Below are 102,030 nucleotides of genomic sequence, written 5' to 3'. Positions count from 1 at the left end.
TTTTCCATAAGGTAAGAGATCAGCAGAAGTAGAAGCGATACCCTCAATATTTGTACGAATAGTTTTTACGATTTCATTTTTCTTGTATAGCTTGCCCTCAACCAATACCGCATTATCATTTAAGGAAATGATGTCAAAAGCAGTATCTTTCAAAGTGGCACTTCCTTGTGGCTTTGTATCGCCCGTTTCTAAATCTCGTTTCTGAATTTTGACACCACCACGGATAACCTTGTCTGATACAGAAAACTGGTTACTTCCAGTCAATACAGCAAGGTCGCCGTCCTCGGTAATCTGTGTTACATATAAGCCCTTAATCTGTTCGGACTTATCGCCAGCCTGCATATATGCACCGTCTAACAAGTAACCGTTTGGAGCTTTTGTTTCTTCAACGGTTAGCGTTCCAAGTGGAAGAACGGCTTTTCCGTCCTGCATATAAAAGCTGTCGCCAGATACTTTATATGTGTCCGCTAATTTTGTAACATAATGGATTGTGCCGTCGCTGTCCTTTTCAGCGATTGTCTTTGTAACCCATGTACGAGTAGCTTCGGCAGGGAGATTGTCTTTCGTATAGAAGCCAGCATAATACTTCCATGTAAATTCCGCACCTGCTAAAGAAGCGTTTCCTTGCGGATTGTCTTTCTGTGTTTCCATATCAATCTTAAAAAGCTCAATCAAAGTGTCTGTTACCTTTGGTGTATCAGATACTTTCAAAGTCGCTGTTTCGCCAGCTTTGATTGTCAATGGATAGATTGTTTTATCTACTTTATATCCTGCCGGTGCGGATAATTCCTTGATATAGACTGTGCCAGCCGTTACCTCTACAACGTCCGTATTTCCATTTTCATTAGTCGTAAGGGTGGTAAGCTGTTTCGTGCAGTTCTTATCAGCAAAGACACCGTATGTTGCACCAGCGATTGAGTAATTCCCGTTACCGTCTGTAATGCTGGTATTACTGGAAGTCTTTTGCAGTTTCGCATTTCCGACATTTAATTTCGCCCAGAATTGTCCCAATTCCTGCCCCTCGCCAGAGTAGATATAACCGCCACATTCATAGCGTCCTTTATTCTCTTTGACAAAGGCTTTTGCACCAGAGAAAACTTCGTCCTGCGTAGCTTTTGGAATTTCATCATAAGAAGCTCGCACGTTATCACATTGCCAGCCAAGATGTACGCTCAATCTCTGCCAGACAACACATTGTTCCAACAGATAGACTTGCTTGTAGTTCAGTTCCTTGTGAGCTTCGCTATACTGTTTAACATACTCTAAGGATAACGCCACATCTGAAATCTGGTCGGCACTCATGCGTGAACTTGCGTCAGCTCTGGTCTTGTAGCCATTCTTAAAATCTGTATTGATGTCAATACAATAGGCAGTTTCGCCCTCAACTTTCATCATGCCCTCATTGAATGTCGAACCGATAGAACCGTCATTCATTACTTTTTCAATGATACCGACACGCTCTGCACTTTCCGTCCAGTATTGCTTGCTTTCAGCATGAACGGGTGTAGTTGGTAAAGCAGTAACGACAGTTGCAAGAGCTAAGAAGCCCGTACACAATCGTTTTAACATCTTTTTCATAAATCTAATGCTCCTTTCATTTTGGGTAATAAAATAGCCGTCCAATAAGAACGGCTGAAAATAGAAAAGGAACGTCATGTTAGGCGTTCCATAGTCTATGAGTTATTCAATTTTTTCTTGTTTCAATACTGATGTGCTGTACCATATCTTTGCATATCTAGGAAAACTTGCGTATCAAGGCTCATTCGTTAGTAGTAAATAAGTAGTAAATTGATGTGTTTGTTTCCTTGAAAATGCTGATAGATACTGTGTTTTAGCTGATAATCAGATTTTTATTGTGTTTTTGTTTCAAAATCAGCAAGTTTTTTTGTATCTCCACGTGTAAAAATAGGTGCTTTATCAATATAAAAATCATAACAAATGTCAATTAAATCATCATCTCTTTGAGGTCGATAGTTATGCATATAAACACAAGGATATAACCTTATTTTATTTTTTCTAACATCCTCATTATAATCTTCAATCATGCTGACATAAGACCAAACTTGATAAGAAGGATGTGTTGTTTCAACAAATTTTCCATGTCGTCTTGTTTTAACAATAGCTTCTTTTGACATAACTTTTTTTACTTCTTGCCATTGCTTTAATTCTATAACAACTGCACTTTCTCTTCCTTTTTCATCTTCACCACTTATAATAAAATCTACTCGTTTATTCGAATTAGGAATCCGATATTCAATTGCAATTTCGCAATCATCTGGAATTTTCATATCCTCCATAACTTTATACATATATTGCATAGAATTCATCCATGATTGGACTTCATTATATGCTGTCTTTTTGTGTAACTTTTCAAACACTTTTTTTTCAATTTTTTCTTCAATTACATCCAGTTTTACATCATCTAAGAATCTTTTTTTTGTTTCTTGATACGTTATCATAAGTTTGTATATTTTTTTGAATTTCCTTTCGCTTTTTCAACTGGATATTTTTGACGATTTTTTTCTAATTTATTTAATACAATTTCTTCCAAATCTACTCCTAAACGGTCAGCCATAACAATGCAATAATTAACTACATCAGCTAATTCTTCACAAACAGCCTCTTTATCATAATCATTATTCCATTGAAAACATTCTAATAATTCACCTGCTTCAATCGCAATTGATTTAGCAAGATTTTCTGGTGAATGAAATTGATCCCAATCTCTTTCCTTATTGAAATCAATAATTTCTTTAATAACGTTTTTCATTAACACTCCCCCTTAAATTATGAATAAATTATACATTGTTTTTAAAATAATTAGTAGGTCATTTTTGATTTCCTTCCTCTGAAATACTAATATTAAAAATATTTATTGGTCATTATAAATCATTTATTTCATTACCCTATGATTACCACTAAATTAATTAATTTTATTATAGATATCAATGCAAATCATCAAGATTCGTGTATAATATACAAGGAATTATTTTATGGGAGGTTTTTTATGATACTCGAACAAATCAATCCTGAACTTCTTGCCCTAGCTGAAGAATCGGATATAGTATTAAAAGATATTTATAAAAAGATCGATACAATTTGTTTATCAAATTCGAATCGAATTTTATCTGCTTTCATAGAAAATAGAGTTTCTTATTCAGATTTTAGTGATATCAATGGATATGGAAACTATGATGAAGGCAGAGATAAATTAGAAAAAATATTTGCTACGGTACTCGGCTGTGAAGATGCTTTGGTACGTCCACAGATCATGAGTGGTACAAATGCTATTTACTTAGCTCTTTCTGCATTATTAAAACACGGGGATACAATGATTTCATTATCTGGTGCTCCTTATGATTCACTGCAGGAAATGATTGGTATCATTGGTCATTCAAGTCAATCATTAAAGGCGAATGGTGTTCACTATGAACAAATTGAATTGATTGATGATGATTTTGATGATGAAAGAATTATTGAACGATTGAAAGAGAACAACGTTAAACTTGTTGAAATTCAACGATCAAGAGGATATTCACATCGTAAATCACTCTCTATTTCAAAGATTGAGCGTATTATTTTTAAAATACGTGAAGTGAATCAGGATGTCATTATCATGGTTGATAACTGTTATGGAGAATTAGTAGAAACAAGAGAACCGGGCCATGTTGGCGCAGATGTCGTTGTTGGCTCTTTAATGAAAAACCTCGGTGGTGGAATTGCACCTACCGGAGGATATGTTGCGGGAAATCATGAGCTGATCCATATGGTTGCCGAGCGTTTAACAGCTCCCGGCATTGGAAAAAGTCTTGGGGCTAATTTCAACTTAAACAATGCTTTTTTCAAAGGTCTCTTTATGGCTCCTAATGCAGTGAAGAATGCTTTGAAAACAACTGTGTTTACATCTTATATATTAGAAAAATTAGGATATTCAAATATTTCTCCGCGATATAATGAACCACGAACAGACATCATTCAAACCCTGGAATTAAAAACAAAAGAGAATTTAGTCAATTTTACTCAAGGGATTCAACAAACGAGCCCTATTGATTCATTCGTACGTGTTTTACCTGCTCCTATGCCCGGTTATCCTTTTGATGAAGTCATGGCAGCGGGAAGCTTCACACAAGGAAGTACCATTGAATTAAGTGCCGATGCACCAGTCATTGAACCTTATACACTATACATGCAAGGCGGATTAACCTTTGAATATGGAAAACTATCTATTTTACTTGCATTAACAAACATGAAAAGGAAGTTGGATTAACAACTTCCTTTTTGTCCGCCATCGATTCGAATGACCGTATTATTGATAAAATCAGCTTCATCACTTATTAAAAATTTAACTAAATAAGCAACTTCTTTAGGATCACCATATCGGTTGACCATGATTTTATCAACTTCTTCTTTTAAAAATTCTTCATCATATCCATCCAGTTCATTTTCTGTACCAATAAAACCCGGAGCAATACAATTCACATGAATATATGGTGCAAATTCAAAAGCAAGATTATGCGTTAATGAAATTAATGCAGCCTTTGATGCATCATAATCAATACACATTGGATAATATGTATTGATACCATTTGTTGAAGAGATATTGATGATCCTTCCATATTCTTGATCTAACATATGTCGATAAACCCTTTTACTGCAATTAAAAGCACCAACGACATTTACATCCAATGTCTTTCTAAATTCATCAGCATTTTTTAAATGAAACAAATTTGATAAGTCAATTGCAGCATTATTGATCAGAATATCAACACCACCTAATTTTGACTCAATCAAAGATACCATTTCATCTACTTCATCTTCCCTAGAAACATCAGCCTGAATAGCCAAGCATCGCACACCATAATTTTCAATGATATTATCTTTTAGTGCATGAGCTTCTAATTCAGAAGTTAAATAATTGATGACGATATCATAACCTTGTTTTCCAAGTTCTAAAGCAATTGCTTTCCCTATTCCTTTAGCGCCACCGCTAATCAAGACAACTTTGTTCATAATTTTAAAAAGAGCTTAATTAAGCTCTTCCTGCATATTTACCATCCGTTGTAAACACAACGATCTTTTCTCCCTGTTCAATGAACTGAGGAACACGTAATGATAATCCGGTTTCTGTAACAGCATCTTTTGTCTGATTAGATGGTGCACCCTTAATTGCCGGATCCGTCTGTGTAATCGTCAATTCTACTTTTTCTGGAACCGATACGGATAAAAGCAATCCCTCAAAGAACATCAGTGAAACTTCTGCACCTTCAATGATGTAATATTTGTTGTCACCTACCTGATCTTCTGTCAATTCATATGTTTCATAAGTTTCAAGATCCATAAAATAATAAGTAGAATCAGCCATATATGAATATTGAGCTGCTTTTTTGGAAATATTTGCTGGTTCAAATTTAGTAGAAGCATTGAAGTTTCTCTCCTGAACTGAACCTGTCTTTAAATTTTTCATCTTTGTCTTTAAGATAGCAGCTCCTTTTCCCGGTTTTACATGTTGAAAATCTAATACCTGACAAGGATCACCATCAACGATCAAAGTTAATCCTGTTCTAAAATCTCCTGCTGAAATTGCCATAATTTTTCTCTCCTAACCTTTCATTTTTTCTTTACATATTTCATTTTAACAATTTTAAGCTTATTCCTCAAGACTTATTAGGATATTTGTAGCGTTTTTTCTGTTGTATGTGATTGAATATACTTAGTCCACTTGATATATCCATAAGTAGTATTTGTGAAATAGCCTAGTTTTAAAACTAATAAAACATACTGCCCGGAAACAATATTTATAATTGCTTCAAGGAATGCACAAATGTACCATGCAATCCATTGTTCACGAAGTCTAAAGAAAATAAACAATCCATTTGCGATACCTACAGCCGATGCACAGGCATCAATGTAGATAATTGCAGTTTCTAATGATTTATTGTTATAAAAATCAGTTGCGATATCTAATCCACTGATCAGATAACCAACAACAATTGTCCAGATAATGATTCCTAAAATAACCAAGACTTCCTGATAACCTTTTAGTTTTCGAACCACGGTCAGTTCATTCTCTTCATCATCTTTGTGTTTTGACCAGTTTATAAAGCTGATAATATCAATTGGCAGCCAGAAGAACAGTGTCGTTGCCATTGTTGCGAATCGATACATTAAAACGATACAAGAAATAATTTCCACAATTTCTACTAAAACAGAAACAAGGAAATTATATCTCGATTGTTTCGAAATCAATAACTCACAAAGAATATTCAAGAATGTATCTAACAGATAAAGCAGCATGATGACAATTCCATTGACACCATTGGCGCTTTCTTCCGGAAAAAAAACTGAGATGATCGTTGCCAATACCATAATTGACATAAACCATGATTTTTCATATGTAGTAAACTGCTTTGAAAATAGCATCATGATCAAAACTGATAACATCAAAATAAAAGAAGCAATTCCTAAATTAAAGAGTTGTGTTAATTCATTTGCCCTTACTTGTTGATAAGAATACTGTACTTCATCATCACTAATATCTTGATGGTCAAAATATAATTTTGTTCCATTATCTGTTTCAAATTCATATGCTGTAATTGTATCATTCTCTAATTTTTCATATTCTTCATATGTATAAGATACAACTAATTCCTTATCACCATTTCTATAGGTAACATCACAAATCGTGTTATCCTCACTATAATCTTCTAGTTCTGTATCTCTTGTCATTTCTATAGTCTCAACAAATTGAATTTCATCAACATGAGAATTAATTTCAATCGCCCCATATCCGATTGAAACAATAGAAACAATATATAATAAAATTGAAAAGATAGCTTCAAAAATTCTCAACCCCTTTTTAGGTTCCATGTTTTGTTTAAAAAACTGAATCATATCATACCCTCTTTCTAATGAATCGCATTTTATTATGCGCCACACTATTATAAACTTTTTTTTTAGAATGTGGTATATAATTTACATAAAATTAAAATTGTGACATAAACATTAAACTTATCTTAAACTAAATTTTTATCTATTCGTATATATGAATATGGTTTAATAGATTTCAAATTAAAGGTATTTTTCAATTTTCTCTTTTTCCTTAGATCCAACAGTTTTTAGCCTTAGTAAAGGAATCTCTATTTTATCAAATATGTGATCCTTCAATTCGTCATTCTTCCTTTGTTTGGGATTATTTTCGTGAAAAGCATATCCATCTACTTCGATACCCAACACTGGTTGTTTGTCATAATTACTATAAATCAATACATCTACACTAGCACCATTTTTTATATATTTCAGTTCGTTATCATTAAAATATTTTTCTTCTTTAATAATATATTTTAAATTCACATTTTTACCATACTTATACTTACTAAAATCTAACATATCATCAAGTAATGAATATAACAAATTCTCTGATGTATATTTTGATCTTTTCCATTTTTTTTTTTTTTGCATCTCTTTTAATTTATCAGAATAATCTGAGTACAATAAATCAAATATGGATCGAACCCTGCTTTCACAAAGTAAAGTATCTTCCTGATAATACTGCATATATCGAATCAAATCTCCCAATTCTTTATTCGCTTTTACAAAAACATCGACATTTGAGACCAGAATAAATTTTTCTATTGCTCTAGATACTGCAACATTGATAAGATGAGGTTCATCGACAAATTTCATGAGTTTACTCGAGGCACCTTTTTTGTCTAAAACAGAAGAAAATAAGATTACATCACATTCTCGTCCTTGGAACTTGTGAACTGTATCTTTTTGGAAATCTGAATATAAAATTTCTTCTGAAGCATTTACTTGTCCTCTAAATGGTGCCATAAATCCAAAAGATTTATTTTCTCGAACATCAATACCTGCTTCACTCATAAAACTTTCATCCATTAAAGAATCTAATTCTCTAATATTTGTAATTTTATTTACTGCATTCTTTCCAAATCTCATGTGATTTCCAGGAACAGTTTTTAATAGAATTAATGAATCTTTATTTTGCTTATTTGAAAGACAAATTAACTTTCCTTCATAATACTTTCTATTGCAAAATTCTATGATTCGATTATTACAACGATAATGTTCTAATAGCATTACTTTAATATTACTATCAAAAATATAATCAAAAGATGCCAATAGTGAATTATGATAATAATTATATTCAAAATTCACATGATATTTATCTCTTAACGCATCATAATCTTCAAGAGTAAGTTTTTCATTAGGTATATGCGGAAGTTGTTTTAAATCACCCACTATTACTGCATTGTCAGCAGTATGAAGAGCAATGATTCCTGGAACCAATTCGACTTGAGAAGCTTCATCTATAATAACATAGTCAAACTTATAATTATAGTTTTTTGAATTTGAAATTGAATGTGTGGTTGCTAAAATAACTGGGTATTCATTCATAAACTCATCAAAATTACTATTTTTAAAATAATTATTTATATTAAACTTTTTTCTAGTTTTGTTATCATATTTACAAGCTAAAAAAGCTTGAAAATATTTTTTTGATTTTTGTTCCAGCAAAGAAAGTTCTTCTTCAAAATCTTTGTTTTTTAAAGTTTCCTCAATCATAGTAATTTCATTTTGAATTTCAGATATTTTTTCATTATAATATTGATTTTGCAACTCCAAAATAATTGAATTGATATTTTTATACTGATTAAAATCATATATACCATATTTAATCAGATTTTTAATTTTTACAACTACATTATCCAAATCTACTATTTCTGGATCAATATCAATCAATAATTTTAAAATCCTATCACTATTTAAATGAAAAAAATGCAACTTCTTTAATTTTTCAACATCTTGATTTTCAAGATATTCGCTAAAATATTTTTGTTCATGCTGATATTCAAATAACATTTGCTTCAATTCAGCACTTTTGTTATTATATGCTAATAATGTCGTTAATTTTTTTTCATGTTTTTTTATTTGTGATAATAACTCAACTAATTTTTCGTTAGGTATTTTCCAATTCCTTATTTCCAATGGATAATCTTTTTGAGAACTGAAAAATTTTTCTTTATTTTCTTTATTACCTAACAAAGATAGCACAAAATCATAGCTGTTCTTTTTCATTTTTTCTAAAACATTTATTATTGCTTCATTATTCCCTGAAACCACAGCAACTGTTTTATTTCTTATTATTAAATTAGCAATTATATTTAATATACTTTGAGTCTTTCCTGTACCAGGTGGGCCTTGAATAATTGATATTCTATTATTCAAAGCGTTAATAACTGCTTTCCTTTGACTTAAATTAGTACCAAACGGAAATATTATGGGATCATCATTTTTAAAGGGGATCTCATGAATTTTTTTAGAAAAATAAATATCTAATAAATTATTTTCTCCTATAGCAATTCTATTTAATTGATTTCCTAAATAATCTTTACTAAATTCTTTACTGTCATTATCTTTTATTTTTGCTATTTCTTTATAATACTCTAACAACTCATGATAATTTAAGGTTAGATTCTTTTCTATTTTAATAGTCCCTCTATTAAACATTTTTCCCTTTAAATCGTTCTTAAAATAAACAAAGGCATAGCTTTCAGATAAGTACATTCTATCAATTTCAGTAACTTTACCATCGATAATATAAATCTCATCTTCCTTTAAATCATACCTCAATAGCTTCTCTATTTTTACAGAATCTTTTGCATAAGAGTATATTTTTTTATTATTATAAAATTTAATATTAATATAATTTTTAACAGGGTCAAATTGATAACTTACTATTTCATCCGTCTTATTTTCACCCTTTATTATAATAAGCTTTTTGTATTCTGTCATATTATCATTATTCATAATAATTTATCCTTTTTTCTTATTCGATCATAGATTTGTAATTCAAACAATTTAGAAAAATACAACTCTAATCTAAATTAAATTACTATAAGTAATAAAATCATTAAACAAACAATTAATATCGTATAAATCCTATGTAAATTTCATTTCTTTGAGTTTATTTTTTACTTTAACTTTGAATTACTATTAGAATCATAAATATCTTTACTATTTAATTGTCTCAAACCTAAAAAGCATTTATCCCATATAACATATAATATTAAATCATTTGGAATTGCTCAAATTTATTTTATCACAAATCCTCTCAATATCAACGAAAATGAAATCGAGGATCTTAAAGTAGTATCTCTTCCTTCATCACAACAATGTCCAACTGGAAAAAGGAGATACTGAACTCATTTCAACGTCCTTATGATGACCGTAAGCTCAGCAATGCCCTGTCGGAAAACATCAACGGACAGCTGCAGACTTATATTGCCATTTCTAAAGGCATTTCCAATTTCGTGCGTTTCAGAAAAAGAGTCATTTTCTCACTGAATCCAAAAGTATACTATTCCATCACAGAAACGCTTCATTCCGACAAACGTGAAGGAAGATCAAGAATTTCTCATAAGAAGCAAAACACATAATTTTCATATATTATAATTTTTATATACAGATCTCGGCATATTACAAAAGAGATGACAGTTCCATGAAAATCACTTTCATACCTGTCATCTCTTTTTCGGTATATTAAATTATCGTGGGAAATGCCCCCCGCTTTAAATTTTGAGTGGGATGGAACTTTCTTCGCTTTAAATTTTAAATGGGGTTAAAAAAACTACCTCTCTTTGATAGATTTTTTTTGGTCTATTTCATTCTTATCAAAGGAGGTAGCTATGAATCATTCTATCATTCATGCTTTAAATTTAAAAGAGGAAGAAATTGATTCCATTGAATCTATTTCTTCCTTTCATAATGAGGATTTCCTCATCACTCTGAAGCTCAAAGACCATATCTGTCCGAATTGTGGTTCCCTTACTCGTTTCATTAAAGACTATAAGATCCGTAAGCTCCATATGAAGATCTTTATTCGCTTCAATTCTACTGTCTATTATAAGCGAAGAAGTCTGAAATGCATACACTGTGGAAAATCTTTTGTGGAAAACCATCCTTTCGGCAGCAGGCGCAAGTCGGTAGCTTCTTCCACGATTATCTATGTGCTGGATGCTTTGAAACCTTACAATTCCACGTTCTCTTCTGTTGCGTCCACTTATGGACTCTCGGTCGGTACGGTTATCGACATCTTTGATAAACATGTCCAGATTTCTAGAAAACACTTAACAGACATCCTTTGCTGAGATGAATTCTATTTCAACCGGCGCTCACGCTATAAATATGCTTTCATCATGATGGATTTCCATAAGAAAGTCATCCTCGATATTTTTGAATCTAGACATGTCCAACATTTAAGTGCCTATTTCCATTCCATCCCTTTGCAGAAAAGAAAAGCTGTTCGGTATATCATCATTGATATGTATCGCAACTACAGGGATATTACTTCTGTGTATTTCCCCAATGCTGCTGTCTGTATTGATCCGTTCCATGCTACTAAAAGAGTCAATGATGCATTGAACAGCCTTAGAAAACGGATCATGCGCAGAAAGAAAGAAAACAAAGACATGCTTTCCTACAGTCTTCTGAAAAACAGATACGAACTGTTGCTGAAAAAATCGAAATGAACTGGAATTTGAAAAGAAGAAAAAAGATATGATTCTTGGTTATTCCATCACAGAAAGAGACCTGACAGATCTGCTGCTTCAAACGGATGATCATCTAAAAGCGGCTTACTTTCTAAAGGAAAGATTTATTCGCTTCAATAACAGCGACAGGAAGCGTTTTACCGAGCGGAAGACAAAAGAAGAAGAGTTGAACAGGCTTTTCAAGGATATGCTTGATTCAGGCATTGAGGAAATGAAGGAATGCGCGGGAACTCTTCGCAGCTGGAAGGAGGAGCTCTTAAATTCATTTGTATGGATTGATGAAAGGCGTTTATCAAACGGACCTATTGAAGGAAAGAACACTTACATAAAAAAGATTATCAGCAATGCCAACGGATTCACTAATTTTGAGAGAACAAGGAACAAGTTTCTTTATTCACAGAACCTGTATGAAACTTACTCTATCACTGAAAAGAAGACAAAAGTCAAAAGAAAAGGCGCCAAAAGAGACACCTACAGGAAATATAAATAACCCTTAATTAATGATTGATTTTTAGAATGAAATTAGACTCCTTTAAAATATTAGCGGGGTAAATTCACCCCGCTAATATTTAAAGGTTTTTTTATTTTTCCCCGCTATTTTTTAAAGCGCCCTTATTAATTGTCTCATTCAGTTATTTTCATTTCACTTTTTAATTATCCGCAATTACTTAACACTACCATAGCAGATCGTTTTAGACAATCCTGAAAGATACAACAGAAGATTAGGCAGAATCGTAAATTTCAGACAGATTCTCAATATGATCTTGGAGATTCATCCTGAGATGAAGTTATCGTCATCAAATTGATCCACATAATTCTAAAAAACTGTCGCAATTCGATAACTTTTTAATATCATTTAGCATAGAATACCAACACTAATGGCACCATCAAATCGTTCATTCATACTACTTGGTGCTATGCCTAAAAACAGATGCTAATTAAGTATCACACTTGAAATTATCTGTTTTCTTCTTTATAAACCACTTACTAGTTTAAATCCTCTACAATACAGGTACCAACCTTATTTATGATAATTTAATTTTTAAAATTTGGTACATAACGATATTTTTTATTAATAATTATGCAGAAAGTTAGAGAATACTCATATTAATAATCTTCATCTCATCACTTTTTCTAATAAAGACTGATAGTTATCTATAACATCATAAATAACATTGCCATTCGATATTGCTTTAAAATGCTCTCTCGCGCAATGAATCTTAGACTCTTCAATTAAGCGAAGTTGCATTGAATTCTTTGAACTTTTTGTCTCGGCTACAAAGTAGATATGTTTCACTGATCCTTCAGAAAAAGCGATTGCCCAATCTGGAGTATATTTTCCAACTGGTGTAGAAATATAAAATCTGTCAGGCAACTTTACATAGACAGCAACATCCTTATTTGTATCTAAATCGTATGCAAAATCTCGTTCATTAATAGAATCGTACACGATATAATCATACAAATGCTTTCTCACTTTCATTGCATTCGTACCCAGTTTTCCTTTGATAGTTATTTCTGTAAAAATATCTGTATCATAACATTCATCCAACTTTTCATAAGTAATATGCTGAATGATAGCAATTGCCTTTTCATCATTGATTAGATCTCCAGCTTTGATAATAAATTCTTCTGGATTATTCTTAAACTGATCAAAAACATTTTTCTCAATTCCAACAAGAATATCTACAATAGCTTTTCGTGTTAATCCCGTTTCAGCAACAAGTTTACCGACTAGATCATATTTAACACTGTTGCTTACCCAAATTTTTCTTTGTGAATTGTAAGTCGCGGATATAGTTTTTTTGAAAGCACCACCTTCTAGTAGAACATCCTTTGACTTAATATCATTCATCTCACCAGTCTCTACTTTAAAGAATATTTTAGATACATGAAGATTACGATTCAATGAAGAGATTGCCTTTTCAATCAATTCTTTTGTGTCAAAATCTACTATATAAATAGATTTAGGACTAATTTTTTCCCAAAGAGACTTAAATTCAGGCATCTTCAACTTGTCTGGATCAATTTGTAATTCCACGTTTTTATCACGAGCATTTTCTGGTAGCATCGTACGACTATCATAAATGGAATCGACTATAGATATAATAGAGACTGTATAATCATCAATTTCCTCTGACATTTTTATAGAATTATTTGCTTTGTCTTCATAATATTTATCTGTTAAAGATCCATTTCTATCTACATAACCATTAACGACCATATCAAAATAGATAAATCCTGCAATCTTATCGTCCACTAGCAGTTTGTTGCCCTGTATATCACTGATAGTCTTACCTTTAAAAAGATCTGCAGTAACAGCAACAGGACGATTAGATACTGCTTCAGCAATTTCAGATTGTAAAGCTTTGGCAAAACTGTCATAACTTTCACTTGCAATAACAGTTAATACATTTACTGAATGAACATCATTTCCTAATATATTTGCATCCATTCGTTCACCATCCTGATTTACACATAGACGTAAACCACGCCCTACTTCTTGACGTTTACGTACTTCGCTACTACTTTTCTTTAAAGTACAGATTTGGAACACATTGGGGTTATCCCAACCTTCGCGAAGTGCAGAGTGAGAGAATATAAATCGAACTGGTGAACGCTTCGGATTTAGATCCAAAAGAAATTCTTTATTTCTCATAATTAAATCATAAGCATCAACATCATCTGATGTGCCTGCTTTTTGTTGCTGAGTTTACTATTAATAATCTTTTTATTCTTATCTATAGAAAAATAACCAGCATGCGTATCATGAACAGAAATTGAATCTAAATACTTAATGTACTCATCATCACCAAGTTTAAGTTGCAAATTATTTACAATATTGGTATACTCTTCCTCAAACATATCCGCATATATACCATTATATGGATTCCCCAATTCATCATACTGTTTATACTTAGCTACTTCATCAATAAAGAACAAGCTCAATACTTTTATGCCTTTATGAAAAAGCTGCTGTTCCCGTTCAATATGAGAGAGGATGGTTTCACGTATTTGAATCCGACGAAGTTGATCTTCGCTAACTTTACCAACTACATCACCAGCATACATTTTTACACCGTTAAGAAATTCTACTGAATTGTCCCGAGCATCGATAAGCTTAACAACAAAGTTATTTTTATATTCATCTAAATTACCGGAATTATCATAAAGATTAAATCCAATACCAACTTTCATTATTTTCTTTCGGATTCCTGTTGCACCTTTAAAATCAAATTCGATTGTAGCTGTTGGATCTGCTTTTGACAAGTTAATTTCTTCTAAATACAAATAACCATCGGTCGCAGTGTTACCAGATTCACTAAAACCCTTAACTGCAATTTTCTTAACCAATCGCTTATTATAGGCTTCCATTGCATCTAATCGATAGACCATATTATAAATGCTGTCTGATTTATGCGTAGCGGAATAACGTAATGTTAATAACGGATGAAATTCTTTTAAACGCTCCTTTGTCTGCTTTCCTTCAACAGACTGTGGTTCATCAATAATAAGAATCGGATTAGTTCTAGCGATAATATCGATAGGACGTCTAGAACGAAATTCATCTAATTTCATGTTAATTCTTCGCGCATCTTTTCCACGAGCATTGAAAGCTTGAGAATTGATAATCATTGCATTGATCGAACTATCAGAAGCAAAACGATCAATTTCAGTTAATTGAGCAGAGTTATAGATAAAGAAACGAATTTTTTTCCATATTCTTCAGCAAAATGATCTTGAGTTACTTGAAAAGATTTATAAACACCTTCACGAATGGCGATGCTTGGCACAATAATGATGAATTTACTCCAACCATAGTGTTTATTCAATTCATACATAGTTTTAATGTAGGTATATGTTTTCCCAACCCCTGTTTCCATTTCAATTGTAAGATTATACTTACAGGACTCTGAACGCTCTAATTTAACAGATGGTTCAATCTGATTGATTCGCTGAATTTTATTTAACTGTTCCATAATCTTTTTATCGGTTAGTTCGGGGATAATTGGCTCATTTCTCCAACCAGTATAATCCTCATTTTCAGTAAGTGTTTGTTGATAATTAATACCTCTATCCATCATATAAGAAGGTGTTAGGTAAGGCTGCCCCGCAAAAACATCCACTACAGCTTTTGCAGCATCCGCTTGAAATTTTTGATGTTTAAATTTTAATTTCATTCATCCTCAGCTCCTTAAATGACTCGTACTCTCTTACTAATATCATTAGCATCTTCTGGCATATAAAGCTTAAAGATTTCAAAAACATTTATTTTTTCAGGACTACTTTCAAAACTAGAATCACGGAATACAGCACGCAACGGTTTACGTTTCGCAATTTCTTTAACAACACTTTCCGAAATATTTTCATCAAAGCATGCAATTAAATCACCATCATTATAGATATGAACATTACATCCTTCGATTATCTCAGATGTATATGGCATAGATATAGGTAGACCCCAATCTAAAAGGCAACCAAATAATAGATCTAAATCCGTACGATCTTCTTTAATATTAGAGACCATATTGAACAGTCTATTTTGATCATATTCATCAGCAGAATAATATACATCTTTCACGTTACTATCATCAAGTTTAAAAACACGGAAGCCAACATCTAAATCTTGAGTGGTTAAAGGACTTTCTTTCTTGATTTTCTCTCCTGCACGACGAATACGCTCTTTAGCAATACTACAGATAGTGGGTTCATACCCGTGATCATTTAGATATTTCATTGTTGTAACAATGTTAGCTTTTAATCGTGCATCCAAACCAGGTCGAGAAATAGCTTCATTTAGATCTTCTGGCAACTGCACCATTATAAACTTTCTATGACCACCATCTTCTGCATTGAGTTTCATTACAGCGTGAGCTGTTGTTCCTGAACCAGAAAAAAAATCCATAACTATAGCGTTTTTATCATTAGCAGTACCTGCAACAACTGAATCATACACTGTATATAAACTCTTTGGGAAGGAAAAACCTCCACCAGGAATCAATTCACTCACAAGTTTTGTTCCATACTCATTAGCATCATATTTTTTGTCATCCCAAACAGATTTCTGAATGCCAAATGTTTTGCCAATTTCTATATCATAACCAGTAGCCGTCTTTTTAGGACGCAACATATTCCATATACTTTCTACTGTCTGCCGGGCATATCTCCATTTTCGTTCTATACCTTGTCGGTCAATTGGATATACATAGTATATATCACCCACTTTTACAGTTTGTTTAGGGTGATAGTCGTCCGGAGAAATGTCTCCAAACCCAATGATTTTATCATCTTTCACAAGTATAGGATAGAAACAATTTTTTGCATCAGTACGTTCAGATTCACTTCCCCAATTTCTTAAAGGAGACCAATCAATATCTGAATCATCAATTTTTCTATCTGCTATAACCTTTAATGCCTTTGGAAAAACAAATATTGCATATTCATTTGTATAAGAAAAATTTTTCCCTTGCTGTCCACGAGGATTGTGAATGACTGTTACACAAACATGATCATAAGTTCCCTCTCCAAAAATCTCTTTTAATATTGTGCCTAATGAAAATAATTCATTTTCATCAATGGCGCATACTAATATACCATCCTCTGACAAAAGGTTTCTTGCCACAAGTAATGGTGAATACATCATCGAAATCCACGCAGAATGAAATCGAGCTGAACCAACAGGATTAGACACAAGTTTAGCGCCTTCATCATCAATTATCCCTGCCTGTTCTTCATAATCCTCCTTATCAAGAGAATAATCATTTCTATAAATATAATTTTTCCCTGTATTATACGGTGGATCAATGTAGATCATCTTTACCTTGCCTAGGTAGCTCTCTTGCAAAAGCTTGAGCACTTCAAGATTGTCTCCTTCAATATAAAGGTTTTCAGTTGTATCCCAGTCCTCGCTTTCTTCAGGACAAGGACGCAGAGTTTTTCGAATAGGTTTATTTGCCTTCACAATGGAAGCTTTCTTGCCAACCCATGTAAACTCATAGCACTCGTCGCCATCAACTATATCTGGAGAGAGCATCTGTTTAAGCATTTCAAAATTGATTCCACGTTTGATTTTACCGTTCTCATCCTGCATTTCAGTAACACAATTTGGAAACAAGGCTGCAATTTTCTCTATATTCTCCGCAGTCATGTCTGGTGTTTCCATTTTCATCTTATTCATTATAGTCTCCTCCTGCATTTATTTCATCTTTCATTTTTCTGAATTTTATCAACGACAAATTTCTTTAATTTTCAGCAATTTCCTGAGAGATCATTATTTTAGTTCGTTTAGACAGTCCAGTAATTTTTCTTTCATGTATGGCTAAGCTTCTATCTTACGATTTTGCATGACTACAGAACTAGAATTTTTTTCAAATATACAAATCCATATTCATATCTCTATTATATATATATATCTATATATATCAGTAGATTTCTAAGTTGGCTGATAAAATCTTTACTGATGACTGTTTTTGTCTAATATGTCTAATACATTATACACTATTACATTATATACTATACTCAGACTATACTCAGAAACCTTTCTCACGCCTATATATCCATTGTTAAATTAAATAGCCTTACTTTAGGTTTAAGATATCGGTTATTTCCGATGCACCATAGTTTTTATGGGATTCTGATTAATTCTTTTAAATTCTGTACTGAGTGATTCCAAATAGCCTAAATCACGGAAAATTTAGGATAACATTTCATATATTGAATAGCATCATTTCTGAATACTTTTTTTAATTTTTCTTTACCATATGTTTTTTTTCTTCCTTTCACATTAACATTTTCTTTCTTTGTATTTTACCAAATCCATGATGTTATCTCTATTTTACTAGGTGCACTTATTTTAACATCATTTTTTAAAATTGAGAAAAATAGACTATATGAAGTTATAATTATACACTATTCGAACTCGGCAAGTTCAGAGATACTCTTAAATATATTTGTTTAAGTTTTATGTCTTTTTTGCCGTTATTTTATTTCTGTTGCATATATTATTTTGGCTCACTGATTTTCTGTTGCCAATTTGTTGCCACTTTATTATAGCTGCTAACAAAATATTTGACAACTTTTATTTTTATGCTTTCACAAACAACTTTATACTATATAAATTTCATTTTCCAAGAACCAACCGTTCGCCAATGCTGTATCTCTAACCATTTCTTCATTTTCTGTGTAGGCAACAATAGCTAAACTCTTTTTTGCTCTTGTACAAGCAACATAAAAGAGGCGCGCCGTTCTTGTAATGCTAGTGTCTTTACCATCATGCGCATTTTTTTCATCTGTATCGCTTTGCGCCTTTACTCCAAATAATTTTTCATAACTAAATAAAAATCCCCTCGCCTGCGCATCATCCAAAATAACCATGACTCTAGGAAATTCCAAACCTTTAACTCCCTGATGCGTTGCAAAACGTGTGTTATCAGAAACATATAATGCATATCTTTCCAATTCATAAAATGGAGCTGACAAAGCTGTTCGTAAAGCTGTTATCTTCTCATTTTCATCTTGAGAATAATCAGCCAGCACTTCATCTACACGATTTCCAACCTTAAATAGCCCTGTATCTCTAATGGATTTTAAAACTTCCAAACATGTTGGAACTTTTCCATCATTCCAGAGTTTCATCAAAAGTTCCACCGCTTCCTCAGCTTTTCTCAATAATTCAACTTGATTATTTAATCCAGTTATAAAAACTTCTTTATTTAACAACGGAGAATTTTTTCTAATAATTTTTGCAACTTCAAAATCATTTCCACTCTGATATGCAACTAACAGTGGAAACACTAGCTTTGATAAAATTGACAATTCTGGAATAGAACCCTCACGTAATGATGTATCAAATTTTTTCGAATTGCTCAAAGGCATATACAACTCAGAAAAGCCAAACCTACTTGCCGCCATATGATGTTCAAGAATCAAACTTTTATAATCTTCTTCATCATTCCATCCGATATCACCAGTATCCTGTACCATCATCTCCGCTACTCTTTTTTCTACATACTCTTTATTATTTGATTTTGAAGTAATAAATAAGCGAACAGTCCCTTCTTCTGCATCGCTTCTTGCCTGTTGTTTTTGATCATCCACAGAACTTCTAATGGAGTTAGCCAGTGTAACAATACGTTTTGCGCTTCGATGATTCATTATTTTAACTGGTTTTACCCAATTGTCCGGAATACACTTAGCAAGATTATCTTTTCCATCATTATAGATTTTTTGCATAGTATCACCAAACATCCCAACTATAAATTTTTCACCATACTTTTCGCATACAATAAGCAATGCATCAATTAGTTCCTTTTTGGTATCTTGACTCTCATCAATTAACAATATTGGATATTTTGATGTTAAAATATCCTGCATTGTCGGTTCTGTTGCAATAAACTCCGTACTCATTTTGATGACTTCGCTATGACTAAGTGAATCATATCCTACATTGTCACCATTAGGATTGTAAGAAAATTTTTGTATGCTTTTAATTTTAGCCAGTCTCTCCGTTTTCTTTTTTATAGTCTCTGCTCTTTTTTCACCTGCTTTACCTCTGCTTGTCTTAGTCTGCTTTTGTTTCAGTTCTTCGATTTCTTTTTGAACAGATTCCATAATCCACGTTTTTATATCCACTTGATAATTCTTTATTAACTCCCACAAAAAGCTGTGTATTGTAGATACTGAAAAAATGGATTTATACTGTAGTCTTCTGGATATTTCATCGCAAGCTGCATTGGTGTATGTAATAACAGCTATCTGTTTACCTTTCATTAATAACTTTTCACCCTGCTCTTTATCCAAAAAGTTCAACGTATTTATAAGACTTCTTGTTTTTCCAGAACCTGCTCCTGCAAATACAAAAAAATTATTTGGAGAACTTGCAGAAAAGCAACTTTCTATCTCCCTATCTACATGATCATCAACATAATCATCTATATAATGATCTTCCAATAACATTTCTTTTGTCATCATCCTATTCCTCTGGATCTAAATATGCTTGTAGCCATTTCAATCCCTCATCAATATATGCTGGAACTATAAGCTCATTCGGATCAACCGCATAAATCAAATCTAATGCAAATTCAGCTTTTTGATCAGATTTTCCATTACGTAACGTATCATATACTCCCTTATGAAACGTTTCAAAAGAATCAGCTATATTAATTCCGTCACTTACACTTTTTATCAAACTGCCTGTATCGTCTGTCGCTGTCGTTTTAAAGAGTTGATAATTTGTATAAACCAAACAATCTTCAAACGTGCTTGCAATAGCTTCCTCATCATTTCCCTCATAAGCAATGCTAACTGGTGTTTGATACGCTACTCGAACGGAATATTTGTAAGGTGTTTCTTTAAATATTTCTTTCTTTTCAAAAGGCAGTGATAAAAGTTTATCTAAATCTTTCTCTTTAATAAGCCATTTAGTAATAGTATAGTTACTACTGATAAATCCTTTTCCTCGCTCTGGACAAATGGCTTTATGATGTCCTGTTGCTTCAGCTGAATCTATATCAGCAATAACAAGCGTAGGTATGCACAATTTTTCAATCAACGGATTCAATCTATGAGAATGACGTCCATTTATACTTAGTATTGATATATATCTTTGATATAATTTAGGATATTTATTCCGTATGAAATGCGGCAATAACATATTTTCTGCCGCTCCCTCAACCAAAATCACAGCATCTGCAAAAAATAAATCACAATGTGTTGCCTGTAAATAACGTGTGACAAATTTATCAGTTTCATCGTTTTTTCCAAATACCTCAGACAAATTTATCACTTTTGATGTCGCAATTATACTTTCTGGACCTTCTGCTAAGCGTTTAAAATATCTTAAATCGGCAAAATTGGTTTCTCTTGCAATGTGACTTGAATGAGTACTAATTACTAATTGTGTATTAAAGTTACTATTTTCTTTTATAAATCTGTGATTTGTCAAAACATCATATGCTTTACGTATAAATACTTGTTGTACCTGCACATGCAAATGTGCTTCTGGCTCTTCAATTAAAACAATATGCAACGGCTCAATTGCTCGATCAGAATCTCTCGTCGCTTGCTTAGCTTTTCCTTCACGCATCCAATCATCTCTAAATCTCATTAAATCAAAAACCATAGAAATAAGATTTTGATAACCTAATCCATTATATTTTTCTGGCAATTTTAGAGTAGTATCATTCTTGCTGAGAGTATACTGAACTGCTGCATCATGTTTTAAAGTCTCACTCATAGACATTTTGGTAGTAATTGTAAGTTTAGGATCGGCCATCCCCGGATATCCTAATCCTTCCAACTCTTGAATTGCTGGTCTAAATTTAATAACAAGGTTTTTATCAAATGCTTTTCGTGCTTCTTCAGCGGCATGTAAAATATCCAAATCCTCTGATGATGGCAACTTTTCTGGATCAAGATGTTTTTCATAATAATCTCGCATTTGTTCAGATAACTGTTGCTTGGATCTTATTGTTCCATCTGTATTATCAGGATCTGTAAATCCACGTTGTGCATCAATCATATCCACCTTAATAATTTTCTTTAGTGGATTGTCTATAAAACATTCCATTTCAAAAGGTGTCTCCTGTGGATTTCCCTGTTCTTCCTTCGCCTCATCTAAAATATATGTCTTAATAGAAAAGTACGTATTAAGATTTTTTTCCAAAAACTCACTTAAATTTATTGGATACAGTCTTATTTCAACATTTTCTTTTGCTTTTTCTACTTCACGTGCTGCAAAATAAGCGTCTCTATAATCGGTAAATAATTTAACTATATCTTTTGGGAAAAATGCCAATCTAACACCTAATTTTCCTCCTCGCCATTTTAATGTTGGAATAATGCATGCTACATAATGCATTTCATTACTCGCAACGTTAAGCCATATATCCATTTTAGGCATCAAAGATTCCCACTCTGTAATAGTGGTAGGTTCTTCACAATCTTTTTGTATCCACCTCTCTCCAATTACATTAATGGCTGAACGCTCAGATATTGTAATATCATTAAAAGTAAAATTTCTATCCGCAAGAAACTTTCCAAGTGCATCCATAGCAGAAGTTTTTCCACTATTATTAGCACCAACAAAAAGTGTGGTTTTCTCGCTAAATTCTATATGACATTGCAATAGTTTTCGGAAATTTTGGATGTTTATCTCTAATATTCTCATATCTAACCTCTGTCATTATTTTAATTCATGGATTGCAAGGCAATTTGTACTCTTTTTTCACGAAATACTTTTTTCTTTTCTTCCAATCCGGCGATTACTTAATTTTGTCCATATATTTCTTAATGTATCAACTTCATATTTTGTTAATCCCAAGCCTTCTATCAACAATATTTGATCTGTATAATCCAATACTTCGTCAATCCTGTCATCTCGAATTAGTTTGTCTATTTTATTAACATCTAGCTTTTCTGCATTCTTCATTGGAATTTTTAACTGACGTATTTCTCCCGGTTCAAATGTTAACACTCCACCACCATAACTTCTTCCTGTTATTTCTGCCAATGCCAATGTAAAAGAATTTAAAAAAGCGGCTGCTACAAACTCAGGATTAACTCCATCTAAGAAACGTACTTTATGAATTGTATCTGTGCTTACAGCATTTACATGATTTAATATAATTCGTGGATAACGATTAACCTGCCTTAAAATAAAAGCATCTGGTTCCCAGGATTGCGGAACACAATACCAATTTTTTCTTATTCGGCATTTATATCCTTTATTATATCCTTGTTCTACACCATAATTAATGTATTCCTGTTCTGCTTTACTAAGTTCTGAAAAAGGCAAATTTTTAGGCATAAACATATATACTTTTTTCCCATTTTCAATCAATGTCTTAAAATCACGTTCTGACAAGATAACACCTTTTAATTGCTCTGTTCTCCCGATAACCATACGAGTTGAATTAGCAAGTTGATACTCATCAACTGTATTCCTGTTCAACAAAAAGAATGCATTTTCTCCGCTTACTAATCCCACATTTATTTCGAATAACTCTGTGGTAAACGGTATCTTTTCACACTCTCTTAATTGCCTAATTAATTTTATTTCCTTGTTTGTCAAATAATATTTAATCCATTTTTCTGTACTATGATTAAGTTCTTTTATTTCATAGTTGTAGAAATTATTAAGATCAAGCTCTTTTAAATCATCCAAATCACTTAATTCAATTACCTGAATTCCCTTATCTTCGGATTTTTTCTCTCCTAATAACAAAATCACTTCTTGTTGAATCTCTTCAAAAACTAATTTCTGAAAAGTAATTAATGTTAATCTGTCAAAATATCGTGCTAGAAATTCTCTAGTTTCTCCTGCGTAATTTACTTGAAATAGTTCTGCTGGAATGACCATCCCCAATCTTCCATTTTCACTTAATGCTAAACAAGACAAAATCAAAAAGGGCAACCAGATATTAGTTAATTTTGTCGGATGAAATCCATTTTCTTTCATGTAAAAAAATGCAATATCTCTCGATTTTTCATCAAAGTCTTGATAGCGAATAAATGGTGGATTTCCTACAATTGCATCATAGTTACTCTTTCCTGTAACCTTATCTCTATAGAATGCAAAAAAATCTTGACATTCAACATTCGTACCATATCTCATTGCTTTCTTTGCTTCATCAAGGCACAATTCTACTCCTGTAATATCTAAATTTAAATTTAGCTTTTCTTGCCTTTCTACTATAGCTTTTAAAAAATTTCCATCTCCACAACTTGGTTCTAATATATTTTTTGTATTCTTATTTATTATCCACTTACAAATAAATTCTGTGATAGCTTGTGGGGTGTAATATCCCCCACGAAGCTTATCAAAACTTTTTTTACTCTTCATCTAAATCCTCTCGTCTACAATTCTCGGCTCCATACAATTTTGAAATTAATCCATCCAATTTGTTATCTTCTATTTGAATCAATCTCTCATATGTTTCTTTTTGAGGTTTTGTCTGCTGTTCATCTCTCTTATTTTTTAATTTCATAAGATTCTTAACTGTATCAACAATTTCATCATGAATTTTCACTTCATTTGAATCATCAAAGTTAATTCTATAGATTGGTAGCTGCGCAACAAATTGTTTTCCATGCGAATAATAATCTCCTCGGAATTTACTTGCTTTGCTCTTTACAATCATCTCTATCATCCAATAATTTAATACTGCTTGGATGTAAAATAGTGATTCTTTCGTATCATCTTTCTTTTCCAATCCATAAAATGGTCCATTTCCTCCACCGGTAAAACAAATTGTTTTAGTATCATATACATAATTTCCTTGAGTTGCCAAAACTGACCAAACTAAATGTTCTCCTTTTACAAATCTCTTTAGACTTTGGCTCCGGCCAAATTGATACCAATTATTCCCTGACATATTATTGATACTACGTTTACACAACTCTTCTTTAAAGGATTCAAAATATTTCAAAGTCTTAGGGAACAATTGTTTCATTTCATCTATCGAATATAATACCTGTTTCTTTCCCTCTTGATAATATGGAAAAATAATTCTTCTATTTTCCTCGATTTTTGCATATTTTTCTAATTGCATATCATAAATGCACGGTTTAGTAATTGCAGCTTCTATTTCCTGTTCTATTCCGTTACAATCAATAAATTTTATAAAACCGTTTTTCTCTGATTTCGATTCAATAATATATATTGGATCTGCACTTGTTTGCAAACCTACAAAAATATCAGCTAAGGAATCCAACGGCTGACATTTGTCTCTCTTCTTTTCCAAAGTTTGCACTATTTCATTGGACAAAAAAGTCCATGGTGCTGCGCTAAGATATTCGATAGGATATTCTTTCATTTCAGCTGATTCTGTTGCATAAAACCGATTAATATCTTTAACAAAACCAATCTCAAATGTTTTCCTCTCATTTTTTTCAATAAACAATAAGCACGTATACGTACTTCTTCCTTTAAAAACCTGTTCTGTTCCAAAGTGAATTATTTGTTTAACATATTTTTTCTCTGATAACAATTTTCGTAAAGAAGTACCAGACTTGATAAGCATAAATTTATGTGGAATAATATATCCCATTTTCCCTTTTGGTTTCAATAATTGCAGTCCTTTTTCCATAAATAAAAAATACTTATCTAATAAATCTGATTTTGCCGTTTCATATTTTGAAACGGCAGATTTATAATATTCATATTCATTTTCAGAAAAATGCACCATATTCTGAACCCGAATATACGGAGGATTTCCTACAATTGCATCGAATTTTTCTCCTGCAAATTCGTTTTCCCAATTAAATATTTTAATTTTTTCAACCATTTCCGGATCATTCAATATATTAGAGTTAAACTCTATGTATTTTTCGTCTACAAGACTATTCCCATTTTTAATATTGTTATCTAGACTAGGTAAAATTCGACAGTTATTGTTTTTCGCAAAACTTTCCATTTCATATAGAGAGCTATCTTCTATGAGTTTTATAAGCAAACTAAACTTAGCAACTTCTACCGCCAAAATATCAATATCTACTCCCCATATATTATTCCGTAAAATCTCTCTCTTTTTTTCATATGACAACTTAAAGTTATTTCCCACATCACTAATAAGCAATCCTTTTTGTATCGCCATATCTAAAGAATTTTTCATATAATACTCAATATAACGATTTATAATAAATTCATATGCAGAAAGCAAAAAGTTTCCAGAACCGCAGCAAATATCTGCAATTCTATAACTATCCCATTCTGTAAATTTTTCATCAGAAAATAATGGTGCCAATGTGGTTTTCACAATAATATCTGCAATATTTTTAGGTGTATTTACTACACCCTGAGAATCCACAATCTCTGGTTTTCTTTCTGCAACCACAATTCCATCTTTAATTACTATTTCTTCTTCCAAAAATAATTCATAAATCTGTCCGATAATAAATGGATCAACTATGCTAAACTCATAGCAACTATTCGGATAGTATAACTCTTTAAAAATATCAACGAGTATGCTATCCGATATTTCAAACTGTTCTGCCTCAATCAATTCAAATAATCCAGAGTCATACTTTTTATCTGCTGCTACAAAGACTCTTTTTAACTCTGCATATGTGCCTATATTTTTAAGACTTTCATATTTTTCTAATTCTCGATCTTCACATATTCTTAAAAATACAATTCGATTAATCAATTTCTGGACAAAAATATTTAATGTCCCTTGTTTAACTATAGAATTATGCTTAATAATATCTTTGCTTAATACCAATCTCCATTTTTTTATTTGGGATAAAAAATATTTATCAAATGGTTCTTTCTTTAATGAGCTAGATATATTTGCAAATGTCTTTTCAAAATCTCCTGAAATTACAGTCTCATACGAAAGTAATCTGGATATTTCATCAAATTTATCCACATATTCCGTGAAATGGAAATGAGCAACTTGTGCAACCGAAGGTTTATCATTCTCTTCCGGTCTTACCGACGTATCATAGATAACCAAATCTGTAAAATTTGATAATACAGATATTTCAAGATTTCCATTCCAACCATATCGTCTAGTTTGAAATGCTGCCTCTTTACTTGTCATAATATCTACATTAGGTTTTTTAGTTTCTAGGAAAAAATACGGTGTAGATCCCACATGAAATTCATAATCCGGCTTCTTTTTTACTTGTTTTCCGTTTTCCTCTACAAAGACCGATGCTTCATGCTTTACTTCTCTTAAATGCTGTGGCAAATTCTTTTTATTTTGTACGTCCCATCCCAATATTTCAAAAAATGGATTTACAAAATCATTACGTACTTCTGTCTCATTGTAATCTGGTCTATTATATTGTTTAAAATGTTCTTGATAAGCTTCTACAAGTTTAAGTAATCTATCTTTTTCCATTCTTTTCCTCCCCTACTTTTTTATCATTAAAAGTGTCAATTTCAACCAAATCACCAATATCGCAATTTAATTCATTGCATATCTTTTCTAAAACAGTCAAAGTTACTGCTTCCCCATTTGTCATTTTAGCAATTGTTCCACTGCTAATCCCTGTTCTTCGTTTTAAATCCCCTTTTTTCATTCCATTATCAATTAGAATTTTCCACAGTCCGTTATATGAAATTGCCATCTTTTACCTCTCTCTTCTTTCGAATATACGTTCTGTTTAGTATAACATTATTTCTTTCCTCCGTCAACAATGCGTCCATAAAAATAGATGTTATATCTATTTTTATGGATATAACATCTATTTTTTTATATTTCTGAATTGAGTGCTATCTCTTTAAGTCTAATTGATTATAATCTCATGAATCACAATCTCCTCCGCACAAGCCCTGATATTATTCATTCTCCCAACCCATGCCATCTGATCCTGCATCTTCAGTTCTTCCGTCACTCCATGCACTTCTTTCATCTGCACTACCAGTCTGTCCAGCATCTGATTACACTCCTCATCAATCTGATGCAAATGCTCATTCAACTTCCCGGCAAGCACCAACTCCAGATATAATCCTTTCCGATGCTCCTGCAAATATGACTTTCTCAGCATTCCATACTTTCCAATCGGATACTCTGTCTCTTCAGGGAGGTACAGGTCTGGATAATACAGACCGTCCTCTCCTAAAGTATAACTGATTCCATTTTCTCCCATAATGTGTTTCTCCATGATTGTCCTCCTATCTTGCTCCCCGATCTTTGTTTTGACTACGGGTATGCTGTTTATTTTTCTGTTCATTCTGCATTTCTTGTTTCTTTTCTGCCAGCTTCGCCCTAATACCATGCGCTACTGGCTCTTTTCCTGTTTCTTTCTTCCATTTTTCTATTGCAGTTCGATACTGACTATACTCAGTTTGAGAAGTCTTAAAATCCTTAAAAAAATCCTGTACACTTCTATAACCGATCTTCTGCACAATCCTTGGAAGGTAATCTTTCATATCTCTGATCTGGCTTTTCAGTTCATCAATTTCTTTCTGCAATTCTTTTTTCTTTCTTCCTTTAAACCATCCCGTGACCTCTGACAGTTCTTTCTTCTTTGCGGAAAGCTGTTTTTGTTTCTGTTGAATTGCACCATTTTGTTCTTCTAGTTCTTTATTCACTTTAAATAGTTTCGGATACTTTGATGCAAGCCTCGTCATTTTAGGTTGTTCCGGTTCTGCCTTTTCTTCTTTTGTTGTCTTGACTGCTGCCATGCTATTTTCAGCAACATGCTCTGGGTGTTCAGTTTCCGTTTGCTCTGTCTGTTTTTGCACTTCCCTGGATTTCTTAAACAGCACACTTGCTATCAAAAACTCCAATGCCTCAACCGCCACTGTTACAATTCTGGAAAATAATCGTGGTCTGTTTCCACGCCGGGCAATTGATTCCCTGATCGGCTCCGTGATTTCTTTCCACTTCACTTCCATTATCTTCGGTTCCGGCACTCCACTAATCAATGCCATATCAACAGCTCTGTTCCATTCTCGGCGTTTTTGATTATCCGCTTCTATTTCCTGTGCTTTCGGATTATTTTTTCCAATTTTCTTTGTTGCAAGATACACACTGCCACGCTCAAATACCTGTAACTTCTGGCTTTCATCCTGCACATAAATATTGATTAAATCTGTATACGAATGCTTTGCCTCATCCAGAAATGAATTACTCTTAAATCGTTCATCTTTCGCTGTAAACAGCTTTTTTTCATAGACCTCACCTTTTTTCACAATGCGGCAACCTTCTCGTATCTCACCATCTTCTCCCAGTATCTCTTTCTTGGTTCGGACATGTTTTCCATTTTCATCATAAAACATATTTCTACTGGCAGTTTTAATGATTGGTTCATCCAATAGCTTCCGTTCTGCAAAAATCAGATGAATGTGATAATTTGTTTTTCTTTTATTGTGGTGCAAAGCAGCAATACACTCCGCTCCGTAATTTTGTTTAAAATGATTTGTAAAAAGCTGTAGTAATCTATCCGGCTGATATTCTGTAAAACTCTCTGGTAATGCAATGATCAATTCTCTTGCCTCAATGCATTTTCCTTCTGTCCCGCTTTTTACAAATTCTTCCTGATTACATTTTGCAAGTTCCCGCCAAAATTTCCGTTCTGTAGTTTCATAAACCGCATAGAGGTTTTCCTGTTTTGCATGACTGGATATATAAGTGATCCTGCCTTTTACATTGCTTAGTTTTGTCATTTGAATAAATGAATTTCTTCCGATAGGCACTTCCTCCTTGTCTTTGGCAAAGTTAATTCTGCCATATTATTTGTGAGTGGGTGCATTGCATCCGTTTAGGAACTTACTGCCGTTTCCGGCTATAATAGCCCCCTGCAAGGGCGAAATACGCAGAGCATAAACGAAGTTTGTGCGATGGGTGTATTTCGCTCTCAAACGCCGAGGGCTTTGTGAGATGCTTCACGCCTCTGCTATAGTTTGGCTTTAGCTTTTTATTTTGGGCGTATCTGCCCTCTTTTTTCAGCCCGTATCCGGGCTTATTTTTATCACTAACAACCAATCGGCTATTTCTCTATCTGTCTGCTTTATTCCGGTATCCTTGCCTGTACATACTCCAGATCTCCGCAATACGGTGTTCCAACCAAATACCATTCTCTCGACAGATTCATTTCCATTCGGGTTTTTACCCACTGATCATCAACTAGAACTTCCAGACATTCTCCGCAGTGAAATCCTGGATCAATCCATAAGTCTGATGACAATAATCCATATCTTTTGTTATAACTGTTGTAACCTAATCTTCCTTCTCTCATGGTGTCATTCTCCCTTCATTTATCATTTCCGCAGGGACGCCCTGAATCAGGGCCCCCTTTTGAAAAGTTTTTTCTTCGCCAATCAACTACCGGCTACACCTTACAGACCTTCTCTTTGTTTGCTATGTACAGGTGCGTGGCACGCTCCTGTCATAAGGTCATCAAGCAGAATCTTTACCAACGAAAGTTCTCATGCATTCCACACTTATCCAAATACTCTTGTCTTGCCTTTTCCCGTTCTTCCTCGGTTGGTGCTGTTTTGAATGTTGTATATAACTGACGTTTTACCATACTGTCTAATTTTTCCATCAATGCTTTTTCTATCTCCGGCAGATATTCCTCATTCCCGGCAAGATGATACTGGAACAATGCCAGTAATAAATCTTTTGGTATCTGCACCTGTGATTTTCTTTCCATGTTTCTCCTTTCCGTGACGGTCGTGACGACAGTGACGATATTTTCACTACCGACACGCTATATAAAATACCGTCACAACCGTCACATATCGTCACGCTTGTTTTCCAACAAAGGCTAATCTGATCTTTCTTCCATCATGTCCTCGTTCCGCTTTATACTGGATTCCATATTCCAGAATCAATCGTTCCAGGCTGACATTTAATTTTCGTGATAATGCATTCGGCTGCATTTCCACCTGCAATACTTCCACAAGCTCTGTCGCTGTTCCTGACCACTCTGGCGTAGTTTCTGTTACAAGTTCTTTGATTTTTTCCAACACTGGATCTTCTGGTTCTTTCCAAAGTTCTGTTTCTGTCTTAGTAAGTTCCCAGACACATCTCTCCCGATTAAAGTTCAACCACAGTTTCTGATCCTGCTGGTCACGCCCTGCCACTTCCAGAACTGCCTTATTATCTGTCCGTTTTTCTTTCTGCATGACGAATGCTCCATCCGCAGCTCCAAGCAATCCATTCGTGCCAGAAATCATATCAAAACTATCTGAAGATTCCATTTTCCTTGTATGATGCACAACCAGAAAACAGATACCATATTTATCACTGAATGCTTTCAGCTTCGTTACAATCTCATAATCACTGGCATAACTGAATTTATCTCCACCAACCTCACGCACTTTCTGAAGAGTATCAATGATAATCAGTCTTGCGTCTTTATGCTCCGTCACAAATGTTACAAGCTGCCTTTCCAGTCCGTCATTGAGCGATTTTGATTTTGTAGCGAAATAAAAATTCTCACTGCCTTCCATTCCAAACATCTGTGATAACCGCTTTTGCAACCTTGCATAATCATCTTCCAATGCCAGATACAGAACCGTTCCCTGTCTGACTGAAAAGCCCCACAATGGAAGTCCTTTACTGATGTGATACCCGATCTGTGCCATAAAGAATGATTTTCCAATTTTCGGCGAACCAACAAACAGATAAGTTCCGTTATACAGAAGTCCATCTACAATCGGCAATTTTGGTGGATATGCAGTATCGTATAATTCCATCATAGAAACTGTTTCCAGATCATCTGGATTCTTTTTATTTGCTGATTTTGCTATATTTTCCGCATTATTTGTGGCTTGCAGATTGCCCTTACCGGGCAAATCTGCTATACTTTGGTTGGTTAATTTATTACTTGATGACTGTTCCACATCTGCGCCAACAGATGCAATCGGAGCAGTCATTTTTTCTTTTTCTGTCATTCATTATCCCCTTTCAATCCATACAATGTCTCTGCGACCAATCTCAGGGTACTCAGCAACTCTTCGTTTTCCTCACCGCATTTTTCCAGACGTTTCAATTCTTCATAAATCTCTGCCATCTGATTTCGCAATGCTTTATACACTCTTGGATTTCCCTGTACTACAATTTCCCGATCAGTTAATCGTTTTGTGATATAGTCCTGCTTACTAAGCCCAGACAATCGGACACTTGCATCAATCTGCTCTGCTTCTTCCGGTGATACCCGGAATGCTACAATTTTGTTTCTCCATCTTCCTTTACTGTCCAGATTCTTCTCCATTTGATTTTTCCATCCTTTCAATATCCAGTTGTTCTGCCATCTGCGTCTGCTCACTTGGAAACAGGTGTGCATATCGGTAAGTGATATCAATGCTCTCATGTCCCATTCGGTCTGCGATTGCCAATACCGTAAATCCCATATTGATCAATAACGATACATGGGAATGTCTCAAATCATGCACACGAATTCGCTTCACCCCAGACACTTTTGATCCTCTGTTCATTTCATGATGCAGATAAGATTTGGAAATTGTGAAAATTCTTTCGTCTTCCTTCAGACCGTAAAGCATTCCCATATAATCCTGCATCTCATCACATATAAATTGTGGCATCTTGATAAATCTGTTACTTTTAAATGTCTTTGGTGGGGTAATCACATCTTCCCGGTTTAATCTTTGATATGATTTGTTAATTCGCAGTGTATGCGTTGTAAAGTCAAAATCCGCTGGTGTCAGGGCAAGCAACTCTCCTTCACGGATACCACACCAGTAAAGCATTTCAAAAGCATAGTAAGAAACTGGTTTATCCATCATCACATCTGCAAATTTCAAATACTCTTCTTTCGTCCAGAACAACATTTCCTTATATTCCTCTATTGCTATATTTCCAGCTTTCTGTGCCGGATTAGAAGGCAAATGATAAAAATCAACTGCATGATTGAAAATGGCACTTAACTGGCTGTGGATTTTCCGCAGATATGAAGCAGAATACCCTTTTCCATTCGCTCTCTTAAATGCAAGCAAATGATTCTGCCATGCAATCACATCTTTTGGTTCAATTTCTGCAATCTTTCTCTCCCCAAAATATGGAAGAATTTTTGTTCTGGCAATATTATTCTTAGTTCCCCATGTGTTATCCCGGATTCGTTCCTTTTTATCTTCTACATAAATTTCATAAAAACTTGCGAAAGTCATATCCAGTTTTGCATCATGCTTTAACATTTGTTCGTGTTCCCACATCTGCGCTTCTCGCTTCGTAGGAAATCCTCGTTTTGAAGTCTGTTTCGTTTTCCCTGTCCAGTCGGTATACCGATAAACCACTCGCCACTTCCCAGTGACATTATCTTTGTAAATACTCATACAAATTCTCCTCTCTCTTACACTTCGCTGTAACATACTTTTTTGCGGAAATAATTGGTGTTTACTCTGCCAGCTACCGTAAGATAACCCAGCTTCTGTAATTCATCATTTAACTGTTTGACAATCTTATAAGCATAAGACTTGGAAACTCCCAGTTCCGCTACAACTTCTTCTACTGTCATAAAAGTTCTGTTCGTCACATCGCATCCCTCCCCTCTATCTTAACGAAATTTGTTTAAGTTGTTATATTTGCATGATACTAAACATTTTGATTTAAGTCAAGCAATTTTATGCGAATATTAAATTTTTTTGTTTAAGTTCTTCTTGCTATCCGAAATTGCTCATGCTATACTGAACCTAAACAGAATTGTTTTATTTTCTATCACAATTAATTATGGCAACACGAATGACCACTATAAGGAGGCAAACAAAAATGGCAATCGGACAACGTATCAAATATTTTCGCAACCGCATAGGCATGACACAAAAACAACTCGGAGAACAACTGGGATTCAAAGGAAAAACCTCAGATGTCCGCATGGCTCAGTATGAATCTGAAGCCAGAGTTCCTAAGATTGATCTTGTAAAACAAATGTCTCAGATCTTTGATATCAATACTCATGCCTTAACAGTTCCAGATATTGATACTCACATAGGTCTGATGCATACACTATTTGCACTGGAAGATATGTATGGTCTAAAGGTAAAAAATGTAGATGGACAACCTCATCTCTGCCTTGACTCTTCCATATCTGCTCCCGGCTCATCTGTCGATGAAATATTTCGTGCATGGATGGAACAAGCTGACAAACTGGAAAACGGTGAAATCAGCAAGGAAGAATATGATGAATGGAGATATAAGTACCCGGAACTGGATACTTACCAGAAACGTGCCAAGGTACCATCTCAGGAGCTGAGTGATTACCTCGTAAAAGAATTGACTAAAAAAGAAAAATAAAAGAAGAGACTAGAAAAACCTTACCGATATTCAGTTTTTTACTTCTGAAAATCAGTAAGGTTTCTTTATATACGTTATGAAATAAAATTTATATCTTTTGAATAATCACAAAATGTTGCCATTTTGTTGCCAATCACTAAGCAAATTTGCTTGCAGCCCGCATAAATACTGGCTTCTCATGATTGTGTGGATTATTCAAACTCTATCGTTCCAGGAGGCTTCGATGTAATATCTAACATTACTCGATTTACATGAGGAACTTCATTTACGATACGATTTGATACGATCGTTAAGACATCATATGGGATTCTTGCCCAGTCCGCTGTCATACCATCAATCGATGTTACTGCACGAATCGCAACGGCATAAGCATAGGTGCGCTGATCTCCCATGACACCTACTGACTTCATATTTGTAAGTGCTGTAAAATACTGCCAGATTTCACGATCTAATCCAGCTTTCTTGATTTCTTCTCTTAGAATAGCATCAGATTCTCTCACCATCATCAGCTTTTCTTCTGTAATCTCTCCAATAATGCGAATACCAAGTCCTGGACCTGGGAAAGGCTGTCTCCATACCATTTCATCCGGAAGGCCTAATTCGCTTCCAAGCGCTCTTACTTCGTCCTTAAACAACGTATTTAAAGGTTCAATCAACTGAAACTGCATATCCTTTGGAAGACCACCAACATTATGATGTGATTTAATGGTCTGAGCCGTTTTTGTCCCTGACTCGATCACATCCGTATATAAAGTCCCCTGAGCCAGCCACTTAATATCTTCCCCTTCAACAAGCTTCTTCACTTCTTCATCAAAAGTATACACAAACTCATTTCCAATGATCTTACGCTTCTGTTCAGGATCACTAACACCCTTTAACTTTGATAAGAAACGCTCTTTCGCATCAATCTTCACAAGATTCAGGTTCATTTCACGTCCAAATACTTCCATAACGCTGTCCGCTTCACCTTTTCTTAAAAGACCGTGATCGATAAACATACAATACAACTGATTACCAATTGCCTTATGTAACAAAGCGGCAACTACCGAAGAATCAACCCCGCCGGACAAACCTAAAAGCACCTTGTCATTACCGACTTGTTCCCGGATCTTTGCAATCTGCATCTCGATAAAAGAACTCATCGACCAATTATTCTTTGCATGGCAGACTTCAAATACGAAATTTCTCAAGATCTCATTTCCAAACTCTGAATGACGCACCTCCGGATGAAACTGCAACGTATAGATCTTCTTCTTTTCATTACTTGTCGCAGCATAATAACAAGTATCACTCGAAGCATCTCTTACAAACCCATCTGCAAGCTTATCCACCTGATCACCATGACTCATCCATACCGTCTGTTTCTTAGGCAAGCCTTTAAAAATCAAAGAATCGGTATCAATCGTAATCTCACATCTTCCATATTCCTTTGCTTCACAAGCCTTTACATGCCCGCCATTCATATAATGGATCATCTGCATTCCATAACAAATTCCCAAAATAGGAATCCCACTGTCAAAAATAGCCGGATCACACATGAACGCATCCTTCTCATAAACACTATTCGGTCCCCCGCTAAACACGATACCCTTTACATCTTCAAAACTCTTGATCTGTTCCAAGGTTAACGTATGCGGATGTAATTCACTATAAACTCCAAACTCACGAATACGTCTTGCAATCAGCTGGTTATACTGTGAGCCAAAATCCAAAACAATAATCTTATCTGCCATAATTTCCTCCATCTACTCCCCAATATTTTACCATATTCTCCTACAAATACCTATACATTGTTCACGATAATTCATGATATTTCACAAAGAAAACACTTTAAAAGAGTACCTTTCAGTACTCAACACATTTTTCATAAGCAATTCTCGGTGACACACCGCCAATATAGATCATTCCACATTCAATAAAACCATTCTTCTCAAGAAATCTTCTCATTGAATGATTATCCTGATGCGTATCAATACGCAGACTAACAGCATGACTTTCTCTACAAGCTTTTATCGCATACTCTAAAAACTCCCTGGCTCTTCCCTCACCCTTATACTTGTCATCGATTGCAATGCGGTGAATGACCCCATAAGAGCCCTCACACAGCCATTTACCATCAATTCTTACATAATCGGGATCATCTGCAACCTTAAAGCACATCGTACCTAGAATAGGTCCATCCTCTAAGACATAGCTATAACCTTGCTTGATGTCTTCCAAAAGCACTTCTTTATTTGGATAGCCATCCTGCCACTGATCAACCCCCTGCTCTTTCAAATAAGCTTTGGCCTGATCAATGATCCTTATCATTTCATCAATATCATTTCTTACAGCTTTACGAATCATAAATCTATTATAATCAAAAACTATCCTCTTTTCAATCATGCTTATTCACTAAATATTCAATGATCGCTTTTCTTGTAACGATTCCGATAAATACATTTGAATCATCCACAACAGGAACAAAATTCTGTCGCATCGCACGCGTCAAAAGTTCCTCGATTCCCACCGTAATACGAATGCTTGGATTCTTATCCGCCCTTAAAATATCCTTGATTTTCGTATCCTCAACACTTTTCATATTTGTCTTATGCAGCTGATCATCATTTTCATCGACCAGATACCATAAAAAATCACCCTCAGATACCGTACCCACATATTCATTTTTTTCATTGATCACCGGGATCGAAGTATAACCATGATACTTCATCTTTTCAAGTCCTGCCCGGATACTGTCATTTTCATACATATATACGACCTGGAATTTAGGTCTTAAAAAAAACGCAACGTTCATAAGAACCTCCTTGTTGTCAGCTATATTGTATGTTTCTTTCTCCACGATTTCAAGTCATCCCGATAAATCACATTTTTTCACAACAAAAGAAAACAATTGACAATTGATTAGACAACTGTCATAATTAAATTGAATAAAAGCAATATTTTTTACGTTATCAAAAAAGCTAGCAGTAAAGGTATGAACTCAATAATAATATTTAAATTCTTGAGTGTGCTTCTTGTTCGGGTAAGGAGGTACAACGATGAAAACTGGAAAAGTAAAATGGTTCAATGCTGAAAAAGGCTATGGATTCATCACAGACGAAACAGGCAAAGACATTTTTGTTCATTTCTCAGCTATCAATTCTGAAGGTTTCAAGACTTTAGAAGAAGGTCAGACCGTCAGTTATGAAGTTGTTGAAAAAGAACGCGGACCACAGGCAAGTGATGTCACTGTCATCTAGCTTGCTCAAAGCGAACAGATCCTTGTGATTTGTTCGCTTTTTCTATAAAAAAAAGACAAATCATGCAAGACTTGCCTCATTTTCTTCTTGTAAAACAACATCATATGGCCAATCCATGATCGAGCCAAACGCATAAACATCTTTAAATCCTTTATCAGCCAACAGCTGTGCACCCTGCTTACTTTTTTCTTCTTCTCGGCCATATACAAGGATCGTCTTATTGACATCCAGACCCATCTCATCAATCTTATCAGAAAGGATCTCCAAAGGGATCGAAATCGCTTCTGGTGCATGCATTTCATCATAATATTCACGCATACTGACTTCAATGACCAGGCAGTCCTCCTTCATGATTTCATAAGCCGTAGCCGGCTTGATCGTCATATAACCATGAACACCTCGCTGAGCATTAGTCAAACGAACCTTCTTGATCCGCCCCTTTGCCAGCATTTCTCTTCTTTTTTTCGTGTTCATATAATAACAGATAATAAACAGAACGATCGTTGCGGCAAGAATGTAAGGCATATAGGACGTAAAGAAATAATTTAAGATCATCGCTAATACAAATATCAACAGCTGGACATATAAAAATAGATTCCATTCATATTTTGCTCTTTTATCTGCATACCGCATGATATACACTTCATTGAATATCTCCCTGCCATTTTGATGTTCATCGGTATATTCAATTACATCACCTTTTTTCATATCAGTTCACCTTCCTTGCGACAACCACCAAGCGTCCGTTATCATTTGAATACTCACAGGTTGACAAGGTCAACAGCTTATCCCCATACTGAGGTGTGATACCTGTATCATAATAAGCAGCCCGCTTATATTTTTGAATCTGTTCATTAAAGCTTTCTTCATCTTCAGCATTGAAAAAAGTATAGTAATCGATATAAAGCTCATGATCCGGATCATCCACAGTTTTAAATACCGCAAAGATCTCATAAGTTGAGTTATGATAAATCGTATCAAATTCAAACGTCTTATGCGTTTCATAGAAATTATAATCAGTAAATTTCCTGAGATCACCAAACATCGTGCCATCATCCATGTTATGTGCATAAATGATCATATTGTCATCCTCATCCTGAAGATTGGCATTTGCATTGACAAAAGGAGTTCCTCTAAATTCATACTCTTTATCAAAATTTCTTCTCAAATAAAATTCCTCATCATCGGGCGTCTGCATGACCGGATAATTGACTTTGGTATCCTCAATGGTGATCCACCCGATCATATCACTATTCTGCTTCAAAAGATCTCCATATTTTTCCACAAAGCTCATCGTCCTGCCATCATCTTCTTTTACCTGTGAAAGCAGCTCACCGATTCTTTTTTCTGACTGATAACCTTCATAGTAATAAGTAACGATTTTATAGAGTGAAAAACAAAATACACCGATACATAAAACAAGTAATATATTTCTTAAAATTCTTTTCATGTTATCACCTTTGATTATTATAAACGATTCATTAAAAAAAAGAAACTGTCAAGCAGTTTCTTTCGATAATTCACGATCTCCGATATCACTTCGATAAAATAAGCCTTCTCTTTGAATCTTTTCTATCAAAGCATAGGTTTTCTGTTTTGCTTCTTTTAAAGTAGGCGCACTCTGTGAAATGAACAGTACCCTTCCCCCGCTTGAAACAAGACCCTTATCTGTTTTCTTGGTTCCCATATGGAAACATGCCGGTGAGGTCAATGTCAGATCACTTAGATCGATATTTTTCTGATAGCTCTGCGGATATCCTTCAGCTGCCAATACAACACCTAAAAAAGCATCTTTGGAGAATGTAATGATTGGTTTTTTATGAGCCATGACATCCACGATCGTCTGATACAGGTCACTTGTCATCGCCTGTAAGACTACTTCACTTTCCGGATCACCGAAACGGCAATTAAACTCGATCGTTTTGACACCCTCATCCGTAAGCATAAAGCCGCCATAAAGGACACCTTGATAAGGCATTCCTTCTAAAACCATCGCTTCTGCAATAGGCTTCATCACCTTTTCCATCGCTTCATCAACAGCACTTTGAGGAATATGAGCCACAGGTGTATAAGCACCCATACCGCCTGTATTTAAACCTTGATCATGGTCAAAGGCACGCTTATGATCCTGAGCGATCTGCATCGGATAAACATCCTTGCCATTAACAAAAGCAAAGAGTGAAAATTCTTCTCCTTCAAGGTATTCTTCAATGACCAAAGAAGTCCCGGCATCTTTAAATAAATCATTGCACATCATATCTTTTAAGCTGTTTTGGGCTTCTTCCATCGTAGAAGCGATGATGACTCCTTTTCCGGCTGCCAGCCCATCGGCTTTTAAAACGATCGGGCATTTTTGAGCGGATAGATAAGCCTTTGCTTTTTCATAGTCATCAAAACTGGCATACTTGGCTGTCGGAATATTATATTTATGCATCATATCCTTGGCAAAGCACTTGCTTCCTTCCAACTGGCTTGCCGCCTTTGTTGGTCCAAAAATATTCAGCCCTGCTTTTTGAAAAGCATCTGTAATTCCTGCACATAAAGGAATCTCCGGACCTACAAAAGTCAGATCGATCTTATTTTCTTTTGCGAAGGCAATCAGGCTCTCAAAATCTAAGATATCGATATCTGCAACAGTTGCGACATCGTCCATGCCTCCGTTGCCACTGGCAACATATACCTGCTCAACATACGGGCTTTGAGCAAACTTATAACAAAGAGCATGTTCACGTCCGCCACTGCCGATCACCAACACCTTAGCCATTAGTGTTTGAAATGGCGTTTGCCCGTAAACACCATCGATACCTGATTCTCGTTGCAGGCTTTGATCGAGTCTTCATCTCTGATCGATCCGCCCGGCTGAATGATGGCGCTGATACCATATTCACTGGCTAACTTGACCGTATCATCCATCGGGAAGAAAGCATCACTGGCCAATACCGCACCACGTGCTTTTTCACCGGCCTGTTCCAAAGCAATCTTCGCCGCACCCACACGGTTCATCTGTCCGGCACCGACACCTAATGTCTGACCATCCTTGACGATCACGATCGCATTTGATTTCACATGTTTTACAACCTTGAAGCCAAACAGCAGATCTTCCATTTCTTTTTCTGTCGGCTGCTTTTCAGTAACACATTTGCAGTCCTTGGCTGTCGTCACGGCACGATCGGTTTCCTGAACCAAAACGCCGCCGCTCACCGAAACAAACTTGCGTACATATTCCCGCTGAGCTTCTTTTGTGAAAGTCATCAGACGAATGTTTTTCTTACGGCTTAAAATTTCAAAAGCTTCTTCTTCAAAAGCCGGCGCTAAAATAATTTCTAAGAACATCTTGCTTAATTCTTCCGCAATCTGTACCGTAACAGTTTCATTAAAAGCAACGATACCTCCAAAAATGCTTGTCGTATCAGCCTCATAAGCTTTTCTCCAGGCAGTATAAAGATCTCCGGCCACACCAATGCCACATGGATTCATATGTTTGACCGCAACAACTGCACTGCTTCCTTCAAAATCACGCAAGATCTCTAACGTTGCATTTGCATCCTGAATATTATTATATGAAAGCTCTTTGCCATGCAGCTGCTTTGCAGAACAAAGCGAATAAGGTGTCGTAAACATCTCACTGTAAAAGCTTGCTTTTTGATGTGGATTCTCACCATAACGCAATGTCTGTTTCAAATCAAAGGTCATCGTCAATGTTTCAGGATTTTCTTCATGGACATAATCACTCATATACTGGGCGATCAAAGCATCATAGCTGGCTGTCGTACGGAAAACCTTCGCTGCTAAACGCTGGCGGGTTGTAAGAGTCGTATCACCATTTTCTTTGATTTCTTTTAAAACCTGATCATAATCCTTCACATCACAAACTACTGTGACATATGCATGATTCTTTGCGGCACTTCTTAACATGCTAGGTCCGCCGATATCAATATTTTCAATGGCCTCGGCATGTGTAAAGCCTTCTTTAGAAATCGTCTGCTTGAATGGATAAAGATTGACACAAACAAGATCAATCGTTTCAATATGATTTTCTTTTAATTGTTTTTGATGGCTTTCCAGATCACGGACTGCCAACAATCCTCCATGAACCATCGGATGCAATGTCTTGACACGTCCATCCAGAATTTCCGGAAAATGTGTAACCTCTTCAATCCCCAAACAATCAATTCCTGCTTCCTTTAACACCTTATAGGTTCCGCCTGTAGAAATGATCTCATAGCCGCATTCAACCAATCCTTTCACAAAAGGAATCAGATTTGTCTTATCACTTACACTTACTAAAGCACGCTTTTTCATTTCATTTCCTCCAATAATTTTTGAATCACAGCTGGATAAAGCACATGTTCAATCGCATGAATAGATGCTTCAATTTCCTCTCTGTTCATATTTTCTTCAACATCAAAGCTTTTCTGGGCAATGATCTTGCCGCTGTCCATGCCGCTGTCCACATAATGAATCGTAACACCCATGACCTTGACACCATAATCAATCGCCTGTCCGATCGCATCCTTTCCTTTAAATGCCGGCAAGAGCGATGGATGAATATTGATAATTTTTCCTTCATAGGCATTTAAAAGCACTTCACCACATAAACGCATATAACCTGCCAGTACGATCAAAGACACATTTTTTCGTTCAAGCAGCGCAACGATTTCTTTTTCATAATCCTTTTTCGAAGGATAGCTTTTTGGATCAAAGGCAAAGACCTCAATATTTTTCTTTCGGGCTTTTTCAACGACCTTCGCGTCTACATGATCGGCAACGACACATTCGATTGATGCTTCTAGTTTATGATCTTCGATCGCTTTCTGAATGGCTTCGAAATTCGTTCCTGTACCACTTGCGAAAACAGCTATGTTTTTCATTTGAATGAAATTCCTTCCTGATCGACGACCTTACCGATCACTGAAGCCTTTTCACCCATATCTTTTAAAACGGATAAAGCTGCATCAACATCATTTTCATCCACGACAAGGATCATACCAATACCCATATTAAATACATGATACATCTCATCTTCTTCAATATTGCCAAGCTTCTGTAAGAAGCGGAAGACTTCCAATACTTCCCAGCTGCCCTTTTCAATTTCAATGCCTAATCCCTTATTCAAACAGCGTGGCATATTTTCATGGAAACCACCACCGGTAATATGAGCAACCCCATGCACATCAACCTTTTTGAATACTTCGCTGACTGCTTTCACATAAATGCGTGTCGGCGTTAACAAAGTTTCACCAAGCGATTGAGAAAGTCCCTCATAAGTCTTTGATAAATCCAGATCATGATCCTTGAAAATAAGTTTGCGCACCAATGAAAAACCATTCGAATGAACACCTGAGCTTGCTAAACCGATGACAACGTCACCTGCCTTCGTTTTTGAACCATCGATGATCTGATCCTTTTCGACAACACCAACGGTAAAACCGGCCACATCATATTCATCCTCATCATACATATCCGGCATTTCGGCCGTTTCACCGCCGACCAAAGCACAATTTGCCAAGACACAGCCATCACTGACACCCTTCACGATGGCCTCGATCTTTTCCGGATGATTCTTACCAACGGCAATATAATCTAAAAAAAGCAAAGGCTGGGCTCCCTGCGCCAGAACATCATTGACGCACATTGCCACGACATCCTGACCGATCGTATCATGCTTATCCATCATAAATGCCAGCTTCAGTTTTGTTCCGACACCATCCGTACCACTGACCAGCACGGGATTTTTATAATGCAAGGCGCTTAAATCAAACAATCCTCCAAAGGAACCGATATTTCCCATCACACCTAAACGATGGGTCGCAGAAATATGTTTTTTGATTCGTTCCACAGACTCATAGCCTGCTTCCAGATCTACTCCGGCACTCTTATATTGTTCGCTCATATATCCTCCTAGAATTTTGTTTCCTTATTGGCATCCTTGATCGAATCAAATAATTCTGTCGGATAATTTCCGCTGAAGCATGCCATACACATATCATTCAAGCCAATGGCCCGTTTCAAACCTTCCATTGAAATAAATGCCAAAGAATCACAGCCCGTGATCTTTCTTACCTCTTCGACATTGTGGAAGGCACTGATCAGTTCATCATAAGTGCTCGTATCCACACCATAGAAGCAAGGAGAGATCATAGGCGGAGAAGCAATTCTCATATGTACCTCGCTGGCTCCCATATCACGAAGCATCTTTACGATCTTTGTCGAAGTCGTACCACGAACGATCGAATCATCGATCAAGATGATCCGTTTGCCCTTAACGATGCTTCTGACCGGTGAAAGCTTCATACGAACACCTTTGTCACGCAATTCCTGACTCGGTTCAATAAAGGTCCTTCCCATATATTTATTTTTGATCAAGCCTACCTCATAAGGAATACCGCTCTCTTCCGCATAACCAACTGCCGCACTCAAACTGGAATCAGGTACTCCGATTACGATATCGGCATCCACAGGTGCTTCCTGAGCCAATACCTTCCCTGCCATCTTTCGTGAAGCGTGGACATTGATCCCACAGATATCACTGTCAGGCCTTGAAAAATAAATATACTCCATCGCACAAATCTTACTGCAGGTATCTTCCGTATAAAAGCATGAAGATACTTTATTTTTTGAAAAAGTAACGATTTCTCCCGGCAAGACATCTCTGATAAATTCCGCACCGATAACATCAAACGCACATGTTTCACTACTGATCACATAGCCGTCCTGCAGCTTACCGATCGAAAGCGGACGAAGACCATTTTTATCACGCATGGTATATAATTTATCTTTGGTAATGATCAGGAATGCAAAACCGCCAATCAGAATATTCAAAGCTTCCTTGATCGATTCAAGTCTTGAACGAGTCGCATTCTTCTTTACAAGATGAGCGAGAATTTCGGTATCGCTCGTTGACTGAAAGATGGAACCGTTTCTTTCCAGCTTTTCACGAATCTGTTTAGAATTTACGATATTTCCGTTATGACATAATCCAAAATCACCTGTTGAGTGATTGAACATGAACGGTTGAACATTATTGGGACCACTGCCTCCGGCTGTTGAATAACGAACATGTCCGATCGCAACATTTCCCTTGCAGGCTCTAAGCTCCTGTTCATGAAAGGTTTCTTTGACCAGTCCCATGCCACGATGTCCATACAGCTTCTCACCGTCTGTCGAAACGATGCCGCAGCCTTCCTGGCCACGATGCTGCATGGCATGAAGCGCATAATAGGTAAGCTCACTTGCCTTATCGACATTGAAGACACCAAAGACCCCACATTCTTCATGAATTTCCTGATCCTGATAGATTTGCTGATTCATAATTTCTCCTTAATTTGATAATCTCTTTAAAATTTCCTGATAAGCATCCTCTACATTTCCAAGATTTCTACGGAAACGATCCTTATCAAGCTTTTCTTTTGTTTCCTTATCCCACAGACGACAAGTATCCGGTGAAATTTCATCCGCCAACACGATTTCACCATCCGATGTACGTCCAAATTCAATTTTAAAATCTACAAGAATAATTCCTAAACGATCCCACATATCGACCATCACTTCATTGATCGTCTTTGTCATTTCATAGATCTTCTTTAACTCATCATAGGTTGCTGCCTTCAATGCAACGGCATGGTGATCATTGATCAGCGGATCTCCCAGATCATCATCCTTGTAACAGATCTCATAAATCACATTGTCCGGCTTCGTTCCCTCTTCGATACCTAAGCGTTTCGACATGCTTCCGGCAATATAATTACGTACGATCACTTCCAACGGAATGATGGAAACTTTACGACAAAGCTGATCACGGTCATTCAGCTTTTCGATCAAATGTGTCTTGATTCCCTTTTCTTCCAGTTTCTTGAAAATGATATAACTGATCTGATTATTCAAATAGCCTTTATTTTCAATTTGTCCCTTCTTTTCACCATTAAAAGCCGTGGCATCATCCTTGTAATGAATGATGATCTTATCCGGATCATCTGTGGCATAAATCTGTTTTGCCTTACCTTCATAAAGAAATTCTCTTTTTTCCATTTTTTCTCTCCTCACCTATTTTTTAAAATATTGAACACCGCTGGCAAAAATACTTTGTTTCTTCTTGCCCGGAATATTCTTAAACACATCATTGAAATATCTTTCGGAATGACCCATTTTTCCTAAGATGTGACCATCAAAGGACGTTATGCCTTCAATGGCATAACAAGAACCATTGACATTGCTATGCGAATCATAGCTAAGCCTTCCCTCATCGTCACAATACTGGAAAGCAACACATCCCTTTTCAAAAAGCTCTTCCGCCAGTTCTTCACTCACGACAAACTTGCCTTCTCCATGACTGACAGCAATGGAATACACATCGCCTACCTGTTCATGAGCAAGCCATGGTGAATGATTGCTGGCCACGCGTGTATGAACAATCGTTGAGATATGACGGTTGATATCATTTCTAAACAGTGTCGGCGCACTCTCATCCAGCGTCCTGATTCTTCCATAAGGCAGCAATCCTGATTTCACCAATGCCTGGAAGCCATTGCAGATACCTAAGATCAAGCCATCACGATCCAAAAGATCATGAACCGCCTTCTTGACCTTCTCATTCTGCAGCACATTCACGATAAACTTGGCACTGCCATCCGGTTCATCACCACTTGAAAAACCGCCTGGGAACGCCAGGATCTGACATTGACCTAAAAGTTCCACCAACTCATCAATACTGTCAAAAATCATCTGCTCGGTTTCATTTCTGAATACAAAGATATGGGTAATGGCTCCCTCTTCCTCAAAAGCACGTGCCGTATCGTATTCACAGTTAGTACCCGGGAAGACTGGAATGCAGACATGTACCTCATCCACTAAATGCCTGGATTTAAATACTTGTGTTGATGCTGTGTCATGATAAGGAATCAACGCTTTGCTGCTTTGGGAAACCGTTGGATATAATTTTTCAAAAGTTGACATATAAGCCTCTGCAGCCTTGTCCATATCAACCTCAATACCATTGATGCGCACCTTATCAGAGGTATGACCAATGATCACTGCATATTCACTGCCCAATGCTTCTTCACTTTCGACGATAAAGCAGGCCGGCATAAAATCAAAGACATGTTTTAGTTTGACATCAAAACCGATCATATTGCCAAACGCCATCTTAAACAAGGTTGCTGCCGCGCCGCCTTTTTCAATGACGCTGCAGGCGAGTACCTTTTTGGACTGAATCAGACGTTCCATTTCTTCGAATGTTTTTTGAACGCTATCTAAATCAAATTTTTCAAAATCAAATACAGGAGCAACAAGACTTAACACATGACCCTTTCCTTTTAGTTCATTGGAAATAATGTTATCTACATCACCATGCGCACAAGCAAAAGAAATTAATGTAGGTACGACGGAAATATCCTGGAAAGTACCTGACATTGAATCTTTACCGCCGATGGCTGCAATCTTAAATTTATCCTGAACGGCAATTGCTCCTAATAACGCCTCTGTTACCTTTCCCCATGAACGCTCATTCTTTCCTAAACGCTCAAAATATTCCTGAAATGAGAAATGGATATGCTCCATCTTGCCACCGACAGCAATAACCTTGGCCATAGATTGCAGGACGCTGTTTTGAGCACCGACGAAGCAAGAATACTCCATGACCTCCGGGTCAAAGCCATATGTAAGAATGGAACAGGTTTTGGTCCTGCCATCAAGTACCGGAAGCTTTTGAACGCTTGCCTGAGCAGGTGTCAGCTGCGTTTTTCCGCCAAACGGCATCAAAACGGTCGTACTTCCGATCGAAGCATCGAACATTTCTGCCAATCCTTTTTGCGAAGCAACATTCATATCAGAAAGAATGTGACAGATATTTTCTTCATTGCATTCAAGTTCGCTTCTAAATGGATTCTTACCTGATAATGTATCAATATTCACATCAGCATGTTGGCGTGCTCCGCTCGTATCAATAAAATCACGGGCCAGATCAACAACTACTTCACCATGATATTCCATGACCAAACGGTTGGAATCATTGACAACAGCCACTACATAGGCTTCCAGATTTTCAGCCTCAGCCATAGATATGAATCTGTCTGCATCATCAGCGGCAACTACAACCGCCATTCTTTCCTGACTTTCACTGATGGCAATTTCTGTCGCATTCAAACCGGCATATTTCGTACGCACCAAATCAAGATTGATCTTTAAGCCGCTTGCCAGCTCACCAATGGCCACACAGACACCGCCTGCGCCAAAATCGTTACACTTTTTAATTAATTTCGTACACGCTTCATTTCTGAATAAACGCTGAATTTTTCTTTCTTCAGGAGCATTTCCTTTCTGTACTTCACTTGCACAGACCTCCAATGATTTTACATTATGTTCTTTGCTGGAGCCGGTAGCACCACCGATACCATCACGTCCGGTACGCCCACCCAATAAGATGACGACATCTTTATTTACAGGTGTTTCTCTTCGTACGTTCTCAACCTTGCTGGCACCAACGATAGCTCCTACCTCCATATGTTTTGCGACATAAGAATCATGATAGATCTCACGTACGAAAGTTGTCGGCAGACCGATCTGATTGCCATAAGAGGAATTTCCCTGTGCTGCCTTCTTAGAAATTACTTTCTGCGGAAGCTTGCCTTCCATCGTCTTTTCAATACTTTCTAAAACATTACCGCTGCCACTGATGCGCATTGCCTGATAGACATAGCTCCGGCCACTCAAAGGATCGCGGATCGCTCCTCCGATACAAGTGCTGGCACCACCGAACGGCTCAATTTCCGTTGGATGATTATGCGTTTCATTTTTAAACTGAAGCAGCCATTTTTCCATGACGCCATCATGATCCACGTCAATAAAGACGCTGCAGGCATTAATCTCTTCACTGACTTCAACTTCATCCGCCATTTTCTTATTTCTCAGATCTCTCGCATTGATCGTAGCCATATCCATTAAAGTGATCGGCTTTTCACAACGTCCGTTCTCTTTTCTTAATTCCATATAACGATCTAATGCCGTCTGAATGTCTTCTTTGAAACGTGAAGTCGTGATCTTGATATCTTTCAGACAGGTTTCAAAAGTCGTATGACGACAATGATCCGACCAATAAGTATCTAAGACCCGGATTTCAGTTTCGCTTGGATCTCTTTTTTCAGTATTCTTAAAATAATCCTGAACCATCAAAAGATCTTCTTTGGACATTGCAAGTCCTTCTTCTTTCAGAAAAGCTTCGATCTGCTGATCATTCATATCAATAAATCCGCTATAATCCTTCAATGGCTTCACATCGACATTTGAATCAATGCTCAGCACATCCATATTCTTCTTTCTTGTTTCAATAGGATTGATCACATAATGAGAAACCTTCTCATATTCTTCTTCACTTAGATCACAGTCAAAGATCAAAAGCTTACCGCTGGTGATCACACAGCTGTCCGTCGGATCTAACAGCTTAACACACTGCATGGCACTATCGGCTCTTTGATCATACTGCCCCGGAAGCGTTTCTATCGCAATCACATTCATGCCTGAAGCTTCTACATCCTCTAAAACAACATCAACGACCGGCTCACTAAAAACCGTTGCCTTGGCCTTTTCAAGAATATCTTTTTCAATGTTAAAAACATCGTAGACATTCACCAGACGCATCGAAGAAGGCTGAATATGAAAATTCTCTTTTAACTGTGCAAAAAGATCTTTGGCCTCAACTTGAAATCCTTCTTTTTTCTCAACGAATACTCTCTCGCTAACCTTCATGTTCCCTCCTAGAATTTCATATTTTCAAGCACATTCCGTTTCATGCTTTCTTTATGCTCCAGCATCTTCTGGTGATACTTTTCATCAAAAGCACCCAAAATCGTCGCACAAAGCACAGCGGCATTCTTAGCTCCCGCTTTACCGATCGCAACGGTAGCAACCGGAACGCCTGCCGGCATCTGAACGATGCTTAATAATGAATCCAAACCATCCAGCGTGCTTGTCTTAATAGGAATACCGATGACCGGAAGCGTAGTACATCCCGCAATAACTCCTGCCAGATGTGCTGCTCCGCCTGCCGCAGCTACGATGATCTTCAATCCTCTTTCATAAGCGCTCTTTGCATAAGCCATCGTTTCATCCGGAGTACGGTGTGCACTTAATACGATCTTTTCATAAGGAATATCAAATTCCTCCAAAAGCTTTGTTGTTTCCACAACACAGTCAAAATCACTCATGGAACCCATTACGATTCCCACCAACGGTTTTCTTTCCATCTTTCTCTCCTTCTTTAAATATAAAAAGACATTAGAAATCTAATGTCCACAAAACAAAAAAGACTTTTGCTTTGTAGTCGCTTTTTTTACGGAAAAGCGGTAGAAACTTGTGAGCCATATCCTCACGATTATACAATTCAAAACCAATAAAAGAAAAAATAGATGCGTCAAAAACATCTATGATTTCAATATATAATTTTCTGAAAATGACTGAGATACATTTAAATTTAAGAACATGCTATCACCCTCACTTTCAACATTATTCTAACACATTTTATAAATGATGAAAACATATATTTAGAATTTATATTAAGTTTCTAATGTTATCTTTTATATTTAATCCATAATATGAACATTAAGGATAAAGAATATCGATAAAATTGATATTTTACACAAAGAACGCTGCATTTTTTCAAATTTCTTGCACATTAAATAAATTTTTTTAAAAAAGTTCTTGCAATTTAAGGAAAGCTAGGTTATTATATATAGGCACTGATTAGTGCTAAAATGCGCCGTTAGCTCAACTGGATAGAGCGTTTGACTACGGATCAAAAGGTTGTGGGTTCGATTCCTGTACGGCGCGCCATTTAACGGGATGTAGCACAGCTTGGTAGTGCACTTGATTTGGGATCAAGGGGTCGCAGGTTCGAATCCTGTCATCCCGACCATTAATTTGGCTGGGTAGCTTAGTTGGCTAGAGCATCCGGTTCATACCCGGAAGGTCATGGGTTCGAGTCCCATCCCCGCCACCATATATTTAAACCTGGACCATTAGCTCAGTTGGTTAGAGCATCCGGCTCATAACCGGTGGGTCGTGGGTTCAAGTCCTACATGGTCCACCATTTTAGTTAAATAGTGGAGGAATACCCAAGTGGCTGAAGGGTCCGGTCTTGAAAACCGGTAGGTCGGGAAACCGGCGCCTGGGTTCGAATCCCAGTTCCTCCGCCATTTCCTAAAAAAATTTATTTACACATCGCGGGATGGAGCAGTCTGGTAGCTCGTCGGGCTCATAACCCGAAGGTCGTTGGTTCAAATCCTTCTCCCGCAACCAAATGGTTTCGTAGCTCAGTCGGTAGAGCAACGGACTGAAAATCCGTGTGTCGGCAGTTCGATTCTGCCCGAAACCACCATTCGAAGATTAGCGAAAGCCTTTATATGAATGCTTTCGCTTTTTTATATATTTCCCTATTTCTCTTTTTTCCGACATTTTCATCAGTCAAATCCTCTCATATGCAGATGGATCATCTGATTTCAAAAAGTTTTTAAAAAAATGTTAGCAGTCATATTGACAGATTGCTAACAACGTGGTATAAATATACTAGCACTTAGTTTTGGCGAGTGCTAAAAATAAGGAGTGATTAATTTTATGCTAAAGCCATTACACAATCAGGTCGTATTAAAAAAAGAAGAAATTGAAAACAAGACTTCAAGTGGTATTATTTTAACAACAGAAAACAAGAAGATGCCAAGTGTTGGCAAAGTATTAGCAAAAGGTCCTAAATGTGAATCCGAGATCAAAGAAAATGATCGTGTCGTTTACAAGGAATATTCCGGAACAAGCATTACTTTAGATCATGAAGATTATGTTGTCATTGAAGAAAAAGACATATTAGCTATTGTAGAGTAACTAAAGGGAGGAATAAAAAATGAGCAAAGAAGTAAGATATTCAAATGATGCACGTAAAAGCATGTTAAAGGGTGTGAATACGCTCGCAGACACAGTATGCGTTACACTGGGTCCTAAAGGAAGAAACGTCGTATTGGAGAAAAGCTATGGTTCCCCGCTCATCACAAATGATGGTGTAACGATTGCCAAAGAAATCGAATTAGAAGATAAATTTGAAAATATGGGTGCTAAGCTCGTTTATGAAGTTGCCAACAACACAAATGATGTCGCCGGTGATGGAACGACAACAGCTACGATTCTTGCAAGAAGCATGATCAATCAGGGCATCAAAGCTGTTGATAACGGATATAACCCGGTATTGATGCGTGAAGGTATCGAATATGCCAGCAAGGAAGTTGCGAAAACAATTTTGAAGAATTCTCATACAGTTGAAACAAACAGTGATATTGCTTCTGTTGCTTCCATCTCATCCGGCAGCAAGGAAATCGGTGATTTGATTGCGAAAGCTATGGATAAGGTTGGAAAAGACGGTATCATCAATGTCGATGAATCAAACGGTTTTGATGATGAGCTTGAAATCAGCGAAGGTATGCAGTATGACAAAGGATATGTTTCACCTTATATGGTCAGCGATCGCGAAAAGATGCAGGTTGAAATGGATAACCCTTATGTATTAGTTACCAACCAGAAGATCAATAACATTCAGGAAATCCTGCCTATTTTGGAACAGATCATCAAGACAAATCGTCCATTGCTGATGATTGCTGAAGATTATGAAAACGAAGTTATCTCAACATTGGTTTTAAATAAGTTAAGAGGAACGTTCAATATCGTTGCGACAAAGGCTCCGGGCTTTGGCGATAACCAAAAAGAAATGCTGATGGATATTGCTGCCTTGACAAATGCTACTTATTTCAATACTGATTTGAATATGAAGCTTGAGGATGCAACACTTGATCAGTTAGGAACGATCAAGAAGATCATCGTTACAAAGGATTCTACAACTCTGATCAGCGGCAATGAAAAGAATGAAGCTGTGATGGAACGTGTTGAAGAAATCAAGAAACGTATCGAAACTTCAACAAGTGATTATGATAAGAAACAGTTCAAGGAACGTCTAGGTAAACTGACAAATGGTGTGGCTACGATCAAAGTAGGCGCTACTACTGAAAGTGAGCTTAAAGAAAAGAAACTGCGTATCGAGGATGCATTGAATGCAACCAAGGCTGCTGTCAGCGAAGGTATCGTCATTGGTGGCGGTGCTGCTCTTGTTGAGGCTTACAAGGAATTAAAACCTGTATTGAAGAGCGATATCCGAGATGTTCAAAAAGGTATCAGCATCGTGATGGAATCACTGTTTACACCAATTTCACAGATTGCTGAAAACTCCGGTTATAACTCTGAGGATATCATTGAAGCACAGAAGAAAGCTGATAAGAATGTCGGATTTGATGCGAAGACAGGCGAATGGGTAGATATGTTTGAAAAGGGCATCATCGATCCTACTAAAGTTACAAGAAGCGCTCTATTGAATGCTGCCAGTATCTCTGCCCTCTTCATCACAACAGAGGCCGGTATTGCTGAAATCAAGTCTGAAAACGATACAGCTGCTGCTATGCCAAACCAGATGTATTAATACAAGTCTTAAGATAAGATGATAGAATTCAAACTCTATCATCTTTTTTTATATTATAAAAAAAGCATTCTTATAACATACGATAACCAGGATACACATTCCTGGTTATTGTTATATCAAATCATCATCTATATTAAACAGATACAAGAAAATGAAATCATATACAAATAAGTAACTCCCTTATCTGCATACCTGCCTGCCCACTGCATGATTCCACTGACACCTTCTCATCTTTTTTCTCTAAAACGTAAGGCATTGGTGAAATGTTCCAATATAAGCTTATTTTTCATAGCAGGATCCCATCTTTATCATGCGTCTTTCTTCCAGTGAATCACATGACTGCCGGGTTTTCTATGATTCCTTTCCTCTTTCTTTCAAAAGAATCCCTCATGGCTGATTGCAAAGATCAGTGAAAGAAGAATGTGGTCTGATCATTTCTCATCGGTGTGCTATAAATGCGAAAACATTAAAGTTATAACGATCGACTACTATAATAAATGCAAGAATGAAAAACATTCCATCTATTCCTGTTTTTAATGCACCTTTTATGTCAGGGTGTTTTTTTTGACCTTTTACCCCCTTGAATTTGAAATTTCCTAATATAAAAGAGGATCGTTATGAAATCACTTCATATCGATCCTCTCTGTCTTATTTCAAACAGTTAATGCACGATCTATCCTTAAGATCCTGCCTTTTTGCGATCCATCATCGATTTGATCACCTTCTGTCGGGAGAATTCTTCCCTTTCCTTTTCTTCCAGTGATTCTGTAATGAATTTAACCGTTGATTCCATATTCGGAATCACGATATTTTTCAACGCATTTGCTCGTTTCTGTGTCTTCATGATAGCATTTGCCAAACGGTAAACACTATTTTCGACCTGTACAAGAATGATCGTTAGCTGTTTAACTTTTGTAAAGCAGCGATAACAATAATCCAGCTTTGAATTAGCTCGATCTAATCCATATGTCAATTCAAGACTCGGCTCATCATAAGTGATCTTAGGAAGCTCAACCCCCATTACACTACGATAGGTCACATGGATCCCATTATCGATCGGCACTTCATCAACAATATCACTGATAAGACCTAATGACATATTCGCTTCAGATAAAGCATAATAGGCTTCACCATATACCTTTTCAATATCATCACGTATCTTCTTGACATTATCAACCTGTTCCATCATTTCACGAATCAGGATATTCCGCTTACGATCCATCAGATCGTAACCCATCGAAGCAAGATCCAAAGATTTTTTTGATGCGATCAAATTTCCTTTTGTCGGAAATACCTGATTAGCCATTCACGGATCTCTCCAATTCTTTGATGAGTTTTTCTTCTTTTAATCCAAATTCCTGAACTGCTGATTCATGATCATAGAATTTATCAAGAACCTCATCATCAACACGATCCAGCTCACTTTTTGGAAGTACGGATAAAAGCTTCCATCCAAGATCCAATGTTTCATCAATCGTTCGATTGCAGTCAAAGCCTTGATTTAGAAAATGTTCTTCAAATAAATTTCCAAACAACATATATTTTTTATCAATATCGCTCAGTTCATCTTCACCGATAACGCTGGCCAGACTTTTCGCATCCGAAACCTTCGCATAAGAAGCAAACAGCTGGTTGCTTAATGCCGAATGATCGGCACGCGTATAACCTTCACCGATACCGTCCTTCATCAAACGTGACAGAGAAGGCAGTACACCTACCGGCGGATAGATACCCATCTGGTCTAAGTTTCGATCCAGTGATATCTGTCCTTCCGTAATATATCCGGTAAGGTCCGGTACGGGGTGCGTAATATCATCATTAGGCATCGTCAGGATCGGAATCTGAGTAACAGATCCCTTGCTTCCCTTGATGATACCGGCTCTTTCATATAAAGAAGCCAAGTCAGAATATAAATATCCCGGATATCCTTTACGTCCCGGAATTTCACCCTTTGAGCTTGAGAATTCACGGACTGCTTCACAATAGCTTGTCATATCACTAAGAATAACAAGCACCTGCATATCCTTTTCATATGCCAAATACTCTGCAGCCGTCAAAGCGCAGCGAGGCGTCAGGATACGTTCAATGATCGGATCATTTGCCAGATTGACAAACATCACGACACGCTCCATAACTCCTGCTTCTTCAAAGCTTCTTTTAAAATAATCAGCAACATCGTTCTTAACACCCATTGCCGCAAATACGATACAGAAGCCTGCACCCTCTTTATCAGCAATATTGGCCTGTTTAACGATCTGTACAGCCAATTGATTATGCGGCATACCACTGCCTGAAAAGATAGGCAGCTTCTGTCCGCGAATCAATGTCATCAGTGCATCAATGCTGGAAATACCTGTATTGATATAATTACGCGGATATACACGGCTGACCGGATTTAAAGGCAGACCGTTGATATCCATCCTTTTTTCCGCAAAAACATTTCCTAAATTATCGATCGGCTTACCGGCTCCGTTAAATGTACGTCCCAAAATTTCTTTTGAAAGCGGCAGCTCCATCGGATGACCCATCAGTCGAGTCGTCGTATTGACCAATGAAATCTTATTGGTTCCTTCAAAAACCTGAATGACCACTTTTTCCCCTTCAATTTGAACGATTCTACCTGTTCGCGTTGAACCGTTCTCAAGCTCCAGCTCGACAATTTCATCAAAACTGGCATTTTGAACGTGATCCAAGACAACCAAAGGTCCATTGATTTCACTCAATCCTTTATAACGCAAGCTCACAAGCATCCTCCTTTCTATTGAATGGATAAGATCTTTTCATCAATTTCCTTGATATAATCATCAAGAAGATGAAGATCATTATTCGGTACATCATATTTCATCTTTACGATTTTTTCAAATAAGCCCAATGAAAGAATCGTGCTGACCGGTATTCCCTTTTCCACACATTCCTTGCAACGCTTATTAAGATGCAGGATCACATCCATCATCTTCAATTGCTTATCCAAAGGTACATAGGTATCTTCCGGGTGGAAGGCATTCTGCTGCAGAAAGCCAACACGGATCAGCTTGGCGATTTCAATCGTACATTTCTGATCATCCGGCAAAACATCCGATCCGATCAGCTTCACGATTTCCATCAGCTTCGTTTCTTCATTTAAAATTTGCATGATTTCCTGTCGGTCCTTTAAAAAGCGTGGACTGACATGCTCGTTATAGTAATTTTCAAGATCGCTGATATATTCACTATAACTCTGATTCCAATTGACCGCTGCATAATGTCTTGCATAGGCCAATGCTTTATCCAATGCCCAGAAACAGCGTACGAAACGCTTCGTATTCTGTGTGACCGGTTCAGAAAAGTCAGCTCCCTGCGGCGATACGGCACCGATGATCGAAACAGATCCATTTTGACCATTCAGCGTTTCCATATAACCGGCACGTTCATAAAACTGCGAAATACGTGAAGGCAGATAAGCCGGGAATCCTTCTTCAGCCGGCATTTCTTCCAAACGTCCGCTGATCTCACGCAAGGCTTCAGCCCAACGGCTCGTTGAATCCGCCATAATAGCTACGTGATAACCCATATCACGATAATATTCAGCTAATGTAACACCTGTATAGATTGATGCTTCACGCGCTGCTACCGGCATGTTTGATGTATTGGCAATCAACACAGTTCGATCGGTCAACGGCTGTTTGCTCTTTGGATCGATCAATTCTCTAAATTCTTCCAATACCTGTGTCATCTCGTTACCACGTTCTCCACAGCCGACATATACGATAATATCTGCATCACACCATTTTGCAAGCTGATGCTGCATCATTGTCTTTCCTGTACCAAATCCCCCGGGAACAGCAGCCGTACCGCCTTTCGCAATTGGGAACAGCGTATCAACGACACGCTGACCAGTAATCAACGGAATTGATAAAGGAAGACGTTTTGCTACCGGACGAGGATCTTTGATCGGCCATTTCTGTGCCATCTTACATTCATGAATGACCCCGTTATCATCCTTTACCTTTATGATCGTGTCTTCGATCGTATAATCACCATCAGCAACACAATCAACAACCTCACCACTTAAATCAGGGTGGATCATACATTTATGAACGATCAGGTTCGTTTCAGGGGTCGTTGCGAAAATATCGCCGCCCTTTACCCGATCTCCTTTTTTAACACAAACCGTAACGGACCATTTCTTATGAACATCCAACGGTGCTACATGGCTGCCAGTCGGAATAAAGGCTCCGGCTTCAGCCTCGATCTGTTCAAGAGGACGTTCAATTCCGTCAAAGATATTTCTTAAAATTCCCGGACCTAATGTAACGCTGATCGGAGAGCCTGTGCCTTCTACCGGTTCTCCCGGCCGAAGACCTGTCGTAGATTCATATACCTGTATCGTCGTTTCCTTCTCACTGATGGAAATTACTTCTCCAACAAGCTGTGCATCTCCGACATAAACCATTTCCATCATGGAAAAATCCTTAGCATTTCTTACCTTAACTACCGGCCCGTTGATTGAATAAATTCTGTTTTCGCTCATATAGCCTCCTTACTGTAAGATCATCATGGAATGATCCTCAAACCAGACACGCTGATCTTTTAATGCACTGTCCAGCGTTTCATCCATGATCTGCTGATTCCATGTTTCAATTTTAAAGCCGCCGATTTCAATGTCACCCGCTAAAACTTCACAATCAAGCTTTTCCTTGAACATCTTCTCTAGCCTTAAATCTTCTTTTTTCACATATACGTTTACCTTTTGATCAAAGGCATACTTATCGATCTTTTTCTTCATATACTCAAGATAATCATCACTTGAACAGAACTCCAAAAGCTTCTCTTTGACTTCATCAAAAAGCTTTTGAGTATAAGCATTACGCTGCTGAATCAATGTCTTGGTCTTATCGCTTTGATATTGAGATATCATCTGTGACTTCTTCTGGCTCATTCTTCGCTTAGCGGCTTCTAAGTGGAGATCCGCTTCTTTTTTTGCCTCATCCATCACCTTTTTTTCTTCTCTTTCCCTGATTTCATCAGCCTCTTTTTGAATATGCTCAACCTCTGCATCCGCCTGCTTATTGATTTCCTCTTTCATGTAGAAAACGATTTTATCTAAATCATTCATCGTTTCACCTCTCATAGTTTTACCCCGATTGCACTTGAAACATACGCATCGATCGTTTCTCCGATTTTAGAATTTCCATATCGATCCGGTATTTCTACAATCAGCGGTTTCTGCTGCTTCAGTTTGATTTCAGAAATAATATCCGGACACATCGTGACCAGCTTGGTCGTTATCAAAATAATGGCAATGGATTCATCATGCATCTTTTCTTCCAATATTTCCAGAAAATCACGGCGTTCATGAACCACGACCCCTTCAATGCCAACCAGACGCAGGCCCATCTGTGTATCGATATTGTCGCTGATCAGAAAAAATTTCATAATTCGGCCTACAGCTTATTGATGATCAGAATAGAGATCAATACACCATAGATGGCAACACCTTCACCCAAAGCAACGAAGATCATCGCTTTACCGAAGTTCTTGTCATTTTCGCTGAAAGCTCCGATAGCAGCAGGAGCAGCAGCAGCTACGGCAATACCGGCACCAACACTTGAAAGACCGGTTGCCAATGCAGCAGCAAGGAAACCAAGACCCTGAGCCATTGTTCCGGTAATTGAATTGACAGCTGTTTCACCTTCCGCAAAAACACCCATACCATTCATCTGAAATAAAGAAAATCCGAGCAAACATACAAAGAAGCAAGCTACATGTGTATAAAGTCTATATTTTGCTTCCTTTTTACTTACCTTTCCTGTAAATACCTTTACAAGGGGTAAACAAATCATCACAACACATACTGCAGGTAATAAAATCTCTAATACGTTCATCTTTCTTTCCTCCTAATTTATTGCCTTAAAAACGATTCCGTCACCACTGAAGTAACGTGAGAACATTTCATAAAATTCAAGTCGCAGCACCTGGATACCTACGATCATGCCTTCAAGAACCATGACGAAGATATTTCCGAAAACACATACGATTGGAGCGGCGCCACCTGTAATCTCCATCAAAACCGAAACCACTAACATCATACCGGCGTGACTCAATACAAAGCCGCCAACACGCATATAAGACATCGTATTTGATAAGAATGTCAAAGCGATTTCCAAAAGCTCAAATACATTTGTCATCAAAAAGCCGCCGATCCCTTCAGGAAACAGCTTTTCATGATTCAAGGCTCTTTCCAAAGGCTCCTGCATAAAGATTACCAGCACAGGAATCACGATGATAAACAAAATGTAAACAGGCGTAAATATCTGCCAGCCGGCCAGCATCATACCGCCGATACCGCCAAGCAAACCTCCATAGAGAATAAATCCTGCTATTCCATTCTGGGAGAAAAGCATGGCTCCCCAATCTTTTTTATGTATATGGTTAGCAATATTTAACCCCATTGAACATAGAATCAAGATAGCTCCGATCACAATTGCACCGAGAATCAGCGTCATCGTGAAATCCGGTGCCAAGACCTCAAATGGCTTTTCTTCAAAGCCTAAAGCATGGAACATCGGATTCAAGATTTCTTCATTTCCGAATACACTGCCAAACATCAGTCCAAAAAAAGCTGAAAAAATTCCGATTCGCTCCATGATGGCACCCAGCTTCAATTTCATCTTGTGATAAGCAAAAGCACCCAAAATCGATACAACCAGTCCCTGACCTAAGTCTGCGAACATGATACCGAATAAAAGACAATATGTAATTGCGAAAAAAGGTGTCGGGTCGATTTCATCATAAGCCGGCATGCCATACATTTCCACAAACATCTCAAATGGCCGTACAAACCAGTTATTCTTCAATTTTGTCGGTGGCACCAAACGAGCATCCGAATAAGGATCGTTGAGCTCAATTTCAACCTTGTCATAATCCTTAAAGGCTTCTTTTAATGCTTCTTCCTTATCTTCAGGAATAAAACCACTGATCGAAGCACGCTGTCCATACACTACTACATATTTCTGTAATTCATAAGTTGATGACAAGCCCTTCAGGCTCAGCTCATAAACACTGAGCTCTTCCCGCTTTTGGGCCTTGAACCTTTCCATCTTCTCTTCTACATGAGCAATCAGCTTCTTATTTGATTCAATCTCTTCCCGAAGCGTTTCGACTGCCTCAGCAGGCTTTCCGTGTACAAAATCAGGAATGCGGATCCTTGAAAAATCAAGACTCGAGAAAATGTTGTCAACTTCTCCCTCATATAATAATGTTGTCATATACAGGATCCAAACCATCTTGTCATCTTCGCTTAATTTGATCCACAGATAAGGTCTGCTTCCGTATTTATTCAGACAATCCAGATTTTTCTTTGGCATTTTTCCAATTCTAAGCTTTAGATACGTACATTGAAATAAATGATCAAAGTTGATATCAAGATCCTGGACATTTAAAAGCTGTTCCAAAGCCAGCTTATCTTCATCAATGACCTTTTGAATATCTTTTTTCGCATTGACATACAGCTGGAATTCATTGCCCATCTCATCAAGCTCTTCATTGACCTGCTTTAGATCGATACGCATCAGCTGCTTCGCATCTTTATCTACCTGAAGCTGACAGCTTTCACATATCTCATGGATCTTTGCAAGCGTTTCTGAATAAGGATTCATCTGATTCAGTGTCTTAAGTCCGGAAACACGATCCACGATACGCTGTGCCAGCTCCGGATGGAAATAATCCAGGTCCTTGAATTTCAGCAGCACATTCTGGATATGATCGGCATCACTGATCAGATTGACTTCTTTCAATTTTTCAATTGCCATAATATCTCCCTTCTAAAATATACAGGTTTTTTCTATCTGTTCTTCATTCATTCCATAACGTACACCTTCTACGATATTCACCAGATTCATGATTTCGATCTGATGCAGAATGATATAAGTCATGAACACCAAAGGCGGACTGCTTGAGAATCGCATAATCCTTTTTGAAAGGTTATATTTGATCTTCTCAGCATAATATTCAATATAAATATATTCTTTTTCATCCATATAAAGATGATACTTGCTTTTCGCTAACAATGCTAATACTTCTTCACCGCTTTGCGCATGAATCAGATCATCGATCATCTTTTTATTCATTCTGAAATGCGAAAAATCCACATATTTAAGAATGCTTTCAGCACTTGAATGATAATATTTCTTCAAGCGGTAGATCTTACTGATGACCTTCAGCTCAATAGCACTCAAATATATCGTTAAAGCATCTTTTTTATCCTTTCCTTTCAGATATTTTTCAATATCAGCAAGAATCATATCATCATAAAGCTGATCGATTTCTTTTTCCAAAGAAACATAATCAACAGCACTGCCATCCTTTGGACGGTATTTCAAAACGGTCTTATAATAAGGCGTTCGGATAATTGCCTGAAGAACATCATCATAACTCTTAGCTTCTTCCAGCAGATTTTGATCAAAGCAAACATCTTTATAATGAAATTTATCTAATGTAAACATTTCACCATATAAGGAAGAAGTTACTTGTTTGATTTTTGTCAGGATCCTGTGGATTTCAATTTTCCGCAGTGTTGCTTTATAGAAAGAACGTTCTTTGATCGGCGCATAAGACGCCAGACGAAGCTCTTTATAATAAAGATCTCGATTCAGCAATGTTTCCAGCTGTCCGCGATGAATATCATTTTCTTTTACATCCTTCAATGCATAAGCATAATCTGTTTCATTCTTCAGATAGGAAGCAACTTCACCTACTGTACTTTTCTTTAAAAGTGCATGGTAATCTTCATCCTTCAGCCTCTTTGCGTACATCGCCTTTGCTTTAGACGCTATTGCATTACTACTTCCCATAACGACTTCCTTTCTAACTCAAAACGTTATCAACGATCTGCTTTACCCATTCATCTTTATGAGCTTCAAACTGTTCGTTCAGTTTTTTTAATCCTTCCTCTTTTTCATCATTGCACTGTTTTTTAACCTGTGCTACTTCTTCATCCATTTCTTTTTGAAGCTGGTTCATCTGATTTTTTTCATCTTCCATGAACTGCTGATATATCCTTTGGCTTTTAGAAGATACTTCGCTTGTAATATCTAAAAGCGCACGTCTGGCATTTTCTACTTTTTCTCTGGCTTTTCTATCTTCATTTACAACCTCTTCAATATGTTTTTCCATACACATCTTCTCCTAACTCGACATATTATACTCCTAATCAATTTCAACTTCAACATTTTCAATACTTTTATATTTCTGAATTATGAAATTATTTTTTTGAACGATTTTAATAGCATTGAGATATTCAAAATCCGGCTGATCCGTATGAAAGGTAAGCTTATAAGCATATAATGCCTGATGCTTCATGATCTGCTTGCCATGATACTTGACATCACCGATCAAAGGATGATGGAGATGAGCCAGTTGAGCTCTTATTTGATGAGATTTTCCACTGATCAGATCAACATCCAACAACGAATATTTTTTCCCCTGATGCAAAGTTTGGACAGCCAGAGATACCTCAGCACAATTATTTTTAGGTTCATCAAAAATCAAAGCCATATTCCTTTTTTCATCTTTCATATAATAATGCTTATACAAACCGTCACGAATCTTTCCTTCAATGATGCAAAGATAATGCTTCTCAACCTGATGCGTACGGATCATTTCATTCATGATCCGAAGACTTTTCGCATTCTTACAGGCAATGATAAGGCCTCCGGTATTCTGATCAAGACGATTTGCAAACGCCGGTCTAAAGCTATTCTCATTTTGTGGATCGTATTGATGGGTATCAATCAGATATTTCATTACCTGATCGATCAGCGTATCCCCCTGAAATTTCCGGCTGCTGTGAACGATGACCCCTTGCTGCTTATCCAAAATTAGAAAATGCTTGTCTTCGTAAACGATGCCTTGCAGCTTTGATGCCTTTGAAACATCTATTTTCTCATCAGCAAAAAAATCTTCATTGATGAACATCTGGATCCTATCGCCTTTTTGAAGCATAGCGTTCGGCTCGCTCCTTTTACGGTTTACCTTGATCTTCTTTTGACGTATCAGCCGATACATCAGACTCTTCGGCATCTTCCTGCATGTTTTTTGAATATATTTGTCTAAACGCTGATCAGCGTCATTTTCATTGATCAGAAATTCTCTCATAGCATCACTCCCCTAACAATTATATCAGTTACGAAAAAAAAAGCCAGACATCAAATGACATCTGGCACTTCCTTATTTAAACTGGTTTTTATTGGTACTGAAGTTATTGTTCTTACGTTTCTGATTGTTATTGCTGTTAAGCTTATCTTTGCAATATTCATTCTTAAACATCGTCTTTTCCTGCTCGATATCAGCTCCCAGTTCATTTCCCATCTCAAACTGGAACAGATTATTCTGCTGTTGTTTGTCCAGAGAATTGTTCTGTTTATTCTGGCTGTTCTGATTCAGGCGGTTTTTGTTCTGACTATTCTGTTTTTTGTTGTTTTGATTGTTCTGCATTTTTTCTCACCTCTACTAATAGAGTGAGTGCTTTTAGAACTCATATACCCAGTTTTTAAAAAATATTTTCATCAACATCTTTTGTCGGATAAACATCCACCGTTTCGACTTTTTCTAATGCTTCTTCAAGTAATGCTTCATAATCAAAGCGGCCTTCAAGCTTTTCACATTTTTTGATGGTTGGTTTTGTCACGGGATTTTTCGGTGTAAAAATCGTACAGCAATCTTCAAAAGGCAGGATGCTTGTTTCATAAGTATCGATCTTTGTTGCCAGATCAATGATTTCCAGCTTATCCATCGCTACACAAGGACGAATTACCGGAATTTTGACAACCTCATTGATAGCTCCCATAGAATCAAGCGTCTGACTTGCCACCTGTCCGATGCTTTCCCCATTCACGATTGCTTTACAGTTTTGTTTTTCACTGAGCCTTTCTGCCAAACGATACATCATACGACGCATGATCGTAATTGCATAGCTTTCATCACAGTTTTTATAAATGGCAAGCTGAATATCCGTAAACGGTACGATATGCAAACGGATATGGCCTTGATAACGACTTACGATACGCGCCAGATCCAACACCTTCTGGCGAGCCTGTGAGGAAGTATAAGGCGGTGAAGCATAATGAATACATTCCACATGAATGCCTCGTTTCATCATCAGATAGGCAGCAACCGGTGAATCAATGCCTCCCGAAAGCATGACCATTGCCTTACCGCCGATACCGACCGGATAGCCGCCTGCCCCCTTGATCTTATTTGGCATGATATAAGTATCAAACTGTCGTACTTCTACCATCAGCAAAAGCTGAGGCTGATGAACATCGACCTTCATATCCGTATTTTTTAGTATTTCAGAAGCCATTGCGCGATTAATTTCATCTGAAATATACGGAAAAGGCTTATAATGACGTCTGGCTTGTATCTTAAAGGTTTTCGCCTGTGACTGCTTAGCTACTTCCAAGCCCGTCTTGACCATATCTTCCAATTCACTATTGATCTTTATCGCATAACTAAACGAGCTGATACCAAATACCTGACGAAGATATACGGCAACCTCATCAGGATCTGTACCATTCAGCATGATATATATGCGATCATAGCTTTTCTCATAGGTCAGTTTATCAAAGGCCCGCAAAGCATTCTTAATGTTCACGAAAAGCTTTTTGATAAAATCATTTTTATTTTTACCCTTGGTTGATAATTCACCATAACGTACAAGAATATGATCCACAACCAATTTATTTGATTCGATACTCATGTAAGATCTCCTTTAAATTTCTAATAAATTCATGTACTTCTTCCTCCGTGTTCAAATAAGAAAAAGAAATACGTATTGCCTGTGAGGCTCTTTTCTGATCGATCCCCATCGCTAAAAGAACCGGGCTGACACTTCGGGTCTTGCTGTGACAAGTGCTTTGCGCCGATACATAAATCTGTCTTTCATTCAAAGCATTCAACATGATCTCACTTGTCATGCAGGTGCAGGAAAAATTCAAAATATACGGTGAAGCATCCTCAGGCGAATTGATAACAATGTCATCCATCCGATTCAATTCTCTTCTTAATAAGTCATTCAAGACGGCCACCTTCTGACGATGCTCTTCCATCTTTTCTAAGGCAAGGCGAAGCGTCTTGGCCAACACGATGTTACACGGATGATTGCTTGTTCCACCGCGCAGTCCTTCTTCCTGCTGACCGCCATTGATCAGCGGCAAAAGCTGAATAGGTGCTTTTTTATAAAGAAATCCGCTGCCCTTGCAGCCATAAATCTTATGCGCTGAAAAACTGGCTGCGTCCAGGCATTCCATAGGAATTTCCATCTTAGCCAGTGACTGTGTACAGTCACTGTGAAAAAATGCATGCGAATATGTCTTAACGATCTTTGAAAGAGCTTTTAGATCATTGACAGAACCTACTTCATTATTGATTGACATGATCGATACAAGAATCGTATCCGGACGCAGCGCTTGTCTTAATTGCTCACATTCAACGACTCCCTTTGAATTAACAGGCAGATAAGTCACTTCAAATCCGAAAAATTCTTCCAGCTGCTTAAAAGCTCCCATCACTGAAGAATGTTCAACTGCTGAAGTAATCAGATGCTTTCCCTTATGCTGATAAGCAAAGCTGATACCCTTGATCAGCATATTGTTGCTTTCACTCGCACCGCTGGTAAAAAAGATCTCATCATCTTTTACCTTCAGCATATTGGCAATCTGTTCCCGGCTTTGCTCCATCAGTGATGAGCTTTTCAATGCGTAATCATAAAGCGCATCACTATTCGCAAAATAATTCTCCAAAATATATACATATGTCTTCAACACCTCTGGATGCAGAGGTGTTGTTGATGCACTATCTAAAAAAATCATAGCTTAAACTCCCTGAGATTTTCTCAAAAGCTTTTCATAAGAACCGGGATGTATCTTTTCAATAGCCGAGATGGCTATCTTTAAAGCCTTCGTATATTGTCCGTTTCTGAAACAAAGCTCGGCTCTTGTCAGTTCACTATCGATCTCGGCATTGCTGGAACGATAACGGTTACCAAAGACGATCGTATTTTCAACCATAGTAGCCATACCCACCAGATTATTTACTGAATTATACAATGTATAGACAAAATCAATCGATTCCTTGATCTTTACATTCAACGCATCAATATCCAACGGTGAAACATTTAAAATATGTTCAATATCCGCTACCATCATTTCAGCCTTATGATAGTCATCTGAATAAGTCATAGAAACACTTGGCAAACGCTTCTTATTCATCTTGACGTGGATCTCATTAAGAATCAGCTGAAGCTTCAAAAGCTGCTTCTGTGCACGTATTTCATCACTGCAGGCACTTTCCAGCTGCTCCTTGAGCTTTTCAAATCGATCGCATACCTCATTGGTATCTGCACTCAGATCCTTATAGGTCAGCAACAATGTCGTTGCCGGAATCGTTTTTTCCAGCATGCATCCCTTTAATGTTTCACGATCCGCAAAAAGCTTTTTCACTTCCTGATCGATCATATCAAGCTGTGCAGTCATATCGTTAAGATCGAACCGATCCTTTTTCTTTTCATAAAGCTCACGTAACATCAAACGCTGCTTTTCTAAATGATCGATCTGATCATATAAAAACTGCACATTGCCTTTTAATTCATCATAGGCTTTTTCTTCATGTACGACCTGTTCTTTCAGTTGTGTAAGACGCTTGCGGCTTTCCAAAAGCGAATCCATGATACCATCGACCCTGCCCTCTGAAAGCTGATTTAAATCATCCTTTAACGTACCTGAAATGATTTCCAGATTCTTGCTGACTTCCAGATGCTCCAGATAAACACCTTTATTGCGGGCCTGTGAATATACATAGCTCGTTTCATCGATGGCCTTTGGCAATGTGAGCTTGGCTTCCTCATACAACGCCGGATATTCCTTCATCAGCAGTTCCAGCTCATCGATCGCTTCACTGATTTCTTCCTGCTGCTTAGCTGCCTTAGAAAATTCGCTGGCATACATCCATTCTTCAAATGTTGAAAACATCTTTTCGATCGTCAATACACGGTCTTCCAATACCTCGATGCCGCTGTTATAGATTTCCCGGTTGCTGGCAATGACACCCTTATTCACACGGAAACGATTTTGCAGACGAATAATCTGTTCACGCTGTGTCGACTGCTGTTCCAAGATAGAATCCAATACCGCATTTAATGTATTGGCTTCAGCTTCACATCCGTGAAGCTTTTCAATGAGGTTGATCAGCTGCACCTTGGCTGCCTTTGTTTTATGTACATAAATCAAATCATCGATTTCACCTAATTCACTGCTGCACTCCTTCAGACATTCCTGAACGCTTTCAAACTGTGCCTGTGATTTTTCCACAGCTTCTTTAATGCTTGTATTTACCCTTGCCAGTGATTCTGCTTTATTCATTTTAAAAGGTAAAGAAATGCTTTTTATGGATGTATAAAGCGTTTCCGCCTCATCCTGCATCGCTTTTACCTTTTTTCTGGACAAAGCTGTTATCAAAATGATCAATACCAGCAATGCAATACAAACACCTATGACAATAAACAGCATTGAATTACTGCCTGTAAACTGATTTAAAAATTCTCTTATCTGATCCATATCATTCCACCTACTTACTGTATTATTGTATCATAATTTTGAACCCTTGAATCATTAATCTTCATCTTTTTAGATCATTCATTTCATTTTGCCCGCTGAACATATCCCAAAAGTGCAAAAAAGTCCCATTTTTAGGTAAATTATATTTGACTTACCCGATATTATCTGATATCATTATTAAGCGTCAAAATGATGGCAGCAAGCAAAGTCTGACTATCCGCGTCAATGACCAAAGAGTGATTCAAGTAGCACGGCTGCATTGGTGAAAGAATCGAATATTGACACACAGGCAGATGATTTGCATCTGTTATTGTTTTATGCAAACCATAAAACAATTATAGGAGGAAAAATTATGGCAAGAATTACAGGACCTGTTTGGAAGAAATCTCGTCGTTTAGGATTTTCTGTTTTGGAAACAGGCGAAGAATTGACAAAGAGAAATTATGCACCTGGTCAGCACGGACCAACAAAAAGAGTCAAGCTGACAAACTACGGATTGCAGCTGAGAGAAAAACAGCGCATCAGATACATGTATGGCGTTAACGAAAAGCAGTTCCACAACACTTTCGTAAAAGCCAGCAAGATGAAGGGTGTCAAAGGTGACAACTTCTTATTCATGCTTGAATCAAGACTTGACAACCTGGTTTACAGAATGGGCTTTGCAAGAACCCGCAGAGCTGCAAGACAGTTAGTTAACCACGGACACATCTTGGTTGACGGCAAGCGTATAGATATTCCTTCATGCCTGATCAAACCAGGACAGACAATTTCTGTCAAGGAATCGATGATGAACAACAGCGCTATCAACGAAGCTTTGGAAGCTACATTGAACACAGTTGCTTTCGTAACCGTTGATAAGGAAGCTAAAAAAGGTGTCTATGCACGTTATCCTGAACGCAGTGAATTGAATCAGGAAATCAATGAAGCCTTAGTTGTTGAATTCTACAACAGATAATCTTAAGCCCCACACGGGGCTTTTTTTATGTCATATTTTATTGTATAAAGTCTGTATTTCTCTCAATCAGATAAATTTTACTGAATTTGTCTATATCATTAATAATTGAAACAAATATTACCTGCTGCCTCTTTTTTTCAAACTAATAATTATATTTGGACAAATATGCCTTTTTGACGAAAGAAGCTCTTTATTATATCCTATGTCCGAAAAGGAGGTCAATTTATGATCAATACATTTATCGTAGAAGGAAAGCTGAAAGAAATAAGCGAAATCAGAGAAACGGATAAAGGCATCAAATTTTCACGGGTCACTCTTGATGTTGAACGTAATTTTCGCAACAGTGAAGGTTTTTATGACGAAGACACGATCGAAGTGGAACTGTGGAGAGGCATAGCGGAAATCTGCTATGAAAATTCAAAGGAAGGAGATATGCTCAGCATTCAGGGACGGATTCAATCTTCAAAGCTGAAGACAAATGAAGGCAAACCATTTCTCGCATATAAATTTGTTGCTGAAAAAGTATCGTTTCTTTCATAAGCAGGCGAAGCGATTCAAAAGAATCGCTATTATAAAAAAAGAGGCCTTAGCCTCTAAATGGTAGACATTCAATAAATGAGAAATGACTTAGATCCAGTTTATCCATCACTTTCTGAACTTCTTCCAAGGTTACATTCTCTATTAAATCATAAATTTCAAAGTAAGAAAGCTGATTGAAATAGTTACGGATATAAGTAATGGCAATACCTTCAAAATCATTCAATTCCCGGATATTTTCACCATAATATCTTCGCTTCAGCTGATCGAATACCTCTTTCTTCAAAGGCGTATTCTTCATCCTGTTCAACTGGTCAAAAACCAATTGCTTAAATTCTTCTGTTTTATCTGTTTCACTGTAAAGCATGCAGTAACCGTAATCTTCGCCATAATCAAACTCATATCCAAAGAAATCGTTGATAATTTTCTGATCCAGCCATTTCTGATATTCATCATTGATGGACGAGAACCATGCATCAAAATAAAAACGCAGATAAATTTCTGTCCGACAGCGTTCTTTCGGATCAGCAATGCCATCTAATTTAAAAGCAAGATTGACTTTTGGTCGATTGATATCCATTTCAAATGAAACATGGTCTTTGACCACTTCTTTGGGTTCATGAACATATTTACGTTTTGCGGTATTGATGCTGGCGAATTTCTTCTTAGACTGATTTTCTTCGATGATCTTCATGACCTCTTCAGGATCTTTGCCGGTTACTACAACACAAATCATTGAATGTGGATGATAATTGTTGTTAAAACAACGCTTTAATTCATCCAAAGTGGTTTCCGTAACGCTTTGGATCGTACCTCCGACATCATTTTTTAGAGGATGCTCATGATAAAGTGCCGCAAAGCTCTCCCTGACAAGACGGAAATCACTCATCTGCTGATACATATTCAATTCCTGAATGATGATTCCCTTCTCTTTTTCAACACTTTTTTCATTGATGTCAAGGCTTTGGGTAAAATCAAGAAGCAGATTAAGAGGCTCCTTCAAATCATGACTTGTTTGAAAATAATAACAGGTCATATCATATGTTGTAGTTGCATTCACATTTGCACCCATCCTAGAAAAATCTTCCATAACATCACGATGCCGGGATTCAAACATCTTATGTTCAAGAAAATGAGCAACGCCTGAATGATATTCAAACTCATTGCCTTTTGAATCTATTTGCGATACATCAAAAGCTCCCATGGGCGTTGCCATGATCGCAAAGCTTTTTTCATAGCCTTCCTTATGCCAGATAACTACCTTTAACCCATTATCTAATGTTGTTTCGTAATAACATTCCTGATATTTATTTGATACAACCTTATTCATAAGCCTTCTCCTTTGAAGCACATATAAAAGTGGCAACGTGCGTCATCTTCTGAAACACCTTGACTACATCATCTTTGGTAACAGCAGATACTGCTTGAATATTTTCTTCGATCGGATATTTGCGTTTTAATATGGAATTTCCCAACTGATAACCGATGATGCTGCTCATCTCATCAAGCGAATTCATCAATGCCCCGACCAGCATCTTTTTAGTAGTTTCAAGAAGCTCATCACTGATATCTCCCTGCTTACAGCGTTGGATCTGTTCTTGGATCAGACGCAACGTCTTATCTATATTTTCTTCCTCAATACCTGTCGAGATCAGACAGGCACCATCATAAGAAATAAGATTGGAGGATATGGAATAACATAGTGAATTTTGTTCACGGACGACCTGGAAAAGATAACTGCTTGGCAGTTGACCTAAGATGCCATTCGCAACTTTCAATGCCGGATAATCAGCATCCTTTACCGTTACATTTGTCGCATAGACCATTGCGATATTTGTCTGCGGCTGATTTTTCTCTTCCCTGCTTATTCCACACTCCTGTGATTTTAAAAGATAATAAGTTTCATAACAAGCTTTTCTATCACTAAAACTTAACTTTTGTGTAATCAGCTTGACAAAAGCATTTTCATCAAGATCACCACAGACAATAATTTCAATCTGATCCTCTTTCATCATTGAATGATAACAAGAAACCATATCTTCCGCTTGGAGTTGTTCAAGAAGTTCTTTGCTTCCTCTCACCCGAATACTGAGCGGCTGATCCTTACCTGCTATCTCAAATGCTTTCATGATCGTATAGCTTTGAGCATCATCTTCTTTACGTTTGATTTTCGACATCAAGATATTTTTATTTTCCTGAAACAGATCAGCATCAAAGCTTTCATGCTTCATCAGCGGCTGAAATAAAATATCGCTGATAAAATTTAACCAGTCATTTAAAATATTGTGATTTTCATGAATATAGAGCGGATTGATGATTTTACTGCGAATCTCTACGCAATGAGCTTTTCCATATGTAACGGTACGGCTTCCTAATGTACAGCCATATAAATGATCACAAACCTCATTCATCTTTTTCTTGGTATCATAGCGGGCACATCGATCTACCAGCATCATTGCCAGCAGCGATCTCTCTGTTGCTTTTTTTTCTTCATTTTTATTGATAAAATTGATAGATATACAGATGTCCTTGAATTTTTTGCTTTGAATATAATTCAAGGTAACACCTTCGGCAATCGTTTTGATCATAAAATTCCTCCCCTACTAGTATAAACATCCTATATACTTTAACACAATATTCAATCAATTTACATCTATTCGATAACCCGTATCCAAATCCACCTGATTTAGACACGGACGATTTTCGCTGATTCGTTCAACATTTTCAATACATAGCTGAATAAATCTTTCTCTTGTGCTTTTCCATATGAAGCCACCGGCACTATGAGGAGTGATCATCACTTTATCATTTCTCCATAATGGATCATCAGCAGGAAGCGGCTCCGGGTCAGTCACATCCAGTCCAACCCCGCCAAGATGATATGGCAAAATTTCAACAAGATCATCATGAACAATGGCACTTCCTCTTCCTACATTGATCAGGATGGCATCTTTTTTCATCTTAAGCAGCTTTTCTTTATTGAAAAGTGAAGATGTTTCTTCTGTTTGCGGCAGACAGAGAATGACCGCATCCATATCGCCTAATACATCATCCAGCTGGTCGATTGTTTTTATTTCATCAAAATATTTTAAAGCGGCTGTCTTTCTTCGCTTGATGCCGGTGATATGACAGTCAAAGGCTTGCAGCCTTTTAGCAGTCTGAGTACCCAGATCACCACAGCCCACAATAGCAATTTGTGAATGATAGATTTCTTTGCCCTGATGCAGATTCTTCCATAATCCCTGATCCATTTGATGTACATAGGTCGGTATATTTTTAGAAAGAGCTAAAAGCAGTGCCAAAACGTGTTCACTAAGCGGAATGCCATAGCAGCCGCTGGCATTGCAAAGAACCGTATCCGGATGTATTCGGTTTACAAATGTATCACTTCCAGCACTTCTTAGCTGAATCAGCTTAAGATGTTTTTTCTTGATATCTAAATCAGGTGTCGGATTTCCCAAAATGATCTGGGCATCATCAATATCTTCCTGAGATAATTTCCGAACAAATTTTAAATGATGCTTTGATAGTCCCTTTGCTAATAATTCCCGTTCTGATCCGTTCAATCGATCTTGTATTACTATTTTCATACTTTCTCCTTTGAAAAGAGATTTGCGCTAAACGCAAATCTCATGATTACTCAGCAGCTTCCTTATTCACCTTTTTAGGCTTTGGTTTCTCAAGCAAGGCTTTGCGAGATACATTGACTTTTCCTTTATCATCGATCTCCATGACCTTGACTCTCACAATATCGCCGAGCTTCAAGACATCCTCAGGCTTTTCAACTCGTTCATGAGCAATCTTGGAAACATGAAGCAATCCGTCACATCCCGGGAACAATTCCACAAAAGCACCGAATTTTTCAAGACGCACGACTTTCGCATCATAAATTTCCCCTACTTTTGCTTCACGCACGATATTGCTGATCATATCTGCAGCCTTTTTGATCGGTTCGAGATCCGTATGATAAATCACAACATGTCCAAAATCATCAATATCGATCTTCACATCATCACAAGCAGCGATGATCTGATTGATCATCTTTCCGCTAGGACCTATGACATCACGAATCTTTTCAGGTGAGATCGTCATCTGATAGATCTTTGGTGCATACTTGCTTACTTCTTTACGTGGCTCACTGATTGCTCCCATCATGTTTTCCATGATCTGCTCACGACCCTTATGTGCCTGAGCCAAAGCTTCCGTCAATATCTCACGGGTGATTCCATCAATTTTGATATCCATCTGCAAAGCAGTAATGCCGTTTTTAGTACCGGCAACCTTGAAATCCATATCTCCGTAATGATCTTCCATACCTTGGATATCTGTTAGGATCGTATAGTTTTCTTTTTCCTTCACAAGTCCCATCGCAATACCGGCCACCGGTGCTTTTATAGGAACACCTGCAGCCATGAGAGCCATTGTACCGGCACAGATCGATGCCTGTGAACTTGAACCGTTGGATTCCAATACCTCTGCAACCACACGAATCGTATATGGGAATTCTTCCAGCGAAGGCAGAACCTGACTCAATGCCTTTTCACCTAAAGCACCATGCCCGATTTCTCGTCTTCCCGGAGACCCCATACGTCCTACTTCACCAACAGAATATGGCGGGAAGTTATAGTGATGCATGAAACGTTTCGTTTCGATTTCTGTAAGATCATCAACGATTTGATTATCATTGACAGGTCCTAAGGTACATACAGAAAGTACCTGTGTTTCACCTCTTGTAAACAAAGCACTGCCATGAGCACGAGGCAGAAGATCCACTTGAGAATTCAAAGGACGTACTTCATCGATCTTTCTGCCATCAGGTCTTATTTTATCGACGGTGATCAAACGACGAACCTCTTCTACGACGATATTGTGACAGATTTCATGAACCTGCTTCAATACCTGATTCTTTTCTTTTTCATCTGCATATTCTTTTGCTTCATAAAGCGCAACGGTTTCAGCTTCCAGATCATCGATCTTTCCATAACGCTCTAATTTTTCATGAATACGTACAGCTTCTACCATACGGTCCTGTACATAATCACGAACCTCACGATTCAAATCTTCATCAATACCATACAAAACTACCTCACGTTTTTCCTTACCGCAGTCACGTATGATTTCTTTCTGGAACTGACAAAGCTTTTTAATGTATTCATGTCCAAACATGATGGCTTCGACCATTTCATCTTCACTGACTTCGCTGGCACTGCTTTCCACCATGTTAATCGCTTCTGAAGTACCTGCTACCGCTAATAAGATACGGCTTTTTTCAATTTCTTTAACTGTTGGATTAATAATATATTCACCATCTACATAACCAACATATACACCGGCAATCGGTCCGTTGAAAGGAATATCGCTGATGCACAATGCCAAAGAAGCTCCGAACATTGCCGTCATCTCCGGTGTTACATCGGTATCGACAGATAATACTGTATTTACGACCTGAACCTCATTTCTGAAGCCTTCTGCGAACAGCGGACGAATCGGACGGTCAATCATACGAGCCGTCAAAGTAGCATGTTCGCTTGGACGCCCTTCTCTTCTTAAAAAACCCCCAGGGATCTTTCCAACGGAATAAAGTTTTTCCTCAAACGTAACAGTTAACGGAAAAAAATCAATTCCCTCCTTGGGTTGTTTGCTGGCAGTTGCTGTTGACAAAACAACTGTATCATCATAACGTACTAAAACAGATCCTCCTGCCTGCTTTGCAAGCTCGCCTGTTTCAACTGTGATCACCCGACCACAGAAATCTAAACTATATGTATGTTTAGCCATTCTTTCACCTCTATTTTCCTTGTCTATCTTATCATATTTTTATCATATTTGAAACAATAAAAGACATCTTTCGATGTCTTTTCACTACTTTCTTAAATTTAATCTCTCAATCAGATTTCTGTAACGGTTCAGATCCTTCTTCTTTAAGTAAGCCAAAAGATTACGGCGATGACCTACCATCTGAAGCAAACCGCGCTGTGAATGATAATCATGCTTATGCTTTTTCATGTGTTCAGTCAGGTTATTGATATTAGCTGTCAACACTGCTACCTGAACTTCAGGACTACCTGTGTCACCTTCATGAGTGGCAAATTCCTGCATGATTCTTGTTTTTTCTTCTCTACTGATCATTTTTAATTTCCTCCTGTTTCATCGTCGTTCCAATCCGAGATAGAAGCTGAGGATTCAACTATCACAGAATGAAACCTCTAGTATAATATCATATTTTTTTATCGACCGCAATCATTATTTGATTAAATCGGTTCAATCATCGTAAGCTGTACCTTTTGCTTTTCTTCATCGATCTTTTTAACCCAGACATCAACGATATCTCCTACGCTGACAATTTGAGATGGATGTGATATTTTTTCTTTTGACATATTAGAAATATGTACAAGACCGTCATCATGCAAACCGATATCGACAAAAGCACCGAAATCAACGACATTGCGTACAGTCCCCTGCAATTTTTCATTTATTTTCAGATCAGACAGCTCCAAGATATCACTTTTTAATAATACCTTGTCAAATGAATCACGATAATCTCTTAACGGAGAAGATAAGGCATCACAGATATCCTTCCATGTATAATCATCACAGCCTGTATCCTTTTTGATCTTATTCTCATCGCAGCTTTTCAAGGCTTCTTTGATTTTATCGCTGCCAATATCACTGCTGTCCATCTTTAAAGCATCTAATATTTTATAGGTCAGCTCATAGCTTTCCGGATGGATCGCAGTTTTATCTAACACCTCATCCGAATCGATGATCCGTAAAAAACCCGCTGCCTGTTCAAAGGATTTAGCACCGATCTTAGGAATCTTTTTGATTTCATTGCGATTTTTGATCTTGCCATGATTTTCACGATAATCCACGATTGACTGAGCACTGGCAGCACTCAGACCGGAAACATTTTTTAAAAGTTCAACACTTGCCGTATTAATATTTACGCCTACCAGATTGACCGCTTTTTCTACGACAAAGTGCAATCGTTCCTTTAACTTTTTATTAGGAAGGTCATGCTGATACTGACCCACACCAATTGATTCCGGATCAATTTTGATAAGCTCACAGAGCGGATCCATGAGCCTTCTGGCAATCGAGATCGCACTTCTTTTTTCAACGCTTAATTCAGGATATTCCTTGCGTACCAATTCGCTCGCGCTATAAACCGAAGCCCCGGCCTCACTGACAAGCGTAAATTGAATATCATAATGATATTCCTGGATAAACTGTGCAACAAATCTCTCACTTTCCCTGGATGCCGTACCATTCCCGATTGCAATCACTTCGACATGGTATGTATCGATCAATCGTTTCAGCTCTTCCTTGCTTTGTTTGACTCTTGCATTCGGCTCATGTGGATAAATCACGCTGACCTCCAGCATCTTGCCCATCTGATCGATGACCGCTAATTTACACCCGGTACGAAAAGCAGGGTCAAAGCCAAGGATCACCTTGTCTTTTAAAGGCGGCTGAAGCAAAAGCTTTTCTAAATTCATCGAGAATACATCCATGCTGCTTGCCTGTGCTCGTTCAGTCAGCTCGCTGCGGATCTGATTTTCAATGCTTGGTATAGCAAGACGCGTACATCCGTCTTCTACCGCTTTTTCGATCAGCGTTTTGCAGGCTTCACTTTGATGACGAACAAACTTTCTAATGGCATAATTGATACAATACTGATGATCAAAGCTGATCTCACATGTTATGACTTTTTCCTTTTCAGCACGATTGATTGCCATGATATTATGATTTGCGATACGATCTGCCCGTACTGAGAAATCGTAATACATCCGATATACCTTCTTTTCATCATCATGCTTCTTTTTCTCTTTGGTTACGATTCTTCCATAATGCATCATTGAATCATAAATTTTCTGACGGATCTCAAGATGATCGCTTGCCATTTCCGCAATAATATCACTTGCTCCCTGAAGGGCCTCTTCGACGCTTGTCACCTGCTCGCTGATATATTTCTCTGCTTCCTTTATCAAGTCATGATCTTTATTTTTTAAGATCCACTCGCTCAAAGGCTTCAAGCCTTTCGATATTGCTTCGCTCGCCCTTGTCTTACGCTTTTGCTGATAAGGACGATAGATATCTTCTACTTGAGAAAGCTTCACGCAAGCGTCCAACTGCTGTTTGATCTCCTCTGTCAGTTTGCCCTGAGTTTCAATCAGGCGAGCCACATCTTCCTTTCGCTTTTTAAGATTTTGCTGATACGTATATTTTTCTGAAATGCTGCGGATCTGTTCCTCATCAAGTCCCTGTGTCATTTCTTTTCGATAACGAGCAATAAAAGGGACCGTATTTCCCTCTTCAAGCAGCTTTAATGCAGCTTCTACCTGCTCTTTTCTTATTTGCAGCTCTTGAGCTATTGTTTCTAATTCCATCTTATTCACCCATACTTATTATAACTGAAAACTAACCGATAAAAAGACTTGACTTATGCAGATACGATTTTAATCAATACCTCTGTCATCACATCCATATCTTGAATGCTCACATATTCATATCTGCCATGACAATTTTCACTTCCGGTTCCCAGATTCGGACAATTCAGCCCCTTATAAGTCAACATGGCACCATCAGTACCTCCTCGTATCGCTTCACTGTCCCCACGCAATCCACATTCTTTCAAGGCTTTAACCGCCTTATCAATACAACGCATATCTTTTTCAATATAAGTTCTCATATTTTTATATTGCTCATGTATTTCCAAATCAATGATTTCATAACCATAACGCTGATTCATAAAATCCCGAACATTTTCAAGCTCCTTGATCATAGCCGCTAATTTATCTTCATCATGATCGCGGAGAATATAAGAAAGCGTTGCTTCATCACATTTTCCCTGAAAATCAGTCAAATGATGAAAGCCTTCATATCCTTCGGTAATTGCAGGATCTTTAAATGGATCCAAACACATGTGAAACTGCATTCCTGCCAAAGAAGCATTGATCATTTTTCCTTTGGCATCACCCGGATGAACACTTTTCCCATGTACATGGACAACCGCATCGCAGGCATTAAAATTCTCATAAGCAATGACATTGATATCACCGCCATCCACCGTATAAGCATAATCACAATGAAAAGCCTGTAAATCAAAATGATCCGCACCACGCCCAATTTCTTCATCACAGGTAAAAGCTATCCCGATATAACCATGCTTCAAAGATTCATCTTCCATGATTCGCTCTGCCATGCTCATGATAATCGCTATTCCCGCCTTATCATCACCACCAAGAAGCGTATTACCGTCAGTGACGATCAGATCCTGATGAAGATGCCGATATAAATTTTTAAATTCTTTCGGTGAAAGGATCACCCGGGGATTCAATTCAATATCACTGCCATCATAATCTCTAATAACTCGGGGACAAACATCCTTCCCCGAACAATCCGAAGAAGTATCCATATGCGCAATAAAACCAATTCTCTCCTTCAAATCACAATTGGCTTCAATATGTGCATACACTTCACCAAAATCATTCATATAAGCATTTTCAATGCCCATTTCATGCAACTCATCCACTAAGAATCGAGCCAGCTCTTTCTGCTTCATCGTACTAGGTACCGTTGCAGAAGCCGGATCTGAAGTTGTATCAAATTTCACATAATTCAAAAATCTTTCTTCAATCTTCATAAATTAATCTCCTTCTGTTTTTCATTCATTATAATCAAACAAAGACCATCTTTCAATCAAGATGGCCCCTATCAATCATCATTTGTTTCATTTTTTCTAAGATCCACGCATAATCTGCCAGCATTTCTTCATCAGCCTCCAATTTCTTCAATTCCTGATAGGCCATGCGCAATGAATCAAAGGCTTCACGAAGAATCTCCAGATCCGCTTCAAAGATAAAATAATGAAGACGATGGAAGAAAAACGTGATTCTTTGTACCCACGTCAGCTCATGGGTCATCGGATGTCGTTTCATCCTTTCCATAAAATCAAGAAAATCAACTCTTAAAAGAACATCATAAAGATTTTGATAACAGCAATGCAAATGCACATACTCTGTGTGATTTTTATAAGCGATCATATCTTTCATGAATGCATTTTAAAATAAATCAAGCAAAAAGATTGTTGGAATTTAGTATCAGATCAAGCATTTCACGTATTTATAAATCATCTTTTTATACCATGGCAATGAACGATAAACTTCAAGTGAAGATGCTTGTACAAAATCAAACAAAATACGATATTCCTCTTCATCAAGCCCTTCTTCCGAAAAACGATTCTTTTCAAATAAAGAAAGTATTTTCTCATTCTTGACCTGCCGGTATTTTTCAATCCTGCATAAATAATGATAAATTTCAAAAACAGCCTGCTGACGATTCCTCTGGCTCATTTTCCCAACTAATGAACGACGGCGAACGATACGATAGATCACTAACAGCAACGGTAAAACCAGAATCGTTAAGATCACGTATAAAACAGATGATACAGGTTGCCGATCGATCACTTCCTCTGAACCATTTTCTAGCGGATCATCCGGTGTATTATCCGGCTGATTCACTGAAGGATTATTCGGAGTATTATTTGTCGCATCATCCGGGCGATTGTTTTGGACATTTGAAGGCTGCTCAGGATCATTAGACGAAGATCCCTGTGTACTGCCAACGGTTACCTCAACCGGAATCCAGCCATAATTTCGATCAAAAATTTCTACCCATGCATGCGAATCAGAATCAACGACTTTTGCGTTCATATATGAATCAAAGGATGACGCATCAATATGATAGCCCTCCGCATAACGGGCCGGTATTCCGTAATAACGAAACAACAGGGTTGCAGCAGTCGCAAAATGTACACAATAACCTCTTTTATTTTTCAAAAGAAAATACTCTAAAAAGTCTTCACCGTCCGGAGTAGCACCCGGACTCAGCGTATAACGGTATTCACTAAGCAGTGATAAAATCCGACTTGTTGCTTCATCGACAGAAAGTGTCGCTTTCGCCAGATCCATCCTATCTCTAAAGATGCTTTGAATCTCACTTGGAATTTCCAAGTAATGTTCATTTACAAAATTGATATATTCTCCATATTTCCGATTATTGGTAGCAGTATTAGGATTCCATACCTGATAGACAACCGTATCATTCTTATGATCCAGCTTGATATAAATATCATGATTGATACTGTAATCAGCCTCTATCGAACGAAGATAATAAGGTATGGGCGCAAAAACATTCCCTGACCTCAGATCTGTGACCGTAATTTTTTCAGTATCCACCGAGCTTACCTCATATTTCACGATCCATTCATACGAACGTTCAAACTCCGAAGCGCTTAATTCCGAATAAGCTTCATCCTTTAGGGCTTTCCAGCTATTATCCTCATAAACGGCTCCGCTGTAATATTTCAGATAAAGGTCTTCCCTTCTGTTGCGCCTCACCTCAAGATGCTGGGCTCCTGTATAAAATCGATTTCCTGCAAGGTTCAGATCCAGCTCATCATCATCAAATTGCAGGGTTGAAAAAAAGGTAATCAATGAATTAAACCGATCTAAAAGCGACTCGATGGAAAAGGGCTTATAAGCTGTTTCCTTGAAGCGTGCTTCACTCAGTACGAACATAAATCCACCTGAAACGACAAAGACCGTAATTCCTACAATCAAAAGCTGTTTTCCTCTTGCTTTCCAATCGATCAATATCTTTTTATCATTAAACGTTACAAAAAGCATGAACCAGAAAGCAAAAACCAAAAGCATCAATATCCAGTTCAAACGGATCTGAAAAAATAATGAAGGAGATACGAGAAGCAACGATACTATAAAGATCAAAAATGGTTTTCTTCTGTCAAAAAGAAAGCACATGATTTCCGATATAAAGATCTGCATCAGCGAAAGCAGAAGCAATACTTCAATTTGTACTTGATTTCTGGAAAAATAGATATCAAATTTCTGAAAGCTCAATCCTGTATATTGCCTATATGTTTCTACGACCTGATTATATGCATACATCAAAGCATCGATCAATATGCTCTGATTCATGAACACCACAGCAATGCCGCCAGCCAAGATCAGCCAGCAAATCCATTTATATTTGACATAATGCCACAATAAATAAATACAAACAGAAATAAGAAGCAGCAAGAAAAATGCACTCAACGCACTGTCTAAGACCCCGAAATGAACGATAAGCAGCAAAGGCGAAAACATGCATCCCATGCAATAAAGAACAAATGTGATCCGATCATTCTTTTCCACCTTATTCGCCTCCTTCAATTCCCATCTTTGTAATGACCCATTCAGCATGAACAAAATCTTCTCCATCTGCCTTTGGATTTGAAAGAATAGTATGTAATGCCTCTTCATACTCTTTGAGATCAGAAATCTTTTCCTCCATCAATTTATTTTTTGAATACCATTGCACCTGACATTTTGATTTCTGAATCGTCAAATGACAGACAAACTGATATAGATATGAAAGAACCTGCCGGCAGTCTTCTTCATCACCCGAAAGATCTAAAAACAGCTTCATCATGAGGCCTGCATCCTTATATTTATCCTTGATCATCAGTTTCGACTGACGATAACTGACCTTATAATGAATATCCTTGACAGAATCTCCTTCTCGATATTCCCGAATATCATAGTCCTCATTTTTCTGCTGATTATAGTTACGCAGCTTCTCATTGACCTGAGCATTCAATTTTCGATACGATTCATCAATATAAGGATAACAAAAGCTCTCCATTTTTTCCTGACAACGTATCTTTTTTGAAAAGATGCCTAACATATCAATGATCCGACACGACTTGATGGAAATCACAGATTTTCCTAAATGAAAAAGTGATTCATCCAAAGGTATATAAACGCTGCCGCCACATACTAAAAACTGTTTTGACTGTGAAAGGGATGTATCCAAAAAAAGATTGTTTATGACGATTTCAATTTTTATTCGTCCAACGGGAAAAAAGCCCTTTCCTCTAAATACTAAATTCATTTCATTTTCTGATTGCAGAAACTGAAAGGTGATCTTTCGATACATCATGAGCATGCAGAAAACACTTTTCACTATCAATGAAAACAAAAGCACGATCAGCAGCAATAAATAATAGGCTCTTGTTATAAGGAACGTAATGATAAGAAGAAAAGCTAACAATAAAACAAATAAGCGTCTAGCCAGCATGTTTCTCACTCAGGGAAGGCTGCTGAACAGAATTCAATACTTCCTGAAGAATCTGTCTTTTAACCTCATTTTCCTTTGAATGACGGGCACTGGCAGATACGATTCGATGTCCTAACACATCAAAGAATACTTCTTGAATATCTCGCGGAATCACATAACTGCGCTCATGCAGATATGCGTTTGCCTTTCCCATCTGAATCAGACAAATCGATCCACGCGGCGATGCTCCCAAAGAAAGCTGATCATGGGAACGAGTCGCATCAACAAGACGAACGGCATATTTCATGATTTCATCATGAACATATATACGATCTACCTCTTTCTGCATTTCGCAAAGCTCATCAGCTGTAAGTACCTGTGATATCTGATACTTTTCAGGATGCTGCTTACGGCGAAGAATCTCCACTTCACTTTCCGCATCAGGATAACCTAATGAAAGACAGATCATGAATCGGTCAAGCTGGCTTTCAGGCAAAAGCTGTGTACCGGCAGAACCAAAAGGATTTTGGGTCGCAATGACATTAAACGGATCATATGCCTGAAAAGTAACCCCATCTACAGTAATCTGGTTTTCTTCCATGACTTCCAGCAATGCCGACTGTGTTCTGCTTGATGTACGGTTGATTTCATCTGCCAGAAAAAGATTACAGAAAACTGCTCCCTTATGTAATACAAATTCACCGCTATTTTGATCCAGAGCATTAAAGCCAACGATATCGCTTGGCAAAACATCCGGTGTAAACTGGATTCGGCGCCATTCAAGGCCTAAAGCCTTCGCAAAAGCATTTGCCAGAGTAGTCTTTCCGACACCGGGCATATCCTCAAGCAGAACATGTCCCCTGCTCAGAATAGCCATCATGATCTTGTTGACCTCATTTTCCTTGCCAACGACAGCTTTGTTGACCTCATCAATTATTTTTTTCGCTCTCATCTTTCCCTCCTGTTTTTTTATAATTAGTCACTTAAAATTACTACCAGCCGCGGGAACCGCCGCCACCGCTGCCTCCGCCGGAGCTTCCGCCACCAGAGAAGCCGCCGCCACCTCCACTGTAACCGCCACCATCAGAGCTGGAAGATGAAGGTGAAGACATACTGCTGCTCATCGAACGTGTCAGGGTATGCGCAAAGGAATTAAAGGTTGCATAAGTCATGATATCACCTGTTTGATAAGAAGGCGGTTCCATTGCCAGCTCACTAAATTTATCCTGCCATATCTTTGTCACGTGCAGTGCCTGCGCATAAGGAAGAATATGATAGTAATACTCAGGATCTTCCTCTAAAAGCCTTTCCAGCTGATCCTTTTGCGCTTCTTTGATAAACCGTTTGAACCCTTTTAACTCACCGATCAAAGCCAATGCCTGAGGCGAATATTTTTTGATTCCCCTAGCAATAAGAAACGCAAAAATGCATTCAAATGCCGTTACCATCAGCTGTGTCTGATATATCTCAGTTACGACACTGATGATCAGGTAAAACATGCCGATAGGCATAAATAGAAATAAATAATAGAAAATCTTCGAAATGATACGATCTTTATGTTCAAATAATCTGGAAATCAACAGCATCAATATCATAAAGATCATAGCCGGAGAAAGAGAAATTATTTTTATGATACATTCACTGACCCATTCTTTCGACTCTGCCATGCTTAAAACAGCGATCATGGTCAAAAAGAGGAGCAATGCTGCGATATAAATCAATAATTTGATTCCATTGCCCATTTTTTCATACATAGGCATCTCTTTGTACTTCTCAATGATCTTTTTTCTTGCACGATTGATATCAACATAAAATCTGCCTTTTAAATCATCACTGGTGACCTCATGATCATGACCATGCTCAAACATGCTGTCAAAAAGTTTTCTCTCATAAGAAGGACAATGTCCGGGAAGCTCATTGACCTTGATTAATGTAAATTCACCATCAATTCCCTTGATTTGCAAAGCACCTAATCCTGCCCAATAGAAAATCAATGAAGTCATATCCTCATTAGAAAGCCTGCCATCAATGACATATCCTGCCTCAGCACTGTTCATGGACCTTGGCGGATAAAAACTAACAGGCTCTACAAAACGTGGACGAAACACGACATATCGAATGAAGCTAGCAATCATTACCAATATCACACCTATCATCGGTATCACATTTACAGCCGGCGGTGTAGGACGATAGAAATCAGCTGCCGACAAGTACAATGAAAGCTCCAGCTTTTCTTCCGGCTGCAAAACATCACGGGTTATCAAGGTCAGCGTATGATCATTCTGAGTGACTTCATAGCGCTGTGAACCCGTATCATCATTCCATCTGCCTATAAATACCCTGTAATCAGAAAGCACAGGCATAGTAATTTCCACATGCACATTTTCTGTCTGGGCATCTTCATAATAATCCAGCAGTGACAACTTTAATTCACCATCCGCAATGATCTTTGGATGTAAGAGATACTTCATTTCAATCGTATATTCACCGGCTTCATCTAAATGAGCATAATATTCAGAACTCTTCTTTACCCGATTAACAAGACACTCAAAATCATACAGCTCTGTTTCAGAACTATAAAAAGCATCAAAATCCGGACTTAAGGGATAAGACACATCATCTTCATTTGCAGTAAGCTGAATGATTTGTGTTACATGAAAATCCTGTGCTTCATCGATATTGATCTGAATCGTTTTTTGGTGAACGATATACGGATAAACATAAGCAGGTGCATCTGCGAATGCTCCCTGATTAAGCTGTATCTGTACGGTTGCAGCTTCATATGGCTCAATCGTTTGATTCGATTCAATAAATATTTCATTTTCACCCATCGTATAATCCAGTTTTTTATTTTCTTTGCTTCCATAATATCCGTCACGAAGCGTAACATTCTCAACCGTCGCATGATTTGGCCATACGATATGTGCACTTAAATGACAGGTAGGTGAATCAAAATCATCTCCAATCAGATTCAGATAGATATAATCATAATTCTCATCATAATCCTGATAGTGAGCCAGCGTATAAGTCAGCACATAACGCTTTTTACCACTCACCGTCTTATCTGCATCACCTATTCTTATTTCTACTCCTGAATAGGTTTCCTCAATTTGATACGGGGCTCCTTCGACATGGATATCCTTGATCTTATATCCCTCAGCATCACTTTCTTCGGGAATACTGCGGATGATCCCATGCATTTCTTCTTCATAATAAACATCCAGCGTTTCCGTGATCTTAAATTCCCTTTTAGAATTGACCTCAACTTCAACATCAATATTTTCATAATAATATCCCGTTGAATCTGCCTTTATCGTCAATGAAGGAAGAAATACAAGCAGCATCGAAAAAATAATGCAATAAACCATATTTTTTCGCATCGTCATTCCCCCTTTCTTTTTTTACTAATTATAAGCTATCAGAGCAATAGAAAACAAGATAAAAATCATGAACCATCCATAAAAACATAGACCTTCAATAGACAGTAAAATACCACATACTGCCTCCTTTTTATAGTCAAAGCTTACATCAACAGACATGTCCCAAATGATTTAAGCATGCCAGCCAAAGCCAACATCAAATAGTAAATAAAATATCAAGCTATAAATATCATGGTGAAATCATCGATCACACCGACTATTTTTTTTCAAACAATGCTAATAAAATCATCAGCGCAAGAAATATCAATACTCCAAGCTCAATTACGATAATGAATTCAAATTCTTGTATATTGCTCACCAAATAAATACAGATGATCGCTGAAGTCTATTATTTATAGCTTGGATAAGTACCTTGTCGATCAAGGATAAAACATATACACTGATACTACGATTCATTTCTTTCATGCTGCCTCCTTTTCAAAATTATAGTAAGTCGGTAAATAAATGAAACAAAAAAACTTTTTATGTAAGTCCTTTCACCTTTTTATATTATAATATTTTATATACATCGTCAACAATACATAGATCCTATATGCATACATTTACATCAATCATGATTTATAATATCTCTTTTGTCATAAATTTCCTAAAATATACCTAAAAAAAGTACCTTCAAATGAAAGTACTTTTTCAGTCATTTATTTATTGCGAATTGCTGCCTGTGCAGCCGCTAAACGGGCAATTGGTACACGGAACGGTGAACAAGAAACATATGTCAATCCTAAACGATGACAGAAATCAATCGAACTAGGGTCACCGCCATGCTCACCGCAAATACCTAATTTGATATCCGGGCGAATCTTTCTTCCGCCTTCAGCTGCCATCTTGATCAGTTTTCCAACACCTTTCTGGTCAATACGGGCAAACGGATCCTGCTCATAGATCTTCTTATCATAGTAATCCTTCAAGAATCCGCCGGCATCATCTCTTGAGAAACCGAAGGTCATCTGTGTCAAATCGTTCGTTCCGAATGAGAAGAATTCAGCTTCTTCAGCAATTTCATCCGCCAATAAAGCAGCACGTGGAATTTCGATCATCGTTCCAACTTTATAATCTAAGCGCACTCCATTTTTCTCCATGATTTCTTCGGCTTTCTTCACAACGATATTCTTGACAAACTTAAGCTCTGCCTTATCACCAACAAGAGGAATCATGATTTCCGGATGTACATCAAATTCAGGATGCTTCTTATTGACATTGATCGCTGCCTGAATCACGGCTTCCGTCTGCATTTCGGCAATCTCAGGATAGCTGACAGCCAAACGGCAGCCACGATGACCCATCATCGGGTTAAACTCATGCAGAGAAACAACGACATTCTTCAATTCTTCAAATGTCATCTTCATTTCATCAGCCAAAGCAGCAATTTCTTCATCCGTATTCGGAAGGAATTCATGCAGAGGCGGATCTAAGTAACGAATCGTTACCGGAAGACCCTGCATCACTTCATAAATTGCTTCAAAGTCACCCTGCTGCATCGGCAGGATCTTTGCCAGTGCAGTACGGCGCTGTTCTTCCGTCTTAGAAACGATCATTTCACGAACCGCTTTGATACGGTCACCTTCAAAGAACATATGCTCGGTACGAACCAGACCGATACCTTCAGCACCAAACTCAACAGCCTGTTTCGCATCTCTCGGTGTATCCGCATTCGTTCTTACTTGCAGCTTACGCGTATTGTCAGCCCAAGTCATAAATCTTTCAAAATAACCGCTGATCGTTGCCGGAACAGTCTTAACTGCTTCACCATAAACATTTCCTGTAGAACCGTCAAGTGAGATCCAGTCTTTTTCATGATACGTCACACCATCTACCGTGAACGTCTTGGCTTCTTCATTGATCTTAACGGCATCACAGCCGGATACGCAGCAAGTACCCATACCACGGGCAACTACTGCGGCATGACTTGTCATACCACCGCGAACCGTCAGGATACCTTCGCTCGCAGCCATGCCCTGAATATCCTCCGGACTTGTTTCTAAACGAACCAGGACGACTTTTTCACCATTGGCATGAGCAGCAATGGCATCTTCTGCTGTGAAATATACCTGTCCCGCTGCAGCTCCCGGTGAAGCAGCAAGACCTCTTGCAATCACTTTCGCCTTCTTTAACTCATCAGCATCAAACTGTGGATGTAACAACGCATCCAGCTGCTTTGGATCCACCTTCATCAACGCTTCTTCCTCATTGATCAAGCCTTCATCCACCAGATCACAGGCAATCTTCAATGCTGCGGCAGCCGTACGCTTTCCGCTGCGTGTCTGAAGCATATACAGATTTCCGTTTTCAATCGTAAATTCCATATCCTGCATATCTTTATAATGATTTTCCAAAATTCCACAAATTTCCACGAACTGCTCATACGCATGAGGCGCTACTTCCTTCAGCTTGTCAATCGTCTGAGGTGTACGAACACCGGCAACAACATCCTCACCCTGCGCATTCATCAAAAATTCTCCAAACAGTTTCTTCTCTCCCGTGGCCGGATTACGGGTAAAGGCAACACCTGTACCACAGTCATTTCCCATATTACCGAAGACCATCGACTGAACATTGACAGCCGTTCCCCAAGAGGACGGGATATCGTTAACTTTACGATAATAAATCGCACGTTCATTATTCCAGCTCTTAAACACCGCTTCAACAGCCTTGATCAGCTGCGTGCGAGGATCCGTTGGAAAATCATCATGAAGCTGTTCACGATAAAATTCCTTAAACTTTGAAACCATTTCCTTCATTTCATCAGCATTCAGATCAGAATCCAGCTGTACGCCGCGTTCAGCCTTGATCTCATCAATGATCGTTTCAAAACGAGCTTTAGACAATCCCATGACAACATCCGCAAACATCTGAATGAAGCGTCTGTAAGAATCATAGGCAAAGCGCGGATTATTCGTCTTTGCGGCAATCGTTTCCACGACCTCATCATTGATACCCAAATTCAGAATCGTATCCATCATACCAGGCATACTAGCTCTGGCACCGGAACGCACGGATACCAACAAAGGATTATCCTTATCCCCTAATTTTTTTCCGGTTTTCTTTTCTAATTCACCTAACGCTTCAAAGATTTCTTTCTGAATCTCATCATGGATTTGTTCTCCGTCATCATAGTAACGGTTACAAGCTTCCGTCGTCACCGTAAAGCCAAAAGGAACCGGCATTCCAAGCTTCGTCATTTCCGCCAGGTTCGCTCCCTTTCCTCCAAGAAGCTCACGCATTTGACCATTACCTTCAGAGAACAGATAAACATATTTTGTCATTAAAAATTCCTCCTAGTAATATGTAATCGCTTACCAACATATTATAGCTTTTTTTTTCTTAATTGACTAGTCTAAACTATAAATAATTCAAATCCGGTTGACAAAACCAAATCTCAATAGTATAACAACATCATCAAAAGGAGTTTATATGAAACATTCAAACAACATTGAACATCAAATATCTATCCGACAATTCAAAGCCTTATCCCTTGTAATACTTTCAAGCTTTCTTTCAGCAGTTGCAGTACAGGGATTCGTGGAAACGGCCCATCTCTATCCTTCCGGTTTTTTGGGGATCGCTGTTTTGATCAATCGTCTTTCTTTAAAATTTTTACATTTTGATCTTTCATTCAACCTTCTGTATCTGATATTGAATCTGGCTTCTATTTTTCTGGTAAGAAAGGTAGCCGGTAAAAAGTTTCTTCTCTATTCAGGACTGCAGTTTGTTCTCGTTTCTTTTTTCATTACCCTGATTCCCCGTTTTTCCCTTGTCGATGATCCGCTGCTTCTCAGCCTTTTCGGAGGTGTCATTGCCGGTTTTTCAAGTTTATTGGCCTTACAGGCAAATGCCAGCAGCGGCGGCATGGATTTCATTGCGATTTATATGTCACACAAATACAATAAGCCCTTTTGGAATCAGATCATGCTCTTCAATATCCTCATCTTGATCATTGCCGGCATTTATTTTGGCTTTTATGATGCCTTCTATTCCATGATCTATCAGTTTGCAGCCACCTACATCATCAATAATCTTCATGACCGTTATAAGCTTGTTTCCTTGCGCCTGATTACATCTAAACCTGAAGAAATCAGCAATCTGATATTTAAGATGACCCAGCATGGTGCTACCCAACTCTATGCCCAGGGCGCATATACAAAAGAAGAAAAGACCATGCTGATCCTTGTCTGCAATTCCTTTGAGGTCAATGAGCTCGCATCACAGGCCCAGCTCATCGATCCGCAAATATTCATCACTGTATCGAAGACCGAACAGATCATCGGTAACTACGAACAAAAAAATATCGAATAAAAGACTGCAGCCAGATATTGACTTATCTGAATGCAGTCTTTTTTTAAAATAAGGACATTTGATTTTCTTCCTGAAGATCTTTTAATACGCCCATGCTTTCCAATTTCTTGATGTGGGTTCCATTCAAAGAAGTACGTGCCATCAGATCCTGTTTTGATAAGAATGGACGTTTTTCTCTTTCTTCAACAACCGTTTCCGCAACATTGCTTCCCAATCCATCAATCGTCGTAAATGGTGGTATGATCGTATTCTTATGATCCGGATCTACGATAAAGGTGCTTGCCTGTGAGCGATTCAGATCGATATTGCCGATCCGATAACCGCGCAATACCATTTCCAAAGCCAGTTCCAAGGTTGAATAAATATCTTTTTCTTTTTTAGATACTTCATTTTTATATTCATTGGAATTCATCTTTTGGGCAATTTCATTCATTCTTGAACGAATCATGTTTTCACCGGCAATCATCGTTTCAATTTCATAGGCATCACAGCGAATCGAAAAGAACATGCAGTAATAATATAAAGGCTGATGGACTTTAAACCAGGCAATACGCACCGCCATCATGACATAGGCAACCGCATGGGCTTTCGGGAACATGTATTTGATCTTTAGACAGCTGTCAATATACCAAGGATCGATATTATATTCCTTCTTGCTCATTTCCTCTTTCCACTCATCCTTCAAGCCTTTACCTTTACGAACGCTTTCCATGATCGTAAAAGCCAGCTTCGCAGGAAGTCCCTTATGAAGCAGATACACCATGATATCATCACGACATCCGATAACATTCTTCAATGTACACTGACCGCTGTCGATCAGATCCTTGGCATTGTTCAGCCAGACATCCGTACCATGAGAAAGACCGGAAATACGTACCAGTTCATCAAAAGTCGTAGGTTTGGTCAATTCCAGGATACCGCGGACAAAAGGTGTACCAAACTCCGGAATACCAGCAGCTCCCGTAACTTCTGTATTTTTAGAGGTATCTATATGTAAACTTTCGACACTTGAGAAAATTTTCATCGTTTCCGGATCATTCATCGGAATCGTTTTCGGATCGATCCCGCTTTGTTCTTCCAATAGCTTCATCGCTGTCGGATCGACGTGACCGAGAATATCAAATTTCAAAAGATTGTCATGGATATCATGGAATTCAAAATGAGTCGTTTTCCAATCGGCAAATGGGTTATTTGCCGGATACTGTACCGGTGTGAAATCATGAACATCAAATTCATTCGGTACGACAAGGATACCTCCCGGATGCTGTCCGGTCGTACGTTTGACCCCGTCACAGCCCTTCGCCAAATGAAGGATCTGTGCCTGACGCATCTGACCCTCAATACCCATTTCTTCTTCATACCCCTTCACATAACCAAAGGCCGTCTGCTGGGCAACCGTACCAATCGTACCCGCTCTAAATACATGGTCTTCACCAAAGACTTCTTTAAGATAATTATGGGCTCGCGGCTGATAGTCACCCGAGAAGTTCAAATCAATATCAGGAACCTTGTCCCCTTCAAATCCCAGAAAGGTTTCAAACGGGATATCCTGTCCGTCACCACGAATGATCTCACCGCAATTCGGACATTTCTTATCCGGCAGATCAAAGCCACTGGCAACTGAACCGTCAGTAAAAAACTCGACATAATGACATTTTGGACAAACATAATGAGGTGCCAATGGATTAACCTCTGTGATATTGGCCATGGTCGCCACAAAGCTGCTGCCGACAGAACCTCGGCTTCCGACCATATAGCCATCTTCCAGACTCTTCTTCACCAACAGATGTGAAATATAGTAAACCACATAAAAACCATGTCCGATGATCGAATCCAGTTCACGCTTCAAGCGGTCCTCAACGATCTTCGGAAGCGGATTGCCATATTTTTTATACGCATTTTCATAACAGATCTCTGCCAGCTTCTTATCTGAATTTTCCATCTTAGGCGGGAAAAGCGTATCATAGACCGGATTGATCTTTTCAATCTGATCGGCAATCAGATTCGTATTTTCGACAACGATCTCATAAGCCTTCTTCTCATCTAACCAGTTAAAGCATTCCAGCATTTCATTCGTGCTTCTGAAATGCTGATCCGGATTGATCGTCGTTCTGCGGCGCTGGGCATCATAGATATATAAAGGATGACGTTTGCCTCCGATCGCTTGCGAATTGATATAGATATCACGGATCTTCTTTTGCGATGGCTCTACATAATGACAATCACCCGTCGCAACGACCAATTTTCCCAACTCATCCGCCGCTGCAATGATACCCGATAAGATCTCTTTTAAGCGATCCTGGCTGGCAATCGTATTCCTTTCGATCAAAAAGCGATAATTTTCTAATGGCTGAATTTCTATAAAATCATAGAAAGAAACGACTTTTTTCAATTGCTCTTCATTACGGGTATGAGCGATCTCAAACACTTCGCCATTGCTGCAGGCACTGCCCAATAAAAGGTTTTCCCTTCTTTCCTCGATCTCTCTTCGAAAGATACGCGGTTCGGCGACAATATTCGCACTGCTTTTGCCATTATAAGCCAAATGCTTCGTATGAGATAAGGTAATCAGTTCAAACAAAGATTTCAGTCCTGCCTTATTTTTCGCAAAGACAACGATATGCTTTACCCTCACCTTAGAAAAACAGGCTTCTGTATAATAATGAGATAGCTCATTTAAGGTCTTTACATCTTTGAGTTCATTCAGCATATTCAAATAAACATCACTCAGCACCTGCGCATCATAATCAGCACGGTGAGCAACCTCTTCATCATATTTGATATTATAGATACGGGCAACATTGCCAAGACGGTGGGCCTTGCGATCCGCGTGCATCGAATAAGACAGATCCAAGGTATCAATCACCGGATTTTCCAATGGCTTCCGTCCGATACGGATCAGTGAATCATTGATAAAGTTTACGTCAAAAGAAGCATTATGAGCCACCAATACCCGATCTCCAATAAATTCTAAGATTTTATCAGCGGCTTCTTCAAAAGGCAAAGCATTTGCCAGATCATCTTCCGTGATATTTGTCAAATTGGTCGTAAAAGCACTTAAAGCAACAGGAGGCTTGATAAACATCTGTAATTTGTCTTTTACTTCACGATTTTCAACGATGACACCGCCAAATTCGATGATATGATCATAACGGCTCGATAAGCCGGTCGTTTCAAGGTCAAAGATACAATAGCTCGCTTCTTCCAGCTTCGTATCATTCGGATGGGTCACGATGTTCAATTCAGGATCGACCATGTTCATCTCAACCCCATACAGCATCTTGATCGGATGCTCTCTTCCCTTATTGATCTTTTCCAGATAACGCTGGGCCTTTGGAAAATCCTGTACGACCAGATGATCCGTGATCGCTAAAGCCGTATGGTTCCATGCTGCTGCCTGATCGATATACTGGGAAATATCACTGACCCCATCCATTTCTGAAAGCTTGGTATGCAGATGAAGCTCAACCCTTTTCTTTTCGGCAGTATCTTCACGCATTTTTTTCTCGATCACTTCTATTCTGTCCGGCATAAAAACAAGAGTGCGTAAATAAGAATCATCGACCACTCTTCCATAGGCACGGATTCGCTGGCCTACCTTTAGCTGGTTCATCTCTTCTTCGCTTAAACGTGCTCCTGAAAAACGTTTCATGACGATCGCATCGTCATCGTCTGCCAGATAAACGCTTTGCAACATGCTCTTTCCTACCGGACGCATCTCGATTTCAAAGATATCTCCCCATATCTCTACATTTTCACAGGCTTCATGAATTTCATGAAGCGTAAGCGGCAGATATGTTTTTTTACCTCGTGGGACATAACTCTTTTTTTCTTTAGGAGCTTCAGGTGTATAAGTAACTTTCGGTGCTTTTACCTTTTTCACCTCTTCAATCAAAACAGCTGTTTCCTTTTCCTCTTCAAGCTTTAAACCTGCTTTTTTCAGCCATTCCTGAAGCACGTAAAAATCTTCTGTCTGCTCTTCGCTGATCTTCATCTTTCCTTCGTGAATCTCATTATGCAGATGCAAGTGATTTAAAATGATACACTCATCCGCATATTCCTTTAAAAGCCCATCCTCCATGCTCATGTTCAAAACAGAGATTTCCATCTCTACGCTGCATTTGAGATGCTTCATCAGGCGGTCCTTCAACATGCGCCATATTTGAAAAGGAAGCGGCTTTTCAAGCTTCAGATAGACACAAAGCTTTTGGCTGCTTTTATAATAAACGGGCTTCTCCATTTTTGCTTGTTGAAAATAAGAGCTTTCTTCTTCCATTTTCAGCTGTTTCAACAGATACTCAATATTCATGAAAATCTCCTTTCTAAAAAAATGGCTATTTCACCATTTTCTCAAAAGCATCCTTTGCTGCTGCCTGCTCAGCTTTTTTCTTGGAAGGACCCTTACCCTTGCCAAGAATGATATCATCCATCTTTACGATTACTTCAAATACCGGCTGATTATTCGGGCCCTCCATATGAATGACCTCATAATTGACGGTCCTGCGGGCATCTGCCTGCACATATTCCTGGAGCTTGGTCTTATAATCAATGAGATTTTCAGCCTTAGGCGCCAAAATATGCGGTGTGATCACGCTCTCCAATACCTTACAGACATTATCAAAGCCGCTATCCAGATACAATGCCCCGATAAATGCCTCAAACATATCCGCCATGATCGATTCACGTTCACGACCTCCGGTCTTTTCTTCACCGACTCCCAGCAATAAAAACTGATTCAGCTTCAATTCCCGTGTATATTGTGCCAAAGCTGCTTCACTGACAAGCTGTGCACGCAATGTCGTCATATGCCCCTCATCCAATGGCGGCTGAAGCTCGAAAAGCTTTCTGGCCGACCATACCTGCAAGACAGCATCTCCCATAAATTCCAATCGCTCATTATCGCTTTTAAAAGTACGATGTTCATTCACATATGATGAATGAACAAACGCATTCTGTATCAGATTTTTATCATTTACCTCGATATTTCTTTCTTTAAGCCAGTCGAATATTTCCATATTTCCTCCATGTTCCCCCATTATATCATATTTTAATCAAGATATTTATTTTCTAAAGTATATTTTTCGCAAATCTTTTTCAAGCCTGGATAATCCTCAATATGTTTTACAATTTCCACCGCATCCTCACGGGCACTGTTCAAAATATTGGAATCCTGAACAAGATCTCCCAATATAAAGCTTGGCAATCCGCTTTGACGCTTGCCGAGGATATCTCCCGGACCCCGCATCTTCAGATCATAAAAAGAAAGCTCAAAGCCGTCATGACATTCCTCCAGCTTTTTAAGGCGGGCAATGCTCTCTTCATCCTTCGTATCACTTAAAAGGTAACAGATTCCCTGACGTTCACCCCGCCCCACACGTCCGCGAAGCTGATGGATCTGGCTCAAACCGAAACGGTGGGCATCATAGATCACCATGATATTCGCATCTTTCACATCGACACCGACTTCAATGACGCTGGTAGCAACTAAGATATCCAGCTCATGAGCAAGAAAACGATTCATGACTGCATCTTTTTCTTCACTTTTCATCTGGCCGTGAAGAAGTCCGATGCGATATCCCTTTAAGATTTTACACATTCCTTCATATATTGAAATGACGCTGCTCATCTTATAATCTTCATTTTCTTCGATGCTGGGACAAACCACATAACACTGTTCACCTGCATCGATCTTCATAAGCACATCCTTTAAGATCGGTTTCATGCTTTTTGAAGCAATATAATACGTCTGAGTAATATTTCTTCCCTTTGGATATTCTCTGATCGTTGAAACATCCAGATCACCATAAATAGAAGAAGCCAACGTTCGCGGGATCGGCGTCGCACTCATTAAAAGCATATCGACCTTTTTCCCTTTATTTAACAGTTTTCTGCGTTGTTCCACACCAAAGCGATGCTGCTCATCCGTGATCACCAAACCCAGATCCGCATAATGGACATCGTCCTGAAAAAGCGCATGCGTTCCGACGAGGATATCCAATTGTCCTTTAGTAAGCTTCTCTAAGATCTCTTCTTTTTCACTTTTCTTCAAAGAAGAACAGTAGAGCCGCAAGCGTACACCAAAGCCTTCATAGACCTTCGAAAGAGTGGCCAGATGCTGTTTCGCCAGGATCTCTGTCGGAGCCATAAAAGCCACCTGCTTATGTGCACAGACACAAGCATAAGCGGCAAAAGCCGCAACCAGCGTTTTTCCACAGCCGACATCTCCCTGAAGCAAGCGCATCATGCACGTCGAAGCATGCAGATCATGTAAGATCTCATCAATGCATGACTTCTGATCACCGGTCAGCTCAAAGGAAAGATTACGTGCCAGCTCATACACCTCATCATTTGAAAACTCCTTACCTACACCCTGAATTTTCATATTTTCACTGCGGCTGATCTGCATACAGCACTGAAAAATCAAAAATTCCTCATACTTCAGTGTCCGAAGCGCCTGGACAAGCGCATGCCGGGTCTTCGGCTTATGAATGAAATAAAGAGCTTCCCTTCTCGGCAATAGCTTATATTTCAAGCGGTATTCCTCCGGAATCCGCTCTTCGATCTTATCTGAGCATACCTCCAAGGCCTTATCGACCAGCTTGATCCAATCCTTCTGGGATAATGCCTGCGTCGTGGAATAAACGCTTTGCAAGCCCAGCTGCGATTCAATCGGCATTGAATTAACATTTGTCAGGGTAATCTTATTGCCTCCCTGATAAATACCGCTGATCGTCAAGGTCTTGCCGACAGGAAAGATATTTGTCCATGGACGATTAAAGATACTGCAAAAAAATTCTTCATCATCAATCATCATTGAAAAACGGGTCATGCTTTTCTTGCCCCCCAAACGAATGACACGGGCAGATGAACAGATGACACCGCTTGTAAAAATCTTTTCATTGATCTTCCATTCACTTATCGGCTTACGTTCATGTTCCTCATAACGAAAAGGATAATGCGTCAATATATCCTCAACACTTTCGATTCCCATGGTCTTTAAGATTTCAATTTTTTTTGGCGTTGTGATCTCTTTTAATTCCATGCGGATATTATAGCACAAAATCAGCCAAACAGTGAGAGCTGACGTATTTCTTTTTTATGAGATCTGATCAGCTTCACGATATCCTCCATTTGATAAAGGATCCCTCTTTTTAAACATTCCTCTTTCAACAGCTCATAATTTTCACGCCATTTTAACGATTCACAGTGATAGCGATTGCCATAGATACGCTGATATTGATAAGAAAGGCCCGGATAAAGCTCCTCTAATTTTTTATAATAATGATCCCGCTGATTCTGCCGCAATGTGACTCCCATATACGTCATGATATAATCCGCATGACACAAGTGGGCCATTTCGATGATTTTTAAAATATTTTCTTTGCTGTCCGTAATAAACGGTAAAACAGGATTCATGATGATGCCGCATATCAGACCTGCTTCCTTACATCTTCGCACAGCCTCAAACCGTTTTGACGATACGGCAACATGTGGTTCAATTTTTAAAGAACATTCATCAGAAGCACTCGTGATCGTAAAATTAACGACCGTTGTCATATTTTCATGAATTCTTTTCAAAAGCTCCAAATCTTCCAGTATCAGATCACTTTTTGTCGTAATTCCCGCACCAAAACCATAACGCTCGATAAGCATGAGCGCCTTTCTTGTCAGATGAACCTCTTTTTCAAAGGGATTATAGGGATCGGACATGGCACCCATCCCAATGATGCCCCTGCTTTTTTTATGACGCAGCTCCTTTTCAAGGATCAAAGCGGCATCCTTTTTACCTCGGACCACATCAAAGCGGTCGATCCGATAACACTGACTTCTCGAATCACAATAGATACAGCCATGACAACAGCCCTTATACAGATTCAGATTATAATCAAAACCAAACCATTCTTCAGGACATTTATTTTTAGAAAGAAGGCTTTTTGCTTCTATCCACTCCATGCTTACTCCAAAAATGACGCATCGATCACCCGATCGGTAATTTCATGTATATAATCTAAAGAAACCACATTGCCATCATAGCCATTTAATACATGCTTGGAAGCCAGTTCATCCGTATAATCGGAAACCTTATAGGATTTATAATTATAGCGTTCAGCATTGATATTGGCGGCATTCCCTTCAAAATGAATCATCAGCGGCACCCATCTTACATGATCGATATAAATATCATCCTCTTCCTTCACAAAGTCAAATTGGATCATACCACCGATCGCATTATTCGTCGTCAGCATACCACCGATAAAATTTCCTAACGAATATACCACCAGCGTCCGATTTCCCATCTCACCGCTCACCCACTCAACAGGCTGGATCACATGCGGATGGGTACCAATGACCACATCAACGCCCAGATCGGCAAATAACTGCGCATAATGCCGTTGAAAGCTATTCGGAACAAACGAATTCTCATCACCCCAATGTGCACTCACGATGACAACATCACTGATTTCCTTTGCCCGTTGTACATCACTTGTAATCTGTGCATCATCAAAATAAGAAACTTCATAGGAATACTCCGGCCGGATACCGTTGGTGCCATAGGTATAAGCTAAAAAACTAAAAGTAATGCCTTTGACCTCAAACGTTGGAATCGTATCATAAGCTTCTTGTGACGTATAAGCACCATCAACGACCATCCCTTTCACAGAAGAAAAGGTATTCAATTCATTGACAATACCGGACAATCCTCGATCCAACGTATGATTTGTTGCCAGATTGACCAGATTAAAACCACTTTCTTTTAAATCAGAAGCAATTTCACTAGGTGAATTAAAGCTCGGATAACCGCTCAATCCCAATTCGCTGCCACCCAGTATTGTTTCCTGATTGATAAAAGCAATATCGCTCTTTCTCATATCATCCGCCACATCCTCATACATCTTCGTAAAATCATAACTGCCATCAGATGTCAATGCATCCAGATACACCGTTTCATGGATCAGATTATCCCCGACTCCCGAAAAAGAAACAACTGTGATCGGACTTGGCTCATAAACACAGACAAGCGGATCCTGATCTTCATTTTTTGTTGAACAAGCCAGCAGCAGAAAAGCTGCCAGCACCATGCTTACTTTCTTCATAACTTCCTCACTTTCGTGCTAAATATTCTTCAAGGCACCAATTGTTCTCATACATGATCGCTGCGGCTTCTGCACCGACATAACGCAGATGCCAGCTTTCATAGCCATAGCGGGTTATCTCTTGCTTATCTTCAGGATAACGCAAAATAAAACCAAAACGATGCATATTTTCTAAGATCCATGGATAGGCTTCATGATTTTCAATATCCGTATAACGAATGTGATCAAAGGTAATATCTACCGCTAAACCACTGTTATGCTCGCTCTGTCCGGGGCGGGCATAGAATTGATCGGTTCTTTCCTGTCCATAGATCGGCAAATAATAATTATATAAATCTTTTTGATACTGATAAGAGCGATAAGCGGCAATCGCCACGATCCCAATGCCCTTTTCCTCCAAGGCACTCTCGACAAACCGTTCAAAAGCTTCTTCCGCTTCCTGACGCAAGACTACCTGATCCATCATTGTACATGAATAATCAATTCCTTGCGTACAGACATATTTGACATGGACCATATCATCAGGAACATATCCTTCCGGCAGCGCATTGAATTTATTCACCAGCAAGGTCATGTCAGAAAAATCATTGACAATGGAAATCATTTCAAATGGTTTTAGATCCATATTCATGTTTACATTCAATACCCTTTCTTCATAGCTGCCTTCAGCTTTTAAATAACGTTCAAGATTTTCTTCCCTGAAATAAGGAATCGCACTGTAACCCTCTACATCTTCATCACTCAATCCTCTTTTCAAAAGAAAATTCACATGTGACGAAGAAGTCAGATCCATCCGGCAATAATCTTCGATATATCCTTTTTCAAAAGCTTCCTCATCCAGCATCAGCTGCAGTGAAGCAACCTGCTCACAGTTATTTTCCGCAAATTCCAACACATCCTCCTCACGAAGGATCTCTTGTTGTTTTTCTGTATAATGACTCTGTTTGATCTGACATCCGCTTATAAACAGACATAAAATCAAAAAAAATATTTTCTTCATGTTCTCTCTCCTAAATTCATTATATCATAAACATTCTCATAAATTCATTGAAATTATATCACTTTGCCATGTATAATAAATAAGTGCGAGGTAATGAACATGAATTATGATATTTTGATTATTGGTGCCGGTCCCGGCGGTATTTTCTCTTGTTATGAACTGGTAAAAAAAAGACCGGATCTAAAGATTGCAGTATTTGAAACGGGCAATCCCCTTGAAAAAAGAAAATGTCCGATCGATGGCAAGAAAATCAAATCCTGTATCAACTGTAAGACCTGTGCCATCATGAATGGATTTGGTGGTGCCGGTGCCTTCAGCGATGGCAAATACAACATCACGAATCAATTTGGCGGTGATCTATATGAATACATCGGTAAAAAAGAAGCGATCGATCTCATGCACTATGTCGATGAGATCAACACATCCCATGGCGGTCAAAACACCCGTCTTTATTCAACAGCCAATACACGTTTGAAAAAAATCTGTTTGCAGAATGATCTTCATCTATTAGATGCCAGCGTCCGTCATTTAGGAACCGATATTAATTATATCGTCTTAAAAAATCTCTATGAAGAATTAAAAGATCATGTCGATTTCTATTTCAACAGCAAAGTGGATGAGGTCCATCATCTGGATAACGGCTATGAGATCATCACTAACGCACAAAGCTATGTTGGCAAGCAATGTATCATTTCTACCGGCAGAAGCGGTTCCAAATGGATGCAATCCATCTGTGATCATTTAAATATCAAGACCAAATCAAATCGTGTAGATATCGGTGTCCGCGTTGAGCTTCCTTATGAAGTATTCTCTCATCTGACGGATGAATTATATGAAAGCAAGATCGTATATCGTACCAAAAAATTTCAGGATAAGGTAAGAACCTTCTGTATGAATCCGAAAGGTGTCGTCGTTAATGAAAATACAAACGGTATCGTGACCGTCAATGGTCATAGCTATAACGATCCGGCTCTTTATACCGAAAATACAAATTTTGCCCTTTTGGTATCCAACCATTTCACAGAACCTTTTAAAAGCTCAAATGAATACGGAGAAAGCATTGCCCGTCTATCCAATATGCTTGGCGGCGGCGTCATCGTTCAGCGCTTTGGCGATCTCATCCGTGGTCAGCGATCAACACCTTCCAGAATTGAAAGCTCCTTTCTGACACCTACCCTTTCCGCAACACCGGGCGATCTGAGCCTGGTCATTCCTAAACGCCAATTAGATGACATCATCGAAATGATCCACGCGTTAGATAAAGTAGCACCGGGTACTGCCAGTGATGATACGCTTTTATATGGTGTTGAAGTCAAATTCTATAATATGCAGGTAGAAATCAATGAAAATCTGGAAACCTGTCATAAGGGATTATTCGTCATCGGCGACTGTTCAGGAGTAACACACTCCCTTTCCCATGCTTCAGCCAGCGGCGTTTATGTTGCCCGCTATATCTGTGATCATTTAAAATAAACCTGAGTTCAAGCTCAGGCTTTTTTTAATTTATTATGAATGAAAGTGTAAGCAATGAAACACAAAGCTCCATATAAAACCCAATAATATAAATTATGCAGACCATATCCAAAAGGAAAATGAATCAAAGGTTGAAACGCCAAAATATTATTTAAAATGACAAAAGGATAAAAAAGCAAGATCCAAGTATTCAAATACCAAAAGATACGATTTGCCTCTATTTTATCTTCTTGATTTTTCTGATTCATCATTGCCCAAATATAAAAGACGCAACTCAAGATTATAAGAAGCGGACCTGCCACAAAAGAAGGATAGCTCATATATTCAAACCATAGTGCACATCCGAAAATCAGACCACATAGATTACATGCACTTACGAGCAACACGATCGTTTTAATATTTAGATGTTTTTTTTCTTCTAATTCTTTCCCTAAAACAAGATGATCGATCGATATATCAAAATAAGCACAAAGCTGAATGATTTTATCTAAATCCGGAACGCTTTGGGAG

At 37.9% G+C, this 102,030-nt stretch carries 82 protein-coding genes, 7 tRNA genes, 2 pseudogenes and 1 riboswitch (1 of these 92 cut by a window edge); of the genes and pseudogenes, 20 read left to right on the top strand and 71 right to left on the bottom strand.

Annotated features, from left to right (window positions below; translation table 11 throughout):
• From ACZYT3_RS01120 to ACZYT3_RS01110, 3 genes and pseudogenes are all read right to left on the bottom strand, one after another.
• Nucleotides 1-1,578: pseudogene (locus ACZYT3_RS01120) on the bottom strand (SrtB-anchored collagen-binding adhesin); the annotation flags it as partial.
• A 272-nt stretch (nucleotides 1,579-1,850) separates the two neighbouring features.
• Nucleotides 1,851-2,459, bottom strand: a complete 609-nt coding sequence (locus ACZYT3_RS01115) for a hypothetical protein (RefSeq protein WP_464087367.1) — start codon at nucleotides 2,457-2,459, stop codon at nucleotides 1,851-1,853.
• Entirely contained in the window at nucleotides 2,456-2,770 is a 315-nt protein-coding gene (locus tag ACZYT3_RS01110) for a nucleotide pyrophosphohydrolase (RefSeq protein ID WP_464087366.1), read from the bottom strand. Before ACZYT3_RS01110 ends, ACZYT3_RS01115 begins: the two co-directional genes overlap by 4 nt.
• Before the next feature lie 237 nt (nucleotides 2,771-3,007).
• Between ACZYT3_RS01110 and ACZYT3_RS01105 the strand changes: the two genes are divergently transcribed.
• A complete protein-coding gene (locus ACZYT3_RS01105; protein WP_464087365.1) occupies nucleotides 3,008-4,267 on the top strand; it encodes a methionine gamma-lyase family protein in 1,260 nt (419 codons plus the stop codon).
• Here ACZYT3_RS01105 and ACZYT3_RS01100 read toward each other — a convergent pair.
• The 4 genes from ACZYT3_RS01100 to ACZYT3_RS01085 all read right to left on the bottom strand — a co-directional run bounded on the left by ACZYT3_RS01100 (nucleotide 4,264) and on the right by ACZYT3_RS01085 (nucleotide 9,828).
• Complete coding sequence (locus ACZYT3_RS01100; RefSeq protein ID WP_464087364.1) at nucleotides 4,264-5,010, bottom strand: SDR family NAD(P)-dependent oxidoreductase; 747 nt, start codon at nucleotides 5,008-5,010, stop codon at nucleotides 4,264-4,266. The two genes, ACZYT3_RS01105 and ACZYT3_RS01100, sit on opposite strands and share 4 nt — an antisense overlap.
• Nucleotides 5,011-5,029: 19 nt before the next feature.
• Nucleotides 5,030-5,587, bottom strand: coding sequence for an elongation factor P (gene efp, locus ACZYT3_RS01095; RefSeq protein ID WP_294561896.1), 558 nt, complete (start codon nucleotides 5,585-5,587; stop codon nucleotides 5,030-5,032).
• Between the two features lie 77 nt (nucleotides 5,588-5,664).
• Nucleotides 5,665-6,891 carry a nicotinamide riboside transporter PnuC gene (gene pnuC / locus ACZYT3_RS01090; RefSeq protein ID WP_464087363.1) on the bottom strand — a complete coding sequence of 409 codons (1,227 nt, stop codon included), beginning with the start codon at nucleotides 6,889-6,891 and terminating at the stop codon, nucleotides 5,665-5,667.
• A gap of 177 nt (nucleotides 6,892-7,068) precedes the next feature.
• On the bottom strand, nucleotides 7,069-9,828 hold the full coding sequence (locus ACZYT3_RS01085; protein ID WP_464087362.1) for an AAA domain-containing protein: 2,760 nt from the start codon (nucleotides 9,826-9,828) through the stop codon (nucleotides 7,069-7,071).
• A 344-nt stretch (nucleotides 9,829-10,172) separates the two neighbouring features.
• Here ACZYT3_RS01085 and ACZYT3_RS01080 point away from each other — a divergent pair, with 344 nt between their 5' ends.
• The 4 genes and pseudogenes from ACZYT3_RS01080 (at nucleotide 10,173) to ACZYT3_RS01065 (ending at nucleotide 12,060) form a co-directional block, all read left to right on the top strand.
• The gene (locus tag ACZYT3_RS01080; RefSeq protein WP_464087368.1) at nucleotides 10,173-10,457 is read left to right on the top strand and encodes a transposase; all 285 of its coding nucleotides are present in this window, start codon (nucleotides 10,173-10,175) and stop codon (nucleotides 10,455-10,457) included.
• Between the two features lie 249 nt (nucleotides 10,458-10,706).
• Nucleotides 10,707-11,168, top strand: a complete 462-nt coding sequence (locus ACZYT3_RS01075; protein WP_464087361.1) for a hypothetical protein — start codon at nucleotides 10,707-10,709, stop codon at nucleotides 11,166-11,168.
• A gap of 12 nt (nucleotides 11,169-11,180) precedes the next feature.
• Nucleotides 11,181-11,549 (top strand): annotated as a pseudogene (locus ACZYT3_RS01070) (transposase); the annotation flags it as partial.
• A 28-nt stretch (nucleotides 11,550-11,577) separates the two neighbouring features.
• Entirely contained in the window at nucleotides 11,578-12,060 is a 483-nt protein-coding gene (locus ACZYT3_RS01065; protein ID WP_464087360.1) for a transposase, read from the top strand.
• Nucleotides 12,061-12,687: 627 nt separating this feature from the next.
• Here the strand turns inward: ACZYT3_RS01065 and ACZYT3_RS01060 are convergent.
• The 17 genes from ACZYT3_RS01060 to ACZYT3_RS00980 form a co-directional block, all read right to left on the bottom strand.
• On the bottom strand, nucleotides 12,688-14,229 hold the full coding sequence (locus ACZYT3_RS01060) for a restriction endonuclease (RefSeq protein ID WP_464087359.1): 1,542 nt from the start codon (nucleotides 14,227-14,229) through the stop codon (nucleotides 12,688-12,690).
• 2 nt (nucleotides 14,230-14,231) lie between these two features.
• Entirely contained in the window at nucleotides 14,232-15,149 is a 918-nt protein-coding gene (locus tag ACZYT3_RS01055; protein WP_464087358.1) for a hypothetical protein, read from the bottom strand.
• A 98-nt stretch (nucleotides 15,150-15,247) separates the two neighbouring features.
• Nucleotides 15,248-15,751, bottom strand: coding sequence for a DEAD/DEAH box helicase family protein (locus ACZYT3_RS01050; RefSeq protein ID WP_464087357.1), 504 nt, complete (start codon nucleotides 15,749-15,751; stop codon nucleotides 15,248-15,250).
• Nucleotides 15,752-15,765: 14 nt separating this feature from the next.
• Nucleotides 15,766-17,748 carry a site-specific DNA-methyltransferase gene (locus ACZYT3_RS01045; protein WP_464087356.1) on the bottom strand — a complete coding sequence of 661 codons (1,983 nt, stop codon included), beginning with the start codon at nucleotides 17,746-17,748 and terminating at the stop codon, nucleotides 15,766-15,768.
• A gap of 926 nt (nucleotides 17,749-18,674) precedes the next feature.
• A complete protein-coding gene (locus ACZYT3_RS01040) occupies nucleotides 18,675-20,540 on the bottom strand; it encodes a UvrD-helicase domain-containing protein (RefSeq protein WP_464087355.1) in 1,866 nt (621 codons plus the stop codon).
• Between the two features lies 1 nt (nucleotide 20,541).
• A complete protein-coding gene (locus ACZYT3_RS01035) occupies nucleotides 20,542-22,737 on the bottom strand; it encodes an ATP-dependent nuclease (RefSeq protein ID WP_464087354.1) in 2,196 nt (731 codons plus the stop codon).
• A gap of 57 nt (nucleotides 22,738-22,794) precedes the next feature.
• Nucleotides 22,795-24,411, bottom strand: coding sequence for an N-6 DNA methylase (locus tag ACZYT3_RS01030; protein WP_464087353.1), 1,617 nt, complete (start codon nucleotides 24,409-24,411; stop codon nucleotides 22,795-22,797).
• Entirely contained in the window at nucleotides 24,401-27,415 is a 3,015-nt protein-coding gene (locus ACZYT3_RS01025; protein WP_371286759.1) for an Eco57I restriction-modification methylase domain-containing protein, read from the bottom strand. Before ACZYT3_RS01025 ends, ACZYT3_RS01030 begins: the two co-directional genes overlap by 11 nt.
• Nucleotides 27,402-27,644, bottom strand: a complete 243-nt coding sequence (locus tag ACZYT3_RS01020) for a helix-turn-helix domain-containing protein (protein WP_117598401.1) — start codon at nucleotides 27,642-27,644, stop codon at nucleotides 27,402-27,404. Before ACZYT3_RS01020 ends, ACZYT3_RS01025 begins: the two co-directional genes overlap by 14 nt.
• Nucleotides 27,645-27,803: 159 nt before the next feature.
• Nucleotides 27,804-28,181: a TnpV protein gene (locus ACZYT3_RS01015; protein WP_117598402.1), complete on the bottom strand. Its 378-nt coding sequence runs from the start codon at nucleotides 28,179-28,181 to the stop codon at nucleotides 27,804-27,806.
• Nucleotides 28,182-28,191: 10 nt separating this feature from the next.
• Nucleotides 28,192-29,718 (bottom strand): coiled-coil domain-containing protein, encoded by a 1,527-nt coding sequence (locus ACZYT3_RS01010; RefSeq protein ID WP_464087352.1) that lies wholly within the window; start codon nucleotides 29,716-29,718, stop codon nucleotides 28,192-28,194.
• Between the two features lie 314 nt (nucleotides 29,719-30,032).
• Nucleotides 30,033-30,260, bottom strand: coding sequence for a DUF5348 domain-containing protein (locus tag ACZYT3_RS01005; protein ID WP_464087351.1), 228 nt, complete (start codon nucleotides 30,258-30,260; stop codon nucleotides 30,033-30,035).
• A gap of 174 nt (nucleotides 30,261-30,434) precedes the next feature.
• Nucleotides 30,435-30,677, bottom strand: coding sequence for a hypothetical protein (locus ACZYT3_RS01000; RefSeq protein ID WP_055284201.1), 243 nt, complete (start codon nucleotides 30,675-30,677; stop codon nucleotides 30,435-30,437).
• Nucleotides 30,678-30,768: 91 nt separating this feature from the next.
• Nucleotides 30,769-31,923: an AAA family ATPase gene (locus ACZYT3_RS00995; RefSeq protein WP_464087350.1), complete on the bottom strand. Its 1,155-nt coding sequence runs from the start codon at nucleotides 31,921-31,923 to the stop codon at nucleotides 30,769-30,771.
• Complete coding sequence (locus ACZYT3_RS00990) at nucleotides 31,920-32,243, bottom strand: plasmid mobilization protein (protein ID WP_227159815.1); 324 nt, start codon at nucleotides 32,241-32,243, stop codon at nucleotides 31,920-31,922. Before ACZYT3_RS00990 ends, ACZYT3_RS00995 begins: the two co-directional genes overlap by 4 nt.
• Complete coding sequence (locus tag ACZYT3_RS00985; RefSeq protein ID WP_215725337.1) at nucleotides 32,221-33,321, bottom strand: site-specific integrase; 1,101 nt, start codon at nucleotides 33,319-33,321, stop codon at nucleotides 32,221-32,223. Before ACZYT3_RS00985 ends, ACZYT3_RS00990 begins: the two co-directional genes overlap by 23 nt.
• A gap of 17 nt (nucleotides 33,322-33,338) precedes the next feature.
• Nucleotides 33,339-33,521 carry a LysR family transcriptional regulator gene (locus ACZYT3_RS00980; RefSeq protein ID WP_464087349.1) on the bottom strand — a complete coding sequence of 61 codons (183 nt, stop codon included), beginning with the start codon at nucleotides 33,519-33,521 and terminating at the stop codon, nucleotides 33,339-33,341.
• 233 nt (nucleotides 33,522-33,754) lie between these two features.
• Between ACZYT3_RS00980 and ACZYT3_RS00975 the strand changes: the two genes are divergently transcribed.
• On the top strand, nucleotides 33,755-34,279 hold the full coding sequence (locus ACZYT3_RS00975) for a helix-turn-helix domain-containing protein (protein ID WP_464087348.1): 525 nt from the start codon (nucleotides 33,755-33,757) through the stop codon (nucleotides 34,277-34,279).
• Between the two features lie 191 nt (nucleotides 34,280-34,470).
• Here the strand turns inward: ACZYT3_RS00975 and guaA are convergent, their stop codons facing one another.
• The 3 genes from guaA to ACZYT3_RS00960 form a co-directional block, all read right to left on the bottom strand.
• The gene (guaA, locus tag ACZYT3_RS00970; protein ID WP_464087347.1) at nucleotides 34,471-36,012 is read right to left on the bottom strand and encodes a glutamine-hydrolyzing GMP synthase; all 1,542 of its coding nucleotides are present in this window, start codon (nucleotides 36,010-36,012) and stop codon (nucleotides 34,471-34,473) included.
• A 112-nt stretch (nucleotides 36,013-36,124) separates the two neighbouring features.
• Nucleotides 36,125-36,664: a GNAT family N-acetyltransferase gene (locus tag ACZYT3_RS00965; protein WP_464087346.1), complete on the bottom strand. Its 540-nt coding sequence runs from the start codon at nucleotides 36,662-36,664 to the stop codon at nucleotides 36,125-36,127.
• Complete coding sequence (locus ACZYT3_RS00960; RefSeq protein ID WP_464087345.1) at nucleotides 36,657-37,073, bottom strand: CBS domain-containing protein; 417 nt, start codon at nucleotides 37,071-37,073, stop codon at nucleotides 36,657-36,659. Before ACZYT3_RS00960 ends, ACZYT3_RS00965 begins: the two co-directional genes overlap by 8 nt.
• A 244-nt stretch (nucleotides 37,074-37,317) precedes the next feature.
• On the opposite strand from ACZYT3_RS00960, the gene ACZYT3_RS00955 reads away from it, so the two are divergent.
• Complete coding sequence (locus tag ACZYT3_RS00955) at nucleotides 37,318-37,518, top strand: cold-shock protein (RefSeq protein ID WP_294561772.1); 201 nt, start codon at nucleotides 37,318-37,320, stop codon at nucleotides 37,516-37,518.
• Between the two features lie 60 nt (nucleotides 37,519-37,578).
• On the opposite strand, the gene ACZYT3_RS00950 is transcribed toward ACZYT3_RS00955, so the two are convergent.
• The 10 genes from ACZYT3_RS00950 to purE are packed head-to-tail and all read right to left on the bottom strand — an operon-like array spanning nucleotide 37,579 to nucleotide 49,754.
• Nucleotides 37,579-38,226: a rhodanese-like domain-containing protein gene (locus ACZYT3_RS00950; RefSeq protein WP_464087344.1), complete on the bottom strand. Its 648-nt coding sequence runs from the start codon at nucleotides 38,224-38,226 to the stop codon at nucleotides 37,579-37,581.
• A 1-nt stretch (nucleotide 38,227) separates the two neighbouring features.
• Nucleotides 38,228-38,968, bottom strand: coding sequence for a class B sortase (gene srtB, locus ACZYT3_RS00945; RefSeq protein WP_294561774.1), 741 nt, complete (start codon nucleotides 38,966-38,968; stop codon nucleotides 38,228-38,230).
• A gap of 48 nt (nucleotides 38,969-39,016) precedes the next feature.
• Nucleotides 39,017-40,282, bottom strand: coding sequence for a phosphoribosylamine--glycine ligase (gene purD / locus ACZYT3_RS00940; RefSeq protein ID WP_464087343.1), 1,266 nt, complete (start codon nucleotides 40,280-40,282; stop codon nucleotides 39,017-39,019).
• Entirely contained in the window at nucleotides 40,282-41,820 is a 1,539-nt protein-coding gene (gene purH / locus ACZYT3_RS00935) for a bifunctional phosphoribosylaminoimidazolecarboxamide formyltransferase/IMP cyclohydrolase (protein ID WP_464087342.1), read from the bottom strand. Before purH ends, purD begins: the two co-directional genes overlap by 1 nt.
• Nucleotides 41,817-42,389, bottom strand: coding sequence for a phosphoribosylglycinamide formyltransferase (purN, locus tag ACZYT3_RS00930; RefSeq protein ID WP_464087341.1), 573 nt, complete (start codon nucleotides 42,387-42,389; stop codon nucleotides 41,817-41,819). Before purN ends, purH begins: the two co-directional genes overlap by 4 nt.
• Entirely contained in the window at nucleotides 42,386-43,411 is a 1,026-nt protein-coding gene (gene purM / locus ACZYT3_RS00925; protein ID WP_294561778.1) for a phosphoribosylformylglycinamidine cyclo-ligase, read from the bottom strand. Before purM ends, purN begins: the two co-directional genes overlap by 4 nt.
• An 8-nt stretch (nucleotides 43,412-43,419) precedes the next feature.
• Nucleotides 43,420-44,829: an amidophosphoribosyltransferase gene (gene purF / locus ACZYT3_RS00920; RefSeq protein WP_464087340.1), complete on the bottom strand. Its 1,410-nt coding sequence runs from the start codon at nucleotides 44,827-44,829 to the stop codon at nucleotides 43,420-43,422.
• A 9-nt stretch (nucleotides 44,830-44,838) separates the two neighbouring features.
• Nucleotides 44,839-45,546 (bottom strand): phosphoribosylaminoimidazolesuccinocarboxamide synthase, encoded by a 708-nt coding sequence (gene purC, locus ACZYT3_RS00915; protein WP_464087339.1) that lies wholly within the window; start codon nucleotides 45,544-45,546, stop codon nucleotides 44,839-44,841.
• 15 nt (nucleotides 45,547-45,561) lie between these two features.
• Nucleotides 45,562-49,257 (bottom strand): phosphoribosylformylglycinamidine synthase, encoded by a 3,696-nt coding sequence (locus tag ACZYT3_RS00910; RefSeq protein WP_464087338.1) that lies wholly within the window; start codon nucleotides 49,255-49,257, stop codon nucleotides 45,562-45,564.
• Between the two features lie 8 nt (nucleotides 49,258-49,265).
• Nucleotides 49,266-49,754 carry a 5-(carboxyamino)imidazole ribonucleotide mutase gene (gene purE / locus ACZYT3_RS00905; RefSeq protein WP_294561782.1) on the bottom strand — a complete coding sequence of 163 codons (489 nt, stop codon included), beginning with the start codon at nucleotides 49,752-49,754 and terminating at the stop codon, nucleotides 49,266-49,268.
• Nucleotides 49,755-49,808: 54 nt separating this feature from the next.
• A riboswitch (purine riboswitch) is annotated at nucleotides 49,809-49,910 on the bottom strand.
• Nucleotides 49,911-50,263: 353 nt separating this feature from the next.
• On the opposite strand from purE, the gene ACZYT3_RS00900 reads away from it, so the two are divergent.
• From ACZYT3_RS00900 to groL, 9 genes are all read left to right on the top strand, one after another.
• Nucleotides 50,264-50,340: transfer RNA gene (locus ACZYT3_RS00900), tRNA-Arg, on the top strand.
• 5 nt (nucleotides 50,341-50,345) lie between these two features.
• A tRNA-Pro gene (locus ACZYT3_RS00895) sits at nucleotides 50,346-50,422 on the top strand.
• Nucleotides 50,423-50,429: 7 nt separating this feature from the next.
• A tRNA-Met gene (locus tag ACZYT3_RS00890) sits at nucleotides 50,430-50,506 on the top strand.
• A gap of 13 nt (nucleotides 50,507-50,519) precedes the next feature.
• Nucleotides 50,520-50,596: transfer RNA gene (locus tag ACZYT3_RS00885), tRNA-Ile, on the top strand.
• A 15-nt stretch (nucleotides 50,597-50,611) separates the two neighbouring features.
• Nucleotides 50,612-50,702: transfer RNA gene (locus ACZYT3_RS00880), tRNA-Ser, on the top strand.
• A gap of 26 nt (nucleotides 50,703-50,728) precedes the next feature.
• A tRNA-Met gene (locus tag ACZYT3_RS00875) sits at nucleotides 50,729-50,805 on the top strand.
• Nucleotides 50,806-50,808: 3 nt separating this feature from the next.
• Nucleotides 50,809-50,884: transfer RNA gene (locus tag ACZYT3_RS00870), tRNA-Phe, on the top strand.
• Nucleotides 50,885-51,120: 236 nt separating this feature from the next.
• Nucleotides 51,121-51,381: a co-chaperone GroES gene (locus ACZYT3_RS00865; protein WP_071442615.1), complete on the top strand. Its 261-nt coding sequence runs from the start codon at nucleotides 51,121-51,123 to the stop codon at nucleotides 51,379-51,381.
• Between the two features lie 19 nt (nucleotides 51,382-51,400).
• Nucleotides 51,401-53,017, top strand: a complete 1,617-nt coding sequence (groL, locus tag ACZYT3_RS00860; protein WP_464087337.1) for a chaperonin GroEL — start codon at nucleotides 51,401-51,403, stop codon at nucleotides 53,015-53,017.
• Between the two features lie 679 nt (nucleotides 53,018-53,696).
• On the opposite strand, the gene ACZYT3_RS00855 is transcribed toward groL, so the two are convergent.
• From ACZYT3_RS00855 to ACZYT3_RS00790, 14 genes are all read right to left on the bottom strand, one after another.
• The gene (locus ACZYT3_RS00855) at nucleotides 53,697-54,323 is read right to left on the bottom strand and encodes a V-type ATP synthase subunit D (protein ID WP_294561784.1); all 627 of its coding nucleotides are present in this window, start codon (nucleotides 54,321-54,323) and stop codon (nucleotides 53,697-53,699) included.
• Nucleotides 54,316-55,761, bottom strand: coding sequence for a V-type ATP synthase subunit B (locus ACZYT3_RS00850; protein ID WP_294561785.1), 1,446 nt, complete (start codon nucleotides 55,759-55,761; stop codon nucleotides 54,316-54,318). The genes ACZYT3_RS00855 and ACZYT3_RS00850 overlap by 8 nt, the downstream gene beginning before the upstream one ends.
• 14 nt (nucleotides 55,762-55,775) lie before the next feature.
• Complete coding sequence (locus tag ACZYT3_RS00845; protein WP_464087336.1) at nucleotides 55,776-57,527, bottom strand: V-type ATP synthase subunit A; 1,752 nt, start codon at nucleotides 57,525-57,527, stop codon at nucleotides 55,776-55,778.
• Between the two features lie 9 nt (nucleotides 57,528-57,536).
• Nucleotides 57,537-58,112, bottom strand: a complete 576-nt coding sequence (locus ACZYT3_RS00840; RefSeq protein WP_294563009.1) for a V-type ATP synthase subunit E — start codon at nucleotides 58,110-58,112, stop codon at nucleotides 57,537-57,539.
• 11 nt (nucleotides 58,113-58,123) lie between these two features.
• On the bottom strand, nucleotides 58,124-58,432 hold the full coding sequence (locus ACZYT3_RS00835) for a V-type ATP synthase subunit F (protein WP_464087335.1): 309 nt from the start codon (nucleotides 58,430-58,432) through the stop codon (nucleotides 58,124-58,126).
• 8 nt (nucleotides 58,433-58,440) lie between these two features.
• Complete coding sequence (locus tag ACZYT3_RS00830; protein WP_294563007.1) at nucleotides 58,441-58,881, bottom strand: ATP synthase subunit C; 441 nt, start codon at nucleotides 58,879-58,881, stop codon at nucleotides 58,441-58,443.
• A 12-nt stretch (nucleotides 58,882-58,893) separates the two neighbouring features.
• Entirely contained in the window at nucleotides 58,894-60,807 is a 1,914-nt protein-coding gene (locus ACZYT3_RS00825) for a V-type ATP synthase subunit I (protein WP_464087334.1), read from the bottom strand.
• 12 nt (nucleotides 60,808-60,819) lie between these two features.
• Nucleotides 60,820-61,848, bottom strand: coding sequence for a V0D/AC39 family V-type ATPase subunit (locus ACZYT3_RS00820; protein WP_294563005.1), 1,029 nt, complete (start codon nucleotides 61,846-61,848; stop codon nucleotides 60,820-60,822).
• Nucleotides 61,849-61,861: 13 nt separating this feature from the next.
• Complete coding sequence (locus ACZYT3_RS00815; RefSeq protein WP_294563004.1) at nucleotides 61,862-62,170, bottom strand: ATP synthase subunit B family protein; 309 nt, start codon at nucleotides 62,168-62,170, stop codon at nucleotides 61,862-61,864.
• A 33-nt stretch (nucleotides 62,171-62,203) separates the two neighbouring features.
• Nucleotides 62,204-63,151, bottom strand: coding sequence for an RluA family pseudouridine synthase (locus ACZYT3_RS00810; protein ID WP_464087333.1), 948 nt, complete (start codon nucleotides 63,149-63,151; stop codon nucleotides 62,204-62,206).
• Nucleotides 63,152-63,223: 72 nt separating this feature from the next.
• Complete coding sequence (locus ACZYT3_RS00805) at nucleotides 63,224-63,490, bottom strand: hypothetical protein (RefSeq protein WP_294563002.1); 267 nt, start codon at nucleotides 63,488-63,490, stop codon at nucleotides 63,224-63,226.
• Between the two features lie 55 nt (nucleotides 63,491-63,545).
• Nucleotides 63,546-64,754 (bottom strand): tRNA uracil 4-sulfurtransferase ThiI, encoded by a 1,209-nt coding sequence (gene thiI / locus ACZYT3_RS00800; RefSeq protein WP_294563001.1) that lies wholly within the window; start codon nucleotides 64,752-64,754, stop codon nucleotides 63,546-63,548.
• Nucleotides 64,735-65,865 carry a cysteine desulfurase family protein gene (locus ACZYT3_RS00795; protein ID WP_464087332.1) on the bottom strand — a complete coding sequence of 377 codons (1,131 nt, stop codon included), beginning with the start codon at nucleotides 65,863-65,865 and terminating at the stop codon, nucleotides 64,735-64,737. Before ACZYT3_RS00795 ends, thiI begins: the two co-directional genes overlap by 20 nt.
• A gap of 3 nt (nucleotides 65,866-65,868) precedes the next feature.
• On the bottom strand, nucleotides 65,869-67,608 hold the full coding sequence (locus ACZYT3_RS00790; RefSeq protein ID WP_464087331.1) for a septation ring formation regulator EzrA: 1,740 nt from the start codon (nucleotides 67,606-67,608) through the stop codon (nucleotides 65,869-65,871).
• Between the two features lie 352 nt (nucleotides 67,609-67,960).
• On the opposite strand from ACZYT3_RS00790, the gene rpsD reads away from it, so the two are divergent.
• Both rpsD and ACZYT3_RS00780 read left to right on the top strand, forming a co-directional pair.
• Complete coding sequence (rpsD, locus tag ACZYT3_RS00785; protein WP_294562998.1) at nucleotides 67,961-68,563, top strand: 30S ribosomal protein S4; 603 nt, start codon at nucleotides 67,961-67,963, stop codon at nucleotides 68,561-68,563.
• Nucleotides 68,564-68,788: 225 nt separating this feature from the next.
• Nucleotides 68,789-69,103, top strand: coding sequence for a single-stranded DNA-binding protein (locus tag ACZYT3_RS00780; protein WP_294562997.1), 315 nt, complete (start codon nucleotides 68,789-68,791; stop codon nucleotides 69,101-69,103).
• A 46-nt stretch (nucleotides 69,104-69,149) separates the two neighbouring features.
• Here ACZYT3_RS00780 and yfmH read toward each other — a convergent pair whose 3' ends face one another.
• From yfmH to ppdK, 13 genes are all read right to left on the bottom strand, one after another.
• Entirely contained in the window at nucleotides 69,150-70,430 is a 1,281-nt protein-coding gene (gene yfmH, locus ACZYT3_RS00775; protein ID WP_464087330.1) for an EF-P 5-aminopentanol modification-associated protein YfmH, read from the bottom strand.
• Nucleotides 70,423-71,688, bottom strand: a complete 1,266-nt coding sequence (gene yfmF, locus ACZYT3_RS00770) for an EF-P 5-aminopentanol modification-associated protein YfmF (protein WP_464087329.1) — start codon at nucleotides 71,686-71,688, stop codon at nucleotides 70,423-70,425. Before yfmF ends, yfmH begins: the two co-directional genes overlap by 8 nt.
• A gap of 54 nt (nucleotides 71,689-71,742) precedes the next feature.
• On the bottom strand, nucleotides 71,743-72,690 hold the full coding sequence (locus tag ACZYT3_RS00765; RefSeq protein WP_464087328.1) for a D-2-hydroxyacid dehydrogenase: 948 nt from the start codon (nucleotides 72,688-72,690) through the stop codon (nucleotides 71,743-71,745).
• A gap of 46 nt (nucleotides 72,691-72,736) precedes the next feature.
• Nucleotides 72,737-74,878, bottom strand: coding sequence for a polyribonucleotide nucleotidyltransferase (gene pnp, locus ACZYT3_RS00760; RefSeq protein ID WP_294562993.1), 2,142 nt, complete (start codon nucleotides 74,876-74,878; stop codon nucleotides 72,737-72,739).
• Nucleotides 74,879-74,962: 84 nt separating this feature from the next.
• Nucleotides 74,963-75,229, bottom strand: a complete 267-nt coding sequence (gene rpsO / locus ACZYT3_RS00755) for a 30S ribosomal protein S15 (protein WP_071442591.1) — start codon at nucleotides 75,227-75,229, stop codon at nucleotides 74,963-74,965.
• Nucleotides 75,230-75,351: 122 nt separating this feature from the next.
• Nucleotides 75,352-77,490, bottom strand: a complete 2,139-nt coding sequence (locus tag ACZYT3_RS00750) for a Tex family protein (RefSeq protein WP_464087327.1) — start codon at nucleotides 77,488-77,490, stop codon at nucleotides 75,352-75,354.
• Nucleotides 77,491-77,543: 53 nt separating this feature from the next.
• Nucleotides 77,544-78,746, bottom strand: coding sequence for a peptidase T (gene pepT / locus ACZYT3_RS00745; RefSeq protein WP_464087326.1), 1,203 nt, complete (start codon nucleotides 78,744-78,746; stop codon nucleotides 77,544-77,546).
• 52 nt (nucleotides 78,747-78,798) lie between these two features.
• Nucleotides 78,799-79,155, bottom strand: coding sequence for a hypothetical protein (locus ACZYT3_RS00740; protein ID WP_294562990.1), 357 nt, complete (start codon nucleotides 79,153-79,155; stop codon nucleotides 78,799-78,801).
• Nucleotides 79,156-79,203: 48 nt separating this feature from the next.
• Nucleotides 79,204-81,315: a transglutaminase-like domain-containing protein gene (locus ACZYT3_RS00735; RefSeq protein WP_464087325.1), complete on the bottom strand. Its 2,112-nt coding sequence runs from the start codon at nucleotides 81,313-81,315 to the stop codon at nucleotides 79,204-79,206.
• A gap of 1 nt (nucleotide 81,316) precedes the next feature.
• Nucleotides 81,317-82,240 (bottom strand): DUF58 domain-containing protein, encoded by a 924-nt coding sequence (locus ACZYT3_RS00730; RefSeq protein ID WP_464087324.1) that lies wholly within the window; start codon nucleotides 82,238-82,240, stop codon nucleotides 81,317-81,319.
• Complete coding sequence (locus ACZYT3_RS00725; RefSeq protein WP_294562987.1) at nucleotides 82,230-83,171, bottom strand: AAA family ATPase; 942 nt, start codon at nucleotides 83,169-83,171, stop codon at nucleotides 82,230-82,232. Before ACZYT3_RS00725 ends, ACZYT3_RS00730 begins: the two co-directional genes overlap by 11 nt.
• Before the next feature lie 40 nt (nucleotides 83,172-83,211).
• Complete coding sequence (locus ACZYT3_RS00720) at nucleotides 83,212-85,599, bottom strand: DUF2207 family protein (RefSeq protein WP_464087323.1); 2,388 nt, start codon at nucleotides 85,597-85,599, stop codon at nucleotides 83,212-83,214.
• A gap of 698 nt (nucleotides 85,600-86,297) precedes the next feature.
• Complete coding sequence (ppdK, locus tag ACZYT3_RS00715) at nucleotides 86,298-88,922, bottom strand: pyruvate, phosphate dikinase (RefSeq protein ID WP_464087322.1); 2,625 nt, start codon at nucleotides 88,920-88,922, stop codon at nucleotides 86,298-86,300.
• 148 nt (nucleotides 88,923-89,070) lie between these two features.
• Between ppdK and ACZYT3_RS00710 the strand changes: the two genes are divergently transcribed.
• Nucleotides 89,071-89,952 (top strand): YitT family protein, encoded by an 882-nt coding sequence (locus tag ACZYT3_RS00710; RefSeq protein ID WP_294562984.1) that lies wholly within the window; start codon nucleotides 89,071-89,073, stop codon nucleotides 89,950-89,952.
• Between the two features lie 43 nt (nucleotides 89,953-89,995).
• On the opposite strand, the gene ACZYT3_RS00705 is transcribed toward ACZYT3_RS00710, so the two are convergent.
• Genes ACZYT3_RS00705 through ACZYT3_RS00680 form a run of 6 tightly spaced genes read right to left on the bottom strand, consistent with a single transcriptional unit; the run spans nucleotide 89,996 to nucleotide 100,047 of the window.
• Nucleotides 89,996-94,261 carry a PolC-type DNA polymerase III gene (locus ACZYT3_RS00705; protein WP_464087321.1) on the bottom strand — a complete coding sequence of 1,422 codons (4,266 nt, stop codon included), beginning with the start codon at nucleotides 94,259-94,261 and terminating at the stop codon, nucleotides 89,996-89,998.
• 25 nt (nucleotides 94,262-94,286) lie between these two features.
• Nucleotides 94,287-94,967: a ribonuclease III gene (rnc, locus tag ACZYT3_RS00700; protein WP_294562982.1), complete on the bottom strand. Its 681-nt coding sequence runs from the start codon at nucleotides 94,965-94,967 to the stop codon at nucleotides 94,287-94,289.
• 32 nt (nucleotides 94,968-94,999) lie between these two features.
• On the bottom strand, nucleotides 95,000-96,994 hold the full coding sequence (recG, locus tag ACZYT3_RS00695; RefSeq protein ID WP_464087320.1) for an ATP-dependent DNA helicase RecG: 1,995 nt from the start codon (nucleotides 96,992-96,994) through the stop codon (nucleotides 95,000-95,002).
• A 20-nt stretch (nucleotides 96,995-97,014) separates the two neighbouring features.
• Nucleotides 97,015-97,905, bottom strand: a complete 891-nt coding sequence (locus ACZYT3_RS00690) for an SPL family radical SAM protein (protein ID WP_464087319.1) — start codon at nucleotides 97,903-97,905, stop codon at nucleotides 97,015-97,017.
• Between the two features lie 2 nt (nucleotides 97,906-97,907).
• The gene (locus ACZYT3_RS00685; protein ID WP_294562979.1) at nucleotides 97,908-99,047 is read right to left on the bottom strand and encodes a CapA family protein; all 1,140 of its coding nucleotides are present in this window, start codon (nucleotides 99,045-99,047) and stop codon (nucleotides 97,908-97,910) included.
• A gap of 7 nt (nucleotides 99,048-99,054) precedes the next feature.
• Nucleotides 99,055-100,047, bottom strand: coding sequence for a M15 family metallopeptidase (locus ACZYT3_RS00680; protein ID WP_464087318.1), 993 nt, complete (start codon nucleotides 100,045-100,047; stop codon nucleotides 99,055-99,057).
• 99 nt (nucleotides 100,048-100,146) lie between these two features.
• Here ACZYT3_RS00680 and ACZYT3_RS00675 point away from each other — a divergent pair, with 99 nt between their 5' ends.
• Complete coding sequence (locus tag ACZYT3_RS00675; protein ID WP_464087317.1) at nucleotides 100,147-101,520, top strand: NAD(P)/FAD-dependent oxidoreductase; 1,374 nt, start codon at nucleotides 100,147-100,149, stop codon at nucleotides 101,518-101,520.
• A 14-nt stretch (nucleotides 101,521-101,534) separates the two neighbouring features.
• On the opposite strand, the gene ACZYT3_RS00670 is transcribed toward ACZYT3_RS00675, so the two are convergent.
• A protein-coding gene (locus ACZYT3_RS00670; protein WP_464087316.1) for a helix-turn-helix domain-containing protein crosses the window boundary here: on the bottom strand, nucleotides 101,535-102,030 show its 3' portion. The gene runs 110 nt beyond the window's last position; only the last 496 of its 606 coding nucleotides appear in the window; its start codon lies off the right edge, out of view; the stop codon is at nucleotides 101,535-101,537.

The sequence above is a fragment of the Traorella sp. mt218 genome, assembly GCF_055420025.1.
Note: the sequence above shows the minus strand (reverse complement) of the source record. Positions and strands in the feature narration are given on the sequence as shown.

What these genes read in the sequence shown, in the direction of transcription:
- ACZYT3_RS01045 (WP_464087356.1), bottom strand. Translation starts at nt 17,748, where the DNA reads ATGAATAAGATGAAAATGGAAACACCAGACATGACTGCGGAGAATATA.
- ACZYT3_RS00995 (WP_464087350.1), bottom strand. Translation starts at nt 31,923, where the DNA reads ATGACAGAAAAAGAAAAAATGACTGCTCCGATTGCATCTGTTGGCGCA.
- rpsO (WP_071442591.1), bottom strand. Translation starts at nt 75,229, where the DNA reads ATGATCAGTAGAGAAGAAAAAACAAGAATCATGCAGGAATTTGCCACT.
- recG (WP_464087320.1), bottom strand. Translation starts at nt 96,994, where the DNA reads ATGGAATTAAAAGAGATCACAACGCCAAAAAAAATTGAAATCTTAAAG.
- ACZYT3_RS00680 (WP_464087318.1), bottom strand. Translation starts at nt 100,047, where the DNA reads ATGAAGAAAATATTTTTTTTGATTTTATGTCTGTTTATAAGCGGATGT.
- ACZYT3_RS00675 (WP_464087317.1), top strand. Translation starts at nt 100,147, where the DNA reads ATGAATTATGATATTTTGATTATTGGTGCCGGTCCCGGCGGTATTTTC.
- ACZYT3_RS01100 (WP_464087364.1), bottom strand. Translation starts at nt 5,010, where the DNA reads ATGAACAAAGTTGTCTTGATTAGCGGTGGCGCTAAAGGAATAGGGAAA.
- ACZYT3_RS01085 (WP_464087362.1), bottom strand. Translation starts at nt 9,828, where the DNA reads ATGAATAATGATAATATGACAGAATACAAAAAGCTTATTATAATAAAG.
- ACZYT3_RS00740 (WP_294562990.1), bottom strand. Translation starts at nt 79,155, where the DNA reads ATGAAAGATATGATCGCTTATAAAAATCACACAGAGTATGTGCATTTG.
- ACZYT3_RS00780 (WP_294562997.1), top strand. Translation starts at nt 68,789, where the DNA reads ATGATCAATACATTTATCGTAGAAGGAAAGCTGAAAGAAATAAGCGAA.
- ACZYT3_RS00835 (WP_464087335.1), bottom strand. Translation starts at nt 58,432, where the DNA reads ATGAAATTTTTTCTGATCAGCGACAATATCGATACACAGATGGGCCTG.
- purD (WP_464087343.1), bottom strand. Translation starts at nt 40,282, where the DNA reads ATGGCTAAGGTGTTGGTGATCGGCAGTGGCGGACGTGAACATGCTCTT.
- ACZYT3_RS01015 (WP_117598402.1), bottom strand. Translation starts at nt 28,181, where the DNA reads ATGGAGAAACACATTATGGGAGAAAATGGAATCAGTTATACTTTAGGA.
- purF (WP_464087340.1), bottom strand. Translation starts at nt 44,829, where the DNA reads ATGAATCAGCAAATCTATCAGGATCAGGAAATTCATGAAGAATGTGGG.
- ACZYT3_RS01025 (WP_371286759.1), bottom strand. Translation starts at nt 27,415, where the DNA reads ATGGAAAAAGATAGATTACTTAAACTTGTAGAAGCTTATCAAGAACAT.
- yfmH (WP_464087330.1), bottom strand. Translation starts at nt 70,430, where the DNA reads ATGAATAAGGTTGTATCAAATAAATATCAGGAATGTTATTACGAAACA.
- efp (WP_294561896.1), bottom strand. Translation starts at nt 5,587, where the DNA reads ATGGCAATTTCAGCAGGAGATTTTAGAACAGGATTAACTTTGATCGTT.
- ACZYT3_RS00765 (WP_464087328.1), bottom strand. Translation starts at nt 72,690, where the DNA reads ATGAAAATAGTAATACAAGATCGATTGAACGGATCAGAACGGGAATTA.
- ACZYT3_RS01005 (WP_464087351.1), bottom strand. Translation starts at nt 30,260, where the DNA reads ATGAGAGAAGGAAGATTAGGTTACAACAGTTATAACAAAAGATATGGA.
- purN (WP_464087341.1), bottom strand. Translation starts at nt 42,389, where the DNA reads ATGAAAAACATAGCTGTTTTCGCAAGTGGTACAGGAACGAATTTCGAA.
- ACZYT3_RS00910 (WP_464087338.1), bottom strand. Translation starts at nt 49,257, where the DNA reads ATGAAGGTTAGCGAGAGAGTATTCGTTGAGAAAAAAGAAGGATTTCAA.
- pepT (WP_464087326.1), bottom strand. Translation starts at nt 78,746, where the DNA reads ATGAAGATTGAAGAAAGATTTTTGAATTATGTGAAATTTGATACAACT.
- pnuC (WP_464087363.1), bottom strand. Translation starts at nt 6,891, where the DNA reads ATGATTCAGTTTTTTAAACAAAACATGGAACCTAAAAAGGGGTTGAGA.
- ACZYT3_RS01110 (WP_464087366.1), bottom strand. Translation starts at nt 2,770, where the DNA reads ATGAAAAACGTTATTAAAGAAATTATTGATTTCAATAAGGAAAGAGAT.
- ACZYT3_RS01000 (WP_055284201.1), bottom strand. Translation starts at nt 30,677, where the DNA reads ATGGAAAGAAAATCACAGGTGCAGATACCAAAAGATTTATTACTGGCA.
- ACZYT3_RS01040 (WP_464087355.1), bottom strand. Translation starts at nt 20,540, where the DNA reads ATGATGACAAAAGAAATGTTATTGGAAGATCATTATATAGATGATTAT.
- ACZYT3_RS00955 (WP_294561772.1), top strand. Translation starts at nt 37,318, where the DNA reads ATGAAAACTGGAAAAGTAAAATGGTTCAATGCTGAAAAAGGCTATGGA.
- ACZYT3_RS00975 (WP_464087348.1), top strand. Translation starts at nt 33,755, where the DNA reads ATGGCAATCGGACAACGTATCAAATATTTTCGCAACCGCATAGGCATG.
- rpsD (WP_294562998.1), top strand. Translation starts at nt 67,961, where the DNA reads ATGGCAAGAATTACAGGACCTGTTTGGAAGAAATCTCGTCGTTTAGGA.
- srtB (WP_294561774.1), bottom strand. Translation starts at nt 38,968, where the DNA reads ATGAAAAGAATTTTAAGAAATATATTACTTGTTTTATGTATCGGTGTA.
- ACZYT3_RS01035 (WP_464087354.1), bottom strand. Translation starts at nt 22,737, where the DNA reads ATGAGAATATTAGAGATAAACATCCAAAATTTCCGAAAACTATTGCAA.
- ACZYT3_RS01065 (WP_464087360.1), top strand. Translation starts at nt 11,578, where the DNA reads ATGATTCTTGGTTATTCCATCACAGAAAGAGACCTGACAGATCTGCTG.
- groL (WP_464087337.1), top strand. Translation starts at nt 51,401, where the DNA reads ATGAGCAAAGAAGTAAGATATTCAAATGATGCACGTAAAAGCATGTTA.
- ACZYT3_RS00805 (WP_294563002.1), bottom strand. Translation starts at nt 63,490, where the DNA reads ATGCAGAACAATCAAAACAACAAAAAACAGAATAGTCAGAACAAAAAC.
- ACZYT3_RS01105 (WP_464087365.1), top strand. Translation starts at nt 3,008, where the DNA reads ATGATACTCGAACAAATCAATCCTGAACTTCTTGCCCTAGCTGAAGAA.
- ACZYT3_RS00960 (WP_464087345.1), bottom strand. Translation starts at nt 37,073, where the DNA reads ATGAACGTTGCGTTTTTTTTAAGACCTAAATTCCAGGTCGTATATATG.
- ppdK (WP_464087322.1), bottom strand. Translation starts at nt 88,922, where the DNA reads ATGACAAAATATGTTTATCTGTTCTCTGAAGGTAATGGTCAAATGCGT.
- ACZYT3_RS00720 (WP_464087323.1), bottom strand. Translation starts at nt 85,599, where the DNA reads ATGCGAAAAAATATGGTTTATTGCATTATTTTTTCGATGCTGCTTGTA.
- ACZYT3_RS01060 (WP_464087359.1), bottom strand. Translation starts at nt 14,229, where the DNA reads ATGAGAAATAAAGAATTTCTTTTGGATCTAAATCCGAAGCGTTCACCA.
- ACZYT3_RS00750 (WP_464087327.1), bottom strand. Translation starts at nt 77,490, where the DNA reads ATGGAATTAGAAACAATAGCTCAAGAGCTGCAAATAAGAAAAGAGCAG.
- guaA (WP_464087347.1), bottom strand. Translation starts at nt 36,012, where the DNA reads ATGGCAGATAAGATTATTGTTTTGGATTTTGGCTCACAGTATAACCAG.
- purC (WP_464087339.1), bottom strand. Translation starts at nt 45,546, where the DNA reads ATGGAAAAAAGAGAATTTCTTTATGAAGGTAAGGCAAAACAGATTTAT.
- purH (WP_464087342.1), bottom strand. Translation starts at nt 41,820, where the DNA reads ATGAAAAAGCGTGCTTTAGTAAGTGTAAGTGATAAGACAAATCTGATT.
- ACZYT3_RS00815 (WP_294563004.1), bottom strand. Translation starts at nt 62,170, where the DNA reads ATGGAAAAACATATTGAAGAGGTTGTAAATGAAGATAGAAAAGCCAGA.
- pnp (WP_294562993.1), bottom strand. Translation starts at nt 74,878, where the DNA reads ATGGCTAAACATACATATAGTTTAGATTTCTGTGGTCGGGTGATCACA.
- thiI (WP_294563001.1), bottom strand. Translation starts at nt 64,754, where the DNA reads ATGAGTATCGAATCAAATAAATTGGTTGTGGATCATATTCTTGTACGT.
- ACZYT3_RS00790 (WP_464087331.1), bottom strand. Translation starts at nt 67,608, where the DNA reads ATGGATCAGATAAGAGAATTTTTAAATCAGTTTACAGGCAGTAATTCA.
- ACZYT3_RS00845 (WP_464087336.1), bottom strand. Translation starts at nt 57,527, where the DNA reads ATGAGCGAAAACAGAATTTATTCAATCAACGGGCCGGTAGTTAAGGTA.
- ACZYT3_RS01020 (WP_117598401.1), bottom strand. Translation starts at nt 27,644, where the DNA reads ATGGCAATTTCATATAACGGACTGTGGAAAATTCTAATTGATAATGGA.
- ACZYT3_RS00985 (WP_215725337.1), bottom strand. Translation starts at nt 33,321, where the DNA reads ATGAGTATTTACAAAGATAATGTCACTGGGAAGTGGCGAGTGGTTTAT.
- yfmF (WP_464087329.1), bottom strand. Translation starts at nt 71,688, where the DNA reads ATGATCAAAACGATTGCCGAAGGTGTTACCTTGAATTATATTCAAAGC.
- ACZYT3_RS00795 (WP_464087332.1), bottom strand. Translation starts at nt 65,865, where the DNA reads ATGATTTTTTTAGATAGTGCATCAACAACACCTCTGCATCCAGAGGTG.
- ACZYT3_RS00830 (WP_294563007.1), bottom strand. Translation starts at nt 58,881, where the DNA reads ATGAACGTATTAGAGATTTTATTACCTGCAGTATGTGTTGTGATGATT.
- ACZYT3_RS00990 (WP_227159815.1), bottom strand. Translation starts at nt 32,243, where the DNA reads ATGGAGAAGAATCTGGACAGTAAAGGAAGATGGAGAAACAAAATTGTA.
- ACZYT3_RS01055 (WP_464087358.1), bottom strand. Translation starts at nt 15,149, where the DNA reads ATGAAATTAGATGAATTTCGTTCTAGACGTCCTATCGATATTATCGCT.
- ACZYT3_RS00690 (WP_464087319.1), bottom strand. Translation starts at nt 97,905, where the DNA reads ATGGAGTGGATAGAAGCAAAAAGCCTTCTTTCTAAAAATAAATGTCCT.
- ACZYT3_RS00825 (WP_464087334.1), bottom strand. Translation starts at nt 60,807, where the DNA reads ATGGCAATTGAAAAATTGAAAGAAGTCAATCTGATCAGTGATGCCGAT.
- ACZYT3_RS00705 (WP_464087321.1), bottom strand. Translation starts at nt 94,261, where the DNA reads ATGAATATTGAGTATCTGTTGAAACAGCTGAAAATGGAAGAAGAAAGC.
- ACZYT3_RS00810 (WP_464087333.1), bottom strand. Translation starts at nt 63,151, where the DNA reads ATGAGAGAATTTCTGATCAATGAAAATGACGCTGATCAGCGTTTAGAC.
- ACZYT3_RS00855 (WP_294561784.1), bottom strand. Translation starts at nt 54,323, where the DNA reads ATGGCTAATCAGGTATTTCCGACAAAAGGAAATTTGATCGCATCAAAA.
- ACZYT3_RS00840 (WP_294563009.1), bottom strand. Translation starts at nt 58,112, where the DNA reads ATGAATGATTTAGATAAAATCGTTTTCTACATGAAAGAGGAAATCAAT.
- ACZYT3_RS00950 (WP_464087344.1), bottom strand. Translation starts at nt 38,226, where the DNA reads ATGAAAAAAGGTGATGTAATTGAATATACCGATGAACATCAAAATGGC.
- ACZYT3_RS01115 (WP_464087367.1), bottom strand. Translation starts at nt 2,459, where the DNA reads ATGATAACGTATCAAGAAACAAAAAAAAGATTCTTAGATGATGTAAAA.
- ACZYT3_RS00820 (WP_294563005.1), bottom strand. Translation starts at nt 61,848, where the DNA reads ATGGGAAGTAGTAATGCAATAGCGTCTAAAGCAAAGGCGATGTACGCA.
- ACZYT3_RS00965 (WP_464087346.1), bottom strand. Translation starts at nt 36,664, where the DNA reads ATGATTGAAAAGAGGATAGTTTTTGATTATAATAGATTTATGATTCGT.
- ACZYT3_RS00710 (WP_294562984.1), top strand. Translation starts at nt 89,071, where the DNA reads ATGAAACATTCAAACAACATTGAACATCAAATATCTATCCGACAATTC.
- ACZYT3_RS01050 (WP_464087357.1), bottom strand. Translation starts at nt 15,751, where the DNA reads ATGAAATTAAAATTTAAACATCAAAAATTTCAAGCGGATGCTGCAAAA.
- ACZYT3_RS00685 (WP_294562979.1), bottom strand. Translation starts at nt 99,047, where the DNA reads ATGAAGAAAGTAAGCATGGTGCTGGCAGCTTTTCTGCTGCTGGCTTGT.
- ACZYT3_RS00730 (WP_464087324.1), bottom strand. Translation starts at nt 82,240, where the DNA reads ATGCTGGCTAGACGCTTATTTGTTTTATTGTTAGCTTTTCTTCTTATC.
- ACZYT3_RS01030 (WP_464087353.1), bottom strand. Translation starts at nt 24,411, where the DNA reads ATGAAGAGTAAAAAAAGTTTTGATAAGCTTCGTGGGGGATATTACACC.
- purM (WP_294561778.1), bottom strand. Translation starts at nt 43,411, where the DNA reads ATGAGCGAACAATATAAGAGTGCCGGAGTAGATCTGGAAGCAGGCTAT.
- ACZYT3_RS00725 (WP_294562987.1), bottom strand. Translation starts at nt 83,171, where the DNA reads ATGAGAGCGAAAAAAATAATTGATGAGGTCAACAAAGCTGTCGTTGGC.
- ACZYT3_RS00865 (WP_071442615.1), top strand. Translation starts at nt 51,121, where the DNA reads ATGCTAAAGCCATTACACAATCAGGTCGTATTAAAAAAAGAAGAAATT.
- ACZYT3_RS01075 (WP_464087361.1), top strand. Translation starts at nt 10,707, where the DNA reads ATGAATCATTCTATCATTCATGCTTTAAATTTAAAAGAGGAAGAAATT.
- rnc (WP_294562982.1), bottom strand. Translation starts at nt 94,967, where the DNA reads ATGGAAATATTCGACTGGCTTAAAGAAAGAAATATCGAGGTAAATGAT.
- purE (WP_294561782.1), bottom strand. Translation starts at nt 49,754, where the DNA reads ATGGAAAGAAAACCGTTGGTGGGAATCGTAATGGGTTCCATGAGTGAT.